Raw genomic sequence first — 85,293 nt, 5'->3', positions numbered from 1 at the left:
CCTGCGGATACGCATAACTCGTCGACGTCTCATGTAAGGATTGTCCGGAATGCTGTGAAGACACCGGGCTACCAGCACTATGTGTTTTTAGGTCGTATCCGTCTCCATACTCATACCGATACGCCACCGGTACCGCCCGAATCCTGGTATGCCCAATCGGCAAATCCCCTTCAAAAATATTAGAACTGCCCTCTAAAGTGGTGTAGAAATTCGTTTCCTCACCCTTACTCGTGTGTGGTGGATGCGCACTATCCAGGGTCAGGTGCGGATGCGCCGGGATCAACTCCAGCAAATGAGTGCGCATTTCGGTAATGATCCGTTCGTACTCGCTTTGGGCTTGCTGTGCTGCTTCCGGATCGTTGAGGGTGCATTTGTTTCCATAGAGCTCATTGATCATATCCGGGATAGCACGCCCGGTCTTTGGGGCTTTCTCAAACGTGCCAGCCTGACCATCACGACTAAGGCAGTACGAGCCGTCGTTAGCGACATCAAACCCGAACGACTTATCAGTACCATTCTTATCCTGGGTAAACCCAAACTCACCATGATGATGCTCCCCATACCACCTCCTATAAGCCTCAATATCCTCAACGTTACCAGCCTGACTTGAACTTGTTTCACGCTCGTCATTATTAGCATGTTTGGGCACATGGGAGCTTCCCTGTTCCCAAAGGTCACCTCCAGTCTGATCTAGACATTGAAAAGAGCGAGTGTCATTATTACAAGTTATAGAAAAAGCCGCAGGAACATGGGACAGGGATGCACTCACAAGTGTTGCCGAGAGAAACCCAGAAAATACTTTGGTTTTTAGAGAGTTCAAGGGAATTACTTCTTTTCTATAGCCAGGGAATGAACATTATCAATGAGCCATCGGTTGCCGTCATGATGAAGAGTCATCATGAACCAGTTATTCTCATAATCTTCATTGCGAATTTTCTTATATGTTTTCCCATCCGAGTCAACATAGACGTAATACGGCCAAGCGACAAAGAACTTCCACTCATACTTACCGTTACCCTGGTTGATGGGTTCACCGTGAAACTCATATTTTCTTAAATCTCCGCCGATCATCCACCCGCCCTCTTTATACAGTCCAGTATTGAGATCGTAAGTATCCCGTTCGTCTTTAAAGTCTTTGCTAATGAATTTTCTGGCCTCGCTATAATCTCCAGTTTGCATGCCATAGTTACGCCATTCCGTCCACGCCTGCACCGTCTTACGCATCCCCTCCAAGGAAGCATTCGTATACCCCTCCTCCGCCTTGGGCTTCGGAACATTCTGCGCAGGACCATAAAAATCCGCAGGACGATACTCCCCCTCCGGAGCTTTCGATTTCCCTGAATAATGCGGCGGCACACTCGACGACGGTGATGGGCCATTACTGGATGAAGCAGAGGCAACGGCAGTCGCAGAAGATGAAGAACTAGGGCTCTCAGTAGCCGCTCCAGCAGGCTTCGAGTCCTCCCCACAGGCAGACAACAGCACAGCAAACCCAGAAACGCCCAAAGCGCTCATAAGGGCACGACGAGACAAACCAGGGATACGAGTATTCATCGGTGAACACATCCTCAAAAAAATTGTGGCTGGGTGAATAAAATACGGAAACACGATTCGCCCGTACACACTCCTACTGGCTTATGTATTTCAGGTTTCCAACGGCGGAACCTCAGAGTAAGCCCTGAGTGAAAGTGGCGGGAATTTATCGCTTAGTAGCTACTCTACGATGATTCAAAATATTTAGCGATTCACCCGCGACATATATAACCATTTATTAATAAATAACCTCGGCATGTTTACCTTATGCGATTAAAGAAAGCAGAGTATCAGCTTTACCTTTAAACAGCATCCGCCTACGTTTTAGACAAACCCAGATATAGGATTATCCTATTCTGTTTAGTTTGCACGTTTCTTCTGGTAGTTACAGCTATAACTAGGCACAGCACATTAAATCAGCAATACAAAAATAAAAACTCCCGAAGTCATAGTTATGACTTCGGGAGTATTCCGTTGCGGGGGCAAGATTTGAACTTGCGACCTCCGGGTTATGAGCCCGGCGAGCTACCGAACTGCTCCACCCCGCGGCGACTCATACAACTATACATACCGCTCTGCAACATCTCAACTTGAAGCTATCTGCTGAGATAAACACCACAGAAAATCCCAAAACTGGATGTCTGAACACCCCTTACTGCTCTCATAGACGGCCCGAATCAATAATTTGGGATGACGAAGCGGGGCGCCACCCGGATGTGATGACGCCCCGCTATGACCGTCAGACCGCAATGCTACATCTTATTTAGAGGTAGATTCCCCAGAAGGACTCTGCGATGCTGAGGATGAACCGCTCGGCTGCTGATCGCCGCCCTGTTTCTGGTCCTGCTGTTGTTTATTTTCGGCTTCAATAGCCTTCTGCAGAGAATCGTTCAGACGCTTCTGGGCCTCACCATATGCTGCCCAATCGCCCTTCTTGAGAGCGGCATCCGAATCCTGCATAGCCTTAGATGCATCCGCCAAGTGCTGTTTCAGGCTAGCGGACTGGTTCGAGCCAGAGGCTCCAGAAGAGCTGGACGATGATCCAGATGTCTTCTCCCCATTGCCTTCAGTGCCGGCTCCTGACGGTCCCGACTGAGCATCTATCTTGGCACCGGAAGAACCGTTGAAGACCTGGTTGAGTGCTTCTTCCAGCGTGGGAGCAAACCCAACCTTGTCACCGAAGCTAACCAACACTCGCTGCAAACGCGGATACCGTGCGTCGCCGCTAGACTGCACGTAGACCGGCTGAACATACAGGATGCCGCCCGCCACCGGCAGAGTAAGCATATTGCCGTTAATGACCTCGGAGGACCCGCGCCGCAGGAGGTTCAGCTGGTTCGAGACCTCAGCATCAGAGTTGAAGATATTCTGTGCCTGGCCAGGTCCCGGAACCACCGATGAACGCGGCAGTTCGAGCAGTCGCAGCTTACCGTAATCCGCGCTGCGTTCGCCGTCCTTGCCGGTACCGGCGTCACCATTTGCAGCGAGGAATCCGTACATCACGTTACGCGAGTTTGAATCACTCTGCTGAGGAATAAAGGTCGACGTCAGCGAGAAATGAGCCTTCCTATCCCCAGGCATCTGAAGCGAGAGGTAATAAGGTGGAATCTGGCGACCGCTATCATTCGTAGGATCGTTTGGAATCGACCATACGTCATCGCCCGCGTAGAGGCTGTTCGAGTTCGTCACATGATACTTATTCAGCATCGAGCGCTGAATAGTAAACATATCCGAGGGGTAGCGCACATGGTTAAGAAGCTCGGCGCTCATCTCTTTATAGCTCTTCACGGTTCCGGGGAATACGCCCTGCCATGCCTTCAAAATAGGATCATTTTCATCCCATGCATAAAGGGTGACCGAACCATCATAGGCATCCACGGTGGCTTTCACCGAGTTGCGAATGTAGTTCATCGAGTTCGTGCGCGGATTCTGATTATTCTCCTGGCTTACACCCTGCGCATACGGGAACTGGTTCGTGGTCGTATAAGCATCCACAATCCACTGCACCCGGTTATTGATAATAGCGGGGTATGCTTTGGAATCCACCTTCAAATACGGCGCAGCCTTCTGAACGCGATCTACCGGGTTACGTTCGTACAGGATCTGCGAACCATCACGAACCGCATCCGAAAGCAAAATATCGGATGACTGGAACTTGATCGCGTAAGAGAGACGGTTCAGTGTGGAATCCAACCGGGGACCACCGTTGCCGTTGAACGTGTATTTTGCATCCGAAGAATTCGTTTCATCGGCGGACTGCGGACGGTCGAGTTCCAGCTGATCGCCGCTGCCACCCACAATGGAATACTGCGGAGAGCTCATACCGAAGTAAATACGAGGCTCATAGTTTTCAGAAATAACGCCATTCGCCTTGATACCGGACTGCATAAACTTGGGGTTACCCGCACCATCAACCTGGTTACCGTAAGCCGCAATCACGCCGTACCCGTGGGTGTACACCACGTGGCGGTTATACCAGGAATCATCCGAAGTCTGGGAAGGATTCAGCTCACGGGCGGCAATCACCGTGTCCTGAGTCTTATTGTCTACGGAATAGCGGTCCACCGAGAGATTCGAGTCGAACCGATAGTATGGACGGAACTGCTGCATCTGCGCGAATGCTGAGCTTACCACGTTCGGGTCCAAAAGACGGATGTTCGCAATAGTCTCACTAGAGTTCCCCAAAGCGCCTTGACGAGTATCGATCGTGGCGTCATAAGGAGTAGTCTCTACTTTATCAAGGCCATAAGCATACCGTGTGGCGTCAATATTGCGTTGGATAAACTGCGACTGTGCAGCCTGTTCATTCGGCACAACCTGAAAACGCTGTACGATCCAGGGGTACAGCCCGCCAGCGACGAGAGCTACAACCACCAGCATCGCGGTTCCCACTAGAGGCAAACGCCAACGATGCGCGGAAGCTGTAGCTAAGAACAACACAGCCACCAGAACTGCGGAAATCGCCAAAATAGAGCGTACAGGAATAATAGCGTTCGTATCGGTGTACATAGCACCGGCCCAGCGCCCCGACTGCTGCTGAACTGCGGTGTACCGCTCCAGCCAGAATGCAGCACCGCGCACCAGAAGGAAGGCGCATGCCAAAACCGCAGCATGACGGCGGAACGCGGCGGAAGTTCCTACACCGCCCGGGCGAACCTTAATACCACCGTAGAAGTAGTGCATAATAGCCCCGCCAATAGCGCAGAGCACGATAACAGCGGTCAAAAGATTAACCACTAGGTTCAGGAACGGAAGAGTGAAAACGAAGAATCCAACATCCAACCCAAATTCGGGGTCTTGAACGCCGAAGTCCTGGCGGTTCAAGAAAAGCGCCACGGTTTGCCACTGGCTAATTCCGGCACTCCCAATAAAGAACCCTAAAGCAACTGGTAGAATCACCAAGAGAATCTTGCGGATGCGTTCCATACCCCGGCGGTACCGCGCCATACTATCGGTGAAATCACGCCCGCCAAACATGTCACGCAGAAGGTCTTCAGCATCCGTATGCTCATGCTCGGTGGTCGTATGGCGCTCATGCGGACCAGCTTTAGAGGTCTCGTGACGAGCCTGTTCCTCAGATTTATCCGCGTTTTTGGCGTCTTTCTTCGCCTGAGAATCATCGTGGTCAGCATGTTTGATGGCATAAGACATCGAAGCCCAGAACGGTACCGCTACGACGAGTGCGGTTACCACAAAGATAGAGCTCTGAAGCAAGATTTCGGTGGTGAAGACGCTGCCAAAACCAAGCTGATTGAACCATAGCCAATCCGTATACACCTGTGTGGCATACACAAACGCCATAATCAAGACTATAACCACCGCGATGGTAATACCCAAAGGACCCGGATAGCGCCGCTTTTTCTTTTTCTGGTCTGCTCCCGCGCGACGGGGAGGCTGAGGAGGTTGATGTTCGTTATCAGATGCCGTCACGGATTCCTCACTTCGTTGGTGGCTGGAACATAGTTAATAAACATTATCTCAAATGTGGCACTCTGACACAGACAGGAGCGTGGGCAAACACGCGGAGAAATACCGTATGTTTGCCCATCACCCGACGTGCACGTCTAGATTGCCGAAAACCTTTTACCCGCAGGTGGGGAACTGCTCGGGGGCGGCTCCGTTCTTGATCTTGGTGAGGGCATCCACGGCCTCATCAACGTTATCGACCGGGATTACCTGCATATCACCTGCCGGTGTTTCCCCACGATAGTATTTGAAAACATCGGGGTCGGCTCTGCGGATTTCTTGAAGATCGCCACAGTTTTCGCGCGGTGCCAAAAAGTAGTGGGCACCGTGGTGTCCGGAGGCGATAATCTTATATTTAATGCCGCCGATGGCACCGACTTTACCGCTGGCATCTATGGTGCCGGTTCCGGCGATATAGCTTCGGGCTGAATCTTCGTTTCCTGCGCCTTCGGGGGCAAGCAGGCTTTGCTCGGTGAGCTTATCGATGGTACCGAGGGTGAGCATGAGACCCGCGCTGGGGCCGCCAACACCGTCAAGGTTGTAGGTTGCCTCAAAGGGAAGATCAAAGTCCTGTTTGAGCACAATTCCGACAAGCCAGCGCCCCGATTTATCGTCACGCCGCGGCGTGAGAGTAACGTTCTTGTTCTCGCCATTCCGGCTGATTTCGAAGGTGACGGGACGTCCTTCTGAAGCTTGCACAGTTTCGGTGACATCTTTGAGAGTATTGATCTGTTTATCCCCCACTTTGAGGATGCGGTCCCCACCCTGCACCTGCCCCTCAGCGGGTGAGCCGGAGGCGGTTTGGAGAACGCCGATCTTCTCGGTCACCGGCAGTTTAAGGTAACGCGCCGCAGCAACTTTCGCCTGGGTTTGAGAATCCGCCATTTGTGCGCTGCTGACCTGGTTAGCTTGCTGGTGGGTAACGTGCGGATAAGTAATTTCGGAGGGAACCACAAGGTAACGGTTGCCGTCCGCAGCCAGCCAACTGTAGAACGCATCCGCTCCGGGGAGAACGGTGTAGGGTCCGCCGGAGACAGATACCGTGGTCATATTCAATTTCCCGGTGGTGGGATAGGTTTGCGTGCCGTTGATCTGGATAATATCTTGATCCTGGTACTGCCCGAGAATATCGAAGAGAGGTCCGGGCCCTTCTTTGCTATATGAGCTGGGCAGCACAAAAGCACCGAGCATCAGCAAACAGGTTGCGGAAGCAGTTAGAAAGCGCAGATTCAGGGGACGTCGTTCTAATAGTGGAAGAGATTCATCGCTCTGCTGATGGGATTTTCTCAAGAAAAATGCACGCTTAGCCATGCTTCTTAGAGTACCCGATATTTTTGTTGGGAACACCACATGATGAGCCGGGGTACACCGCGGCGTCAGCATTGTACGCCGCCAAGGTCATAAGATGGGCTGTGCCTAGAGCGAATACCGCGAAATCACGGCAAACTCACAGGTTTACCAGGTACCCTTTACTAGACGGGTAGGGGCAGACTGTGCCCGCCCTCAATACTGAAAGGTATGTGACATGGCTGAGAACCCCACCAACGATAATTCAAATGACCGCGATCCCCTTGAGGAGTTCCTGAAAAAGATGCAGGAACAGGGTTTTGATCCTAACGCCGAGCAGAACGGCAACGGCACAGCGGATAACCCGTTTGCTTTTCTGAACGGAAATATAAACCCTGAAGATATGAACGCTATGGGTATGCCTTTTGACCCCTCTATGCTCCAGGGTATTTTTGCGCAGGTGCAGTCAATGTTTACTGCTGGGGCTAGTGAAAACGGGATTAACTGGCAGGGTGTGAAAGACCAGGCTCGTCAGCTCTTAGCGACCACCGGGGAGGATCCTGCCATCACCGAGTCTTTGAGGGCGGCCACGCGCGATGCCTCTAACCTCGCCGATCTGTGGTTAGACAGCGTCACCATTTTTGAGCGTCACAATATTCCTGTTGAGGCCTGGTCCAAGGCTGAATGGCTCGATTCTTCCTTCGAATCTTGGCGTGATATGGTACAGCCCGTAGCGGCTGAGGTAACTCAGGCGATGGTGCTCCCCTCCACCGAAGATGTTCCCGAAGAGCTGGCCCAGCTTTTGGGCGGCACCGGATTCTTGAACAATATTGGTTCCATGATTTTTGGGGCTCAGATGGCGCAGGCGCTGACCGAGCTTGCCGGTGAGGTATATTCTTCTACCGATATTGGATTCCCCCTCGCGCCAGGGCGCAGTGCGCTCTTGCCCGCCGGTTACACTCAGCTTGCTGAAGATATTGAGGTGCCTGCACAGGAAATTCTGCTGTACCTGGCGGTGCGTGAGGCAGCGCTGATTCGTCTGCACCGCACAAACCCGTGGCTGCGTGAAGATATTTTGGAGCTGGTAAGCCGTTATGCTCGTGGTATCCGTGTGGATATGAATCGTATTCAGGATGCCGCATCCCAGGTAGATTTGAGCAACCCCGAGGCCGTACAGGATGCCTTTGACGGCGGCTTGTTCAACCCGCAGCGCACCGAAGACCAAGAACTTGCAGTTGAGCGCTTAGAAGCTCTTCTTGCCCTAGTAGAGGGCTGGGTATCGCTGGTAGCTGAGCAGGCAACCCAAAACCTGCCCACAGCCCCGCAGCTGGCGGAAACACTGGTGCGGCGTCGTATCGAAGGCGGCCCGACCGAGCGCGTGTTCGAGACTCTGGTCGGCTTGGAGATTCGCCCTCGCCTGGTGCGTGAGGCACAGAATTTCTGGCGTACCTATGAAGAGAAGCACGGATATGAGGCCCGTGATGAACTGTGGGCAGCGCCGGAGACTCTGCCGACCGCCGCTGAGCTTGAAGACCCCGATGCCTATGAAGCACGCCAGGATGAGTTCAAGGTTGAGGATATTGACTTTGACACCGAGCTGCAGAAACTTCTGGACGGTGGTTTTGATGAAGGCGAGTCCGACGGCGGTGAATCTTCCACTGGCGACGAACCTAATACATAACACGCCACGCTTCGTAATCGCACATTAGACACTGTGGGCGATTGAGGGATGCGCCGCACCGCATCTCATGCGTGATACCAGCCGATGAAATGCTCTGTGGGTTCCGAAGGTTTTCTGCCTTCGGGACCCACATTTGTTGTGGATCATCGCGGTTCTTAGTTGGTGGCTTGCGCGCGTATAAATTCCATACCCGCCAGGAATGCCCGTGCCTTATCAAGGTCAGGGAACCGGGCTTCTAGAGTGCGAAAACGGCCGTTATGGTGAAGTTCCACGAAGTGACAAAGTTCGTGGTAGATCACGGAGTCCACCACGTATTCGGGGGCTCCTTGAAGATCATCGGAAATACGGATGGTGCCCTGAGTCGGTGTGGCGGATCCCCACCGTTTACGCTGATTCGAGACCCAACGGATAGAATTGGGAAATTTCTCGGGCACGAGCTCGGACAGATGCCTTGCAGCCAGAGCATGAGCACGCTCCGTTAAGTAATCATCAGACGCAAAAATGCGGCGCCGCCGAGAAGTCTCCCGCTGTTTCCGTTGCACGCGGGGAATCAGGCTTTCCAGATATTCGCGAATTTGCGCATCCGTACTCGCCCCGGGAACCAACAGGCGAATACTTCCATCTTCCTGCGGCTGGGCACTGACGGTTCTGCGGCGGCGAGACGAACGCACCACCAGGATTTCCGGGGTGGATGCAGTCGCCGGAATAACTTCGTGGTGCTGTCGGACTTTCTGTCGTGCCATCATATGTTGCCCTATCGTAAGCGTTAGGTACGGTGTCTTATGATCGTAATTCTCTCGCGAGTGCACAGAAGTATTTAGCCATGTCGGGCGGATTGACGGGACGGGTCAATATCATCCAGAAAACGGGAACGACGGCGTTTTCCCCGCCCACCGGCGGTCCGTGAATCCGACCATGTGAACCACAGGTATTTGCGGGCACGTGTAATCCCCACATAAAGCAGGCGGCGTTCTTCATCGATTTCGTCGGAGGTTTGAGCGAAGGTAATGGGCATAAGTCCCTCGTTTAAACCGCAGAGGAAGACCGCATCCCATTCCAAGCCCTTCGCAGAGTGCAAAGAGGCTAACGTGACGCCTTCCATGACGGGAGCATCCTGGGTGGCAAGACGGTGCGCAAGCGTTGCAACGACATCGTGTACGGTAAGCCGATGCGGAACCGGAGCCCCTGCGGCCTCCGCTTGAGCGATGTCTTCGATGCGTGTAGTTTCCAGATGATCAACCATCGAGACAATTGCGGCAAGAGACTCCCATTTTTGGCGTACAGCGCCAGCGGACTGGGGCGCTTTTTCGGTGTATCCCAAAGGTTCCAGCACTTCACGCACATAACGGGGCACGTTCTCGGAACCGTCGGTTGATTTTGCCGACGCTCGCAGGGCAAGCATCGCTTGCTTGATCTCGGGACGATCGAAGAATTGCTCAGCTCCGCGTAACTGATACGGAATACCGCGATCGGCGAGCGCCGCCTCCAGAAGCCCGGACTGCCCGTTAGTGCGGAAAAGCACCGCGATTTCTGATGCCGGAACGCCATCTTTTTCGAGGAGATCCTGGATTTGTTCGGCAATGCCTTCGGCTTCACGTTCGTCATCCGTATATCCGAACCATTGGCTTTCAACTCCCGGTCCGCGCTGGGAAACGAGTTTGAGCGGGGGTGCCCAGGAGAATTCGGTGGAGTCCGGGCGCGGTCGCCGTGCCGCTAGGAGTCGGTTTGCCAGTTCGACCACTTGGCTGTGCGAGCGGTAGTCTCGGGTGAGCCGTACCGTGTGTGCGCCCCGGTACCGTCGCGGAAATTCCAGGAGGTGCCGACTGGTTGCACCGGTAAACGAGTATATGGTCTGCGAGGCATCGCCCACGACGCATAAATCGTCGCGCTCCCCCAGCCAGGCGTCGAGAAGGCGCTGTTGGAGGGGCGAGACATCCTGATATTCGTCTACCACGAAATGGCGGTACTGTTCACGGATGGTGGCAGCGAGTGCATCGTCATCTTCGATGATGCCGACGGTCAGGAGCAGAACATCCTCAAAGTCGATGAGGTTCCTTTCGTCTTTGAGATCTTCGTAGGCGCGGAAGAGCCGCACCATGTTCTGCGGGGTTATTCCGGAGGGCAGGTTGCGCTGGTGAAGGTGCGGCGTGAGGGTGTCGGGGGTGAACAGGCTGACTTTTGCCCACTCGATTTCTGCCGCAATGTCGCGTACAAGTGCCCGGTCGACGCTCATGCGCAGGCGCTGGGCAGCTTCGGTGATTAAACCGGCTTTATGTTTGACGATATCGGGGAATGAACCGCCGATAGCGCTGGGCCAAAAATACCTGAGTTGGCGCAGCGCTGCGGAGTGAAAGGTTCGGGTTTGGACTCCTACGGCACCGAGGGATCGCAGTCGAAGGCGCATTTCTTCTGCCGCTCGGGTGGTGAAGGTGAGAGCCATAACGCGTTGGGGAACGTATTTTCCGCAGGCGATTCCGTAGGCGATGCGGTGGGTGATAGCGCGGGTTTTGCCGGTTCCGGCGCCTGCGAGTACGCGCATCGCGCCGTTGAGTTCGGAGGCGACCCGGCGTTGGTCTTCGTCGAGACCCGCGAGGATGTCTTCGGGGGAAAGCTGGGGCGTAGCGTGATTTTGTTGGGGGGCTGCTGGTGGGGGTACGGGTCGTGCCGGTGCCTGTGGAGTTTGGGAGCGAGTCGGGGATGATTTTTGGGCGGGTATGCCGAAGAGAGCTTGCTGTTTGGATGCTCCGGCGCCCTGTGCTGGCATAACGCCCCTCTCCTGGTGCTCTGCGGATGTTCACACGCTGGTTACTATTGTACCTTTACCTTAGGTGGGGTCTGTCTGCGGCGGTTAGTATAAGCACGCCCAAGACAGGAGTTCCAGTATTCCGTGTTTATTGCTGCGTGACCCGAGTTTTCAAGGGATTACACGCGAAAATGTGTGCGAGGGGCGAACGTGCCGAACCTCATGAGGACTCATTTGATACCCTAAGAGGGTGACTTTAACGCCTCTTCAGCTTGCCGCCATTGTGTCAGCGGGTGTGCCGGGAATTTACCCTGTGGGCGCATCCGCCGTTCTTGACGACACCGCCGATTTTGACTCAGCTATTATTGTGGATTCGACCAATCGTCGCTGGCGTGTACGCGCTCCTCGTCGCCCCGATGCCAGCATGCGGCTTGAGGCGGAGCACCTTATTCTTCAGTCTTTTACCCCCGGTCTGCGTGCTCGCCTGCCTTTCCAGGTGCCGACTGTGGTGGGTACTGTGCCTTATCAGGACGGCAGCGTTTTCATTTACACGCATATTCCCGGTACCTCTTATGAGGTTGATGATCTTGCGGCGCAGAACGGGCATACGGCAGAAGGTCAAGAGAACCTGGCCGTTTCTCTCGGTAAAATTTTGGCGACTCTGCACACGATGCCGCACGATCTGGTGTTTGAGGCAGGCCTACCCTCGTATAATTCTGAGGAGATTCGCCGCCGCCGCAGTGTTGAGCTTGAGCGTGTGGCGCAAACCGGCAAGATTCCTGCGGATCTGTTAGCACATTGGCGTTCGGTGCTCTCCCCCGGTCCCACATGGCAGTTCCAGGCTCACGTGATTCATGGTGACATGAACTCCGATAACCTGGTGCTTGACGGCGCGAAGATTGTTGAGGTGACCGGTTGGTCTGATGTTCAGGTGGGAGATCCTGCCCAAGATTTTGCGTGGCTGTTCTCTTGTTCCGATCAGGGCTTTACTGACAGTGTATTGGATGCTTACCAGCGGCAGATGCGTCCCGCACCGGATGAGCATTTGATTCAGCGGGCGCACTTCTATGCGGAATTTGCGATTGCCCAGTGGTTGGCGCACGGTGCTGAGATCGGCGATGACAATATTGTGCAGCATGCCGTCGCCATGCTTTTGGATGTGCAGGATGGTCTGCGCGCAACCGGTGGGTTACTCGGGCAAGAAGAGGAAGAAGATATTCCACAGGTTATTGACGACGAAGACTAGAGTAGAAAACGATAGATTGAAAGGCTGAGACGGCCACCCTGTTGGGTAGCGTCTCAGCCTTTATTCTGTTGCGACTAAAGGGTATATTCCGGTTTCTCTATCTACCTCTACCATGATGCATGGGCCAGGCTACCGCGGCCGCCCCGGAAGTTCTTCGCCCCATCCGGCACGGGAGATAATGCGTTCAAGCTGCTGTTCGTTCTGCAGACCACCGGCAATATCGGTGTCCCACACGGTCTGGTCAGAGCCAACATAGTAGAACGCCGCGTGCACACGTTCAGGGTCTATCCCCTGTATTTTGGCGAAAGCAAGCCGGTACAGCGCCAACTGGATGCGCTTATGCCGCATCGCATGTGCGGAGGGTTTACGCCCAGTTTTCCAGTCCACGAGATCCCAGTGTTCCTGCTCCTGGAGGGTGCCGTCGGCGTTAGGGACCTGTTCGGTGCGGCGGAAGACCGCATCAATACGCCCGCGGATGTTCACGCCCGCCACGTGAGTTTCTACCGGATATTCGGCACGCCATATAGTGCGGGAAGCCCATTCACTCTCAAGGAATGTCGCGCGCAGTTTATCAAGGTCGAAACTGCCGTCAAGATCATCATCGCTATAAAGTTCGTCCTGTATATCGAGCATAGGTTCGTCCCCGAAGTACTCCTCAACCCATGCGTGGAAAAGTGTACCCTGCCGCGCCGCCGCAGATGGCTGCATCGGTACCGGACGCACCAGGCGACTCAGAACCGTCTCTTTATCCTCCGACAAAGCAATGAGAGTGGATGCCGACATATGCTCGGGTTTCGCAGGAACCGCAGGGGTAACGGCGCGCTGTGCCAAGGCAAGAAGCAGATCGACCTCATGCTCCCAATCTTGAATCTGCTGAGCTTCCGCTTCGGTGGGGCTGGTAAGTTTATCGAGCTCGTCAAGGCTTAACGATCCGCGTGCCACGTTAAGAGCGGCACGCTCCACCCGTGCACGCCGCTGACCGGGTACCGCAATAATGTCACGATTCTCGGTGCGTTCGGCGAGGTCTTTCTCGGATGCCCAGCGGATCACCTGAGCACCGTCAAAGGGGTCAAAGGGCCAGTCGGCGGTCAGCACGGAGCCCTGCTGCGGGTTATCTTTAACCCACGCCGTCGGTTCCAAGAAACGGTGCACAATCTTCGGTCGAACCCCCGGCTGCTCAGGGCCACGTTTCCCTTCCGCAAGCTGCGCTAAAGGTTCGCGGGCGTAGCGGAAATTCTCGACCACATCCAGCCCGTAACGCTTTTTGAGCCCTTCCAGATTTTCGTCGTATGCTTCTTTGGACTCCTGCGGATCGAGTAAGCCGGGCTCCTGCACGCCGCCCATCAGCGCCTGCTTCACCCGATGCACTTCAGGTAGATTCAGTACCTCGGCATTTGTGATCGGGTTTCCGCCATCGTGCACAAGCGCATGCGCAATCTGCTCATAGACCGCGCTTGTATAGCGCTGAGAAGCCGCCGTATCTTCGGGGTCATCAGGAGCGGGAATAACCGGTACAGACGTACCATTTTCCAGGCGTATGCCCTGGGGGATACTGTAATTCTCAAGCCACAAGCAGCGCCCAAAAAGTACCTCAATGCTGGCGTCACGATGCTCAATCGCCCACCCAGAGGTGTAAAAACCGGTGCCCAGATAGCCCGGATACAGCCAGGGTGCCACCTGAATACCTTCGTAAGGTTCCTCAGCATCACCCTGCGCGAATTGCACCAGCTCGTTCCAATAGGGCTCGGGCTGATAGGGGTTTACATTCGGGCCCACCCATCGGCAATTACTGATGTGCAGCAGCGAGCGGGCGCGGGTCATCGCCACATAAACCAGCCTCCGTCCCTCAAAGCCCACATAGTCATTCGCCATATCTTCGCCGTCTTCAAGACGCGCATTGAGCTCTTTATAGTTCTCTAGGGCGCTCACCTCTTCAGCCCGTTCCAAAGCGGACGGCAGATAGTCGCGGTCACCTCGTAGAGGCCAGGGCAGGCTTCCATGTTCCAGGCGGTGCCAGGTGTGTGGGCGAGTGGGATATTTATCGCACATGCGCGGCAGATATACGTGATCCCATTCCAGACCTTTCGAGGCGTGCATCGTGAGGATTTGCACCGCATCGCGCCGAGGTTCCTCTTCGGCGGGGGTCAGCCCGCGTTCGTGGTTTTGGGCCTGTTCCAGCCAGGAGAGAAAACCCAGCAGATAGCTAATACCGTTGGCGGAGAGCACGAAACGCCGGGCGGTGGGGGCTTCCTCATCAACCTCGGTTCCGTCTGCGCCAGCATAGAGCATCGCGTTGATGCGCGGTGAACTCGCGGCATAACTTGCGGCGACTTCATGAAAAGCATCCAGATGTGCGCGAGAGCCGTAGGCATCCCCGCCGGGGCGGGCGGCAAGCTCGATATCCAGGAGCATCACACGCTCAATCTCATAGAGCAGGGTGCCGATATCCTCGGTGGTGAACTGGCGCAGATACTCAACCTCGGCGGTGAAAGCGTGCAGACGGCGCAAACCTTCAACGCTCAGACGGCGCCGGGATTCGGGGTAATCCGCAGGGTAAATGGGGTTACCGGCCTCATCCGCTGTGGGAAGATGCTCGATCGCTTCAATAAGCGAACCGTATTCGGCGAGGTCTTCTACAGCGTTTTTACGGACTCGCTCAAATTCTTCGTGGGCGGCACGCAGATTGGCATCGGTATCAGTTTGAGGGCTCGAAGGTACATCTCCGCTCGTCTCCTCAGAGGGCTGCTCGCCAAAGGTTCGTCCCATATTTTTCTCGCGCGTGGTCGTCAGGTAATTCGACCAATCTCCCAGCGCAAGCAGATCCGCTGTGCCCAACCGCCAACGTGCGCCAGCGAGCAGACGCATCAAGGCATCTGAACGGTTCGGGTCTGCTAAAACCCGCAGCATCGAGACCATATCAATAATTTCGGGGCGTTCCAGAAGCCCACCCAAACCAACCACCTGCACGGGAACACCCAGGCTCTCGCAAGCCTGGCGAATGGGTTCCATCTGCGCCCGGGTACGGGTAAGCACCGCCATCGTGGGCATCTGTTCCGGAGTATCGGCGTAGCGGGCGCGTTCCTGCACGATACGTTCGGCAATGCCCTGTGCTTCCTCGGTCTCAGACCCGTAGCGTGCCAACTGCACTGAGCCGAGCATAGCGCGGTAACCGGGTTCATCGGGGTTGAGGATCACCGAGCGAGGCCGCAGATCGGGCACGTGAGGCGGAGCAGGGGCACGCACCCAATCGGGAATGTTCTTGAGTTTAGCGGCGATCAGGTTTGCGGCATCCAAAATAGCGACGTCATTACGCCACGCAACTGTCAAATAAAGAGGCGTTTCATCGCGTGTTGGGAAGTATTGATAAAAGCTAAACAGCTGACCGTCGGAGGCACCGCGGAACCCGTAAATAGACTGTTTCGGGTCCCCCACCGCCATTACCGGATGCTCAGGTTGGCCGGGACGCCCATCATGCCCGTCGCGAGCGCCATATAAATCAGCGAAGAGCCGCAGCTGGGCGTGCGATGTATCCTGAAACTCGTCAAGAAGCACAACCTTATAGCGTTCCCGCTCCAGCTGTGCGGCGGCTGACACCTCACGGGCGATCCGCGCCGCCAATGCGATCAAGTCGCCGTAATCGAGCACCTGCATACGCGCTTTCACTCGCGCATACCGCTGCACAAGCTTCGCCAATATAATTTTGGCTTTCAGCCTCTCTATGACCTTTTTTGCGTTGGCACTGGGACCGGGCGAACTGAGTGATTCGTACGCCGCCAGGTGTGCGGAACAAAATTCGATAACCTGCTGCGGGCTTACCAGATGTTCGGCGCACTCCCCCGACAGCTGCAAAAGGCTCTGCACGATTGTACTTTTTGAGGCGACTCCCGAGGCTGAGCTGGCGGCGGGTAGGTCGCCGTCCCAGTACTGCACGATCTGCGCGGCGAGCTGCCAGGCTTGAGCATCGCCAAGCATTTGTGCATCCTGCTCAACGCCCAGGCGCAGACCGTATTCTTTGACAAGATTATTCGCGTATGAGTGGTACGTAGAGACGGTGGGCTCGGAAGAGCCTGCAAGAAGTTCTTCTTCGCTCAGCTCAATCAGGTTACGCTCGCGCAGAATATTTAGGCGGGTACGCATGCGATCGCGCAGCTCTCCTGCGGCCTTGCGGGTAAAGGTAACGCCCAAAACTTCATCGGCGCGCACGATTTTATTGGCCACAAGCCACACCACACGATCAACCATCGTCGCGGTCTTTCCCGAGCCCGCGCCAGCGATCACCAGACGCGGTTCAAGCGGCGACTCAATGATGCGAACCTGTTCATCGGTGGGCGGGTTCAGCCCTAGCGCGTGCGCAATCTCGCGGGCGCTAAGTCGGGCAGGTTGGTGTGCTGTTCCCCCGGATACTCCGGATGCGCCACGGTCGCCGTCATGCTTGGGCGGCTGAGCCGGTTCAGAGGTAGTCATACGGTACGTATCCATTCCTGACGGGGTGATAGTGTCAGCTGTATCAGATGTGATACAGCCACAGGATGCAGTTTACCACCGACGCAGTTCAGAATAGAGGCCGCACGTCACCTCCAGGAACCACTAGTGTCCTGTGAGAATCTGTCGTTTCTGCCGGGGTTGTCTGCTCGACACACCGGCAAGCAAAGGTGCAGTTGCCGAGCTAATCCTGAGTAATCTGGCGTCCCTGCGGGCATAGAGGGCAAATTTCGGGCAGGCGGCAGGTTTCCCCGGGCCGATGCCGCGTCTGCATAACAGCACCGGCGATCAGCTCCGCCGCACGCTGAACCAGCTGAACCGCCCAGATACCGGTTTCCGGGTCGAGCGCATCCTGCTCTTGGGGACGATTCCGGGAAGACGCTGCGGTGCCGTCGCCCAGCTGCACGAGCGCGGCTCCCCCAGATTTGCGCGTGAAAACCTCGAAACGCTGGGGTGCCGCCTCGCGGCGTTCAAGCCCGGCAGGAGTATCAAGACCGTCAGGCTCGACGCCGAAATCACGGCTCATGGCATCCCCGGCGCCCGCCTCTACCGCAACCTGATAGGCAGCAAGCTGGGCGTGTTCGGCGATCTGGGTTTTATTGGGTTTGGTTTTACCCGTCTTCAAATCGACGATGACGTATCGGCCGTCCTCGGTTTTCTCCAGCCTATCGACTCGCCCAGAGATCTGGGCGTTCACGGTATCGCCGGGAACCAAAACCCGGAAGGACCCCTCCACGCCCACGAGTTCGCGGTGATCACCCGGCATAATCTCGTTGATATACACCGCGAGTTTATCCACCATTTTCTCGGCACGTTCACGTATCTGCTGCCCCTCCCAAGTATCGGGCAGCGCAAGCGTACTCAGGCGTTCTTCAAGCTGACCGCGCAGGGTCATATAATCGGCATCCGGGTACTCTTCTGCGATCGCGTGAATGAGCGTTCCCAGCGAGCGCGAGGTGTCGGTCTGTGCTTCGGCACGAGCCGCCGATACGAACCAGTCCAGGGGCGACTTATGAATCGTCTCGATACGCGAGGGCGATACCGGAACCGTGAGTTTTTCTGGCTCACCAGAGTCATTCGACAAGCTGTCGCGGCGTGGATGCGATGTAAACGCATTCTGCTCGGTGGAGAGAGGCAGAAGTCCCCACCACTGTTCCGGGGCTGCCCCCGGTGCCCCGGCCTTCGCCAGCCTGTTGAGCTGTGCAGCCGCAGCATTTGCCAAGGTGGGGTCTGTGTCTTGAGCCTGCGCATACCGCCTCAGCTCCGCGACGAGGGCGCGCAGGGTCATAGGGCGGCGCACGTGGGTGATGGCGGCGGTGCGCGCATCCGGCACGAGAATATCGAAAAATTCGCTGGGTGCGTCTTCCGTTGAGCTCACGGCGGTGACAACGAGCCTTTCGTTCGCCCGCGATATTGCCGTGGAGAACATGCGTAATTCGTCGTGCCGCACTGCCCGCACACGGTCGCTCATGCGCACCTGCTGAGCTGCGGCAACACCCATATCGCAGATGTCGGTCAGCTCACCAGCTTTGAGGAGCGAGCCGCGCACCGTCGTATTCGGCCAGGTTCCATCCTGCAGCCCGCAAACGTAGACAGTCTGCCAGTGCCTGCCCGCCGCGAGTGCCGGGGTGAGGATTTCAACCGCATCGTAGCGTTTGCCGCGCGCTGCGAGAGTATCCATGGGAAGGTCCTGGGCATCGATATAGTCGAGGAACAGCTCGGCGGAGGAACCGGGCATCTGGTCGACGAAACGAGTAGCCGCCTCAAAAAGCCCTATCATGGCGTCAAGATTTCGATGCGCCCGCTCAGCTTCCGGCCCGGTCTGCGCACTTTCGGTTACCCAAATTTTTTCGAGTCCGCTTGCCTGCCATAGCGCCCAGAGTACGGTTTCGGCGTTGGCGCCGGGTTTGGTGAGGGCCTTATGCCCGGCGGCAAGTACACGCGCCACGCGGCGTACCGCCGCACCGATGCCTTGCGCAGGAAGTGCCTGCGGATTCAAGAGCGCGCCCAGCAGAAGGTCGTCACTACAGCGGTGCCCGCCCGCTCGCAGTTCTGCGGCGCGAAGCTGCTGACGTAGACGGCGCACTTCCATGCTGGATGCGCCCCCAAGCCGCGAAGTCAGCAAAGTGATCGCGTTGTGAGCACCACTGCCGGGGTTTGTGCGATTTTCTTCGGCGAGAACATCGGCTAGGCTTTGCCGGGCGAGCTTTTCGGCCTCATCATCTGCAGAACGTGTGCCCGCCTCCGTGACAGCTTCGGGGGTTATATTCTCCGTGAGGCTCCCGTCGAAATCGTTATGATCCGGCAGTTTCAGATAGTCGGCGCTTTGCTGACGGGCATAAACCAGCAGAGAAAGCGCATCCAGGAAAGGACGTACAGCGGGTTCATCACGCACCGGAACCAACGCTGCACCCGTCACGGTGGGGATGCCGGATGCCGCCAAGACGCGCCGGAACCGCGCAACTTCGGTGCCGCTTCGCACGATAATCGCCGAACGCGCATACGCCGCGCCCCGGTACAGATAGTCCTCAAGAAGGAGCTGTGCTACCTGATTCGCCTCGTCCTGAGGAGAACCCAGAAGGTACCCGAAAACTCCCTCGGGAAGTTCATCAGAGTGCCGCGGGTCAAGCAGGTCACCATCATCGCTGAGGCGTAGGAGCGCAGATTCCTCATATTTACTCGGTGCGGTCTGCGGTTCGCGCGGCGTAGGTGCATTCGCAATAACGGGGAGCCGACGCGCGATATTCCGCCAAGCCAAGGTGATGGGCGCATTCATGCAGTACGAAGTCTTCAGTTCTTCTCGCTGCAGTTCCGGGAAAATCTGGGGTAAAGTCGCCGCTAGGTCGGGGCGCGCACCGCGGAACCCCTGCACCACGGTTTCGGTGCAGCAGGTAATTAACACCCGTGCGGACGGCGCAAATGCAGCCTCCACTGCCTCACGCTGATCTCCCGTGTATGTGGCAAGAACCTGCCCCGGCTCGCGCCCTACTAGGATGCGCATCAGCCGATACACGGAGGGGCTAAGTTCCTGCACATCGTCAATCAGGATCAGGTCGAAGCGCGCGCGTTCCTCCCGCAAATATTCGGGGTTTGCCAACAGGAAGGCGCACGCTTCATGGATTAACGCGGCGGGATCGTAAGCGTTTGGGGCACGCAGACGGCGAATCTGCTGATACTCGGTATAGAGCTGCGCCACCGAATGCCAGGTCGGGCGGTCCAGGGTTTGCGCCAGGTTTTCAAGCTCTTCGGCGGTCAGCGCATATTCGGCAATACGGTCAAAAAAGTCACGAATCTCCTGGCGGAAACCGCGAGTACCCAGAGCCTCATGCAAATCGGCGGGCCAGCGCACCGCCGCGCCTTTGCCTTCGCGGTGCCCCGCCAGAATTTCGCCGATCATCACATCCTGCTCGGGCCCGGAAAGCAGCTTCGGAGCGAACTCCACCCCGGGCAAAAGTCCCGACACATGCGCGCGACGCAGCAGATCGAAGGCATACGCAGCCCACGCGCGAGTGGGCGCGGTAGACATGCTGCGGTCGATACGCCGTGCCAGCTCATCGCGCACACGAGTAGCACCCGCGCGGGTAGGGGTCAGCACCAAAAGCCGCGCGGGATCGCCCCCGGCGTTCAGAAAATCTACCGCCGCCGTAATCACGCGCTCAGTCTTGCCCGTACCGGGCGCCCCCAGGATGAGTGTAGCCGTCATGGCTTTAAGTTTATCGGGGTTTCTCAGCGCTACGCAGATGTGTCCTCTGCCTGAGAACGTCACGAAGCATCGGGCATTTACACGCGAACTCCGCTAGGCTTGAGCTATGAGCTGGATAGATGCCCCTCGCGCAACCTTCGATTTAGAGACCACCGGTGTCGATGTGACCACCGCCCGCATCGTGACCGCTTCGCTGCTTCTGCTGAACCCGGATGGGAGCGTGCAGCGAGCTGGCGAGTGGCTGGCTAACCCCGGCATTGAGATTCCCGAAGGTGCCGCATCCGTGCACGGTATCACAACCGAATATGCGCGCTCCCACGGGCAACCTGCCCAACAGGTGATCTGGGAGGTCGCGGGTGCGATCGGTTCGCTCTTCCTAGACGGCATACCCGTCATCGCGTTTAACGCCGCCTACGATTTTTCGGTGCTTCACCATGAGATGCTCCGCTATAACATCGCCCACGGCGAGCTGCCCGCCGGGAACATTCTTGACCCGTACGTGATTCATAAGCACGTTATTCCCCGCAAACGCGGCAACCGCAAGCTCGAAACCCTCACCACCGAACACGGTGTGGTTCTGGAGAACGCCCACACATCTAAGGCGGATGCGCTCGCCGCCGAGCGACTACTCGTTAAGCTCGCTGAGCGTTTCCCCGAGATTGCCACGGATGCCGCTGCCCTCCACACGCATCAGGTTCAGTGGTCGCTTGATCAGGCACGCGATTTCCAGGACTGGCTGCGCACTAAGCCGGGTAAAGAGAACGAGGTTATCGACGGTCGGTGGCCAATACGCCACTAATTCTCTATCAGCCTCGTTGATTTCGTCACGTTGAACAGAGTCTGTTGGGGCTGCTTAACTCCCCTATTCACTAAGTATCGCGAAGGTTATCTCGCCGGTTTGCAAAGCGTCCGGCACTATACCTGCGCGCCGCTAACCCCTATGCTAAAGAGGTAGGGCTTCTCGCCCCAAGGTGCAGTGCAGCGCACCGGTTATGTATCACATCAGCATTCAGAATTGTCATGGAATATCAAGACACCAACACGTACAGTATCTACCTCGGTTCCTCCCGCGAACAGCACAAATATATCGTGTCGCAATCGCAGGTGGTCCTCAAGCTCGGCAGAATCCTCATGAAATCGGGGGCAAGTGCCTACCGTATCAAGGCATCAATGGCGCGTTTAGCGAAGGCCGTGGGGCTACAGGAACATCATGCGCAAGTGACCTTCACAGAGATCGCCACCTCATCATATGCAGACGGTAATTTCCGTACTGAAGTTGCCGAGCAGCGCACGATGGGCATTAACTCCTACAAAATTGACCTGCTGGGTAAGTTCATTTCTGAGCTTCCCGATCGCATATCTCCATCTGAGGCTGACGCCGAGATTACCCGCATCGATTCCATGCCGCATCTCTACAAACGCTGGATGCTCTCCCTCGCCTCCGCCATAGCCTGCACCGGGTTCGCCTTCCTCAACAGGGGCGGTCTGGTGGAATGCCTCGTCGTATTTATTGCCGCTGGCGCCGGTCAATTTTTGCGTTCTACCCTGATGAAGCGCGGTACAAGCCATATGGCGATTTGGATGGCGTGCGGATTTCTTGGGGCAGGAACCTATATTGGAATTATTAGGCTTCTGGTGGCTCTAAACCTCGTGGGAAGCGACCATATGGTGGGGTTCATCTCCTCAATTCTGTTCTTGGTGCCAGGATTCCCTATGGTGACCGGCATGCTCGATATTTCCCGTATGGATTTCCTGGCCGGTGTTTCACGCCTGACCTATGTGGCGGTGCTTTTGGTGAGCGGGTCTTTCGCGGTGTGGGTTCTTGCCTCGCTCTTCGAGATTCCGCTTCTGCAAAATATTCGCCCGGATATTCCGGTGGGGTTATATATCCTACTGCAGGTTATCTCATCGGGAGTTGCTGCCGCCGGGTTTGCCATGCTCTTTGCCGCATCTCCCGTGGCGTGCGTATGGGGCGGCGTTATTGCCGCTATCGCTAACCCGGCGCGTATTTGGCTTGTGGAGGCGGGCTGGGCTCCCCATATGGCGGCGACGGTCGCGGTGTTCGGGGTCGGCATTATGGCGGAGATCGTGGCGCCGCTGCACGGGCGTAAATATTCGCGTATCTCCCTGTCGGTGCCTGCCGTAGTGACGATGGTTCCGGGTGTGCCGTTTTATCTGTCAATGTCGTATTTTTCGGGCGGGAATATGTACGCGGCTACCAATGGTTTCGTGCAGTCGCTCCTCACCTTCTTGGCCCTGGGGCTGGGGCTGGCGTTTGTGCGCCTTCTTTTCGATAAGAACTGGCTCTTCGATCAGGATACTCAGGTGATGAAAAAACTCGATAGCGCCTCACATATGCGGTAGATCTTCTGCAATGAATGCGTGACGGCTCGTCGTTTAGGTGGCCGGTTCTGTAAGCTTTCGTGACGAGTCAGCAACCCTGTGCCCTATCTCGTGTGCTACGTTTGTATTGTTTCAGGGGTTTTGTGCCGCTCACACTCACCAACCAAGCGACTGCTCTTCCGGTGTCGCTCGTTTGCACGGCATATTTTCCTCTCAACCAATTACCGAACGAGAAAGATCACCGTCATGCTACACCGTATTATCCAGCGCCCTCTGAATACTGCCTTTGATAAACTTTATGCACGCCGTGCCGCCAAGTTCCCTATAAATCCAGATGGTGTTTTGCGCGTCAGACATCCGGCCTTGATCCTTATTTCGGTCTTCATCTCGGCTCTGGTGGGCACTCTGCTCACAGCTCTTATCGTGTATATGGTGCTGCATCCAAACACAACGCAAACGCCCCAACAATCACTCTCAATCCTGGGATCTTTTATCCTGTGTGTTGTTATCTTTTATGCCTTAGCCGTTTGGGCGTACCTCAACTATAGAAATATCTACGTTGAGACAGCGCACGACTATGTAGAGCAACGAAATGCTTTCGGCCGGATCACCCGCATCTATTACAGCGAGGTAAGCGCTTACAGCTATTGGTATGAGTACAACAACAAAATGCTGACGCTGTTCTCCTCTGACGGCCGTCAAGTTTCTTTCCGCCCCAAAATATACCGTGGGGAACGTGTGCTCGCGGTTTTGGCGTTTAGGATGTATAACTCCCGCTGGCCTGACCCGCGAAACAGCAGCGATCAGCACATTGTCGAAACTCAAGCAGCAAACGGTATCGCCGAAAAAGCCCTCTGGAATGAGCATCCGGTCGGTAAGAACCTGTTGATGCCGCAGGACATTCAGTAATTCCGCAATAAACGGTGGGAGCAGAAATTATTTGGCTGTTTCTGCTCCCACCGTTTATTGTCAGGGGCTATATTCCGGGTGAAATTATCTGAGGCTTGCAGATTTTACGATGCGCTCCCCTGCGGTGGGTTTTGGTTCTGCTGATAGTTGTGGGGCTGCTGCAGGTATCCATAGGGGTTCATCTGCTGGTTCGAGGGCTGCTGGCCTGAATTTAGATAGCCCTCTTGAGGATACGCGTTCTGCGGGTATTGTGGCGGCATTGGTTGTTGTGGGACAGCAGTCTGTTCGGGCGTTATAAATCCATTTACTTGAGGGTATTCCATCAAGAAATCGGTTACTTCATATTTGGAGTCTGCTAGTTTCATGATCACAAGTTCATCTTCAGGGTTCTCAAGGTCAGGCCAACGACCAGAACGTGCCCGCGCATACAGCAAGGCGCCAAAGATTCTTTCTTGAGGTTTGGCCGGAATACACGAGAAAACTGTGTTTCCCCAGGGATCTATCAGATAAAGATCATCGCTAAGGTCTTGAGTAATTTTCCAGTGCTGCCCATCTAAGGTTTGACGTTTCCTTTTGGGACTGTATATATACCCGTCAATAGCTGCAAAGGGAGTAAATTTTTCTTTCCCGAAGACGGTCTGAGTCAGGAACCCTTCAGAGGTTATATCGATATAACTCATATCATGCTGAGCAACGAGGAAAAATAAACCTAATATCAGGATGGGTCCACCATATGCAAAGATTGTTATCTTAATGGTATGCGACCCATCATATTCTCCTGAAAATATGAGTGGAGCAAAATACAGATATCCAATAACTAAAATATAGAGAATATAGTTAGCTCCATGAAAGCGCCGTACGCGGTACGGATGTTTTTTAGACTCCACCCAAGATTGTACCAGCGAGAAAATAAGGTGAATAGAACATAGCACTGCCACGGCAATCCAGGCAAAAACCATTATAGAAACTCCATATCATCGGTGATATTTCCCTACCAGGATACCCTGAGAGGTACCCAGGTCTCATGCACAGTTCCTCGCTTAAAAATCCTGTCGCCATCGATTAACGGTTAGATACCTGACAACCACATCTTTCGTGTACTCCGCCAGAATTTTTTCATCCTCTGAGTACCCCAGCTGAGGCCATCGTTCCTGCATACCGCGAAACATCAAGCACTGTCCCACATAATCCGGCATGGCCGAATGACGTACCTGTGTCTGAAGAATTTTTTTACCTTCGTGATTAATCACGCGGAGCCTATCGCCGCGGGAAGTATTCACAGCGTGTCGATCTCCCATAGACACGCGAAGGGTTCCTTCGAAATCAAATCGAGCTGGGCGATAATCGTACCCTTTGATATCAGAAAAAGGAATATTATGCACTCGCCCAAAACCACTACGAAAGACAAACCCCGAAGGAACAAGCTCGATATACCGAATCGTGAGACCACGTATAAGGAGAATAATAAAAATAAAGAATGCGAATATTAGGCACATCGGTACAGCAAAAAGTACGATGACTATAGGAGTCCCTGCGCTTGGCGTCAGAATGACAGAAAGAACAAATGCAAAGAAACTGCCAAAGCCCACCAGAAAAATATCAACAATCACTAGAATCCACCACGGGTATCGTGCCCGCCGAAGCATTGCTTCGCTCTCACGTTTAGCTCTCATCCCCAAATAGGTAATATGTAACGCTGCACAGGTAAGCAACACACCACCAGCAATACCTGCACTCACAAAAACTGATGTATTCACAGGTGTACATCCTCCCACGGTCCTTGACGTTCTATAGATTATTTAAATAATTCTTTGGTGAGTGTCTAAATATTCTGATTCTTGCAACTGGTGCTAGAGTCCCCCATTCTGTTCTTTATTGGCATTTCAAGGCTAGCATTACATCTCCTCCAATACGGGATATTTAAGTCTTAGAGGAAAGATTTTGCTCCTCCTTGCATCAGGTCTTTGACCCTCCAGCGTGCAGCCCTTCAATACAGATCGTCAGCAAATCCCATAATTCTTGCCGTTTCGTATCACTGAGTCCACCCACCATGTGCTGCTCAACATCGCGGATGCGCCCGGTCGCCTGATCGAGCACACGCTCCCCTTCCGCTGTGAGTATGGTCGGTAGCGCGCGACCTCGGGGGGCTTGCTCTGCTCGCTCAATCAAACTGCGTTCTTGAAGCCCTCGCAAAAGCGTATTCATCGTTTGGCGGGTTACGAAAGCCTGCCGCGCCAGCTCAGCATTAGAAGCACCCGGGGTAGACTTTAGGATTTCCAGGCACACGTATTGTGCAACGGTAATCCCAAGTGGGCGCAGAACCTCTTCCATGCGCGAGCGCAGCAGTGATTGCACTTCTTTGAGTCGATATCCAATAAGTTGATTAAATTCCTCTTGCCTCATGTCAATATTCTGACATATGCTGTTAATGTCAGTATCCTGACATAGAATGACCTTGTAGTTCGGGGCTGTTAGCACTGTTAACCCCGGACTCTTGGTACTCTTCACCGCTTTAGGAGGTTCTTATGCGCTACTGGGTTGGAGTAGCCTCACGCGATCATGTTTTACTCGGCGTTGCGGGCGGATTCTGCCAGGTTTGCCACGGCAAACAGGCACCGCTGGCACGTATGAAACGAGGAGATTGGATTCTGTATTACAGCCCTAAAACCGGCATGAACTCTGGTGAAAAAGTTCAGGCCTTTACCGCCGTGGGGCAGATTGTGGACGACCGAGTCTACCAGTTCCGCATGGCCGAAAATTTTGAGCCGTTCAGGCGTGACGTTGTGTTTCAGGATGCGCCGCATCCGTGCCCGATTGAGGTAGCACGCGAGCACCCTGAATGGCGGAATTATGCGAAGCAGCTGCGGTACGGGCATTTTGAGGTTTCGCACGATTTCTTCGAGCACATTTACCGTTACATGATGGCAAGCAAGCACGAGACAACACCCGATAGGTGTTAGGCAGCCAGCCATATGGCAGCATGCAGAGCTTTACGGTATAGAAGCAAGGCGTGGCGGTCGGTTCATCGAGAACCACGCCACTCAATCCTTTGTAATCGAACGGCAGCTCGCCCAAACTCGTAGGCGTTGACGCAGCGTCGCTGTCCGATGACCGATAACCGCCTATCATGGGATAAGAGACTTTCAGGCGCCCACACACGAAAGGTTACCCATGACCGTATCAGCCGAACACCACCTCGCACACCAGCACAGCGAAGAGCTTTTTGAACGCTCCCGTTCCGTCATTCCCGGCGGAGTAAACTCCCCCGTGCGCGCTTTCAACTCCGTGGGCGGCACACCCGCCTTTGTGGACCGCGCATCCGGCCCCTATATTTATGATGCTGACGGCAACGAATACGTAGACCTCGTCTGCTCGTGGGGCCCGGCGATTCTTGGGCACGCGCATCCGCAGGTTGTTGCAGCTGTTCAAGAGGCTGCCTCACGCGGACTGTCATTCGGCGCTGCATCCGCGCCCGAGGCAGAGCTCGCAGAGCTTGTGGTCGATCGCATCAACACCGCACTCCCGGGCGCGATCGAACAGGTACGTATGGTATCTACCGGTACCGAAGCCACCATGACCGCTATTCGCTTGGCGCGTGGCATCACCGGGCGCGATAAAATTATCAAATTCTCGGGCTGCTATCACGGGCATGTGGATGCGCTGCTCTCTGAAGCAGGCTCCGGCGTGGCGACTCTCGCCCTACCCGGCTCGGCGGGCGTGACCGCGGCGACCGCATCTGAAACTATCGTGCTCCCCTACAACGATCTTGACGCCGTGCGCGAGGCTTTCGCCGCGCATCCGGGAGAAGTTGCCGCCGTTATTACCGAAGCTGCCCCCTGCAATATGGGCGTGGTGACTCCCGAACCGGGCTTTAACCGTGGTCTGCGTGAAATTACGCAGAGCAATAATGCCCTGTTGATTTTTGATGAGGTGCTGACTGGTTTCCGTGTCTCGTCTGCCGGGTACTGGGGTAAGTTCGCCCCCGAAGATAACGGTTGGGTTCCCGATATTTTCACTTTCGGTAAAGTGATCGGCGGCGGTATGCCGATCGCCGCACTCGCCGGTAAACGTGAGGTGATGGAGCATCTGGCACCGACCGGCCCTGTCTACCAGGCGGGCACGCTCTCGGGTAATCCGCTCTCGGTTGCATCCGGCATTATGACCCTCAAACTCGCCGATGATGCCCTCTACCGCACGCTCGATACACATTCGGAACAGCTGCAGGCTGCACTGACGCAATCGCTTACCGATGCCGGGGTGGATCATTCGATTCAGACGGCGGGCAACCTGTTCTCGGTTGCCTTTGGTACCGGCGAGCACGGCGTGCACAACTACGCCGATATTAAGGGTTCTGCTACCGCCAAATACACGGCATTTTTCCACGCCATGCTTGATGCTGGCGTATACCTTCCCCCAAGTGCTTTTGAGGCGTGGTTCCTCTCCGGAGCGCACGACGACGCCGCGATGGAACGCATCATTGAAGCACTCCCGGGCGCGGCACGTGCGGCGGCTAAGGCCTAGCACATCCTCTGACCTCGTGTTTTCCCACAAGATCTCGGTACAAATTCCGGACTCTGCCCGCCGTCAGCAGCAGCTTCTCAGCTTTGCTGGCGGCGGGTATTTTCTGAGATATTCATCCATACTGTTGAGCGTCGCGAAAGTGAACAACGTAGAATGCTGTTATGGACTTTCGGGATATTTGGCTTATAGCATTCATCGTATATTTGGGGCTATGCCTGCTCATTGAGGCGGTCTATCCAGTGCGGGTGCGTAAAAAGTATGCGCTCAAAACCGAGCACGCTAAGTGGTTTTGGTCGTATAAACACTTTTTCCTATACCTTTGGGCATGGATTGTTAATGCGTCCCTTTTCATGCTGTTCTGGGAGTTTAATGAAATACTCCGCCCCATAGCCCTATCTCTCCCGTTCCTGATGGTATATGCGGCGGCACGTATTGGGCGGCGCAACTACCGCATCTTCCACGGCGCTTCTCCGGACGACCGCGCTGTGGGTATGCCCAAAATCTACAGCGCTACCCTGGGTAAGCTCAGCAAGCCCCTACGTACGACGGGTCATCAATCTGGACTAATGCTAGATCATGACCTGAGCACTACCGCGCTGATAAGCGGCCTTATCTTTTTCGTGTCCATTGCCCTGTTTTTGCTTCGGCTGACCGATATCGATTTTGAATACGCGCCGCCGGTTCCCTATAACGCTATTATTCTGGGAATCGGATATATTGCCGGTATCGTCGCGCTCGTCTCGTATACGAACTCGTACCTTGTCTCCACCCCCACTCTTCTGCAGGTCGGCCGGGGACCTTTCCGCAACCCGCGCGATATTCCATACCGCCAGCTGAGGAGTTACCGCGTGGTGCCTCAAGATCCAGATGCCACTGACCCTGATACCAAAGATTTATCGCAGTGGAATCTGGAATTTAAGGTACCTCGGGCCAACAAATATACGAAAGAGCTGCGCGACCCCAATCTTGAGTATTTGGTTCGGCAGATTGCCTTCCGCGTGGAACAAGAACGCTGGGCTGACGATAACTCCCCTGCCGACCGAGAACGGCTCGAAGAATATGGCCGGGATGCGCGCCTCGTGTGCATCACTAAGGGCTATATTCCGGCCGGTAAACACGCGCAGGAGGCGGCAGATCGCGCATCCTTCAAGCAGACACATTAGAGTTTTCCGCACTCTGCTGCACAGGCACAAATGGGTTCTCTATTGTCGTGACGCTATCGCAGAAATGCTGGTTTCACGTTTTATGGAGAGCCTATCTTTGAATATTCTTCGCTTTTTGCCGATATCTCCTCAATCCGGCACTAAAAGTTATGACAGTAAAGTAAATCTTCTACATTTCTTCAACGGTTTTCTGAGAATATTCTATTAAATTAAATATTTTTTACGTAAACTTTGTGATTGGTTCGCACAAAACGTTTATTCGTCGTACAGTTGCACTAGAGGCACTCTTTTGAGGATCTTCTGCCCTGTATCGTGCGTGCCGTTTTGCGCATTCACACCATGAAATGCGGATATAAGACGCGGCTCTCGCAATGTACTCGGCGAATCCTCAAAGATTGCCTTGACCTTCCCTAAAGAAGATCACAACGTTCTGCGGCTGGGCGCGAACCTTCCGGATCGGCTAATTCAGGCCGAGAGTATGCGTCACACCATCGTCGGTTAGCTCGCCTGCTGTGCAACACTGAGGTTCTTCTGTGGGGGTACATATCACTTCCGACTATTCACCAACCACTACAACTCAGAAAGCCAATTCACCGATGAGCATCAGCAATAACTTCACCACCTGTACACGCCGAGCCGCGTTCGGTTTTCTAGGGGCATCGTCTCTGGTAGCGCTCTTGACCGCCTGCGACGACGAGGACAAGCCCGGGGCACGGCCCAGCACAACAACCAGCAGCGCCGCCGCGCCTGAGACCGAGCCTCCAGAACCTGCCGATTCACCCAGTGCCGCACCCAGCTCATCCGGCCCCAAGTATTCCGGCAAGTCTAAAGCTCCTGCGGGAGAGTTCCGGGCGGCCGATATTTACGGTCCGGCGCAGAATGTTCCTAAACCCACAAATCCACCTGGCTACACCGAACCCACCCTTGACGGCATGATGAAAAGCATGAAGGCATGGACGCAATGGCGCAATTATGGCATGCAGACAGGTGATTACACCGAGGCATATAAGTTTGTGTCTAAAAACCTCGTCGAAGAGATTAATGCTTACAACGCAGATGCAAAACTGTACCACGACGGTGGCTGGATTATTGGCGGTGAGCAGCGCTCTTATGATTTCAGAAATGACCCCGTTCACCAGGGTAACGGCGTGTATTCCTGGGATTTCTTCGTGGGATGGTCCTATATCATTACCGTAGGCGCAGATGGCCGGCACAAGCGCAGCAGGAATACCAACTATGCCGATAATCTTTACACGCTTACCGTTCATTATGAAGAAACAGGTTGGATTATCGACAGCATTACCCGCAAGCAAGCCCAGAAATAATTCTTAGATTTTTGCTTTCCTAGCCGTATTAATCCCCGCCGGAGCATTCATAATGGATGCGCTGGCGGGGATTTACCGAAACTGTAGGTTAATACATATACGTAAAAAGGAGCTCGATGGAAATCTCCAAATTGTTGCGCCAGGGTATTTTAGAAGACGGTATTACCTGGAGTTCTGAGCTACTTATAGAAAAATTCCATAGATACCTCTATAGAATTGACAACACTCACGGAACCGGTGAACCCGCTATTTTCATTGGGTTAAACCCAAGTTTAGCCGGAAGCTTTAGAGCCTCCGATCCTACGGTAAAAGCTCTAACTCAGGCTATGCTGGGAACCTGTCGTTTTCTCGATCCCGCGCATTCTGCACCATTGCTGCACGCCCGTACGGTGCTACTTATTAATCTATTCACCTTTGTAGAACCAAATGCACACAATATAGATTATTCCCTAGACCAGCATGCGGTTGCCGAATTAGAGACGGTACTTACCGAGTTCCCGCACGCGCCAATTGTCTGTGGCTGGGGCAAAGAGAATAATTCACCTGAGAGCCGGGAAGTGTGGCATCAGCAGATAAGCGAGTTTATCCGGCGGCTCGCAGATCGTTCCTGCTACCGTCTGGAGCTACCATATTCCCATGTTCCTGATGGTTCATTGGATGCGCGTTCCTGGTCACCGCGAGGTATCAACAGTGCCCTCAGGAACTTGCCGTCTGGTACCCGCATGGTCCTTGCCCGGTTTACTCCCCAATAAAGTATCCCTAGGGTTAGTCTTCACGCAGCCAGCGGGCGGCTTCGGTTGCATAGTAAGTGAGAATCATGTCCGCGCCCGCGCGGTGAATCGAACGCAGTGCCTCTAACGCCACGGCGCGACGGTCGATCCAGCCGTTTGCTGCGGCGGCCTCAATCATGGCGTACTCCCCCGACACCTGGTACGCCGCCACCGGCACAGGTGAAAACTCGGCGACCTCACGCACAATATCGAGGTAACTTCCGGCGGGCTTGACCATCACCATATCGGCGCCCTCGTCAATATCGGTCTGCACCTCTAGGAGAGATTCGCGGCGGTTCGCCGGATCCTGCTGATACGTTTTGCGGTTTCCGGTAAAGCTAGACTCCACCGCATCGCGGAACGGGCCAAAGAACGCGGAGGCATACTTCGCCGAATACGCCATAATAGAAACATTCTGGAACCCGGCCTCGTCCAGTGCGGCGCGCATGGCGGCAATCTGCCCGTCCATCATGCCTGAAGGAGACACCGTGTGTGCCCCGGCGCGTGCCTGAGACACTGCCATCTTGCAGTACAGTTCCACGGTTGCATCGTTATCGACAATCATGGTGCCGTGTCCGTCATCGACAAGCACGCCGCAGTGCCCGTGAGAGGTGAACTCGTCCAGGCAGGTATCGGCCATAATAACAATCTCATCACCAAACTCGGCACGGCAGGCAGCGATAGCCCGGTTCAAAATACCGTTGTCGTCCCAGGCCGCCGAACCTACCTCGTCCTTATCATCGTCAAGCGGAACCCCGAAGAGGTCGATGCATTTAATGCCCGCCTCCACAGCCTGGCGCACGGCGGGAATTAGGGACTCTAGCGTGTGCTGGTACTGGCCGGGCATTGAGGAAATTGGCTGTGGTTCGCTAATGCCGTCGCGCACGAAAAACACCTGAATAAGCTGCTCGGGACGCAGCGCAGTCTCGGCGGTGAGGGCGCGCATCGCGGCGGTGGTGCGCAGTCGGCGGGGTCGTCGGGTAAGAATCATCGACATAACCTTTCACAAAATACTTCTATGTTTAGCGAGATGCATCTAGGCTGAATGCAGCAGTTCAACGGCTGCTAGAGCCAGGGCCTCCGGAGTGGGAGAATCGGCCGTCCTATGGCACAGTCCTAGCTCCCCGCATGTGCGGGCGGTCGTGCGACCGATAGCTGCCACCGGAGGGATTCGTTCAGGGTTAGGGTTCTCCCCCACCAGCTCTTTGAGCCTTGACGGAGCGGTGGCAACAATAACGTCTACCGCGGCGGAATTCGAGCCAATACCGGCACCGGCAATAAGCTCACGCGCATTCACACAGGAGATCTCTCCCGCCTCAAGTACGGAGGCGGTCGCCGGCACCATCTCGTAAACCACCGCACGCACGGCACGGAAGCCTAACCCCACTAGCCCTTCACGCAGAGTTGGGCGGGCGTTTGTCCCTTCAAAGACGAGCACGCTCGCCTGAGCAGAAAGCATATCGTCCCAGCCCAATGCAACAGATTCCGGGGTATTCTGCGGTTTACGCAGACTCTCAGGGATGCCCAGCTCAGGGTTGGCGCCCTCGGTAGGAAATTCTGCGAGCATACCCAGCGCATCCTGCTTTTCAGGCATGAAGTGGGGTTCCAGGCCAATCTCGCGTAGTGCCCGTGCTGTTGCGGATCCCACGCAGGCGATCCGGGTTCCGCCATCGCGCAGTGCCCACGCAAAGGATGTGCCGAAAAGCTCGGCGCAGGAACGCACCGCATTCGCGCTCGTGAAAGTAGCCCAGAGAAAGGCTCCCTCCGCCGCTAAGCTCACCAAGGAAAACAGCGAATACTCGGGCGCAACTGTACGGGGCAGCTGCATGGGCGCAAAATCCACCTGAATCTTCGGAATGCCTCGCTCCGCCGCTAAATCGTTCAAAGCACGCTCAAAAGGCGCACCTTGAACCGCCGTGCGGGTCAACAGAACCCGAGCCACGCTCTATTTCACCTCAAGACCGGCAAGGGCTGCAGCGCCCATCTGAAACAGGTCTTCGGCAACGCGAATACCCAGTCGTTCAGCGCCGGGAACATCAAGCTCACCAGTGGCGGACGTGTGGCGCAAGCTTTCGGTACCGTCAGGCGATGCGACAACTGCTGTGAGCACAAGATCGCCGTCTTTGACGGTGGCATAGGCGCCGATAGGAGCGGCGCATCCGGCCTCAAGACGGCGCAGAAGACGACGTTCGGCAGTGACCTCAAGGTGGGTTTCAAAGTGGTCGGCAGCAATAAGCGCTTCCCCCAGGGTGCGCACAGGCTGGGAAATTTCAGAGTCGAATAAAGTCGCGGTATCGGGGTTAACAAATTCGGTTTCGCGCACCTCAATGGCGAGGGCGCCCTGCCCGGGGGCCGGGAGCATGCGGGAGGGGTCAAGGTATTCGGTAATAACGGATTCTTTGCCGAGACGTTTGAGCCCCGAAACGGCGAGGATGACGGCATCGCAATCACCGGTGTTTTCGGTACCGATTCCACGGTGCGCGGCTTCGTCGGTTTCGGTGCTGTCACGCACGACGACTTGGCGGTTTCCGTGTTCTTCGAGCCCTTTCACGCGGGCTATGCGAGTGCCCACGTTGCCGCGAATATCAACGATTTCAAGGTCGGGGCGCAGGGCATGTACCTGTGCGGCGCGGCGCGGTGATCCGGTACCGACGCGGGCGCCCGTAGGTAGGGTATCGAGGGTGAGGTTATCGCGCGCTACCAGGGCATCGCGCGGGTCTTCGCGTTCAAGAATTGCCGCGATGACGAGCCCGGGGCACGGTTCGGCAGGTAAGTCTTTGAGCGAGTGCACCGCAACATCGACTCCGTCGGGGGTATCACCGTCGAGAAGGCGTTGGCGCAGTGCGGCGGCGAAGACTCCGGTGCCGCCGAGGGTTGCGAGCGGTCCGGTGAGCACATCCCCGTCGGTTTTGACGGTGGTGATGTCAAAGGATAGGGTGCGTTCGGCGCCGTGTTCGCGGGAGTGAGTGTTGAACACCTGAACGATGTGTTCGGCGGCAAGGGTGCTCTGGGTGAGCGCCAAGGCTGAGCCTCGGGTGCCGAGAATATAGGGGTCGCTCATGGTTCTCCTCAGGTTTTATGGGTGCCGTATGTGCGGACTCATCAATACGGTTGGGATGAACCCGCACATACGGCAGCGCTTATACGCGCTCATTGCAGCAGGCGCAGTCTTCCTTAGGGGTGTACTCCGCAATTACAGGTTTTTCCTGACCGCGCAGGGGTTTACAGCAGTCAGGGTCGCATTCGTCGAACCAACCGAGTTCGCCGGATATGGACTCCCCGAAAACGCTTTCGCGCCTGTCGTGATCGGATTCTGCGGGCTCGGCCATACGCTCGACAATCAGGCGGCGCAGCGATTCCACATAGGCGGGGTGCACGCCGGGAGTGGGGGTGCGCACCGCCACGATACCGTGGTTACGGCAGGTTTCCATCGCCTCGGTATCGAGGTCCCAGAGGACTTCCATATGGTCAGAGACGAATCCCAGCGGAACCATAATGATGCCGTCTACGTCACCAGCGATTTTGTCGATGGCGTCGTTAACATCGGGCTCTAGCCAGGGGGTGGAGGGTGAACCGGAACGCGACTGATAGACGAGCTCCCAGTCGATGTTATCCAGAAGGCTCTCGTCCTGTTCACGGATCTTTGCAAGAATAGCGCGCGCCACCTGCAGGTGTTTCTCTACGTAGGCAGAACCGCCCTCGTAGTCGATTCCGCGCGGGCCCGCCTCATTAGCGGCAGAGGTCGGCACCGAGTGGGTGCAGAACATAATGCGAATACGCCCATTCCCTGCGGCCGCCGTTCCGTCAGCAATGCGCTCCGCCACGGTATTGCGAACCTGTTTCAGCCCGTTCTCTAAGCCCTCAGTAAAGGCCTCAACGAACCCGGGCGCATCGAAAAATTGGCGAATCTTATCAATGCGCATGCGGTCTTGAAGACCGAGTTTCTCCAACGCCACGCCGTAGTCTTCACGGTATTGGCGGCAGCTGGAATACCCGGGGTAGGCGCTAGTGGCGAGCACCAGAATATTGCGGTGCCCTTCCTCATAAGCCTGCTGTACTACGTCGGTCACATAGGGTTTCCAATTGCGGTTTGCCCACACGATCGGAATATGCGGCCCACGTTCCTGCATGGCTTCTCGAAGTGCTACCAAAAGTGCACGGTTCTGCTCGTTAATGGGCGAGATACCACCGTTTGCGCGGTAATGGGTAGCGACTTCCTCCAGACGTTCATCAGGTATGCCGCGCCCCGCCGTAACGTTGCGCAGGAAGGGAATCACGTCTTCCTGTCCTTCGGGCCCGCCGAAGGAGGAAAGAATCACCAGGTCATAGGGGGCGGGCACGGCGGTGCGAGAGCGTGTAATACCGCACTCCCCCCGGTACGACTTTAGCGTCTCGGGGGTAAGCACTGCAGGCCCGTTGGAGGCGGTATTTGCGGGGTCTGTAGCGTTCGGGCAAACATCGTCCGGGATGTTCCCGCAGCACCCTGCGCGTACGATCTCACTCACGCGAGCACCTCGGCGACATCGGCGGCGTTCACACGACGACCGGTGTAGAAGGGAATTTCTTCACGCACATGCAGGCGTGCCTCGGTATTGCGGAAGTGGCGCATCATATCGACCAGATCGACAAGTTCGGGAGCCTCAAGGGCGAGTACCCATTCGTAGTCGTTCAAACCGAAGGTTGCCACGGTATTCGCGAGCACCTGCGGGAAGTCGATAGCCTTCATGCCGTGGTTCTTGAGCATTTCGGCGCGGCGTTCGGGATTCATGTAGTACCAGTCGTAGGAACGCACGAAGGGGTATACGCATACCCATGCCTCGGGTGCCTTCTGGCGCGCATAGGCGGGTGCATGGTTGCGAGTGAATTCTGCCTCGCGGTGCACGCCCATAGTCGACCAAACGATGGTGGTCGCGCTGAAGAGCGCGGTACGGCGAATCTTGCGCACGGCTGCCTGCAGCTTTTCGGGAGTCGGCCCGTGGGTCCACACCATAACATCGGCGTTATCGCGCATAGCGGAAACATCGTAGAGTCCGCGCAGCGTTACGCCGTCCGCTTTGAGCTCTTCGATGAGCTGCTCAAACTCGGCGATAGCTTCCGCCGAGGATGCGCTTTCGGCACGCTGCCCGGCACGGGCGAAGACGGTGTACAGGGTATAGTGCAGAGTTTCGCCTTCTTCACGACCGCGTTTGTTCTCATCAGCTGGGGAATGCTGCACGGCATATCCTTTGGGCGCGCCCCCGTACCCGCTTCCATGAGAGCCGTGAGCCGCATTCTGATGTTCTTCGTGAGACATTTTCTTCCTTTCGGTGAAAACCGCCCAAGATTCGCCGGATACGTCGTATTCACCTGCGAGTCTTGACCAGACAAACCTTAGTATGTCTGCGGTTTATGCTCCTCACTCGTGAGGTTTTGTCTTCTGTTTTCTTTGGTTAACACGGTGCCTGCACTGCGCGGGCAGCCGCAAGTATCTTCGTCACTTCGAGGCGCGTTTTTGTGTTATGTGTGCAATGAATTGATCCAGCTGCTCCTGAGTATCGCGCACCACGGCGGCGAGTCCGGACCCTGCGGCCCACGAACCAACCGTGCAGACGGTATCGAGTTCTGCCGCGCGTTCACGGAAAAGCTGCACCCGCTCGCGGTACCCGGGCGTTGAGAGAGGCAGCACGCCGTTCCAGCGAACCACATCTGCATCCACAAGATTTTGGGCGGTAATGGGTACATCGAGCAATTTCGAGGCGTCGCGCAAGGCGAGGGTGATCAGCTGGTCTTCGTCAAGAGAAACGTCGGAGAAGGTACTCTGTTCTCCCCCGCGGCCGTAGGAAAGCCGCACCACGTGGCGGTTCTTACCCGCCTCTTCGGCTACCCACGCCCATTTAGCGGTGGCATGGGTGAGCGCTTTGGCGCGCACGTTTGTCACGGCTTCGGAAACCAGCAGACCCGTACCACGCGGGTTCGAGTTAAGCGCGGGCTGATCGACGACGAGCGTTACGAGAGCGACCTCGGGGCCAGGGTCAATATTAGGCAGAGAACTTCCCTTAATATGCGGTCCGAGCAGACGCGCAGCGGTGGAACCATCGGTAGCAATCACCAAATAATCGGCACCCACCGAGGCAGCTTTCTCACCATCGCTGCGGCGGCGAATTACCACCCATTCATTGGTGATGGGGTCACGATCCACCGCAATCACGCCGCATTCGGGAATGTACCGCACGGGTGCGGGCATCTTCTCGATAAGCTGTTCGATCAGCAGGTGCATGCCCCCAGAAAGCCCGGCGACCTGCGAGCCCGCGGGTGCTTGAGCGCGTATCGCGGCGGAGGCGGCAGCTAGGGACTTATGTTTTTTCAGCCCTTCGCGTAAGCCGGGGATAACGGCATCAATATCGAGCATATCCGGGTGGGTCGAGTACACCCCGGAGACCACGGGCGCAACCAAGTTATCGAGTACTTTTTTACCCATACGGGCACGTACTAGTTCACCCAGCGTCTTTGCGTTGGCTCCAACCGAAGCAGGCAGAACCTTATCCATACGGGCGCGGCGCAAACCGCTTTTACCGAGCACACCGGCCAAAGATTTATCAGAAAGATCACCGGGAATGCCCATAATTCCAGTGCTCGGGGTCTTTCGGGCACCCTGAGGCAGATACAGCCATGAACCGTGGGAGTTAGGATGCACAATCTGGTCACCTAGACCAAGCTCTTTGACGAGGTTTGTCACGGTTGGGGTTCGGGTCGCATAGGATTCCGCACCGGAATCTAGCACCAAACCGGCGACCTTATGCGCGCCGAGGGCGCCTCCCAGATAATCATTCTGGTCTAGGACGGTTACGTTCACTCCGGCATCGGTAAGACGACGCGCCGCCAACAACCCAGATATGCCGCCGCCGACTACGATGGCGCTTGGTGCATGATGATTCTTGTGCTGATGTACCATATTCATCCCCGTTAATGTTTCGGTTCTAACTGCCTCTCTTAAGAGTATCCGTTTTATGGGCGTCGGGTGCGTTCGTGAAGATATGTCACTAGGTCGGTGAGCACCTGCGGGTCCGTTGTGGGCGGCACCCCGTGCCCCAGGTTCACGATATGGGCGGGGGCGCTCGCCCCGGCGGCGAGTACCTCGTCCGCGTGAGCATATAGAGTCTCACGCCCAGCAGCTAAAAGCGCGGGATCGATATTCCCCTGAAGCGGCACCGCACCGTTGAGCCTGCGGTTTGCCTCATCAAGGGGCAGGCGGTAGTCCACCCCGATCACATCGGCACCGGCCTCATGCATGGCGGGCAGCAGCTCGGCGGTTCCGGTACCAAAGTGGATGCGCGGCACCCCAAATTCTTCGACCATACTCAAGGCGGTGGCGGAGTGTTCCTGCACATACCGGCGATAGTCTGCTTCACCCAACGAACCAGCCCAGGAGTCGAAGAGCTGCACGGCGGATGCACCCGCCTCAATCTGAGCCCGCAAAAACTGCCCCGAGGTGCGCGCGGCCCACTGCGCCAACTCGCGCCAGGCAACGGGGTCGGCATGCATCATGGTGCGGGGACGCAGGTGATCGCGGGAGGGACCGCCCTCAACCATATAGGCGGCAACGGTGAAAGGTGCACCCGCAAAACCAATGAGAGGGGTGGAACCGAGCATGTCGACGGTTGCTGCGACTGCCTCACGAATAGGGTCAAGTGCCGTATCGGTCAGTTCGGGCAGGGAACGCACTTCATCAAGCGTGCGCACGGGATGTTCGAGTACGGGACCGCGACCGGGCACAATATCGACATTCACGCCCGCGAGTTTCATGGGGATGACGATATCCGAGAAGAAAATACCGGCATCGACTTTGTGACGGCGCACCGGCTGCACGGTGATCTCGGCGGCAAGTTCGGGTGTCAAACAGGCATCCAGCATGGGAATTCCCTCGCGCGCCTTGCGGTACTCGGGCAGCGAACGCCCCGCCTGGCGCATAAACCAGACCGGACGATGCTCAGACGCGCGCCCGGTGAGCGCCTGCAGCATCGGAGAATCGACGGCTTGAGCGGCACGCAGCGGGTGAGATGCGCTCAGGCGCGACAGCTGCGCCTCGGTCAGCAAATCACGCTGGCGATCTCTCGGGTGATTACCCACTGTAGAGCGCGACTGCTGAGAATCTGCACCATTGGCGGCTCGCTGGGGCTGCTGGGTTTCGGTCATACCCTCTAGTTTGACAGGTTTTCGCGCCTGTTTTTATGACACGGTGTCATAAAGTACCCCTTCGTAACCTTTATAAATTTTGGTGTAGGGTTACCTTATTTTTAAAGCTGTTTTAGCTATCTCAAAATTTATTTACCCTAAGTTTTTATACACCGGTCCTTTGCTGGGCCTTGTTGGGCACAGTTCGGGAGCTTTTCACACAAACTCACATTATTGGGAGCCAGCTCACGTTAGGTTACACTCACCGACTAAAAATGTGTTTATGATTATTGTCTAGTGGCTACGTATTCATTTGTTGCATCACACAGGATCATCGATCTCACCACCGTCGCTCTACTGAGCAACGGTGCAGCTGGCATACCCGAGCTTTTTCGTACCGAAACCGCGCAAAACTTGGGCGTTACCGGCACTATTGTGCTGGCAACCTGCAACCGCCTCGAAATTTATGTGCAGCTCTCGGTGGCCGAGCATTTAGGCCCCGTAAGCGATATGCTCTACGCCGAGATTGCGCAAAAATCTGAACTCGATGCAGAACTTATTGCAGACAGTTTTGAAATCTATGAAAACCTTGAGGCCGCCAAACATCTCTTTACAGTGGCATCCGGGTTAGAGTCCGCCGTGGTCGGCGAGCGCGAAATCGCCGGACAGGTGCGCCGTGCCCTTGCCTCCGCCCAAGAAGAAGGGGCGGTTCCCGGGGAGCTTGTACAGCTTTTCGAGCATGCGGCACACACTGCCCGTCAGGTTGGGCAACACACCACTATCGGATCACAGGGACGTTCCATCGTCTCGGTCGCCCTGGATTTGGCGGATGCAGTCGCTGAGAAAGACTGGAAAACCCGCCGTGCTCTCGTCTTTGGAACGGGTGCCTACGCGGGTGCTACTATTGCAGCCCTGCGTGAACGCGGATGCGAAGACATTTGGGTTAACTCCCGTTCGGGCCGCGCCCCGGAGTTTGCCGCAAAACGCGATGTTCGCGCGGTTCCCAAAGGTGAAACGTATAAGGCCATGGAACAGGCGGATGTGATTGTTGGCTGCTCGGGCGGATCTGACCCGCTCTCCCCCGCCGAAATTCCACCGGGTCATCATACGATCCTCGACTTGGCGCTCTCCCGAGATTTTGACCCCGCCATTGCGGATCTGCCGCAAGTGGAACTTATTACCTTAGAGTCCGTGCGTTTAGCCGCCCCCGAAGAAACTGAGGAGGCGGTCGCTACCGCCGAGCGCATCGTCGAGTCTGAGACTCAGGCCTTTGCTGCACGGCAAAAGACCCGCAATATTGATTCGGCGATCGTGGCGCTTCGTTCTCATACTATGGAGGTGCTGGACGAAGAGCTCGATAAGGTACGCAGCCAATTCGGTTGTACAGCCGCCACCGAGCAGCTCGAACTTGCAATGCGCCGCATGGTGAAGTCCCTTCTGCACACCCCCACGATACGCGCGAAACAGCTCGCAACCCAGGGGCGAACCTCCGACTACATTGCGGCACTCGAAACGCTCTACGGAATCACCATCGACGACCGCTAATTGCGGGATAATCTTCTGCACGCTGAGCTTTATTCCACCGCAGCCCTAAGCCACAGGCGAATCATGCGCGCATCCTTACGGCATCCGTCTGGCAGGCACGGTACACTAAATCCAGAAGAAAACACCGCTGACGGCTTGAAGGGTCATCATGGAAATCAAAATTGGCATTCGTCACATTAGCCGCGAAGTTACGCTCGAAACCAAGGAAAGCGTAGAGACTATCCGCACCAAGGTAGCCGACGCCATTACGAACGGTTCCCTCCTTGAGATCACCGACGATAAGGGAGCAACCACCCTCGTACCCGGTGAGCAGATCGGTTATGTTGAACTCGGCTCCGAAGAGAAGCGCCGCGTTGGGTTCGGTGTCGGCGCCTAACAGCAGGGGTACACCCAATAATTTTTACGAAGCCCGCATTCACGGTTTTGCCGTATGAATGCGGGCTTCGAGCGTTCCTATGGCAGTACGCATACTCGACATATCGACCTGTAAGGGTGCATCTGACGCCAAGACGGGTTAAGATTTAAGGGTTAAGTGGATGCCCGGTCGTTCTTGATATACCAGACACCGCGTCTTTCCGAGAGCCTGAGTTCTTTTACAGCAGGTACATCTTCAAGAGCTCGGCTTCGGAACATGAATTTCCCGCGATCGGCTTCCTTCACCTCGCGCCAGCCCGGCGTTGTGAACACATCTGCTCCCCGCAGTACTCGGGCAGCTACACGGCATAACACCTGTGCACACTCACGCACAGGTACGGGTGCGGCGCAAACCGCCCGATCAGGGCAGGAAGATATGAGATGACCGACGCTCAAAACGCGACGACCGATGAGGCCCAGCCTTCCTCAACACCACAGTCTTCCCCCAAGTCCTTTGCCGACTTTGGGGTCCGCCAAGATATTAGCGATGCGCTTGCCGCCGTGGGCATTGTGAGCCCCTTCCCCATTCAGGAAATGACCCTGCCGGTCGCACTCGCCGGGCACGACATTATTGGGCAGGCAAAAACCGGTACCGGTAAAACCCTCGGGTTCGGTCTCCCCACGATTCAACGTGTGGTGGGCCGTGACGACGATCAGTGGGGTTCGCTGCAGAAACCAGGGGCACCTCAGGCGCTTATCTTGGTACCCACCCGCGAACTTGCAATTCAGGTGGGCAACGATTTAGCGGTAGCCTCTAAACTGCGCAACGCCCGCGTGGCAACCCTGTACGGCGGTGTTCCCTACGAGCCTCAGGTCGAGCAACTCACCAAGGGGCTGGAAGTTGTGGTCGGCACTCCCGGGCGCCTGATCGACCTGTACCAGCATGGTGCGCTCACCCTCACCCAGGTTAAGACGGTGGTGTTGGATGAGGCCGATGAGATGCTCGACCTAGGCTTTTTGCCTTCCGTCGAAAAAATTATGGGATACCTGCCCACCGACCGCCAGACCATGCTGTTCTCCGCGACAATGCCTGGCCCGGTGATCACGATGGCGCGCAAATACATGACTAAGCCCATGCATATTAGCGCGGCAGACCCGGAAGATCACGCCAAGACCAAGGCCTCGATTCGTCAGGTGGTTTACCGCGTGCACCATATGGATAAGGACGAAATGCTCGGCCGCATCCTGCGTGCTCATGGACGTGGACGCACCGTGATCTTCACAAAGACCAAGCGCGATGCCGCGCGCGTTGCCGATGAGCTTATCGCGCGCGGATTCGCCGCCGCTCCCCTGCACGGCGACCTCAACCAGGGCGCTCGCGAGCAGGCTTTGCGTGCTTTCCGCAACGGCAAGGTGGATATTCTGGTGGCGACCGATGTTGCGGCTCGCGGTATTGATGTGGAAGACGTGACCCATGTGATTAATCATCGCGTGCCCGAAGACGAGAAAACCTATCTGCACCGCACCGGGCGTACCGGCCGTGCGGGTCATGAGGGTACCGCCGTAACCTTCGTGGATTGGGAGGATATTGCCCGGTGGCGCCTCATTAACGATGCGCTCGACCTAGGCGTTTCCGACCCAGTGGAAACTTATTCTTCTTCTGAGCATCTGTTCTACGACCTGGATATTCCGCCGGGAACCAAGGGCCGCCTGCCGCGTTCCGAGCAGACCCTCGAAGGTTTGGATGCGGAGCACCTTGATGATTATGGCGAATCGCGCTCTTCACGGGGTAGCTCCCGTTCCTCTCGGGGTTCGCGTTCAGGTTCGCGCGGTTCTAAATCCCGCGGCTCCCGCGGCGGTTCCCGCAAGGCAAAGTCCGAAAAGCGCGGGGAGGCTTCATCTTCGAAGGATACTGCGCCGAAACGTGAACGCCGCCCGCGCCGCCGCACCCGACGCGTTGAGGGTGAAGCCGTTGAGACGCGTACCGAGAAAACCGCGGGGAAATCCGCCGAGAAAAAATCGGCTAAGAAATCCGGCTCTGCCAAGGATGGCTCGGTTGAGAAAACAGATTCTCAAGGCTCGTCGCGCCGCCGCAGCCGTCGCCGTTCCGGGAATATGGGCAAGGCAGACTCGACTGCAGCTAAGAAAGCGGGTCGAAAAAAGTCTGATGCCGCATCGGGTGAGGAGTAAATAGCGAGTGAGCGAAGCAGTATCCTCCGCCGATACATCTGTGCCCAAACGGTCGGGCACCGGCGATGTTCCAGTTTTCGATCCGAATGGTTCATCGCTGGTGGTTCAGGCCGATAATCTGGCGTATCTGAGCGAGCTGCCAAGTGCCTCGTTCACTGTGATCTACATTGATCCGCCGTTTAATACCGGCAAAACTCAAACTCGGCGTACCCTCAAAACCGCCCCCGCTGCAGACGGCGAAGAACAGGGTAAAGGTAACGGTAATCGTACCGGTTTTCAGGGCAAAAGCTACACGAGTGCCCTGCAAACCCTTGCGAGTTATCACGATGCTTTTGAGGACTACTGGGCGTTCTTAGAGCCGCGTATTAGGCAGGCTCACCGTCTGCTCACAGAGGATGGCACCCTCTACCTGCACCTCGATTGGCGTGAAGTTCACTACGCCAAGGTCATGTGCGACATGATTTTTGGGCGCGATTGTTTTATCAACGAGATCATTTGGGCCTACGACTACGGCGCAAAATCGACAAAGCGCTGGCCCACTAAGCACGACAATATCTTGATGTACGTTAAGAACCCGCAGGAATACTACTTCAATGCGGATGCGGTAGACCGCGAACCCTATATGGCACCCGGTCTGGTGACCGAAGAGAAAGCGGCGCGCGGAAAACTCCCCACCGATGTGTGGTGGCATACGATCGTTTCGCCCACGGGTAAGGAAAAGACCGGGTACCCCACGCAAAAGCCGCTGGGTCTGCTCAAGCGGATGATTGCTGCTTCATCACGCCCGGGCGACTGGGTGCTGGATTTCTTCGCTGGTTCCGGTACCACCGGTGCGGCTGCGGCGGCTCTGGGGCGCAGGTTCGTGTGCGTGGATCAGAACCCGCCCGCGATTGAGGTTATGGCGAAACGCCTGAACGTGGATGCCGAATCGTTTGCCGACTACCGCGGTGTGCCGCGCGGTGCGGCGGTGCTTTTTACTCCGCATCGTCACGTGGGGGTTCGCGGGGGTACCTCTCGGGATGCGCTCACGGCGGCATCGCGGCGCGCGCTGGCGGCGCAGAGTGAGAAGATTCGGGAGCGTGTGAAGCCTATTGACGGGGCGCACAGCCAGTTTGTGCGGCATCCTTCGACCGATGTTTTGGAACGCGAGCTGCGCGCCCAGGCCCGCGAAAAACTGCGTAAAGACCGCAAACGCCACGAGCTGACGAAGAAGCGGAAACAGGTCAAGGAGACGGCGGCGTCTTCATAGCGGACTGACCCGGCGTATGCCGTACACTTTGCTGCATCTTCGTAGGGTTTAACCGTACGATATGCGGCAAAGTGTACGACTTACAGTGATTACTTTAGTTGTCGGCGGCGAGCTCGTCACGTGGGATAAGGTCGCCCGCAAGGATATCGGCAAGTAGTTTTTCCTGTGCTGGTTCCAAATGCACCAGGTGGGTGAGGACGCACAGAAGTTCCTTGAATTCTGTGGTCCATTCACTCGGCCAGCTCTGTTGCACGATATCGTCAAGAGGTGAGCTCTTACGACCGATAGGTTTCTTCAAGCGGTACTTAGCCCAAAGACCGATAGTCTGCTGACCTCCCACCGTGTAATCGAAAACCGCTTTTTCAACGTTGCTCCACCGGCTGGCACCAAAAGTTATTTCACCGTGAATGTCATCTTCACCCAGTGTAAAGGTGGGTTTCTTCTCGGGCATAGCCCCACCCATACTCTTTTCGTACACAGGCATGGAGTACAGTCCGTCAGTCGGTTTATCAGTCACCCGAGTCATACCAGGAAGTGGCTCACCTCGTTCACCGTAAGTATGCAGCCACACCACGTACTTACCCAGCTGTACCGCGCGAAACCACAAGTCGGGATCTACGGTCAGAGGAACACGAATACCAGCCTGTTGCAGTTCGGCGTCGAAAGTACGTACATAGCCCGGGTGCCCTGTAATCCCTGCTAGGTAGTACACCAGCTCTGCGGGGGTGTGTTCGCCAAAGCGCGCGGTAAGTAAACGTTCTGCTTCGCTCGTGAGGTTAGGCTTGCCAACGGTGTTCAGGACAGGATGTGCTCGGCCGCCACGATTATTGAAAGCATTCATATCGGGGATAAGCGCGCTAAAATATAGCCCTGGTCCTTCTTGAGGATTCCGTGCATGTTGCTCCACAATAAAGATTTGATCCGGCACACGATGCTCCCACAGACGTGGTGAAGGCATATGGATCATCCGGGAGTCAGCTATAAGGTACTGCCTACCAAATGATCTATAACCTACTGAAACTATATCTGGAACTGTGGGAAATGGGTCGCGAATAATTTGTTCATTTAAGCTTTCTTGGCTTCCCTGATATGTGTCATGTCCTGGAAGCGGTTTCTTCCCCACTGTTATTCCAGTGTCTCGTGTCTCCTTAAACCTTTCAGCGCGTATATCTAAATCATTACCTTCAACCAGCTCATGCCAGCGTTCTTGCAGAACCGACTCTGACGGCGCATAAACCCAGGTTTTATTCGGCTTCACGCCGGGGAATCGGCTGGCATAAAAATCAGGAAGTTCAGGATAGCTATCCCAGTCGCTCACAGTTATTGGCATAAATTTATCGCTCCAACCCGAACGCACATCAGCAAATTCAGGAGAGCGCAGATCTAGTTTCGCTAGTGCCTCCATTTTCTGCTGGAAGGTACCGTGCAAAGCAATATATTTTAGGTCAGCCGGAGTATTTTCGTCAGTATCCGGCTCTCGCACAAAAAGCGCGATAGTGACCGGAGTTTCAATCGCAAAGACAGCATTCTTCTGCGGGGGACGTTTACCTTCCGGAGTCACGTTAATAATCCACCCTCGGCTAGATTTACGGCGAATATATTCGCGCATACCCGAGAAGCCGGGACCGCTCAAGTACCCGTCAGCAGTAATGAAACAGACTACACCTGCACGGTTGAGTGTATCTTCGAAATCGCGCCGTGAGTTCTCAAAAACCTTCCAGAACGCCCAACGCCAAAAATAGACGTAGAGGTTCTTGAGAACATACTCATATTTCCCCATTCCAGCAGCACGAAAATCATCTAACAGCGGTTTTTCAGATGAGCCACCATCTTCTATCCATCCGCCTTTTCCTTCCGCTTTATCTTTATACGGCGGATTACCAATGCACACTTGAATAGGTACTTCACGTTTCACCCTATTCGCACGATTCGATTGATCGGCCAACAGGCGCAGAGTATTCCCTGTCATCGGGCGATTGCGCGCCGTTGGGTTACCCAATGTATTCGTGACATAAAGGTTCAGCCCCTCCTCGGGCAGTTCACCTCCCAGTTCACGCAAAGTTTCTGAGATACGAAGCTCTGCTACCGAAAAAGGACCAGATTGCAGCTCAAAACCATAGAGGTTTTTTGCTAGACGGGTCAGGGCATCTGAACGGTCGCCGGGGTCAAGGTTCTCGTCATAAGCGACCGCACGCAAAACAGCCAAAGGATAGGTTCCGGTACCCATCGCCGGGTCGATCACTGAAACCCCTTTATCGGCAAACCCGTGAGGTTTATTAAGATACTGGCGTAATGCCTGATCGGTGAGTCGAACCATTTGATCGACAACTTCGACTGGGGTGTAGTAACTGCCAGTTTTCTTGCGCTGCTCCGGGTCATAGATACTCAAAAAGTGCTCATATAGATGCAGATAAACATCTGCTTTACCGCCCGAAATATGTTCCCACGAGGTTACCGAAAGCACTCGTACAATAATCGCAAGTACATTGTGTAAGGCGCTGTCTTCATCAAGGTGGTCTGTGAGCAGATTCAGTGCATTACCCAGCAGTCCATGATTGGACTTTAACCTGTTCGCCATATAGTGCAGGGTATTAATGTCGAGTTCTAGGCCTTCCGAAATAGCTACAACAAGTGCAAAGACCACAGTCTGCGCGAAACTATCGGCGAATTCCTCATCAGTAGCACCTGGAGATAAAGTCTCACGCCAATCGGTGCGTAGTCCGATGAGTGAAGGCGGTACGGGTTCATCGTACCCTTGGTCTTTTGCCCTCTTTTTAGCGGCTTCATGGACTTTCTTCTGCGCGGTTAAACCCAACAGAATCTCTTCCCGTAGCAAGACGGCTAAAGGTGCCAAGGTTTTCACTAGTTTATCCGCGCTAGTGATGGGGTTAGGCTCCCAGAATAAAAAGCTTTGTAAAATACTCTGTAATGATGGGGTCGCGGTAAACGGTCCCTTATGTTTTACAAAATCGGAAGTGTGAATATAGGCGATTTCACTTTCACGACCATCAGTCGTGACCGGTACCAATTCACCATACCGGTAGAGTCTCCACTCACGACCATTGGTATAGAGCAGGTTTGGCAGGTTCTTAAGTTTCTGCCACTGTTTATATTCATGACTTTTCTTAGTAAAAGTTGCTGGGTCAATGCTCTTTGAGGGAGCTTTCAGCTCAACGTGACCAACAAGTAGGCCATTGACCTTGATGCCAAAGTCCGGGCGGACTGTACCAGATTTTTTGTTACCCCCATCCGCGACCGTGATAGAGGTTTCGCGGACGAGAGTAACGCTGAGATTGTGCAAGTCGCCGAAGCCTTTAAGGAAGTGAGAAACCGGGGTGGTCAGTTGGGCCTCAGGCTCGCCTTCGTTTCCCTCTAGGTTTTTCTTCACATCCTTGCCAAATTCGACCACCAAATTGTCGAAATCCAACACGTTACTTACTTTCGGTATGGGGTTATAGAACGCTCTTTTGTAAGAGCGCATGCCTGTTTTAGTCTACAGGACTGTCTCTTTCAACTTTGCGCACAAGGTCAAATATATTCCCAGGTAGGGTAAAACCCGTACACTTTGCTGCATCTTCGTAGGGTTTAACCGTACGATATGCGGCAAAGTGTACGACTTACAGTGATTACTTTAGTTGTCGGCGGAGAGCTTTAGCTGCGAATCTGGGCGCGGATCGCCTCAACAGTTTCGCGGGCAGTGGTATTCTCCCCCAGCTGGTTTGGTTTGCCCGCGCCGTGGTAGTCGCTGGAACCTGTCACCAAAAGCTCGCGATCGCGCGCAAATTCCAGCAGACGCGCACGGTTCGGCTCAGAATTTTCGCGATGGTAGACCTCGATCCCGGCGAGGCCCGCATCCGCCATCTGCCCCAGGTATTCAAGCGGCAGCGCAGGCCCACGATTTTCACTCATCGGATGCGCCACCACCGGCACGCCACCCGCCGCGAGCACCAGCCGGGTCGCCTCCAGTGGGTCCATGCTCTCTTGCGGCACATAGTAGGGTGAGCCCGCATAAAGAATACGACCGAACGCCTCCTCACGGCTGGCGACGATTCCGGCGGCAATCAGCGCATCTGCAATATGGGGGCGCCCCACCGATGCATTCTCTTCATCCGTCTGTTCCTGCACATGCTCCCAGGTGAGCGGGTAGTCTGCGGATAGCAGCTCAACGATGCGCCGTGCCCGCCCCGCACGCGAGCGCCGAATTTCCTCAACTCGCCGCGCCAACTCGGAGGATTGCGGGTCATACCCGTAGGCCAGCAGATGCACGCTCTTAGTACGCTCTCGTCCCTGCTCATCGCAGTACGTGTACCGGCACGAAAACTCGGCACCGGGCAGAAAATCCAGCCCGTACTCCCCCGCCAGCTCGGCCGCCTGCGACCATCCGCACGCGGTGTCATGGTCGGTAAGCGCGAATCCTGTCAGTCCCGCCTTACGAATAAGCGGAATTAATTCGATAAGCGGCTGAGTACCATCAGAAATTGCGGAGTGAATATGCAGATCGTAACGTTCGGTCATAGTTCTAACTCTAGCGCACCCTACGTTCGCCTCACCCGCGATAGCGCCTTGCTCAAGGCGATTTCCCGCGGAAAATAGCGGCGGTATACCGGCGATTTCTCGCGGCGCGTGGGATAGAATACAACTATGACTGAAAATACGAAGAAGAGCACCGGAGCTCCAACAACAGATCACCGCGATACCCCCAAAGCATCAGCTTTTCAGGAGTTCATCGCATCAAACTGGGAGCCCGCTGCCGATGATGGCTATACCCGCGAACGCGTTGCCGATTTTGCGGCGCAACGTCGTAAGAAGATTTCCCAAAAGTTCCCGGGTGAGCGTCTGGTTCTGCCCGCAGGACCGCTGAAGGTTCGCTCGAACGATTGCGATTACCGTTTCCGCCCGCATTCGGCGTTCGCGCACCAGACTGGGTTGGGTGTTGATCATGAGGCTGACGCCGTGCTGGTCTTTGAACCTGTGGACGAGGGCACCGGCGATAACGGCTCGAACCATGAGGTTACCCTGTATTTCCGCCCGTTAGCTGGCCGTGATACCACACAGTTTTATGCGGATGCGCGCTACGGCGAGTTCTGGGTTGGTCCGCGCCCCACGCTCAAGGAGTTTTCAGAGCGTTACGGTGTGCGGACGAAGGACCTTTCGGAGCTTGAAGTTGCGATCACGAAGAACGCCGGGGCTCAGGCGTTGGGCGGGGTGCGTATTCGACTGGTGCGTGAAGTTGATCCTTCCATTGATGCGCTGGTTGATACTTCCCGGTATAACACGGGCGTTGCGCTGGAGGAATCCGATAAGCTCGATTCCGAGCTGACGGTGGCGCTCTCTGAGGCCCGCCTGATTAAGGATGAAATCGAGGTTGAGAACCTGCAGCGTTCGGTTGATATGACGGTTAAGGGCTTCGAGGAGGTCGTGCGTGAGCTTCCGAAGGCGGTGGCGCATCATCGTGGTGAGCGCGTGGTGGAGACAGCGTTTTTCTCGGTGGCACGTACCGACGGCAACGACCTGGGCTATGACACGATTGCGGCGTGCGGGAATAACGCGACGATTCTGCACTGGATTCGCAATAACGGCACCGTGGATGAGGGCAAGCTGCTGCTGCTGGATGCCGGTGTTGAGGACGATACCCTGTACACCGCCGATGTAACCCGCACGTTCCCGGTGAACGGCAAGTTCACCGAGGTTCAGGCGAAGGTCTATAACGCGGTGTTGGATGCTGCGGATGCAGCGTTCAAGGTCGCTGTGCCGGGTCGTAAGTTCCATGAGATTCACGATGCCGCGATGGAGGTGCTGGCGCATCGTCTGGAGGAGTGGGGACTGCTGCCCGTTTCGGCTGAGGTTTCTTTGACGGTTGAGGGTGGTCAGCATCGCCGGTGGATGCCGCACGGCACCAGCCACCATTTGGGTTTGGATGTGCACGACTGCGCGCAGGCGAAGGCGGAGCTGTACACCGGCGCAACTTTGGAGCCGGGCATGGTCTTCACGATTGAACCCGCGCTGTACTTCAAGGATGAGGACTTGTCTGTTCCTGAGGAGTACCGCGGCATCGGTATCCGCTTGGAAGATGACGTGCTGTGCACCGAGGACGGCAATGTAAACCTCTCGGCGGCACTGCCCCGCACGGTTGAAGAGATTGAAGCGTGGATGGCGAAGCTCGCCCAGTAGTCTCTTACTTTCACAGACGGAAAGTCCCCGCAATCAGTACAGTACTGGCTGCGGGGACTTTTCCGTTGTGTCAGATGCCTCTGTGGCGTTGGACGCTAGTCTTCCTTGACTCCCTTGGGCTTAGGAGTCTCACGAGTTGGGGCCTGCCGGATAGTTTTGGCGTATTCTTCCGGATCGTCAATGCGCAGACCGAACCGCTGTGCCGCTTGCGTCTGAGACTTGTGCTCGCGGGTGTCGGCGGCGGGCGAAGACTGCTCAGAAGAATCGTCGGACTGGGTTTGCTGCTTGGCAGTCTGTGATGCAGCGGCTTGTGTCGCTTGGGAATCCCCACCGGCTGGGCTTTGCCACGGAATCTCCTGTGCCGCTGTACCCTGTTGTCCGCCCGCATCCGCTTGCTCGGGATTCGGGTTCTTGGCAGCGCTATCGCGGTTTTCGGTGTAGCCACCTTGCTGATCCGTCACAGTCGACGGGGTGCTCGGAGCCTGCGAAGATTCACCGGCAGACGTTGGTGTATAAGAGACATAGGGGCTGGCGGCATGGGGCAAGCCGGTACCTGCACTCGGCGTTCCCGAGGATGCCGAAGCTACCGCCTTCTGAAACAGCGGGTTCGCCGAGAGGATGCGCCGCGCCTCCGAAGAATAATCACTCAGGGCGTAGACTATGGTGCGTTCCGGGACTGCCTCGCCGCGCATCGGGTAGCGACCGGAACCGCCGCGGCGAAGCTCAAAAATTTTCCAGACGACAAAGACCGCAACGGCGATCGGCACGGCTGACGAGGCGGCAGCCCAGAAGTTCGTGCCCGCGGTGGAAACTAACGCTGAGTAGAACAGGCCCGCAAGAATACCCTGGATAAGAGCGACCAGAAGCGGACGGCCGTACCCCTGCTGGGTGGGGTATTCGACCTGTTTGAGTCCTTCGTTCACCAGGTAAAGCGCAGTGATAGGGTAGTTCGCGGCGGCAAGCACATCAAAAGCGGCGAAGGCTTCTTCACGGCGGCTAAAGGCTGCCACGGGTTCACCCTGAGGCATAAGCTGCCCGTTAGCCTGCGCCAGGCGAGACGCTAAATAAGAAGACGGTGGCATATTGGGAGGCATCTGAGTCATGCCCTATATTTTACCGGCAGAGGGCCTGCAGGCGGCGGGATATTTGCGATGGGCTTAGTTCCCCACGCATAGAAAAATTTTGCGCATCGGTTAGGGCCTGCAGCCCCACACCGGTCATGACTCGCAGCATGCCTAAAGCACTGGTGAAGTGCGTATTCGGGGTTCACAGCGTACCCTAGATAGAGTGAGCAATACTAAATTCAGCGCCCCCAGCAAAATTTATATCGCCCGCCTGCTCGGTCTTGATGTCTTCGACCCCTTCGGTGATCGCCTCGGTCGCCTGCGTGATGTAGTCGTACTCAAGCGCGGTTTTGGCGCGGCGCTGGCGGCTGGTGCTCACCTGCGCAAAGGCAGCGAACCCGTGGTCGTGGGCATCATTATTGAGGTGCTCGGCAAAAAGCGTGTCTTCATGCCAATGACTCGTGTGCGCAGCATCGACGCCTCACAAATTATTTCAACCGGGCTCGTGAATCTGCGCCGCTTTGAACAGCGCAACTCCGAGACTCTGGTTGTGGGCGAACTTTTCGACCGCCGTGTGCGCCTGCTCGACGGCAGCGGGGATGCCGTGATCGAAGACGTCGCCATTGAACAGCGCCGCAACGGTGATTGGGGCGTTACCGAACTTTTCGTATCCCGTGTGAGCAGTTCCAGCGGGTGGCGCCGCCGCTCCAAAGAAACCCTGGTGGTGGACTGGGACCAGGCGATGCTCTCCACCGAGCTGGAGCCGCAGGCCGCAACCGCTTTCGTGGCGAACCACGAAAATTCTAAACCTGCCGACCTTGCCGATGCGATCCACGAGATGAACGATAAACGCATGGTCGAAATCGCGGCGGAGCTTCAGGATGAGCGCCTGGCGGACGTGCTTCAAGAGCTGCCCGAAGAGGACCAGGTACAAATTCTTTCCTACCTAGCAGACGAACGCGCCGCGCAGGTGCTCGAAGAGATGGAACCGGATGATGCCGCCGACCTTCTGATCGAGCTTGACGACGTGCAGCGTGAAAAGCTGCTCGAACTCATGGAACCGGATGAGGCAGACGATGTGCGCCGCCTGCTCGAATATGACGAGGGCACCGCCGGTTCGCTCATGAACCCGGTACCGATTATCCTCTCCCCCGAAGCCACAGTTGCCGAGGCGCTGGCGCATATTCGCGCCGAAGAAATCTCGCCCGCGATGGCTGCCGCGGTTTTGGTGGCCCGGCCGCCCCTCGAAACGCCGACCGGCAAATATTTGGGGCTGGTGCATATGCAGCAGCTTTTGCGGGTGCCGCCGAGCGAATCGATTGGCCACATTCTAGACACAGACACCGAACCGGTCTCTGACCAGGCAAGTCTTGCGGAATTAGCGCGCGTACTCGCCGCCTACGACTTGACCATTATCCCCATCGTGAACGAATCTCACCGCCTGGTCGGTGCGGTCACGATTGACGACGTACTCGATGCGCTCCTGCCCGAAGACTGGCGCACATTCGACGACGGAACCCCCGTACGAAAGGTAGGGCGACGCTTTGTCTGATCAGAACCGCCGCAACGAAAACCTGAAGCACGAGGAAAATCCGAGGATCGATAAAGCGCGCATCCTCAAAGACCGTCTCGAAAAGAAATACGCCGAACGCAGCCGCGACACCCGGGAAACCAGCAGGAGCGGTAACCGCGCTGAGTCTCAACTGAGCACCCCGGCAGAGCGCAAGAACAAGCTTTTTGCGTACAACCCGAACCCGGACGCTTTCGGACGTATGACTGAGGCGTTCGCCCGGTACATGGGTACACCTCAATTTTTGCTGTGGATGACCGTCTTCTGTGGAGTGTGGCTGGGCTGGAATACGCTTGCCCCCGAAGAGCTGCAGTTCGACCCGCGAAGCCTCAACTTCACCTTGCTCACTCTGATGCTCTCATTGCAGGCATCCTACGCCGCTCCCCTGCTGCTGTTGGCGCAGAACCGGCAGGATGACCGCGACCGCGTGGTTGCCTCCGAGGACCGCAAACGCGATCAGCAAAACCTTGAGGAGACACAGTATTTGACGCGCGAGATCGCTTCGCTGCGCATCGCCCTGCGCGAGGTTGCTACCCGCGACTTCGTACGCAGCGAGCTTCGGGATATTTTGGAAGAGCTGAAATCTATTCAAGAAGAGCAGGAACGCCAAGCCGAACAGCTGCAGGATATTGGCGACGATATCGAAGAACTTGAAGATGCGGACGGGGAAGAAAACGCCGAGGCTGAGAGTCACACTGCTAATACCGAAAATTCTCCTGACACCAAGGCACCAACGGCGCATAAAGGCGAACGACCCACATCCTAAAGCGTGTTCTGCAACCCAGTTAAGCTCTTAAGCTCGCAGAACACCAGCCTAGACAAATAATGCGCAAACGCGCATGATAGTAGCACCGCAGCCAACCATCTACGCGGCGGTGTTTTTATCGCCCGGTGCGGCATCGTCACCGCGACGATATATACCCTCTTATGAACGCGCTGAGGAGATACCATGAGTAGCCCTAACGCCACACCGCACGATCGTTCCCGCGAAAACGAACCGGCGCCCGATAATCCCCTGGAGGATGCGCTCTGGGCGGCGCTCGCGCGAGTGGAAGACCCCGAGTTGCGCCGTCCTATCACCGAACTTGGCATGGTGGAATATGCCCGGGTTCTCGCCGAAGAAGACAACCCGCAGCGGCACTATGCCCAGGTGAAAGTTCTGCTGACCATTGAGGGATGCCCGCTCAAGAACACAATCGACGCCCAAGTGCGCGAGGCGGCTGCCGCCGTCACCGGTATCGATCGCGTGCAGCTTGAGCTTGGTGCTATGAACTCCGAACAGCGCGGCGCCCTCAAATCCCGGCTCAAGCCCGAACGCACCAATCCCTTTACCGCGCCCGGATCGCTCACCCGCATCTTCGGGGTGGTTTCCGGTAAGGGAGGCGTGGGGAAATCCTCCATGACCGCAAATCTCGCGGCGGCGTTTGCTTCGCGGGGTCTTGCCGTCGGCATTATCGACGCGGATGTGCACGGCTTCTCGATCCCGGGACTCATGGGCATTACGGAAGCCCCCACCCGACTGGATGACCTCATTATTCCCCCGACCGTAGACGTTCCTGCCTCGGTACGGGGTAAAGACGATACGGGCGGGCACGAGTTGGCGGCTGGCGCATCCGGCGGTTTTGTGAAAGTTATTTCGATTGGCATGTTTCTCAAAGATAATCAGCCCGTCGCCTGGCGCGGGCCGATGCTGCACCGGGCGCTTGAACAGTTCATTCTTGACGTCCACTTTGGCGCGCTCGATGTTCTGCTGCTTGATCTTCCCCCGGGTACTGGCGATATTGCGATCTCAATGGCACAGCTGCTTCCCAACGCCGAGTTGATTCTGGTCTCCACCCCGCAGCATGCGGCGGTGGATGTCGCCGAACGTGCCGGTACCCTCAGCCTGCAGACACAGCAAAAGGTGGTGGGCGTAATCGAGAATATGGCGGCGATGACTCTACCTGACGGCACTGTGTTAGAGATGTTCGGTTCAGGCGGCGGCGAACATCTGGCGAAACGTCTGACCGAGGCGCTGGACTATTCGGTGCCGCTGCTCGGTTCGGTTCCTCTTGATGTTGCCCTGCGTACCGGCGGTGATGAGGGTATGCCCGTGGTGTGGGGCTACCCGGAGTCAGCAACTTCTATAGAAATTAAGAATATTGCTGCACAGCTTTTGCACCGCAAGGATTCCCTGGCGGGCAAGCCGCTGTCGCTAATCGTGTAGAGTTTCTCGGATAGCTCGCAGAAGAGCTCACAAGAATATAAGTATGCTGGGCATCGAGATTCGTATTCTCGATGCCCAGCATACTTATGCGCAACCAAACGCCTCAGGGTTTAGGACAAGAGCATACCGGGGACCACCCACCCAAACACTCAGAGGGCAAAAGCATTAGGGTATATTCAAGTCCCCCGGACCGTGACTATGCCACAGCCAACCTACCCATATCAGCTGTAAAACAAGCCCGAAGAACACCAAAAGCCAGTGGTACGCCCTTGAGTCTTTTCCGTAGCTTATGAGCACGAGTGCAAGTGGGAAAAGAGGCAGCAGAATACGGAATGTTGAGGTTTGCGGAAGCCAGAAGACCCCCAGATAAACCATATAGGCAGCACACCAGATCAGCATGACGGGATGCAGCAGAGAGCGGGTGCTACGCGAAAAAATCCAGCAGAAATAGGCGAAGAAGCCTACGGCAACCAGCAGGGCAACACCCCACATGTTCCACTGTGGCAAATAGGTATTCAGGTTGGTAACCCACTGCACCACATAGTGCTGCCCATCATCGACGGTACGCCCGCTCCAGCCTATTTCAGTGGCAAGATAAGCGTCTATTCGCCCGGTCGCAATTGCTGCGTGAAGCGCATGCCCCAGCGCGAAGAAACACACGATCAAGGCGCTGATAAGGTGCAGGGATCGTGCCGCGAACGCGCCCATCAAGGCTTGCCCAGTGCTGAGGGGCGAAGGTCCACCAGCCGCGCGGCGAACACGGTATTCGGAGGTCACACAATACAGCCACCATATACCCGCGAGCGCGCCGAGGGGCACGCCGACGGGTCGGGATTGCGTGGCGAGGAAGGCCACCGGTATAGCCCAAAGGTACCGGTCGTATGCCAAAAGTAGGATAAACAGGGCGATCGCGAAAATGGTCAGAGACTCCGCATACCCGGTTCCAAAAATAACCGCTGGCCCGCAAAAACCATAGGCGGCAACCGACCATAGTGCCAGGGAACGATGCGGTGATTCCTGGCTCGCACGAATCTCGAATACTCCGTGCTCACGCCAGTTGAGACATCCCACGAAGAGCAGATAGATGACCCATGCGAGGGCAAAGCTCACCACTACGCTGAGCATCACGGTGCTGAGGGCAAAAGGAATACCTGTGGTATCGGCTATGAACCCTGCAATAGTAGGTTGGGCCGGAAGGAAAGCCCACGTATTATGCCCGACAACTCCGTTATCGTATATGGGTAGTTGGACGGGGTATCCGTTCTTGTAAATCCGTTCGTACCATTCGGCGTCCCACCACCCCAAATATTCAAGAAGGGTGGGCACATGGCCGTCGCCTATTTTCTGCTGACCGGCAACCTGCTGCATACCGACAACCCAGAAAACGATAAAACCCCATAGGCGGCTGGGTGCCCAAATACTCAGCACCTGAGCCCAGGCTGGTAACGCAGCAAAACGATGCGCCACCCGGCGCAGAGCAGCAGTCGCGGAAGTACCGAGGGAGTCGAAAAAGGAGAAGCCGCCGGTATGTAAGGTAAAACGAGTGGGATTAAAACGTTCTGCCCTGCGCGGGTTTAGCGGTGAAATGGGGTCCCGTGGTTTTTCCGCCTCACCATACGTGGGGCTATCAAGGCTTTCGCTCATCAGCGTATTCTCCTGGGCGGTGCGGTGTCTCGGAAGTTAGGTGATGTTTTTGCTGAAGATTTATGTTTCTCAAGGCTTTATCTATGTGACTGCCGCTAGGGCTTCGCACATAGTAAATCCCCTGCCGTAGGGCTAGGGGACCTTCCATAGAATCTAAGCCTTGTTTAGGTCGCTTCCGTATCGTAGGGAGCGTAGGCACCGCGCGGCAGCCGGTTTAGATTTGATGCGGCGGGCTTGTTCGCTTCGGAGCGTTCTTTAGCTTCACGTGCCCGTTCTGCATCGTCTTCCGCGAAGGCTTCGCGCACAATAACGCGGGGATCATATTGACGGGGGTCATACTGACGCCAGTTGATCTCGTTGAGTGTTGCATCCCCCAGCGTATCTTTAAACTCGTCTCGGGCGTCGAAGGCCATTCGACGAACTGTTTTGATGAGTTCCTTGATTTGGCGCACGTATTCGGGCATGCGTTCGGGGCCGATCACGAAGAACGTGAGAACGGCTAAGACGACGAACTCAGTGCCACTAATACCAAACACAAGATATAGAGTACCAGCATCTTGAGTGCGACGGGAATTGCCACAAAGGCTTTTATGAGGTGTTTCGCACTGAGCCGCACGGTTTTATCGTCTATATGTGATGCGCATCCCGCCGTAAGCTCTCGCCGGGATGCGCCTGGGTATAGCGTTCGGTTTAGGGCGGGTAGTCCCCGCCGCCCGGTAGTTGCTTCCAATGCCACAGCCAGCCCACCCAGACAAGCTGCAGAAGGGCCCCGGAACCAATCAGCAGCCACCGGTAGGCGCGCGAAGAGGATATCGCCACGATGGGAAGCATGAGTGGAAAGAGGGGCAGAAGCAGCCGGAAAGTTGAAGACTGTGGGTTGAGGAAAATCAGTAGATAGGCGCCATAGCATGCGCACCAGAGGATGATGGGACTTGCGAGAACCCGTTTCACGAGCGGACTTGCCAGAAAGGCTGCATACCCCACGATCAGGAGCGGGAACAGGAGGATCGTGAAGTACCCGAAGTATGCTATACCCTGAGAAATCCAGGGTGCCACGGGTGCAAGATCGCCCTGGCGCCAGGCGGTTTCGGTGGCGGTGTAGGCATCAATACGACCGGTTATTTGCCAGGCGTAGATTGGCCAAATGAGCGCGCAGAAGCAGATGAAAAGGGCACTGCCAAGCTGCGGCAGGCTGCGTAAGAAAACGCTCTCGAATCCTTCTTGGTCTTCGCCACGCTGACGGCGCTGCTGCTGTGCCTTAGCCTCTGTAATCAGGCAGGCGAACCACCATAGCCCGGCGGTGGCACCCAAGGGTACTCCAACCGGGCGGGACAGGCATGCCAGGAGCGCGACGGGCATCATAAGCAGATACTGCTTGCGCATCATCAGCAGTAGAACCCAAACGAGAAATACGAGGTTTAAGGATTCGGCATAGGGCACTTGCAGCACCGGGGCAACCGGCAGAAATGCTACCGCCGCAACCGCCCAGAGCGCCAGATTGTGCCGTGAGGTTTTTACATCCTTCTGGTCTTCGGTGCTCGACGCTGCCTCAGATACCTTTTCGCCATGCGATTGGTCTCGGTAACCCACAATATTCAGGCTCGTGGTGAAGAGCAGGTAGATAACCCATGCGGCAGCGAACCCAGCCAAGAGCGCCACTGTAGCCGCTACCGGATAGTAACCGATCCCTGTGATCCGGTTAATACCGCCAGCGATCAGGGGGAATAGCGGGTAAAAGGCCCAGGGATTTTGCGCCACCGCTCCAGTGGAATCATAGGGCAGCTTACTCGGGTATCCGGATTGCGCTATCTGCCCGTACCAGCTGGAATCCCAGGTGCTAATGAAGGGAAGGTACCCCAGATGCTGGCCCCAGGGACCAAGCAGCTGTTGGTTGCCAACCACAGAAAAAATAATGAATCCCCAGACGCGGCTGAAAGCGTAAACGAGCATGACTTGCAGCCAAGCGGGAAGTCTTAGAAAGGCATCGCCCATGCGGCGCAAACGCTCCCCCGATGCTATATACAACCATGTGATATCGGCATTGAGGGTGGAGGTTTTTGAGGGGTTTTTATCCTCATCGCGGTTGGATGTGCTGGCAGGTTTAGCCTGTGCCGCCGGTTTGTTCGCTGAGCTCCAGGGAATAGAGGGCACGGTAGTGTGCTGTTTGGGAGTTTTGTCAGAGGGATTGTTCATCGGGAATGTTGGGGTAGAACCGGTGATGAGGTCAAGGTACTTTCGTCGCTTACGGACTCCCGAGGTGCCGTTTTATCCGCGAACACGTCTAGTCCATCCCGAGCGATATAGGTCGCTAACTTCTTGCCGGGGTATAGTCGCTGGCTGGTGAGGCCAAAAGTTCCCAGCAGGGTGAGGATCAGAACCACCACCGCCAGAAGCGTGATCAGGATGTTCATGGGATACCTTTTCGGTTCATGTTCGGTTCACTGGTCCTATGAGCCCTCAGATACGCCTGCCCTAGGAAACACGCGCATTTCTTAAGGCGTACCCAAAGTAGCTGCTGACCGCCGTTGCCTGCATACAATAACGCATCCAGCGGGTAAGCGGTGCATCGCGACTCATAGATTTACTCTATCTGTTCAGTCTAGCCTACCTGCCCGGCTGGCACAGATATTAAAGTGCGTATTTGTATCGGTGTGGGGTTTATCGGCTAGTCTTCGTCGACTTCGGTATGCAGCCAAAAAAGCAGATCGGTGTAGCAGCGGGTAAGCGCGCTGAAGCTCACGTGCTCGTTGTCGGTGTGAGCGAGGAGCGCATCGCCAGGACCAAAATTCACCGCGGGAATACCGATCTCGCTGAGCCGCGCCACGTCTGTCCACCCGTATTTGGGTTTGGGTTCCTGCCCGACAGCCGCGATGAGTGATGCCGCCAGCGGGGTATCTAATCCGGGCCGCGCCGCCGGAGAAAGGTCTACGAAGTCGAGTTCATAGCCGTCGAAAAGCTCAGTGACGTGTGCTTTTGCCTCATCCAGGGTCTTATTCGGGGCAAACCGGTAGTTAATGTGCAGGGCGGCAGCATCGGGAATAACGTTCCCGGCGACTCCTCCGGAAACCTGCACGGCGTTGAGTCCTTCACGGTACGCAAGCCCTTCAACCTCGTAGGTTTGCGGTTCGTAATCTTCCAGAACACGCAGCGCCCCAGCGAGCTTGTGGATCGCGTTTTCACCCTTCCAGGCACGCCCGGAGTGCGCCGCGAGCCCGGCGGTACGCAGGTAGAAGCGCATCGTACCGTTGCATCCGCCCTCAATAGTGCCATCGGTGGGTTCCAAGAGCACACCAAAATCAGCGTCAGTCAGAAGCTCACCGTGGTTGCGAATGAGCCGCGCCATGCCGGAAAGTTCGCTGGCGACTTCCTCATGGTCGTAAAACACATAGGTGAGGTTGTAGTCGGTATCGTGCTCACCCAGTTCTGCCGCCAATTTGAGCTGCACCGCAACGCCGCCCTTCATATCGGTGGCACCGCGCCCGTAGAGAATCCAGTCCCCGTTATCTTCAACAATGCTTGCGGGTACGGTTCCGAGCGATCCCGCAACCGTGGGCAGGGGCACGGTATCCAGGTGACCAGCCAGCAGAATGCGCGTGCGTTCCTCACCGTTGCGGGGGCCAAATTCGGTACGGGCTATCATAGCGTCACCATCGCGGGTGAGATGCAGATGCGGATATGCGCTGAGAGCCTCATAGACGGCGTCTGCAATAGTTTTTTCTTCCCCGGAGACCGAATAAATATCAAGGAGCGTGCGGGTGAGTTCGGGCATCGAAACGTTCAGATCAAGCGAAGTGGTCATCAAGGGGTCTTCCGTGGTTGCGCAACAGTCTTCGTGTTCAACCCTAGCATTTCAACCCGTGGGAGGCCGCGCGTTTTCCCTATACGGCGCCCGATAGCGCATCTATAATGGTGGGCATGTCTGAAAACCTATCTTCCGAATCCCGTTATGCTTCCGGCGTCGCACTGGTGAATGTCGTGGCTGCCGGGAACGAGGCTGGGACCGTACTCGACGCTTGGTTCCCCGCCCCCACGCTAACCCAGACCCCCGACCTTTCTCTCGCCGATGAGCTGGATGCGCTCGTCGCCGACCACCCCGAACGTAACGCCCGCACTGAGGTGCGCACTGCCTCCATCAACCTGGATGAGGCCCCCGAGGACGCGGTCGATGCTTACCTGCGCCTGCACTTACTTTCGCATACGCTGGTACGCCCGAACAGCATCAACCTGGACGGACTGTTCGGCAAACTGGCAAACGTGGCGTGGACGAATCACGGACCGGTACTCGCCAGCGAGTTTCAGAAACTTGCGCTGGGGCTTCGTAAGCTCGGGCCCCTGAGTGTGAGTCATATCGATAAGTTCCCGCGCTTGGTGGATTATGTGGTTCCCGCCGGGGTGCGTGTGGGCGACGGCGACCGCCTACGTCTGGGCGCGCATCTGAGTCCCGGTACCACGGTCATGCACGAGGGCTTCGTAAATTTCAATGCGGGCACCTTGGGTACGTCGATGGTTGAGGGGCGCATTTCCCAAGGCGTTGTTGTGGGCGACGGTTCCGATGTGGGCGGCGGCGCCTCTACCATGGGGACGCTCTCTGGCGGCGGCACGCAGCGCGTCTCGATTGGTGAACGTTCCCTGCTGGGTGCGGAGTCGGGTATCGGCATCGCGCTCGGCGACGACTGCGTGGTGGAAGCCGGTCTGTATGTGACCGCCGGATCGCGTGTGAGCGTGCTCATTCCGGGCGAGGAACCGCGCGTGGTCAAGGCCGCCGAGCTTTCGGGGGTCTCAAACCTGCTGTTCCGCCGCAATTCGGTCTCGGGTGCAATCGAGGTTCTGCCGCGTGCCAAGAACACCGTGGAACTCAACGATGCGCTGCACCTGAACTAATGCCGCTCCCCTAAATTTTTCACACGAAAAGTCGCCTATTGGTCTCATATGTTCGACCGGTGGGCGGCTTTTCGGCATAAAAAGTATTCACAAAAGTCACGCGGATCAGGGCTAAGTGATACAGATGGTTTTCAAACGTGAAATACGCGAAGAACCTCCAGGTCAGCATACCGGTAAGACGTACACAACACAGCCTCACAGGCCACGGAAAATCCGGCATGCGCATCGTGGGCGGGCTACTATATTAAGCGACGTTATCACGGGGTGAGCATTCACCCACACACCATGAGGAAGCACGGGCAAAGCCTCGCGCCTTCCGCGAAAGGACAATGATGAAGGTTCTCGTCACCGGTGGCGCCGGTTACATTGGTTCGCACACCGTTCTTGAACTCCTCAATGCAGGGCACGAGGTTGTCGTCATGGATAACCTGTCGAATTCCTCCGAAACTTCCCTGCAGCGTGTTGCCGAGCTCGCCGGTCGCGCGCCCGAGTTCCATAAGGTTGATCTGCTGGATTTTGAGGGCATGAAGAAACTCTTCCTCGAGATCCGCCCGGATGCGGTTATCCACTTCGCGGGATTGAAGGCAGTGGGTGAATCAGCAGAGAAGCCGCTGTGGTACTACCAGACGAATGTCGCCGGTACCCTGAACCTGCTCTACGCTATGGATGCCGCAGACTGTCGTTCTATCGTATTCTCATCGTCCGCAACCGTGTACGGTGAGCCCGAATCCATGCCGCTCATCGAGAAGCTGAATATGGATGCACAGTCCTGCTACGGCCGCACCAAGGAACATATCGAAGACATGCTCGTAGACTTGGCAGCTTCCGATGACCGCTGGAATATCGCTCTGCTGCGCTACTTCAACCCCGTGGGTGCGCATGAATCCGGGCGTATCGGTGAGGATCCTTCGGGTATTCCCAACAACTTGGTGCCATTTATCGCTCAGGTTGCGGTTGGCCGTCGCGAGTATCTGAACGTGTTCGGCAACGACTACCCCACCGTCGATGGCACCGGTGTGCGCGATTACATTCACGTCGTCGATCTTGCCGATGGTCACCTTAAGGCGCTGGATTACATTAGCGAGCACGGCGGTCTGCACACCTGGAACTTGGGTACCGGGAATGGCTACTCGGTGCTTGAGGTGCTGCATGCCTTCGAGAAAGCCTGCGGTAAAGAGTTGCCCTATAAGATCGTGGCGCGCCGCCCCGGTGATGTTGCTGTTTCCTATGCCGATCCTTCCTCGGCACTGGCTGATCTGGGGTGGAGCGCATCCCGAGATATTGACACTATGGTGCGCGATCACTGGAACTGGCAGAAAAATAACCCGAATGGTTACGATGCCTAGCCAACTGCCTCGTTAAGAGGTTCCTAAGTCGGGTGTCTTATGCAAACTTATGCATAAGACACCCGACTTTTATATTTTTAACTCTACGTAAGTACACCTGAAGTACAATAAAAACAACATAAAGTATTGCGTGAGTTTCATATATTTACATGGTATTTATTGCTTTTATATGGCTTCTATTTCGAGTCACCAAAACTATAACTATGCACAGAAGATAAATTTTTCAATAATTTTTACAGAAAACCCGGCAGCTGTTACATACCCGTTACAAACCTGACGTAAGCTAGAATCTCATTCGTTTTATGAAACCCACGTCATAGATGCATCTCACATGAAAGGGTTATCACCGTGACACAGGCATCTGCACCCGCAGAAAAACCACTCGTAGAGCTCAACGAGGTCAATAAATATTACGGCACCAACCACGTGCTCAAGAACATTAATTTAGCGGTCAATAAAGGCGAAGTTATTATCCTTCTCGGCCCTTCCGGTTCCGGCAAATCAACCCTCTGCCGAACCATCAACCGCCTCGAAACTACTTCCTCTGGCTCTATACATATCGACGGAAAAGAACTGCCCAAAGAAGGCCGCGAGCTCGCCAAGCTGCGCGCAGAAGTGGGTATGGTATTCCAGTCCTTCAACCTCTTTGCACACAAAACCATCCTTGATAACGTGACGCTAGGCCCGCGCCGCATCCGCAAGCTCTCCAAAGAGCAGGCCGAAGCCGAAGCTATGGAACTTCTCGCCAAGGTCGGGGTAGATTCCCAGGCCGAGAAAATGCCTGCTCAGCTTTCCGGCGGTCAGCAGCAGCGCGTCGCCATCGCCCGCGCTCTCGCCATGAAGCCCAAGGTCATGCTTTTTGACGAGCCCACCAGTGCACTCGACCCCGAGATGGTGAACGAAGTGCTCGATACCATGGTCTCCCTCGCCCGCGACGGCATGACCATGATCGTCGTAACCCACGAGATGGGGTTCGCCCGTAAGGCCGCCGACCGCATCGTCTTCTTGGCGGACGGCGAGATTGTTGAAGAAGCCACTCCGGATGAATTCTTCACCAAGCCTAAGAGCGAGCGCGCCCGCGACTTCCTCTCCAAGATCATCGACCACTAGGGGGGTGTGCCATGAAAAAATCATTCTTTAACCGCGCCGCCACCAAGTTTTTCGCCGCGAGTACCGCAGCTGCGCTTGCCCTCGGTTTCACGTTGACCGGGTGCTCCAGCGCCTCGGACTCTAAACCTAAGATTCGCATCGGCATTAAGTACGATCAGCCTGGCTTGGGCTACCAGGACGGTCAGGATTACACCGGTTTTGACGTAGATGTGGCGCGCTACATTGCTGGTAAACTCGGCTATTCGGAAGATCAGATCGAGTTCGTAGAGTCCCCCAGTGCTAACCGTGAGAATATGCTTTCCAACGGTCAGGTCGATATGATTCTGGCGACCTATTCCATTAGCGACAGCCGTAAGAAGAGTGTTGATTTTGCCGGTCCGTACTACGTTGCCGGGCAGGATTTGCTCGTACGCGCCGATGAAACGAGCATTACCGGACCCGATAGCCTGAACGGAAAGAACCTATGCTCGGTGACCGGTTCGACCAGCGCCAAAAAAATTCAGGATACCTACGCCAAAAACGTGAACCTGGTGAAGCAGAATAGTTACTCGGACTGCGTGGTCGCACTTAACGGCGGCGTGGTAGATGCGGTGACGACCGACGATATTATTCTTGCGGGTCTTGCCGCGACTAAGGCAAATAAGGGCAAACTCAAGCTGGTTGGCAAAATATTCACCACTGAGAAGTACGGTGTTGGTCTGCCTAAGGGTACCGATAAGTGTGAAGCCATCAATAAAGCTATTAACGAGATGGTAGAAGACGGCACCTGGGAGAACCTGGTGAAGAAGCACACGGACGGCACCGGCTACAGCTACAACACCGAAAAGAATCCGCCAAAACCTTCGGCGTCCTGCGCTTAGGCACGGAAGAGAGGAAAACGATGTCATTCTTTGACCAACTCGGCGCTCTCTTCGCCAAATACGATGTGGTGGGCGCGTTCTGGGTGAATATTCAGCTAACGTTCTGGGCCGCGATCGGGTCTTTCGTACTCGGTGCGATCCTAGCGCTGATGCGTATCAGCCCGGTCCCCTCGCTACGCTGGGCGGGTACGATCTATGTACACTTATTCCGCAACACCCCGCTGACGATTCTGATGACTCTAGCGTTACTGGGCGTGTGGACACAGTTTCAGCTGTCGTTCTCGACCGATTTTGAGACGAACTTCTTCGTGTACGCCGTGATCGTGCTGTCGATCTATCACGCATCTTTTGTATGTGAGGCAATCCGTTCGGGTGTGAACACGGTTCCCACCGGTCAGGCGGAGGCGGCTCGTGCCATTGGCCTCGGCTTCATGGATACTGCGCGCATGATTATTTTTCCGCAGGCGTTGCGCGGCTCCATCACTCCACTGGGCAATACGCTCATTGCGCTGGCGAAGAACACGACGGTCGCATCGGTAGCATCCGTTGCCGAAGCCTCAGGCATGATGAAGTCCATGATTGAGTTCGATGCGAATATGGTTTTAGCGATCTTCCTGATCTTCGCACTGGGATTCGTGGCGATTGTGGTGCCTCTAGGCATCCTGACCACCTGGTCCTCACGTAAATTGGCGGTGAAGCGATGAAATTCTTTAATTCTGATGTAACCACAAGCACCACTGTCCTCTTCGACGCTCCCGGCCCCCGTGCGAAGGCTCGCACCCGTGTCTTCAATATCGCGGCGATTCTGGTTTTTATCGCGTTCGCTGTCTATGTGCTGAGCGTGATGGGCGCTAAGGGCCAGCTTGAGGCAGAAAAATGGACCGACCTCTTCACCGCAAAAGCTTGGGGTTCCTACTACCTGCCCGGTCTGGTTTCAACCCTGCAGGCGGCGGGTATTTCGGTAATTACCTCTATCGCTTTCGGTGTTATCTTCGGCATGGCACGCCTGGCGCAGAACCGCGTGCTTCGCTGGTTCGGCACCATTGTGGTTGAGTTCTTCCGTGCCGTTCCGGTGCTGATGATGATGATTTTCTTCTGGCTGTTCCTCAGCAGGTTCAGCTGGATTAACCCCTCACAGCTGCCGTTCCTTGCGGTCGTGATCGGTTTGACCTTCTATAACGGATCCGTGATTGCAGAGCTGCTGCGTTCGGGTGTCAAACAGCTGCCGCGCGGTCAGGGCGAGGCGGGTCTAGCAATCGGGCTGACCCCCGGTCAGACCCTCCGCACGATTCTTATGCCGCAGGCTTTCAACGCCATGATGCCTTCGATGCTCAGCCAGTTCGTGGTGATTCTCAAGGACACCGCGCTCGGGTACATTATTTCCTACCCCGAGCTGCTGGCATCCGCACGACGCATCGGCTCGGGTGACGGCAACGTGCTGCAGACCCTTCTGTTGGCGGCGGCGCTCTTCGTCATCGTGAACTTCGCGCTCACGGCGCTGGCAACCTGGCTGTCCTCGTTCCTCGCCTCACGTACTTCCTCGAAGGTTCGCAAGGTGGATCTGGTTCCCGGCGAGGTCGATAACCCGAATCCGCCCACCCTCCAGATGTTCTTGCTCCCCGGCAAACGCAAATAATCGGGGGTGCGCATCCGGTATAGAAGATGCCCGGAACTTCCTGTATTGGAGGTTCCGGGCATCTTTGTTTCTCAGGCGGTATTTATTCTCTTACGGCATTTCCTATCCCAGCGCTCGCCGTAAGACGCTCGGATGCCTTCGCAATATCCTCATCGGATGCGGTCAGCGCAATACGCACATACCCGGCGCCGTCTTCACCGTAGAAGACCCCCGGTCCCGCAACGATTCCCAGCTTGGCCAAACGTTCGATAGACGCCCACGTATCCTCACCGAAAGTGGTCCACAGGTACAGCCCAGCCTCAGAGTTTTCGACGCGCCCGCCTGCGGCGGTAATAGCTGCGAGAAGCTCTTCCCGGCGCGCGCGGTACTTATTTTTCTGCGCTGCCACATGGGCTTCATCTCCCAAGGCGGCAATCAGCGCACGCTGCACGGGGGCGGGAACAATCATCCCGGCGTGCTTGCGGGAGTTGATAAGGTTAGGCATAAGCTGCGCATCACCCGCAATAAACGCGGCACGGTACCCCGCCAGGTTCGACTGTTTTGAGAGCGAATATGCGGCGAAAAGCCCGGTAAAGTCGCCGTCGCATACGCGGGGATCAAGAATAGAGGGCACCCGCTGACCGCCGCGAGCTTCATCCCACGCGCCCCAGCCGAGTTCCGCATAGCATTCGTCGCTGGCTACCACAGCGCCAATATCGCGTGCCTGCCGCACAATCTCGCGAAGCTCAGCAACATCACGCACCACGCCGTTCGGGTTGGCGGGCGAGTTCACCCACACCAACCGCACGCGCCTGCGCACATCTTCGGGCAGCTCATCAAGCGAATCTGCGGGCACGGACTGCGCGCCAGCGAAGCGCGCCCCTATATCGTAGGTTGGGTACGCCACGCGTGGGTAAACCACCACATCGCGCTCTTGAGTGCCGGGGTCAGTTCCTAGTCCCAGTAGAAACGGAAGCCACGCCACAAGTTCTTTGGAACCGACCGTGGGCATCACCTGGTCGGTGCTTAGCCCGGTGACCCCGCGGCGGCGTGCAAACCAGTCCACGATCGCCTGGCGCAGTTCAACAGTTCCGTGCGTGGTCGGGTAGCCGGGGGCGTCGGATGCTGCGGCAAGCGCATCCTGAATCAGCTGCGGGGTGTCATCGACCGGGGTGCCGATGGAGAGGTCTATAGTCCCACCCGGATGTTCGGCAGCAAGTTTGCGGTAGGGAATAAGGGTTTCCCAGGGGTATTCGGGTAGATCTAGACCGTAGGCACGCATGGTTCTCCTTGTGCGGCGTTGTAAACCGGCAGATACCGGCTGTTCTTTCGTGCGTAGTCATTGTATCGCGCGTTTGAGTGCTGAGGGTACGGCAAAGCCCCCGTTCCCAGCGTGCGAGATTCGGAGGCTTTAGCCTGTCTTAAGTTTTCAACGTAAGGGTGCGCCGAATGCGCCAGCTACTCCCCCTGCGGTGGTAGGGCGGCGATGAAGGGTACGTCTTTACCGGTTGGTCCCATCTTCGCGGCACCACCGGGTGAGCCGAGGTCGTCGAAGAATTCGGCGTTGGCGGTAATGTATTCGGACCATTCTTCGGGTACGTCATCTTCATAGTAGATAGCCTCGACGGGGCAAACGGGTTCGCAGGCTCCGCAGTCCACGCATTCATCGGGGTGGATATACAGTGTGCGGTCACCCTCGTAGATGCAGTCAACGGGGCATTCCTCAACGCAGGCGCGATCTTTCACGTCTACGCAGGGCAGTGCAATTACGTAAGTCATGGGTGCCTTTCTAAACCTAGCAGCGTGTGCCTGCCCTGTAATCCTGCAGGGTCGTCGTCCGGCGCACGTTATCACGAGGGTTATGACCTCGTGGAAGTCTGTGTATAAGTCTAGCTTGCACAGGGCATTTAAGCAGATTTTCGTGTCGTAGCAGACAGCCATAATACGACCCTTAGCCGGTATTTTTTAGGCTAGGCTTTCCTGCGAGCAAATATTATTTACCCTAGTCAAAGCCAAGAAATTAAAATAAATACTCTTGAAAGTTATATTCATCACAACATTTTTCGTGACGCCTCTATGTCATTCTTTAGCTTCATCACAGCTTATGGTGCAGTGCGCGAAGAATTATTAAGCGTTTGAGCTCGGCGCGCTTTCTCTTCGGCCCTGCGATGGCGCAAATGGACCTGCCGCGGGGTGTTATAGAAGGCGTTTCCTTCTTTGGTACGGGTAAAGACGAAAAAGGCAAGCAGAGAGATAACGGGCGTACCCAAAAGCCATAGTGTGCCGTATAAACCAATCGGCGGGTAGTCCGGGTTTACCAGTACGAAGGGCGAATCCGGGCGCATAAAGGCAAGCGCATATATCACCAGGAATGCGAAGGCACCGGTGATAACCGTTGCCCCGCCGCGACGTAGCGCGAGGGAAGCCCACAGCGATGCAAAAAATACGGTGGCGAAGCCGAACACGAGCCCGACAGGAAGCGGAGTTTCGCCCGTATACATGACCCAGGCGTGGTAGATTGAGCCCGCAATACCTGCGAGGGTTCCCAGAAGAATGCACGTTATCAGAAGCGATACGATGCCTGCCTGCGTGGGGGTTTCGGGAATTTTGCGCTGTGCGTTACCGTCGAGCAGGCGGTAGGTTTCAACCGCCGAAATTTTCTGCTCTACCTTGTTTGAGAATTCAAAGGTGGTGTCCCCGGTGACCACGATCTGCGTTCCGTGGGCTTTCATCGCTTCACGTTTGGCCTCGACTGAGCCGGTGATAGCGCATTGTTGGCGCGCATCCTGTTCTGAGAATTCTCCTTCAATACCCCAGGTCAGTATGGGGCGGTCGTTACTATCGCCCAAGATTTTGAGTGCTTCAAGCACAGCCTGGTGAGTGCGCACATGGTCGGGGTGCCCGTAGCCACCGTCGAGGTCATAGGTGATCAGAACATCAGGCTTAATATCGCGAATGGCATTAGCAATAGCCTCGGCCTGCGGGGCAATCGGCTGGGCGGTCAAGGAATCTTCACTCGCCTTCGGGTTCGCCACCGGTTTACCGTCTTTGCCCCACGCCATGCCGGAATCACGGTAGATGTTGAGCGCGCCCGGCGCCGTGGCGGGTTCCTCTCCCAGGAAGAAACGCTTGCGTACACCCAGCTTTGCCGTCGCGTTGTTGAGCTCAACGGTTCGGTACTCCCCCAGTGCCTCGCCGTTGTCGCTGTTGCCGGGTTTGCCCACTTCAAGATGCTGCAGCTTCGGCGGAATGACTTCTCCCATTTCGCCTCGGGTGAGGGTCAGCAAATGCACCTTGGCACCCTTCTTGGCGTAGTACGCCATCGTTGCGCCTGTTGCCGTGGTCTCGTCGTCTGGATGCGCGTGTACGAACAACATCACTGCCTCGGAGGGCGTGTAGCCGCTCGGCAGTAGGTCGCGTTTCGCGTTTTTCATCAGGTGTTCCCCCTGGGCGGGGTACTGCGGCGCGGAAGTTTCAGGCATAGTGTCAGGTGACCTTCTGTCAAAGAACAGTTCTTCTATATCTTAAACCACAACCGGGAGCGGTACGGTTATCGTGGCTTGTCATGAGGACAAACGCCCGTACTGCTCCCGGCGGTTAGCTATGCTTGTGTGCCCTAGTTGGCGCGGGCACGGCGGCGGAATTCACGCACGCGCTCGTTCGCATCCAGAATAACCTTGCGGATGCGAATAGCTTCGGGAGTGACTTCCACACATTCGTCTTCGCGGGCGAATTCGAGGCATTCTTCCAGCGTGAGCTTCTTGGGCGGGGTCAGATTCTCGAAGCTGTCTGCGGTGGAGGAACGCATATTGGTCAGCTTCTTTTCCTTGGTGATATTCACTTCCATATCGTCCGCACGAGAGTTCATGCCCACGACCATACCCTCGTATACTTCGGAGGTCGGTTCCACGAAGAAGGTGCCGCGTTCCTGCAGGTTAATCATGGCGTAAGGGGTAACCACACCGGCACGGTCGGCGATCATCGAACCGTTGGTGCGGTACTCAATATCGCCAGCCCAGGGTTCGGGGTCTATCGAGTACGACGACGAGATACCGGCGCCGCGGGTTTCAGTGAGGAACTGAGTGCGGAAGCCGATCAGGCCGCGCGCGGGTACCGCGAATTCCATGCGCACCCAGCCGGTGCCGTGGTTCGACATGTTCTCCATGCGCCCCTTACGTGCCGCCATCAGCTGGGTTACGGCACCCAGGTGCTCTTCGGGCACATCAATAATCATGTGTTCCATCGGCTCGTACAGTTTGCCGTCGATGGTTTTGGTGACTACCTGCGGTTTACCCACGGTCAGTTCGAAGCCTTCGCGGCGCATCTGCTCCACCAAAATAGCGAGGGCGAGCTCGCCACGGCCCTGAACTTCCCAAGCATCCGGGCGCTGGGTGGGCAGAACCTTGATGGAGACGTTACCGATAAGCTCGCGGTCAAGACGGTCCTTGACCTGGCGTGCGGTCACCTTCGCGCCCTTGACCCGGCCCGCCATCGGAGAGGTGTTAATACCGATGGTCATGGAGATCGCCGGGTCGTCCACCTTAATAAGCGGCAGCGGCTTGGGGTTTTCGGCATCGGTCAGGGTTTCACCAATGGTAATGTCTTCGATACCGGCGACCGCCACGATTTCGCCGGGGCCTGCTTCTTCGGCGGGAACACGTTCGAGCGCCTTGGTTGCCAACAGCTCGGAGATACGCACGTTCTTAATATCGCCATCTTGACGTGCCCAAGCGACGGTCTGCCCTTTCTTGAGGGTGCCGTTGAAGATACGCACGAGCGCCAGACGGCCCAGGAACGGCGAAGAGTCAAGGTTGGTCACATGCGCCTGCAGCACCTCATCAGGGTTGTAGGTGGGGGCGGGCACGTGCTCGATAATGGTCTTAAACAGAGGTTCCAAATCGTCATTATCGGGCAGGGCGCCGTCGGCGGGTTGGTTCAGCGATGCGGCACCGGCTTTGCCGGAAGCATAGACGACCGGCACATCGAGCACGCTGTCGAGGTCAAGGTCGGGCACCTCCTCGGACAGGTCCGATGCCAAGCCGAGCAGCAGATCCATCGTTTCGCTGACGACCTCGTCGATGCGCGCATCCGGGCGGTCCACCTTGTTCACCACCAAAATGACGGGCAGCTTCGCGGCGAGTGCCTTGCGCAGCACGAAGCGGGTCTGCGGCAGCGGGCCTTCAGAGGCGTCCACGAGCAGCACCACGCCATCGACCATAGAAAGGCCGCGTTCGACTTCGCCGCCGAAGTCGGCGTGTCCGGGGGTATCGATCACGTTGATGGTGATAGTTTCACCGTTCGCGGAGGGTCCATCGTAGAACACGGTGGTGTTCTTCGCGAGGATGGTAATGCCTTTTTCCTTTTCAAGGTCGCCGGAGTCCATCACGCGGTCTTCGACGTCTGCGTGCGCCGAGAACGCGTGGGTCTGCTTGAGCATCGCATCCACGATGGTGGTTTTGCCGTGGTCAACGTGTGCCACGATCGCCACGTTGCGCAAATCAGGGCGCGAAGCGGTGTTTTCAGACATGCGTAATTTTTCTCGCTTAAATCTAGGGAATACTAGGGGCACGCCGCGTTAGATGCGTGAGCTTAAATACGCAACGCGGATATCAGTGCGTGCATGCCCGAGCGTTCTCGTGCGGGCGCGCCAAAACGCGCCTCTGCCTCGGGCTTACCTATCCAGTGTACCACTTGCCCTAGTTTGTCTTGGGCGCAGGTTTTAGTCGGCTTCGACTCAGCACCCGGCATTTTTCTCGTGCAGCCAATCGTCCAGCATGCGGCGGGCGACCGCGTTCGTGCCAGGAAGCTCCAGTTTGGGCACTCCTTGTTTCTGGCGTATAGCTTCAGATTCGGTGATAGCCTGCGCCAACTCGGGCACGGTGAACCAGCGTGCGGCCCGGATTTCTCCATCCAGATGTTCCACGGGTTGGGTGTCATCGACCTTTACCCGGTAGCAGATCATGAGCGAGCGCGGGAAGGGCCACACATCGCTCATGCGGTAGTCAAGGTTGAGAGCCTGCAGCCCGGTTTCTTCATAGACTTCGCGGGCTACTGCCTGTTCCAGGTTCTCGCCGGGATCCACGAACCCGGCGATGAGGGCGAAGCGGTTTTCGTGCCAGAGCCGGTTATTCGCCAACAGCACCCGTTCGCCGTCGCGACTGAGGACGAGCGCCATAACCGCCGGTTCGATGCGCGGGAATACGAGCTCGCCGGATGCGGTGCGCCGCACCTGGCGTTCCCCGTCGATCAGCGCGGGATCTCCCGAGTACGCGGAATACTCCATTTCAAGAAGGTAGTCGCGCTTGGCAAGGGCGGCGGCGTAGCGGGCGCGCCCGGCGGGGTCTTTGTGCACGGGGTAGAAACGGAACCCGTTCTGCGATGCGGTGATGAGCGCATCCGTGTTAGTTCGGGAGAGATCTTCTGCGAGCGTGAGCAGTTCTTCATCCTCCAGGTAGGCTGCATGGTAATCGGTGCCTTCCCGGTCAGAGGGCTTTCTAAATTTAGGCTCCAGGCTGGTTTCGATGATGGTGTTTTGTGGCGCTTCGGGCAGGTAATGAACGGTTCCGTCACGGTTCATAAGGGTTTCTCCACGTCGAGAAATAACCAGGTAAAGATTCTGCTGCACGCTCATGGTTTCCACTCTACCGCATGCGGCCTTCACTCCCCCGCCTATGCGGCCTGATATGCCTAAAATCTGCCCGAAATCTGCGCACGTGATGCGCCCCCGCTCATCTGACATAAGCGAGGGCGTATCTCTGCGGTCTATTCACGTGCCTGGTGCTCTGGGGTTATGAACCTGAGCGCCCTTCCGGCTTCCACCCTGCGGCGAGAGCACGCTCATATATTGTCTCTGCGAGGGTATGTTCGAAGGCTTTGGTGAGGTGGTTAGTATCCGCGTACACGTATACGTTGCCGATGACCGAGCGGCATAGACCGTCCGGGCAGTAGATATCCTTCAAATCGAGCAGATAGGCTCCACGGTCTGCATATTTCTCGAAAATTGGTGCGGCGGGATTATCACCATATTTCTGCTCAATGGGTTCAGAACAGCTGCTCTTATCCCCCTGAGCCCTAATCGCACACACATACATGTCTTGAGCAAATCGCGGGTTATCGCGCAGACCGATCACCTGGATGCCCGCATCAGTGAAGACGCGCAGGGTTTCGTCGAGGTTGGGGTCTGCGGTCTCGGCATCAGCGCTTGTGTCGGTCGTGGTTGCGATAATCACTACGGTCGTCGGCTTAAGGCGCAGAATTTCTTCCGTGGCTTTCTGTGAGAACGCGATGCAGCGTTTCTTACGGTCGTTGAGATAGCCCTCGGGGGCTGCGAATGGGTAAGGGCATCCTGTCTCTAGAAGGTTCATCTGATTGGTGCCGGTGCGCTGGGCAATAGGCTCGAACGCAGCCGTCATCTGTAATGCGTGCGAGCTACCAACAACAATGGTGAGGGGTGCCGAATCGTCCCCATTCTGTTTGACGGCGCAGGATGTATTCAGAGATTCATGCACGGGGGTAAAGGGTGCGGGGCATCCCTCTCCCCAGTCAGCGAGCATGCCGTAGATGGGGATATCCTGCGGAATAGGCTTTGATACGCGCGACATTTGGTCCGTGCCGACTGCTCGGGCGCCTGGATATGTTGCCTCATCATTTTTCACCAGCTCTTCAGTATTCTGGATCACGGTTATATCGCGTTGCTGTGCCCAGGCGCGAACGCTCAGAACAGGAGCTCCGATCACCAGCAGAATCACGAGTACATAGGCGAGCTGATTCACCCAAAGAGTGGGGGTGAAAATCATGGTCACGCGCAGTTTTGAGACCGTTTTATCAAGAAATACGCCGGATCGGCTGCGCAGCGGCTTCTCGATATAGGTGCTCAAAACCCATGCCAAACCGATTGAAACGGCGATAATCACCGTGCCTTCCAGAAAATTCACGCGAGGTTTATTAACCGCAGCGCTGTAGAGCACGAGCAGGGGCCAGTGCACTAGGTACAGGGCGTAAGAAATATTGCCCAAGCTTTGCAACGGCGTGGAGACTAGCAGACGGTCGATCGCGAATTTATGGTCGGTGCGCCCGGCGATCATCACCAGCGCGCCGGAGAGCACGGGCCACAGCGCCAGGTAGCCAGGGAAAGTTCGTTCAACCGGTAAAACAGCGCCGCAGGTTACTAATCCCAGGGCGCCCACCCATCCCATTACCACGCGGGTTCTCACATGGCGAGGCTTCCATTTCAGCGTCATCGCCGCAAGCAGGGTACCAATCGCAAACTCCCACAGGCGGGTGCGGGTATCAAAATATGCGTAGGCGGAAATCTGCTTTGTCTCCCAGATTGAGAAGGCAAACGAGGTCATGAATACAGTGCCGAATACCGTTACCGCCGCGGGTACGGGCTTGAAGCGTACCCGATGCACGAGAAACGCAGCCACCGCGAAAAGTATCGGCCAGAGCAGGAAAATTTGTCCCTGAATCGAGAGCGACCAGAAATGCTGGAAGGGCGATTTATCGCTTATACCCTGGGCGAAATAATTGACCGCACCGTTCGCCAGGTTCCAGTTCTGGTAGTAAAACAGCGAGGCTTGGGCATCAACGGCGCGCGCGTTCCAATACAGCGCTGGCAAGATAGTTAAGGAAGCCGCAAGAGTCAGCACGATCACCACGGCTGCGGCAGGCAACAGGCGCGCGAACACATGAGTCCAGTAGGCCAGCAGGTTCAGCGCTTCGCCCTCGTTGATTTTCCGCATGAACGAGAGCGAAAGCAAGAAAGCCGAGATGAAGAGAAAAACATCCACACCGCCGGAGACTTTGCCGATCCATACGTGGTAAAGCACCACGAGAAGCACGGCGAAGGCGCGCAAACCCTGAATTTCGGGGCGGAATCCGCGAGATTCTAGGAACGATTCATACGGCGGGGTATGCTCTGCAGCGGGTACACGAATTCCCCGCAGCGGGTTTATAGGCATAAACAATATCCTGGAGTGAATGTGTGAGTTATGAGTGAGTTTTCATGATGCACAGCGCCGTCGAGAACTTCCACGCACGCTATGCAAAAAGCCAGCATCGCTCATGCCCGCATTACCGGATGCACCGAGGCAGGTCTATAAAGACGTCCCCAGTCTACCACCGGTATTCTCCCAAATGTACGCGCGTTTTCGTGTACATTTAGGGGACGGTTTGCTAACCCTTGAGGGCACCCTGAGGATTCGTAAAATCTCCCCTCCAATGCGCGCCGTTCATGGGATAATGCCTGGCGGGAATTATGCACCGCACCCAAACGTTGTGGTCACCAAAAGCGCAAGAACGCGCAAAACCTTCAGGTAAACGCCTGTATAAAGGTGACATCACCGGGTTGAAAGAGAGAAAATAAGAACCATGACTATTACGAACCCGACGACCACCAGCGCGTGGTCAGCACTAACCCAGCACAAAGCATCGCTCACTCCGAATTTGCGAGCCTGGTTCGAGCAGGATCCTTCCCGCGCCCAGAAATTTAGTTTTGATGCCGCAGACCTGCATGTAGACCTCTCGAAGAACCTCGTCACCGAAGAGACCGTGCAGCTTTTGCTCAAACTCGCCGAAGAGGTGAACCTCGCCGAACGCCGCGATGCTATGTTCACTGGCGAACACATTAACGTGACCGAGGACCGCGCGGTTCTGCACACCGCGCTGCGCCGCCCCAAAGGCTACTCCCCCGCCCTCATTGTTGATGGGCAGGATGTCGATAGCGATGTTCACGCCGTTCTGAACAAGATTTACGCTTTTGCCGATCGTGTGCGTTCGGGCGAGTGGACCGGCGTGAGCGGCAAGCGCATCGAGACCGTGGTGAATATTGGTATTGGCGGTTCTGACCTTGGTCCCGTGATGGTGTACGAGGCGCTTAAGCCTTACGCCGATGCCGGGATTTCCGCACGGTTCATCTCAAATATCGACCCGACCGATGTTGCCGAAAAAGTTTCTGATCTTGACCCCGAAACTACCCTGTTCATCGTTGCTTCGAAGACCTTCGGCACCCTAGAAACCCTGACCAACGCTCGTGTGGCACGCGACTGGCTGCTCACCGCGCTTGGCGAGGCGAACGCCCTGCAGGGAAAAACCGCAGAAGAAGCCGTGGCTCAGCACTTTATCGCCGTTTCAACCGCGCTCGATAAGGTTGCTGCCTTCGGCATTGACCCCGAAAATGCCTTCGGCTTCTGGGACTGGGTAGGCGGTCGCTACTCCGTAGACTCGGCGATCGGTACCTCGCTGGCCATCGTCTTCGGCCCGAAGGTATTCGAAGAATTCCTCGCGGGCTTCCACGCCATGGACGAGCACTTCCGCACTGCGCCCTTTGAAAAGAACGTGCCCGTACTCATGGGCTTGCTTAACGTATGGTACGTGAACTTCTTGGGTGCCGAAACCCACGCGGTTCTACCCTACGACCAGTACCTGCACCGTTTTCCCGCCTATCTGCAGCAACTTACCATGGAGTCCAACGGTAAATCCGTGCGCGCCGACGGTTCCTTCGTGGACTACTCCACGGGCGAGGTTTTCTGGGGCGAGCCCGGCACCAACGGTCAGCACGCTTTCTACCAGCTTATCCACCAGGGTACCCGCCTTATCCCTGCGGACTTCCTGGCCTTCGCCAACCCAGCTCACCCCACCAAGGATGGCGAGCAGGATGTGCACGAGCTCTTCCTCGCAAACTTCTTCGCACAGACTCAGGCGCTCGCCTTCGGCAAGACCGAGGATGAGGTACGTGCCGAAGGTACCGCCGAGCATGTGGTAAACGCCCGTATCTTCAGCGGCAACCGTCCTTCGACCTCTATCATGGCCTCCCGCCTGACCCCGCGTGTGCTGGGCGAGCTGATTGCCCTCTATGAGCACATCACCTTTGTACAGGGTATCGTGTGGGGTATCGATTCCTTCGACCAGTGGGGCGTCGAACTCGGCAAGAAGCTGGCGCTCGATCTGGTGCCCGCTATCAAAGGCGACCGCGAGGTTCTGGCACGCCAGGATTCTTCGACCGCATCCCTGATCGACTACTACCTTAAGCACCGCAAGTAGCAGTGCCCTAGGCTAATATGCGCGGTGCCCCCGATGAATCTCTCATCGGGGGCACCGCGTTTTAACCGCCGCTTTCACTCGTCTTCCCAGTTCTACGGCATGAATGAGCCTACATAACCTTGAGGGTGTCGCGCACCAGCTCCACCACGATGCGCGCAACCACCGCCTCAGGCAGAGTCGGCACCGATTCGCTCTCTACTCCCCCAGCATCGGTATGTGCAGTAAGCGTTGTCTGTGCGTCAGAGGGCTCATGATCGACTTGCGTGGCGGGAATATGCACAAACCCCGCAGGAATCCGCCGCCCCTGGCGTTCCAGAATACGGTGTACCTCATAAAATACGTGGTTGCACACATAAGTTCCGGCGGTGTACGAAATCTCAACCGGTAGCCCCACACCACGCAAACGCTCATAGCTTGCCCGCACCGGCAGGGTCGAAAAATACGCTTCGCGTCCATCCGGGGTAATCGCCTCATCCACACGCACCACACCGTCATTATCCTCAATATCGGCGGAATCCAGGTTGATAGCAACCCTCTCAAAGCTCACCTTATCCCGCCCGACTGCCACGCCCAAGCTGAGCACCGCATCTGGGCGAATATCGGTCAGCATCTCCCCTAAAGCTTCTGAAGAACCCGCATAGCTCACCGGAACCTCACGGGTTACAACCCGTACCGCAGATTCGTCGGCAAGTACATCAGCCACCTGCCGCGCTGTTACCCCGCTCGGGTTCACGCTCACGCCGGGAAACGGGCCGAAATAGGTGATGAGAAGGGTCTTTGTCATCGTTGTCCTTTACACGTCGTCGGGTACCCTAGAGGTATGGCACGCACACACCGTCACAAAGAAGAACCCGTTTTTCTTCTCCAGGATACCCCCGATGCCCTGCGCGAAATCGGCGTTGATGATGAGCAGGAGGCGCTAGCCGCTGTTCGTGAACCCGCACAGGCGTTAGAAGGTGCCTCGTTCCTTCAGGCGGTGGGGCGGTTTTACCGCTTCTACACACTCGGTCGCGGGCACGCCAGCCGCTCCGAAGTGCTGTGGGCATTGCTCTATTTGACACTCACCACTGGCGCGGTATTGGGGTTGACGGTCTATCTGGGCATGCTCTCAGAAGACCCTCACATGGAGTCCCTGATTAGGGTTCTCTATATGCTTATGATGACGCTCACGCCCGTATGGATTATTGTGCATATTCTGCCGCTTTCTTCGCTTCTGAGCAGGGCGCGCGGTAAAAACTAGACGCGTCCACGCCCCCTACCGACGGGTGATGCAAAAACGCCCGCAGCGCTCAGGCCACGGGCGTGTAAGTAGTTGGTTTCTCCAGAGCTTCCGGGCTATTTCCCAAGCACCTTCATAAGCTCTTCGGGAGTGTCAACAACAATCAAACGTTCCAGGTATGAAGGGCGCAAAAGCTCAGTGCTAGCCATATATTGCATCGCCTCAACGAGCTTATCCCAGTACCCATTAACATTCAGGAGCGCCACAGGCTTCGTGTGAATCTTGAGGAATTGCCAGCTAAATACCTCGAAAAATTCTTCCAAGGTTCCGGGGCCACCGGGCATCGCAACGAAGGCGTCGGCCTTATTAATCATGGCGATCTTACGCTGATGCATGGTATCGACAATATCGAGGGTTGTCTGCCCGGGGTACACGCCCTCCCACTCCACGAGCTGGTGGGTGACCACGCCGTAGACTTTGCCGCCCGCATCCAGGGTCGCGCCCGCGACGGTTCCCATCAGACCGGTGCGTCCGCCTCCATAAACTACCCCCACGCCACGTTTTGCGCACAGGGTTCCCAACTCACGGGCGCAGGCGGCAAAATCGGGGTCATTGCCCATAGTAGCGCCGCAATACACGGCAAGGTTAAAACTATCTCTCATGTTCTGCTTCTTTCATCGGATGCGTTCATACACGCGACGGTGCGCGGAACGCGTGCGTCAACGTAAAATTTTTACGGGTGATTTATCCCTATGCACCCTACCGCCCCCGCGCAGCCGAGCGCAAGCCTTATCGCTCATATCGCGCATATTTTCAGCGGATTCACAGCGGCACCGATGGCGTTTCGCCAGGACTTATTCTGCAGATAAGCGGGAATATACACTCAGTGTTCAGAGGTGCCTGATCGGTATAGTCCGCTGCGGGGTCTACCCAACGTAATTCAGCAATTTCGGCATGCGGGCTCAGCTGCTCAAGTATCTTTTCCTCTTGCGGATGCGGCATATATTCAAAAGTTTCGGCACGTACCACGAATCCGCTTTCGTTCAGGGCGGGGGCGTCAAACTTGCCAAGGTACACCATCTGGGCAGGATCCGGCGCAAATCCCAGCTCTTCAGTAACCTCACGCACCGCCGTATGCAAGGGGCTCTCCCCCGCATCGGGTTTACCTCCGGGCATCATAAACCCGTGTGAGGCGGCTTTACGCACGGTCAGTACGTGCCCGGCGTGATTGCGGATTACCACTGCAGAAACATGCACAATTCTCTGTGCCGTATCAATTGCTGAATGTTCATCAACCATCTTTCTACAGTAGCTTATGTACAGCGCGTATCAGCCAAAATTTCAGAGGCTCTTCAGCCGGTCTATGAGGTAATCACGCAGAATGACCGCGTGGTTGCAGGTAGGGCTCTTAGCGCCGTACAAAAGCGTAACGCGAGAGGACTGGAGCTTCTGCGCACCCGCAACCATACGCTCAAGCTCGGGGTACACCTCTGAATTACTGTCAAGCTCGTTCAGATAGCGTTGTTTGAAGGATTCAAAATTCTCTGGTTTATGCCCAAAATCTCGGCGAGCCTCCGTCGAAGGAGCTAAGTCCTTCGCCCATTCATCAAGATGAGCCTTATCTTTTGAGACTCCGCGCGGCCAAAGCCTATCAACGAGTACCCGGTATCCGTCATCCGGGGAAGGCTCTTCATATATGCGCTTAATAACTATATCCATAGTGCCAATCCTACGCCGGAGAATCTGTCTGGTACACCTAACGTTAAGATAGGTGACCCGCCAGGATATGTACATTATCGATGTATGACTACATGCTCTATATATATGATATTTTTCCGGACGAAAGTATTTTCTAATTTTATTGTGGAGTATATATAAAAATTTTCATCATCAAAAGAAAATACTGCCACGTCTAAATCCCCAGCTTTAGTGCGTTCACATCAATTCCTGCACGGGCAGGCTTAGACCCCCGCCGTGCCTCTACCCTAAACACGCTACGGGGGTCTTATCCTAGCTTGAGCATTCATGTCTGTGCTTTTTCCCAGAGGGCACATCCCCTGAAAACAGTGAGTGCTTCAAACGAATCTATACATCCCCGACGATACCTTACGGGGTATTCTCATAGAGCGCTCACATGAGGCTTAACCGATCGTAAACCTACGAATGCACGAACCAAAGGTCAGGAAGCTTCATATCGTACATAAGAGAAGGTTCACAATAGTGAACGTTCTATGTCTTTACAAACATACCCTGCTCACAACACGGAGGTAAAGCATTTCGGGCAAACTTTATTATATCTTTATATTTACCCACGGAGTTGAAACATATATACCGTTAAAAAATGGTACTACCGCATAATAGTTTACCGTGAAACTCTTTATCAAAATGTGATTTTATAGCAATAAAACCCGCCGGGGAATAACCTCACGATATTCCTCCGGCGGTCTTTTTATTGATAATTCCGTTCGCCGAAATTACTTGCTCGTTTTAACCTCAAGACCCGAGACATCCACCTGTTCCAGCGGAATCAAACGGTCGCGGGTTACGATAGCGTGAATAGCCCAAACTGCCACAAAGACCGGCAGGCCTATATATGAGCTCATCACGCCCACCCAGTCTCCCGCAAGGATCGCCTCGTAGTTCTGCCCACCGATCACCAGCAGACACATAATGAAGGCAATAATCGGCCCCACCGGGAAGAAGGGCGCCGTATAGGGAAGGTCGTTAAGGTTATGCCCCTGCCGCATATATGCACGGCGGAACCTATAGTGTGCCACCGCGATACCAACCCAGGTAATGAAACCGGCTAGACCCGAAACATTGACTAGCCACAGGTAGGCCGCATCCGGCGAAATAACGGAGGCGATAAATCCGATAGCTCCCACGGCGGAAGTTGCCATGAGAGCGGGCATCGGCACGCCCCCCTTATTGACCTTCGTGAAAATCTTGGGGGCTTTGCCCTCCTGCGCGAGTGAGAACAACATGCGTGCCGAAACATAGAGACCCGAGTTACCTGCAGAGAGCACGGCGGTAAGAATCACGGCGTTCATTGCTGCAGCGGCGAAGGCAATACCGGCTCGCTCAAAGATAAGGGTGAAGGGAGAAATGTTAATATCGCCTTCGGCTGCGGTGAGCAGATTCGGATCGGTGTAAGGAATAAGGAATCCTATAATCACCATGGCGCCGATATAGAACAGCATGATGCGCCAGAACACACTGGTGAGCGCGCGCGGCACATCGCGACGGGGGTTCTTGGATTCTCCGGCGGCAATACCGATCATCTCGGTACCCTGGAAAGAGAACCCAGCGACCATGAAGATAGCGAAAATAGCGACGGGCCCGCCCACAAAAGGAGCTTCGCCTGTGGTCCAGTTTGAGGTACCCGGTGATGCACCTCCGAGAACCCCGAAGATCATCGCGATTCCCGCGATCAAGAACACGATAACGGTGACCACCTTAATAGTGGCAAGCCAGAATTCGCCCTCACCGTAGGCTTTGGCAGAAAGAGCATTAAGCCCCGTCAAGAGAACTAAGAAGATGCCCGCCCACACCCACGAGGGAGTTTCAGGAAGCCAATACTTCATCACTTCCCCGACCGCTACAAGCTCGGCCGCGACGGTGATTGCCCAGTTAAACCAGTAGTTCCACCCCATGGCAAACCCGAAGGATGATGAAACGTAACGTGTTGCGTAGGTTTGAAACGAACCTGGGACGGGCAGATGCGCTGCCATCTCACCCAGAGACTGCATGAGGAACAGCACCATAATACCGATCAGCCCGTAAGCAACGATAGCGCCGCCCGGCCCGGCGGTAGAGATAGTTTTGCCGGATGCAACAAACAGACCGGTGCCGATAGCGCCGCCGATGGCGATCATCTGCATATGACGTGCCGAAAGACCGCGTTTCAGATCAGTATCTGCAGCAGCATCACTCGCATCCGATGCTGACGAAGACTGTTGTGAAGTTTGTGCCATTGTTTTCTCTCTATTCTGAAACTTCCCAGATATGCGGGTGTCACACAGCCATCAGCTTTCTCCTGGTGTTCCCTCAATATCTAAGCCGGAAGATCTTATGTGCGTATCCTCTGAAGAAACGCCGTTACGGCATCCTGAAGTATTTCTAATGATGCCTAAATTTTTCTAATCAAGCTCTAATACTACATCTCTCATACGTGCTACGCCACTTCGAAAGCTGTATGTGCACTGCTCCCATCTAGGCAATAACCGTCTTTACGCACAAAAACGGGGTGGATACCTCATGAGAGAGATACCCACCCCGAATTTGTAACCTCTATAACGACAATTCGTCGTTAATTAGGCCTTGTTGCGGCGAGTCAACAGAACCACAAGTCCGGTCATCAGGGAGAGCAGACCCAGCCCAGCGGCGAACAGAACGCCACTGACACCGGTGTGTGCCAAGCTTCCTGACTTCTGGGAGCTCGCGGAGCTACCGTTGTCTGCCTGAGTGGCCTGGTTAACAGCTGCGTTGCCGCCGCCGTTCACCTGTGCGGAACCGCCGTTGCCGTTATCGCCAACGAAACCGGCGCCACCGCCATTAACATTGGGAGCATTGCCGACGAGGCCGGCGCCGCCACCATTGTTATTCTCAGAACCGTTGCCAACAAGACCGGCGCCGCCACCATTAACATCTTCAGAAGCATTGGTGTTCACGGCCTCGCTACCGCGGGATACCGCGCCAGCGTTGAGGTCAATATCGACATCGTTGCTGATGGTCACAGTACCCTGATGCTGGGGAGCCCGGTTGTCACCGGTCTGACCCAAACCACCCCGACCGTTGTCGGAATCGTTATCAGCAGTCAGGCCCAGTCCGCCATGATCTTGATGACGCTGCTGCTCCTGGAGGATTTCGCCTTCAGAAGTGCGAGTATAGCTCTCGCTCAGCTGACCGAACTGTGCACCCTGGCTTTCGCTTCCGGTAGCCTGTCCAGTTTCGGTGGTGGTGTTGCCACCAACCTGACCGAGACCGCCCTGACCAGTGGTGTCAGGAGCTACCGGCTGCGGGGTATCGCCAGTCTGACCCAAACCGCCCTGACCGTTAGGTGCGGGCGTATTTCCAGCATTACCTGGGGTGTTAGGAGCGTTATCGCCTACCCAACCAAGACCGCCGTGACCGTTAGGTGCAGGCGTTACGGCATTATTTTCCCCAGGAGTTACCTGAAAAAAATTACCGCCGCCTTGGAAGCAGTCGTCACCGCCGTTGTCCCACTGACCCCATCCGGGAACGGTTGCGCCAAAGTCCCAGCCACCTTGGTAGTGACCGTTGAGGTTGAAGTCACCTTCGTAGTAGCCGCCGCCACCGATGTTCCAGTCGCCACCACCCTTGTTGTTATCGGGGAGGCTGGGATCGGGGGTGCCGGGCTGACCAGGCTGACCGGGCTGGCCGGGC

At 56.0% G+C, this 85,293-nt stretch carries 62 protein-coding genes, 1 tRNA gene and 2 pseudogenes; 26 read left to right on the top strand and 39 right to left on the bottom strand.

Features of this window, described 5'->3' with window-relative positions; translation table 11 throughout:
* The 5 genes and pseudogenes from HMPREF3016_RS07915 to HMPREF3016_RS07895 form a co-directional block, all read right to left on the bottom strand.
* Positions 1-649, bottom strand: a pseudogene (locus tag HMPREF3016_RS07915) (hypothetical protein); the annotation flags it as partial.
* Between the two features lie 176 nt (positions 650-825).
* Complete coding sequence (locus HMPREF3016_RS07910; RefSeq protein ID WP_070741561.1) at positions 826-1,554, bottom strand: DUF6318 family protein; 729 nt, start codon at positions 1,552-1,554, stop codon at positions 826-828.
* A gap of 453 nt (positions 1,555-2,007) precedes the next feature.
* Positions 2,008-2,081: transfer RNA gene (locus tag HMPREF3016_RS07905), tRNA-Met, on the bottom strand.
* 211 nt (positions 2,082-2,292) lie between these two features.
* Entirely contained in the window at positions 2,293-5,463 is a 3,171-nt protein-coding gene (locus HMPREF3016_RS07900; protein ID WP_070741558.1) for a UPF0182 family membrane protein, read from the bottom strand.
* Positions 5,464-5,616: 153 nt separating this feature from the next.
* Positions 5,617-6,810, bottom strand: a complete 1,194-nt coding sequence (locus tag HMPREF3016_RS07895; RefSeq protein ID WP_070741555.1) for a YlbL family protein — start codon at positions 6,808-6,810, stop codon at positions 5,617-5,619.
* A gap of 214 nt (positions 6,811-7,024) precedes the next feature.
* Between HMPREF3016_RS07895 and HMPREF3016_RS07890 the strand changes: the two genes are divergently transcribed.
* Positions 7,025-8,467, top strand: a complete 1,443-nt coding sequence (locus HMPREF3016_RS07890) for a zinc-dependent metalloprotease (RefSeq protein ID WP_070741552.1) — start codon at positions 7,025-7,027, stop codon at positions 8,465-8,467.
* Positions 8,468-8,622: 155 nt separating this feature from the next.
* Here HMPREF3016_RS07890 and HMPREF3016_RS07885 read toward each other — a convergent pair whose 3' ends face one another.
* Both HMPREF3016_RS07885 and HMPREF3016_RS07880 read right to left on the bottom strand, forming a co-directional pair.
* Complete coding sequence (locus HMPREF3016_RS07885; RefSeq protein ID WP_070741549.1) at positions 8,623-9,213, bottom strand: M48 metallopeptidase family protein; 591 nt, start codon at positions 9,211-9,213, stop codon at positions 8,623-8,625.
* A gap of 71 nt (positions 9,214-9,284) precedes the next feature.
* Complete coding sequence (locus HMPREF3016_RS07880) at positions 9,285-11,231, bottom strand: ATP-dependent helicase (protein ID WP_070741546.1); 1,947 nt, start codon at positions 11,229-11,231, stop codon at positions 9,285-9,287.
* A gap of 229 nt (positions 11,232-11,460) precedes the next feature.
* Between HMPREF3016_RS07880 and HMPREF3016_RS07875 the strand changes: the two genes are divergently transcribed.
* Positions 11,461-12,456, top strand: coding sequence for a macrolide 2'-phosphotransferase (locus tag HMPREF3016_RS07875; protein WP_070741543.1), 996 nt, complete (start codon positions 11,461-11,463; stop codon positions 12,454-12,456).
* A gap of 129 nt (positions 12,457-12,585) precedes the next feature.
* On the opposite strand, the gene HMPREF3016_RS07870 is transcribed toward HMPREF3016_RS07875, so the two are convergent.
* Positions 12,586-16,920 (bottom strand): ATP-dependent DNA helicase, encoded by a 4,335-nt coding sequence (locus tag HMPREF3016_RS07870; RefSeq protein WP_246828518.1) that lies wholly within the window; start codon positions 16,918-16,920, stop codon positions 12,586-12,588.
* 202 nt (positions 16,921-17,122) lie between these two features.
* Positions 17,123-20,641, bottom strand: a complete 3,519-nt coding sequence (locus HMPREF3016_RS07865; RefSeq protein WP_070741537.1) for a UrvD/REP family ATP-dependent DNA helicase — start codon at positions 20,639-20,641, stop codon at positions 17,123-17,125.
* Positions 20,642-20,747: 106 nt separating this feature from the next.
* Between HMPREF3016_RS07865 and HMPREF3016_RS07860 the strand changes: the two genes are divergently transcribed.
* The 3 genes from HMPREF3016_RS07860 to HMPREF3016_RS07850 all read left to right on the top strand — a co-directional run bounded on the left by HMPREF3016_RS07860 (position 20,748) and on the right by HMPREF3016_RS07850 (position 23,893).
* Positions 20,748-21,440, top strand: a complete 693-nt coding sequence (locus tag HMPREF3016_RS07860; protein WP_070741534.1) for a 3'-5' exonuclease family protein — start codon at positions 20,748-20,750, stop codon at positions 21,438-21,440.
* A 221-nt stretch (positions 21,441-21,661) separates the two neighbouring features.
* Complete coding sequence (locus HMPREF3016_RS07855; RefSeq protein ID WP_013397450.1) at positions 21,662-23,005, top strand: threonine/serine exporter family protein; 1,344 nt, start codon at positions 21,662-21,664, stop codon at positions 23,003-23,005.
* Between the two features lie 225 nt (positions 23,006-23,230).
* Positions 23,231-23,893 carry a hypothetical protein gene (locus HMPREF3016_RS07850; protein WP_070627972.1) on the top strand — a complete coding sequence of 221 codons (663 nt, stop codon included), beginning with the start codon at positions 23,231-23,233 and terminating at the stop codon, positions 23,891-23,893.
* A 104-nt stretch (positions 23,894-23,997) separates the two neighbouring features.
* On the opposite strand, the gene HMPREF3016_RS07845 is transcribed toward HMPREF3016_RS07850, so the two are convergent.
* From HMPREF3016_RS07845 to HMPREF3016_RS07835, 3 genes are all read right to left on the bottom strand, one after another.
* The gene (locus HMPREF3016_RS07845) at positions 23,998-24,573 is read right to left on the bottom strand and encodes a hypothetical protein (RefSeq protein WP_246825603.1); all 576 of its coding nucleotides are present in this window, start codon (positions 24,571-24,573) and stop codon (positions 23,998-24,000) included.
* A 360-nt stretch (positions 24,574-24,933) separates the two neighbouring features.
* The gene (locus HMPREF3016_RS07840; RefSeq protein WP_004005085.1) at positions 24,934-25,650 is read right to left on the bottom strand and encodes a hypothetical protein; all 717 of its coding nucleotides are present in this window, start codon (positions 25,648-25,650) and stop codon (positions 24,934-24,936) included.
* Positions 25,651-25,849: 199 nt separating this feature from the next.
* Positions 25,850-26,296: a MarR family winged helix-turn-helix transcriptional regulator gene (locus tag HMPREF3016_RS07835; RefSeq protein ID WP_070741531.1), complete on the bottom strand. Its 447-nt coding sequence runs from the start codon at positions 26,294-26,296 to the stop codon at positions 25,850-25,852.
* 122 nt (positions 26,297-26,418) lie between these two features.
* On the opposite strand from HMPREF3016_RS07835, the gene HMPREF3016_RS07830 reads away from it, so the two are divergent.
* The 5 genes from HMPREF3016_RS07830 to HMPREF3016_RS07810 all read left to right on the top strand — a co-directional run bounded on the left by HMPREF3016_RS07830 (position 26,419) and on the right by HMPREF3016_RS07810 (position 31,654).
* Positions 26,419-26,853: an EVE domain-containing protein gene (locus tag HMPREF3016_RS07830; RefSeq protein ID WP_070741528.1), complete on the top strand. Its 435-nt coding sequence runs from the start codon at positions 26,419-26,421 to the stop codon at positions 26,851-26,853.
* Between the two features lie 211 nt (positions 26,854-27,064).
* Positions 27,065-28,414 (top strand): glutamate-1-semialdehyde 2,1-aminomutase, encoded by a 1,350-nt coding sequence (gene hemL / locus HMPREF3016_RS07825; RefSeq protein WP_070741525.1) that lies wholly within the window; start codon positions 27,065-27,067, stop codon positions 28,412-28,414.
* A gap of 161 nt (positions 28,415-28,575) precedes the next feature.
* A complete protein-coding gene (locus HMPREF3016_RS07820) occupies positions 28,576-29,577 on the top strand; it encodes a hypothetical protein (RefSeq protein ID WP_070741522.1) in 1,002 nt (333 codons plus the stop codon).
* A gap of 596 nt (positions 29,578-30,173) precedes the next feature.
* The gene (locus HMPREF3016_RS07815; RefSeq protein ID WP_037231075.1) at positions 30,174-30,902 is read left to right on the top strand and encodes a DUF6318 family protein; all 729 of its coding nucleotides are present in this window, start codon (positions 30,174-30,176) and stop codon (positions 30,900-30,902) included.
* Between the two features lie 116 nt (positions 30,903-31,018).
* Complete coding sequence (locus tag HMPREF3016_RS07810; protein WP_070741519.1) at positions 31,019-31,654, top strand: DUF1643 domain-containing protein; 636 nt, start codon at positions 31,019-31,021, stop codon at positions 31,652-31,654.
* Positions 31,655-31,667: 13 nt separating this feature from the next.
* Here HMPREF3016_RS07810 and hemB read toward each other — a convergent pair whose 3' ends face one another.
* The 7 genes from hemB to hemE all read right to left on the bottom strand — a co-directional run bounded on the left by hemB (position 31,668) and on the right by hemE (position 39,844).
* Positions 31,668-32,663, bottom strand: a complete 996-nt coding sequence (hemB, locus tag HMPREF3016_RS07805; RefSeq protein WP_070741517.1) for a porphobilinogen synthase — start codon at positions 32,661-32,663, stop codon at positions 31,668-31,670.
* 45 nt (positions 32,664-32,708) lie between these two features.
* The gene (locus HMPREF3016_RS07800; RefSeq protein ID WP_070741514.1) at positions 32,709-33,614 is read right to left on the bottom strand and encodes a uroporphyrinogen-III synthase; all 906 of its coding nucleotides are present in this window, start codon (positions 33,612-33,614) and stop codon (positions 32,709-32,711) included.
* Positions 33,615-33,617: 3 nt separating this feature from the next.
* A complete protein-coding gene (gene hemC, locus HMPREF3016_RS07795) occupies positions 33,618-34,733 on the bottom strand; it encodes a hydroxymethylbilane synthase (protein WP_070741511.1) in 1,116 nt (371 codons plus the stop codon).
* A gap of 79 nt (positions 34,734-34,812) precedes the next feature.
* On the bottom strand, positions 34,813-36,177 hold the full coding sequence (locus HMPREF3016_RS07790) for a ferrochelatase (protein ID WP_070741508.1): 1,365 nt from the start codon (positions 36,175-36,177) through the stop codon (positions 34,813-34,815).
* The gene (hemQ, locus tag HMPREF3016_RS07785) at positions 36,174-36,965 is read right to left on the bottom strand and encodes a hydrogen peroxide-dependent heme synthase (protein ID WP_013397467.1); all 792 of its coding nucleotides are present in this window, start codon (positions 36,963-36,965) and stop codon (positions 36,174-36,176) included. Before hemQ ends, HMPREF3016_RS07790 begins: the two co-directional genes overlap by 4 nt.
* Positions 36,966-37,145: 180 nt before the next feature.
* Positions 37,146-38,609: a protoporphyrinogen oxidase gene (gene hemG / locus HMPREF3016_RS07780; protein ID WP_048754187.1), complete on the bottom strand. Its 1,464-nt coding sequence runs from the start codon at positions 38,607-38,609 to the stop codon at positions 37,146-37,148.
* A 47-nt stretch (positions 38,610-38,656) separates the two neighbouring features.
* A complete protein-coding gene (gene hemE, locus HMPREF3016_RS07775) occupies positions 38,657-39,844 on the bottom strand; it encodes a uroporphyrinogen decarboxylase (protein WP_070741505.1) in 1,188 nt (395 codons plus the stop codon).
* 276 nt (positions 39,845-40,120) lie between these two features.
* On the opposite strand from hemE, the gene HMPREF3016_RS07770 reads away from it, so the two are divergent.
* From HMPREF3016_RS07770 to HMPREF3016_RS07755, 4 genes are all read left to right on the top strand, one after another.
* Positions 40,121-41,368, top strand: a complete 1,248-nt coding sequence (locus HMPREF3016_RS07770; protein WP_070741502.1) for a glutamyl-tRNA reductase — start codon at positions 40,121-40,123, stop codon at positions 41,366-41,368.
* 148 nt (positions 41,369-41,516) lie between these two features.
* The gene (locus HMPREF3016_RS07765) at positions 41,517-41,744 is read left to right on the top strand and encodes a DUF3107 domain-containing protein (protein WP_004005102.1); all 228 of its coding nucleotides are present in this window, start codon (positions 41,517-41,519) and stop codon (positions 41,742-41,744) included.
* 419 nt (positions 41,745-42,163) lie between these two features.
* On the top strand, positions 42,164-43,912 hold the full coding sequence (locus tag HMPREF3016_RS07760; RefSeq protein ID WP_070741499.1) for a DEAD/DEAH box helicase: 1,749 nt from the start codon (positions 42,164-42,166) through the stop codon (positions 43,910-43,912).
* Positions 43,913-43,919: 7 nt separating this feature from the next.
* A complete protein-coding gene (locus HMPREF3016_RS07755; protein ID WP_246828517.1) occupies positions 43,920-45,161 on the top strand; it encodes a DNA-methyltransferase in 1,242 nt (413 codons plus the stop codon).
* A 94-nt stretch (positions 45,162-45,255) separates the two neighbouring features.
* Here HMPREF3016_RS07755 and HMPREF3016_RS07750 read toward each other — a convergent pair whose 3' ends face one another.
* Positions 45,256-48,591, bottom strand: coding sequence for a type ISP restriction/modification enzyme (locus HMPREF3016_RS07750; protein WP_070741496.1), 3,336 nt, complete (start codon positions 48,589-48,591; stop codon positions 45,256-45,258).
* A gap of 221 nt (positions 48,592-48,812) precedes the next feature.
* Positions 48,813-49,676 carry a PHP domain-containing protein gene (locus HMPREF3016_RS07745; RefSeq protein ID WP_070741493.1) on the bottom strand — a complete coding sequence of 288 codons (864 nt, stop codon included), beginning with the start codon at positions 49,674-49,676 and terminating at the stop codon, positions 48,813-48,815.
* 126 nt (positions 49,677-49,802) lie between these two features.
* On the opposite strand from HMPREF3016_RS07745, the gene HMPREF3016_RS07740 reads away from it, so the two are divergent.
* Positions 49,803-51,332 (top strand): aminopeptidase P family protein, encoded by a 1,530-nt coding sequence (locus HMPREF3016_RS07740; protein ID WP_004005107.1) that lies wholly within the window; start codon positions 49,803-49,805, stop codon positions 51,330-51,332.
* A gap of 95 nt (positions 51,333-51,427) precedes the next feature.
* Here the strand turns inward: HMPREF3016_RS07740 and HMPREF3016_RS07735 are convergent, their stop codons facing one another.
* On the bottom strand, positions 51,428-52,435 hold the full coding sequence (locus tag HMPREF3016_RS07735) for a hypothetical protein (RefSeq protein WP_070741490.1): 1,008 nt from the start codon (positions 52,433-52,435) through the stop codon (positions 51,428-51,430).
* 184 nt (positions 52,436-52,619) lie between these two features.
* Between HMPREF3016_RS07735 and HMPREF3016_RS07730 the strand changes: the two genes are divergently transcribed.
* The 3 genes from HMPREF3016_RS07730 to HMPREF3016_RS07720 all read left to right on the top strand — a co-directional run bounded on the left by HMPREF3016_RS07730 (position 52,620) and on the right by HMPREF3016_RS07720 (position 56,172).
* Positions 52,620-53,948 (top strand): magnesium transporter MgtE N-terminal domain-containing protein, encoded by a 1,329-nt coding sequence (locus HMPREF3016_RS07730; protein ID WP_004005110.1) that lies wholly within the window; start codon positions 52,620-52,622, stop codon positions 53,946-53,948.
* Positions 53,941-54,732 carry a DUF1003 domain-containing protein gene (locus HMPREF3016_RS07725; RefSeq protein ID WP_004005114.1) on the top strand — a complete coding sequence of 264 codons (792 nt, stop codon included), beginning with the start codon at positions 53,941-53,943 and terminating at the stop codon, positions 54,730-54,732. Before HMPREF3016_RS07730 ends, HMPREF3016_RS07725 begins: the two co-directional genes overlap by 8 nt.
* Before the next feature lie 183 nt (positions 54,733-54,915).
* Complete coding sequence (locus HMPREF3016_RS07720; RefSeq protein ID WP_050749218.1) at positions 54,916-56,172, top strand: P-loop NTPase; 1,257 nt, start codon at positions 54,916-54,918, stop codon at positions 56,170-56,172.
* A 165-nt stretch (positions 56,173-56,337) separates the two neighbouring features.
* Here the strand turns inward: HMPREF3016_RS07720 and HMPREF3016_RS07715 are convergent, their stop codons facing one another.
* The 5 genes from HMPREF3016_RS07715 to dapE form a co-directional block, all read right to left on the bottom strand.
* Positions 56,338-57,816, bottom strand: a complete 1,479-nt coding sequence (locus HMPREF3016_RS07715) for a hypothetical protein (RefSeq protein WP_070741487.1) — start codon at positions 57,814-57,816, stop codon at positions 56,338-56,340.
* A 164-nt stretch (positions 57,817-57,980) separates the two neighbouring features.
* A complete protein-coding gene (locus HMPREF3016_RS07710; RefSeq protein WP_004005117.1) occupies positions 57,981-58,352 on the bottom strand; it encodes a twin-arginine translocase TatA/TatE family subunit in 372 nt (123 codons plus the stop codon).
* A 154-nt stretch (positions 58,353-58,506) separates the two neighbouring features.
* Positions 58,507-60,009 carry a hypothetical protein gene (locus HMPREF3016_RS07705; RefSeq protein ID WP_070661889.1) on the bottom strand — a complete coding sequence of 501 codons (1,503 nt, stop codon included), beginning with the start codon at positions 60,007-60,009 and terminating at the stop codon, positions 58,507-58,509.
* Positions 60,006-60,227 carry a hypothetical protein gene (locus HMPREF3016_RS07700; RefSeq protein ID WP_004005119.1) on the bottom strand — a complete coding sequence of 74 codons (222 nt, stop codon included), beginning with the start codon at positions 60,225-60,227 and terminating at the stop codon, positions 60,006-60,008. Before HMPREF3016_RS07700 ends, HMPREF3016_RS07705 begins: the two co-directional genes overlap by 4 nt.
* Before the next feature lie 254 nt (positions 60,228-60,481).
* Positions 60,482-61,615 carry a succinyl-diaminopimelate desuccinylase gene (gene dapE / locus HMPREF3016_RS07695; RefSeq protein WP_004005120.1) on the bottom strand — a complete coding sequence of 378 codons (1,134 nt, stop codon included), beginning with the start codon at positions 61,613-61,615 and terminating at the stop codon, positions 60,482-60,484.
* Positions 61,616-61,722: 107 nt separating this feature from the next.
* Between dapE and dapD the strand changes: the two genes are divergently transcribed.
* The 6 genes from dapD to HMPREF3016_RS07665 all read left to right on the top strand — a co-directional run bounded on the left by dapD (position 61,723) and on the right by HMPREF3016_RS07665 (position 67,649).
* A complete protein-coding gene (gene dapD / locus HMPREF3016_RS07690; RefSeq protein WP_070741484.1) occupies positions 61,723-62,697 on the top strand; it encodes a 2,3,4,5-tetrahydropyridine-2,6-dicarboxylate N-succinyltransferase in 975 nt (324 codons plus the stop codon).
* A 332-nt stretch (positions 62,698-63,029) separates the two neighbouring features.
* Complete coding sequence (gene galE, locus HMPREF3016_RS07685; protein WP_070741481.1) at positions 63,030-64,043, top strand: UDP-glucose 4-epimerase GalE; 1,014 nt, start codon at positions 63,030-63,032, stop codon at positions 64,041-64,043.
* Positions 64,044-64,391: 348 nt separating this feature from the next.
* Positions 64,392-65,153 (top strand): amino acid ABC transporter ATP-binding protein, encoded by a 762-nt coding sequence (locus tag HMPREF3016_RS07680; RefSeq protein ID WP_004005123.1) that lies wholly within the window; start codon positions 64,392-64,394, stop codon positions 65,151-65,153.
* 11 nt (positions 65,154-65,164) lie between these two features.
* Positions 65,165-66,013: a glutamate ABC transporter substrate-binding protein gene (locus HMPREF3016_RS07675; protein WP_070741478.1), complete on the top strand. Its 849-nt coding sequence runs from the start codon at positions 65,165-65,167 to the stop codon at positions 66,011-66,013.
* 20 nt (positions 66,014-66,033) lie between these two features.
* Positions 66,034-66,717: an amino acid ABC transporter permease gene (locus HMPREF3016_RS07670; RefSeq protein WP_048754175.1), complete on the top strand. Its 684-nt coding sequence runs from the start codon at positions 66,034-66,036 to the stop codon at positions 66,715-66,717.
* Positions 66,714-67,649 carry an amino acid ABC transporter permease gene (locus HMPREF3016_RS07665; protein WP_013397487.1) on the top strand — a complete coding sequence of 312 codons (936 nt, stop codon included), beginning with the start codon at positions 66,714-66,716 and terminating at the stop codon, positions 67,647-67,649. The genes HMPREF3016_RS07670 and HMPREF3016_RS07665 overlap by 4 nt, the downstream gene beginning before the upstream one ends.
* A gap of 82 nt (positions 67,650-67,731) precedes the next feature.
* Here the strand turns inward: HMPREF3016_RS07665 and dapC are convergent, their stop codons facing one another.
* From dapC to HMPREF3016_RS07635, 6 genes are all read right to left on the bottom strand, one after another.
* Positions 67,732-68,910, bottom strand: coding sequence for a succinyldiaminopimelate transaminase (gene dapC / locus HMPREF3016_RS07660; RefSeq protein ID WP_070741475.1), 1,179 nt, complete (start codon positions 68,908-68,910; stop codon positions 67,732-67,734).
* Positions 68,911-69,086: 176 nt separating this feature from the next.
* A complete protein-coding gene (gene fdxA, locus HMPREF3016_RS07655; RefSeq protein WP_004005129.1) occupies positions 69,087-69,407 on the bottom strand; it encodes a ferredoxin in 321 nt (106 codons plus the stop codon).
* Positions 69,408-69,730: 323 nt separating this feature from the next.
* Positions 69,731-71,110, bottom strand: coding sequence for a PIG-L family deacetylase (locus HMPREF3016_RS07650; protein ID WP_070741472.1), 1,380 nt, complete (start codon positions 71,108-71,110; stop codon positions 69,731-69,733).
* Between the two features lie 134 nt (positions 71,111-71,244).
* On the bottom strand, positions 71,245-73,155 hold the full coding sequence (gene typA, locus HMPREF3016_RS07645) for a translational GTPase TypA (protein ID WP_048752998.1): 1,911 nt from the start codon (positions 73,153-73,155) through the stop codon (positions 71,245-71,247).
* A 207-nt stretch (positions 73,156-73,362) separates the two neighbouring features.
* A complete protein-coding gene (locus HMPREF3016_RS07640) occupies positions 73,363-74,259 on the bottom strand; it encodes an NAD(+) diphosphatase (RefSeq protein ID WP_070741470.1) in 897 nt (298 codons plus the stop codon).
* A 157-nt stretch (positions 74,260-74,416) separates the two neighbouring features.
* Complete coding sequence (locus HMPREF3016_RS07635) at positions 74,417-76,588, bottom strand: acyltransferase family protein (RefSeq protein WP_070741467.1); 2,172 nt, start codon at positions 76,586-76,588, stop codon at positions 74,417-74,419.
* A gap of 409 nt (positions 76,589-76,997) precedes the next feature.
* On the opposite strand from HMPREF3016_RS07635, the gene pgi reads away from it, so the two are divergent.
* Positions 76,998-78,668: a glucose-6-phosphate isomerase gene (gene pgi / locus HMPREF3016_RS07630; protein ID WP_070741464.1), complete on the top strand. Its 1,671-nt coding sequence runs from the start codon at positions 76,998-77,000 to the stop codon at positions 78,666-78,668.
* 109 nt (positions 78,669-78,777) lie between these two features.
* Here pgi and HMPREF3016_RS07625 read toward each other — a convergent pair whose 3' ends face one another.
* Positions 78,778-79,452 (bottom strand): pyroglutamyl-peptidase I, encoded by a 675-nt coding sequence (locus HMPREF3016_RS07625; protein ID WP_070741460.1) that lies wholly within the window; start codon positions 79,450-79,452, stop codon positions 78,778-78,780.
* A gap of 36 nt (positions 79,453-79,488) precedes the next feature.
* Here HMPREF3016_RS07625 and HMPREF3016_RS07620 point away from each other — a divergent pair, with 36 nt between their 5' ends.
* The gene (locus HMPREF3016_RS07620; RefSeq protein WP_048754168.1) at positions 79,489-79,908 is read left to right on the top strand and encodes a hypothetical protein; all 420 of its coding nucleotides are present in this window, start codon (positions 79,489-79,491) and stop codon (positions 79,906-79,908) included.
* 95 nt (positions 79,909-80,003) lie between these two features.
* Here the strand turns inward: HMPREF3016_RS07620 and HMPREF3016_RS07615 are convergent, their stop codons facing one another.
* The 5 genes and pseudogenes from HMPREF3016_RS07615 to HMPREF3016_RS11080 all read right to left on the bottom strand — a co-directional run.
* Positions 80,004-80,549 carry an LOG family protein gene (locus HMPREF3016_RS07615; RefSeq protein WP_004005139.1) on the bottom strand — a complete coding sequence of 182 codons (546 nt, stop codon included), beginning with the start codon at positions 80,547-80,549 and terminating at the stop codon, positions 80,004-80,006.
* Positions 80,550-80,709: 160 nt separating this feature from the next.
* Positions 80,710-81,186, bottom strand: coding sequence for an NUDIX hydrolase (locus HMPREF3016_RS07610; protein WP_048753008.1), 477 nt, complete (start codon positions 81,184-81,186; stop codon positions 80,710-80,712).
* Between the two features lie 42 nt (positions 81,187-81,228).
* Complete coding sequence (locus tag HMPREF3016_RS07605; RefSeq protein ID WP_004005141.1) at positions 81,229-81,606, bottom strand: DUF488 domain-containing protein; 378 nt, start codon at positions 81,604-81,606, stop codon at positions 81,229-81,231.
* A gap of 755 nt (positions 81,607-82,361) precedes the next feature.
* Positions 82,362-83,861, bottom strand: a complete 1,500-nt coding sequence (locus HMPREF3016_RS07600; protein WP_070741457.1) for an amino acid permease — start codon at positions 83,859-83,861, stop codon at positions 82,362-82,364.
* A 339-nt stretch (positions 83,862-84,200) separates the two neighbouring features.
* Positions 84,201-85,293 (bottom strand): annotated as a pseudogene (locus tag HMPREF3016_RS11080) (hypothetical protein); the annotation flags it as partial.

It is taken from the genome of Rothia sp. HMSC065D02 (assembly GCF_001815285.1).
Classification (GTDB): Bacteria; Actinomycetota; Actinomycetes; order Actinomycetales; family Micrococcaceae; genus Rothia; species Rothia dentocariosa.
This window is presented reverse-complemented; position numbering and strand designations above follow the sequence as displayed.

Excerpts from the sequence above, each read along its gene's own strand:
- HMPREF3016_RS07880 (WP_070741546.1), bottom strand. The coding sequence starts at position 11,231 with ATGCCAGCACAGGGCGCCGGAGCATCCAAACAGCAAGCTCTCTTCGGC.
- HMPREF3016_RS07665 (WP_013397487.1), top strand. The coding sequence starts at position 66,714 with ATGAAATTCTTTAATTCTGATGTAACCACAAGCACCACTGTCCTCTTC.
- HMPREF3016_RS07745 (WP_070741493.1), bottom strand. The coding sequence starts at position 49,676 with ATGACCGAACGTTACGATCTGCATATTCACTCCGCAATTTCTGATGGT.
- HMPREF3016_RS07910 (WP_070741561.1), bottom strand. The coding sequence starts at position 1,554 with ATGAATACTCGTATCCCTGGTTTGTCTCGTCGTGCCCTTATGAGCGCT.
- HMPREF3016_RS07615 (WP_004005139.1), bottom strand. The coding sequence starts at position 80,549 with ATGAGAGATAGTTTTAACCTTGCCGTGTATTGCGGCGCTACTATGGGC.
- HMPREF3016_RS07620 (WP_048754168.1), top strand. The coding sequence starts at position 79,489 with ATGGCACGCACACACCGTCACAAAGAAGAACCCGTTTTTCTTCTCCAG.
- HMPREF3016_RS07605 (WP_004005141.1), bottom strand. The coding sequence starts at position 81,606 with ATGGATATAGTTATTAAGCGCATATATGAAGAGCCTTCCCCGGATGAC.
- HMPREF3016_RS07895 (WP_070741555.1), bottom strand. The coding sequence starts at position 6,810 with ATGGCTAAGCGTGCATTTTTCTTGAGAAAATCCCATCAGCAGAGCGAT.
- HMPREF3016_RS07640 (WP_070741470.1), bottom strand. The coding sequence starts at position 74,259 with ATGAGCGTGCAGCAGAATCTTTACCTGGTTATTTCTCGACGTGGAGAA.
- HMPREF3016_RS07700 (WP_004005119.1), bottom strand. The coding sequence starts at position 60,227 with ATGAACATCCTGATCACGCTTCTGGCGGTGGTGGTTCTGATCCTCACC.
- HMPREF3016_RS07760 (WP_070741499.1), top strand. The coding sequence starts at position 42,164 with ATGACCGACGCTCAAAACGCGACGACCGATGAGGCCCAGCCTTCCTCA.
- HMPREF3016_RS07650 (WP_070741472.1), bottom strand. The coding sequence starts at position 71,110 with ATGCCTGAAACTTCCGCGCCGCAGTACCCCGCCCAGGGGGAACACCTG.
- galE (WP_070741481.1), top strand. The coding sequence starts at position 63,030 with ATGAAGGTTCTCGTCACCGGTGGCGCCGGTTACATTGGTTCGCACACC.
- HMPREF3016_RS07735 (WP_070741490.1), bottom strand. The coding sequence starts at position 52,435 with ATGACTCAGATGCCTCCCAATATGCCACCGTCTTCTTATTTAGCGTCT.
- HMPREF3016_RS07720 (WP_050749218.1), top strand. The coding sequence starts at position 54,916 with ATGAGTAGCCCTAACGCCACACCGCACGATCGTTCCCGCGAAAACGAA.
- HMPREF3016_RS07600 (WP_070741457.1), bottom strand. The coding sequence starts at position 83,861 with ATGGCACAAACTTCACAACAGTCTTCGTCAGCATCGGATGCGAGTGAT.
- HMPREF3016_RS07815 (WP_037231075.1), top strand. The coding sequence starts at position 30,174 with ATGAGCATCAGCAATAACTTCACCACCTGTACACGCCGAGCCGCGTTC.
- HMPREF3016_RS07610 (WP_048753008.1), bottom strand. The coding sequence starts at position 81,186 with ATGGTTGATGAACATTCAGCAATTGATACGGCACAGAGAATTGTGCAT.
- HMPREF3016_RS07845 (WP_246825603.1), bottom strand. The coding sequence starts at position 24,573 with ATGAGTTATATCGATATAACCTCTGAAGGGTTCCTGACTCAGACCGTC.
- hemE (WP_070741505.1), bottom strand. The coding sequence starts at position 39,844 with ATGACCGAAACCCAGCAGCCCCAGCGAGCCGCCAATGGTGCAGATTCT.
- pgi (WP_070741464.1), top strand. The coding sequence starts at position 76,998 with ATGACTATTACGAACCCGACGACCACCAGCGCGTGGTCAGCACTAACC.
- HMPREF3016_RS07670 (WP_048754175.1), top strand. The coding sequence starts at position 66,034 with ATGTCATTCTTTGACCAACTCGGCGCTCTCTTCGCCAAATACGATGTG.
- HMPREF3016_RS07625 (WP_070741460.1), bottom strand. The coding sequence starts at position 79,452 with ATGACAAAGACCCTTCTCATCACCTATTTCGGCCCGTTTCCCGGCGTG.
- HMPREF3016_RS07705 (WP_070661889.1), bottom strand. The coding sequence starts at position 60,009 with ATGAACAATCCCTCTGACAAAACTCCCAAACAGCACACTACCGTGCCC.
- dapD (WP_070741484.1), top strand. The coding sequence starts at position 61,723 with ATGGTGGGCATGTCTGAAAACCTATCTTCCGAATCCCGTTATGCTTCC.
- HMPREF3016_RS07820 (WP_070741522.1), top strand. The coding sequence starts at position 28,576 with ATGGACTTTCGGGATATTTGGCTTATAGCATTCATCGTATATTTGGGG.
- HMPREF3016_RS07890 (WP_070741552.1), top strand. The coding sequence starts at position 7,025 with ATGGCTGAGAACCCCACCAACGATAATTCAAATGACCGCGATCCCCTT.
- HMPREF3016_RS07635 (WP_070741467.1), bottom strand. The coding sequence starts at position 76,588 with ATGCCTATAAACCCGCTGCGGGGAATTCGTGTACCCGCTGCAGAGCAT.
- HMPREF3016_RS07855 (WP_013397450.1), top strand. The coding sequence starts at position 21,662 with ATGGAATATCAAGACACCAACACGTACAGTATCTACCTCGGTTCCTCC.
- fdxA (WP_004005129.1), bottom strand. The coding sequence starts at position 69,407 with ATGACTTACGTAATTGCACTGCCCTGCGTAGACGTGAAAGATCGCGCC.
- hemG (WP_048754187.1), bottom strand. The coding sequence starts at position 38,609 with ATGAATATGGTACATCAGCACAAGAATCATCATGCACCAAGCGCCATC.
- HMPREF3016_RS07830 (WP_070741528.1), top strand. The coding sequence starts at position 26,419 with ATGCGCTACTGGGTTGGAGTAGCCTCACGCGATCATGTTTTACTCGGC.
- hemL (WP_070741525.1), top strand. The coding sequence starts at position 27,065 with ATGACCGTATCAGCCGAACACCACCTCGCACACCAGCACAGCGAAGAG.
- HMPREF3016_RS07810 (WP_070741519.1), top strand. The coding sequence starts at position 31,019 with ATGGAAATCTCCAAATTGTTGCGCCAGGGTATTTTAGAAGACGGTATT.
- HMPREF3016_RS07740 (WP_004005107.1), top strand. The coding sequence starts at position 49,803 with ATGACTGAAAATACGAAGAAGAGCACCGGAGCTCCAACAACAGATCAC.
- typA (WP_048752998.1), bottom strand. The coding sequence starts at position 73,155 with ATGTCTGAAAACACCGCTTCGCGCCCTGATTTGCGCAACGTGGCGATC.
- dapE (WP_004005120.1), bottom strand. The coding sequence starts at position 61,615 with ATGACCACTTCGCTTGATCTGAACGTTTCGATGCCCGAACTCACCCGC.
- dapC (WP_070741475.1), bottom strand. The coding sequence starts at position 68,910 with ATGCGTGCCTACGGTCTAGATCTACCCGAATACCCCTGGGAAACCCTT.
- HMPREF3016_RS07860 (WP_070741534.1), top strand. The coding sequence starts at position 20,748 with ATGAGCTGGATAGATGCCCCTCGCGCAACCTTCGATTTAGAGACCACC.
- HMPREF3016_RS07835 (WP_070741531.1), bottom strand. The coding sequence starts at position 26,296 with ATGAGGCAAGAGGAATTTAATCAACTTATTGGATATCGACTCAAAGAA.
- HMPREF3016_RS07865 (WP_070741537.1), bottom strand. The coding sequence starts at position 20,641 with ATGACGGCTACACTCATCCTGGGGGCGCCCGGTACGGGCAAGACTGAG.
- hemB (WP_070741517.1), bottom strand. The coding sequence starts at position 32,663 with ATGATTCTTACCCGACGACCCCGCCGACTGCGCACCACCGCCGCGATG.
- HMPREF3016_RS07870 (WP_246828518.1), bottom strand. The coding sequence starts at position 16,920 with ATGACTACCTCTGAACCGGCTCAGCCGCCCAAGCATGACGGCGACCGT.
- HMPREF3016_RS07765 (WP_004005102.1), top strand. The coding sequence starts at position 41,517 with ATGGAAATCAAAATTGGCATTCGTCACATTAGCCGCGAAGTTACGCTC.
- hemC (WP_070741511.1), bottom strand. The coding sequence starts at position 34,733 with ATGAGCGACCCCTATATTCTCGGCACCCGAGGCTCAGCCTTGGCGCTC.
- HMPREF3016_RS07715 (WP_070741487.1), bottom strand. The coding sequence starts at position 57,816 with ATGAGCGAAAGCCTTGATAGCCCCACGTATGGTGAGGCGGAAAAACCA.
- HMPREF3016_RS07675 (WP_070741478.1), top strand. The coding sequence starts at position 65,165 with ATGAAAAAATCATTCTTTAACCGCGCCGCCACCAAGTTTTTCGCCGCG.
- HMPREF3016_RS07885 (WP_070741549.1), bottom strand. The coding sequence starts at position 9,213 with ATGATGGCACGACAGAAAGTCCGACAGCACCACGAAGTTATTCCGGCG.
- hemQ (WP_013397467.1), bottom strand. The coding sequence starts at position 36,965 with ATGTCTCACGAAGAACATCAGAATGCGGCTCACGGCTCTCATGGAAGC.
- HMPREF3016_RS07850 (WP_070627972.1), top strand. The coding sequence starts at position 23,231 with ATGCTACACCGTATTATCCAGCGCCCTCTGAATACTGCCTTTGATAAA.